Annotated in this window: 101 protein-coding genes and 2 pseudogenes (2 of these 103 only partly in view); 64 read left to right on the top strand and 39 right to left on the bottom strand. The window is 71.0% G+C overall.

What is annotated here, in order from left to right; translation table 11 throughout:
* Window positions 1-124, top strand: partial view of an MFS transporter gene (locus tag AMA02S_RS28485; protein WP_067464536.1) — the end only. The gene continues 1280 nt to the left of window position 1, outside the view; only the last 124 of its 1404 coding nucleotides appear in the window; its start codon lies beyond the left edge, outside the window; it ends in the stop codon at window positions 122-124.
* 141 nt (window positions 125-265) lie between these two features.
* On the opposite strand, the gene AMA02S_RS28490 is transcribed toward AMA02S_RS28485, so the two are convergent.
* The 10 genes from AMA02S_RS28490 to AMA02S_RS28535 form a co-directional block, all read right to left on the bottom strand.
* On the bottom strand, window positions 266-997 hold the full coding sequence (locus AMA02S_RS28490; protein ID WP_067463897.1) for a S1 family peptidase: 732 nt from the start codon (window positions 995-997) through the stop codon (window positions 266-268).
* Between the two features lie 387 nt (window positions 998-1384).
* On the bottom strand, window positions 1385-2386 hold the full coding sequence (locus tag AMA02S_RS28495) for a chitinase (protein WP_245667882.1): 1002 nt from the start codon (window positions 2384-2386) through the stop codon (window positions 1385-1387).
* 349 nt (window positions 2387-2735) lie between these two features.
* Complete coding sequence (locus AMA02S_RS28500; RefSeq protein ID WP_067463901.1) at window positions 2736-3461, bottom strand: haloacid dehalogenase type II; 726 nt, start codon at window positions 3459-3461, stop codon at window positions 2736-2738.
* A gap of 76 nt (window positions 3462-3537) precedes the next feature.
* The gene (acs, locus tag AMA02S_RS28505) at window positions 3538-5466 is read right to left on the bottom strand and encodes an acetate--CoA ligase (RefSeq protein ID WP_067464538.1); all 1929 of its coding nucleotides are present in this window, start codon (window positions 5464-5466) and stop codon (window positions 3538-3540) included.
* Between the two features lie 76 nt (window positions 5467-5542).
* The gene (locus AMA02S_RS28510; RefSeq protein ID WP_067463905.1) at window positions 5543-6178 is read right to left on the bottom strand and encodes an acetate uptake transporter; all 636 of its coding nucleotides are present in this window, start codon (window positions 6176-6178) and stop codon (window positions 5543-5545) included.
* Window positions 6179-6338: 160 nt separating this feature from the next.
* Window positions 6339-8081: a sodium/solute symporter gene (locus tag AMA02S_RS28515; RefSeq protein ID WP_067463908.1), complete on the bottom strand. Its 1743-nt coding sequence runs from the start codon at window positions 8079-8081 to the stop codon at window positions 6339-6341.
* The gene (locus AMA02S_RS28520) at window positions 8078-8545 is read right to left on the bottom strand and encodes a hypothetical protein (RefSeq protein ID WP_157430881.1); all 468 of its coding nucleotides are present in this window, start codon (window positions 8543-8545) and stop codon (window positions 8078-8080) included. Before AMA02S_RS28520 ends, AMA02S_RS28515 begins: the two co-directional genes overlap by 4 nt.
* Window positions 8542-9405, bottom strand: coding sequence for a LytR/AlgR family response regulator transcription factor (locus AMA02S_RS28525; RefSeq protein WP_084265687.1), 864 nt, complete (start codon window positions 9403-9405; stop codon window positions 8542-8544). Before AMA02S_RS28525 ends, AMA02S_RS28520 begins: the two co-directional genes overlap by 4 nt.
* Complete coding sequence (locus tag AMA02S_RS28530; RefSeq protein WP_067464551.1) at window positions 9402-10586, bottom strand: sensor histidine kinase; 1185 nt, start codon at window positions 10584-10586, stop codon at window positions 9402-9404. Before AMA02S_RS28530 ends, AMA02S_RS28525 begins: the two co-directional genes overlap by 4 nt.
* Before the next feature lie 140 nt (window positions 10587-10726).
* Window positions 10727-12373 carry a carboxylesterase/lipase family protein gene (locus AMA02S_RS28535; RefSeq protein ID WP_067463911.1) on the bottom strand — a complete coding sequence of 549 codons (1647 nt, stop codon included), beginning with the start codon at window positions 12371-12373 and terminating at the stop codon, window positions 10727-10729.
* Between the two features lie 528 nt (window positions 12374-12901).
* Between AMA02S_RS28535 and AMA02S_RS28540 the strand changes: the two genes are divergently transcribed.
* The 4 genes from AMA02S_RS28540 to AMA02S_RS28555 all read left to right on the top strand — a co-directional run bounded on the left by AMA02S_RS28540 (window position 12902) and on the right by AMA02S_RS28555 (window position 18132).
* Window positions 12902-14821: a CocE/NonD family hydrolase gene (locus AMA02S_RS28540; protein WP_084265688.1), complete on the top strand. Its 1920-nt coding sequence runs from the start codon at window positions 12902-12904 to the stop codon at window positions 14819-14821.
* A 92-nt stretch (window positions 14822-14913) separates the two neighbouring features.
* Window positions 14914-15714, top strand: coding sequence for a class I SAM-dependent methyltransferase (locus tag AMA02S_RS28545; RefSeq protein ID WP_067463914.1), 801 nt, complete (start codon window positions 14914-14916; stop codon window positions 15712-15714).
* Window positions 15715-15783: 69 nt separating this feature from the next.
* Window positions 15784-16887 carry a WD40/YVTN/BNR-like repeat-containing protein gene (locus tag AMA02S_RS28550; protein ID WP_218005144.1) on the top strand — a complete coding sequence of 368 codons (1104 nt, stop codon included), beginning with the start codon at window positions 15784-15786 and terminating at the stop codon, window positions 16885-16887.
* Window positions 16888-17274: 387 nt separating this feature from the next.
* Window positions 17275-18132 (top strand): MHYT domain-containing protein, encoded by an 858-nt coding sequence (locus tag AMA02S_RS28555; RefSeq protein WP_067463917.1) that lies wholly within the window; start codon window positions 17275-17277, stop codon window positions 18130-18132.
* Between the two features lie 27 nt (window positions 18133-18159).
* Here the strand turns inward: AMA02S_RS28555 and AMA02S_RS28560 are convergent, their stop codons facing one another.
* Both AMA02S_RS28560 and AMA02S_RS28565 read right to left on the bottom strand, forming a co-directional pair.
* Window positions 18160-18531: a hypothetical protein gene (locus AMA02S_RS28560; RefSeq protein WP_067463920.1), complete on the bottom strand. Its 372-nt coding sequence runs from the start codon at window positions 18529-18531 to the stop codon at window positions 18160-18162.
* Window positions 18532-18594: 63 nt separating this feature from the next.
* Window positions 18595-19812, bottom strand: a complete 1218-nt coding sequence (locus tag AMA02S_RS28565; protein WP_067463923.1) for an MFS transporter — start codon at window positions 19810-19812, stop codon at window positions 18595-18597.
* 256 nt (window positions 19813-20068) lie between these two features.
* Here AMA02S_RS28565 and AMA02S_RS28570 point away from each other — a divergent pair, with 256 nt between their 5' ends.
* Window positions 20069-21268: a serine hydrolase domain-containing protein gene (locus tag AMA02S_RS28570; protein WP_067463926.1), complete on the top strand. Its 1200-nt coding sequence runs from the start codon at window positions 20069-20071 to the stop codon at window positions 21266-21268.
* Window positions 21269-21388: 120 nt separating this feature from the next.
* On the opposite strand, the gene AMA02S_RS28575 is transcribed toward AMA02S_RS28570, so the two are convergent.
* Window positions 21389-21622 carry a hypothetical protein gene (locus tag AMA02S_RS28575; protein ID WP_067463929.1) on the bottom strand — a complete coding sequence of 78 codons (234 nt, stop codon included), beginning with the start codon at window positions 21620-21622 and terminating at the stop codon, window positions 21389-21391.
* Between the two features lie 168 nt (window positions 21623-21790).
* On the opposite strand from AMA02S_RS28575, the gene AMA02S_RS28580 reads away from it, so the two are divergent.
* Entirely contained in the window at window positions 21791-23059 is a 1269-nt protein-coding gene (locus AMA02S_RS28580) for a sensor histidine kinase (RefSeq protein ID WP_067463939.1), read from the top strand.
* Window positions 23047-23706 carry a response regulator transcription factor gene (locus AMA02S_RS28585; protein WP_067463943.1) on the top strand — a complete coding sequence of 220 codons (660 nt, stop codon included), beginning with the start codon at window positions 23047-23049 and terminating at the stop codon, window positions 23704-23706. Before AMA02S_RS28580 ends, AMA02S_RS28585 begins: the two co-directional genes overlap by 13 nt.
* A gap of 72 nt (window positions 23707-23778) precedes the next feature.
* Here AMA02S_RS28585 and AMA02S_RS28590 read toward each other — a convergent pair whose 3' ends face one another.
* On the bottom strand, window positions 23779-24798 hold the full coding sequence (locus AMA02S_RS28590; RefSeq protein WP_067463946.1) for an NAD(P)/FAD-dependent oxidoreductase: 1020 nt from the start codon (window positions 24796-24798) through the stop codon (window positions 23779-23781).
* Between the two features lie 314 nt (window positions 24799-25112).
* On the opposite strand from AMA02S_RS28590, the gene AMA02S_RS44765 reads away from it, so the two are divergent.
* Window positions 25113-25247, top strand: a complete 135-nt coding sequence (locus tag AMA02S_RS44765; protein WP_281181932.1) for a hypothetical protein — start codon at window positions 25113-25115, stop codon at window positions 25245-25247.
* A complete protein-coding gene (locus AMA02S_RS45115; RefSeq protein ID WP_369688413.1) occupies window positions 25244-25867 on the top strand; it encodes a P1 family peptidase in 624 nt (207 codons plus the stop codon). Before AMA02S_RS44765 ends, AMA02S_RS45115 begins: the two co-directional genes overlap by 4 nt.
* 96 nt (window positions 25868-25963) lie before the next feature.
* Here AMA02S_RS45115 and AMA02S_RS28595 read toward each other — a convergent pair.
* Together AMA02S_RS28595 and AMA02S_RS42215 are read right to left on the bottom strand one after the other, a co-directional pair.
* A pseudogene (locus AMA02S_RS28595) lies at window positions 25964-26641 on the bottom strand (AfsR/SARP family transcriptional regulator); the annotation flags it as partial.
* Window positions 26642-26720: 79 nt separating this feature from the next.
* Window positions 26721-26930, bottom strand: coding sequence for a hypothetical protein (locus AMA02S_RS42215; protein WP_157430882.1), 210 nt, complete (start codon window positions 26928-26930; stop codon window positions 26721-26723).
* A gap of 122 nt (window positions 26931-27052) precedes the next feature.
* On the opposite strand from AMA02S_RS42215, the gene AMA02S_RS28600 reads away from it, so the two are divergent.
* The 14 genes and pseudogenes from AMA02S_RS28600 to AMA02S_RS45120 form a co-directional block, all read left to right on the top strand.
* Entirely contained in the window at window positions 27053-28270 is a 1218-nt protein-coding gene (locus tag AMA02S_RS28600; RefSeq protein ID WP_067463951.1) for a serine/threonine-protein kinase, read from the top strand.
* Window positions 28271-28352: 82 nt separating this feature from the next.
* Window positions 28353-30179 carry a phage tail sheath subtilisin-like domain-containing protein gene (locus AMA02S_RS28605; RefSeq protein WP_084265690.1) on the top strand — a complete coding sequence of 609 codons (1827 nt, stop codon included), beginning with the start codon at window positions 28353-28355 and terminating at the stop codon, window positions 30177-30179.
* A gap of 11 nt (window positions 30180-30190) precedes the next feature.
* Window positions 30191-32572, top strand: coding sequence for a phage tail sheath C-terminal domain-containing protein (locus AMA02S_RS28610; protein ID WP_067463955.1), 2382 nt, complete (start codon window positions 30191-30193; stop codon window positions 32570-32572).
* Window positions 32573-32606: 34 nt separating this feature from the next.
* The gene (locus AMA02S_RS28615) at window positions 32607-33068 is read left to right on the top strand and encodes a phage tail protein (protein WP_067463958.1); all 462 of its coding nucleotides are present in this window, start codon (window positions 32607-32609) and stop codon (window positions 33066-33068) included.
* The gene (locus AMA02S_RS28620) at window positions 33065-33841 is read left to right on the top strand and encodes a T4 family baseplate hub assembly chaperone (protein WP_067463963.1); all 777 of its coding nucleotides are present in this window, start codon (window positions 33065-33067) and stop codon (window positions 33839-33841) included. The genes AMA02S_RS28615 and AMA02S_RS28620 overlap by 4 nt, the downstream gene beginning before the upstream one ends.
* Window positions 33842-33855: 14 nt before the next feature.
* Window positions 33856-34011 carry a hypothetical protein gene (locus tag AMA02S_RS42220; RefSeq protein ID WP_157430883.1) on the top strand — a complete coding sequence of 52 codons (156 nt, stop codon included), beginning with the start codon at window positions 33856-33858 and terminating at the stop codon, window positions 34009-34011.
* Window positions 34012-34020: 9 nt separating this feature from the next.
* The gene (locus AMA02S_RS28625; protein WP_067463966.1) at window positions 34021-36102 is read left to right on the top strand and encodes a hypothetical protein; all 2082 of its coding nucleotides are present in this window, start codon (window positions 34021-34023) and stop codon (window positions 36100-36102) included.
* A 13-nt stretch (window positions 36103-36115) separates the two neighbouring features.
* The gene (locus AMA02S_RS28630) at window positions 36116-36691 is read left to right on the top strand and encodes a hypothetical protein (RefSeq protein WP_067463969.1); all 576 of its coding nucleotides are present in this window, start codon (window positions 36116-36118) and stop codon (window positions 36689-36691) included.
* On the top strand, window positions 36691-37002 hold the full coding sequence (locus AMA02S_RS28635) for a LysM peptidoglycan-binding domain-containing protein (RefSeq protein ID WP_067463972.1): 312 nt from the start codon (window positions 36691-36693) through the stop codon (window positions 37000-37002). The genes AMA02S_RS28630 and AMA02S_RS28635 overlap by 1 nt, the downstream gene beginning before the upstream one ends.
* 19 nt (window positions 37003-37021) lie before the next feature.
* Window positions 37022-38140, top strand: a complete 1119-nt coding sequence (locus AMA02S_RS28640; protein ID WP_067463975.1) for a phage late control D family protein — start codon at window positions 37022-37024, stop codon at window positions 38138-38140.
* A 10-nt stretch (window positions 38141-38150) separates the two neighbouring features.
* Entirely contained in the window at window positions 38151-38816 is a 666-nt protein-coding gene (locus AMA02S_RS28645; protein WP_067463978.1) for a phage baseplate assembly protein V, read from the top strand.
* Window positions 38817-38826: 10 nt separating this feature from the next.
* The gene (locus AMA02S_RS28650; RefSeq protein ID WP_067463982.1) at window positions 38827-39192 is read left to right on the top strand and encodes a GPW/gp25 family protein; all 366 of its coding nucleotides are present in this window, start codon (window positions 38827-38829) and stop codon (window positions 39190-39192) included.
* Window positions 39189-40751, top strand: a complete 1563-nt coding sequence (locus AMA02S_RS28655) for a putative baseplate assembly protein (protein ID WP_067463985.1) — start codon at window positions 39189-39191, stop codon at window positions 40749-40751. Before AMA02S_RS28650 ends, AMA02S_RS28655 begins: the two co-directional genes overlap by 4 nt.
* Before the next feature lie 347 nt (window positions 40752-41098).
* Window positions 41099-41374 (top strand): annotated as a pseudogene (locus AMA02S_RS45120) (phage tail protein); the annotation flags it as partial.
* 203 nt (window positions 41375-41577) lie between these two features.
* On the opposite strand, the gene AMA02S_RS28665 reads toward AMA02S_RS45120, so the two are convergent.
* Window positions 41578-42345 (bottom strand): hypothetical protein, encoded by a 768-nt coding sequence (locus tag AMA02S_RS28665; protein ID WP_067463991.1) that lies wholly within the window; start codon window positions 42343-42345, stop codon window positions 41578-41580.
* On the opposite strand from AMA02S_RS28665, the gene AMA02S_RS28670 reads away from it, so the two are divergent.
* The 5 genes from AMA02S_RS28670 to AMA02S_RS28690 are packed head-to-tail and all read left to right on the top strand — an operon-like array spanning window position 42333 to window position 48040.
* Window positions 42333-43322 (top strand): TolB-like translocation protein, encoded by a 990-nt coding sequence (locus tag AMA02S_RS28670; protein ID WP_157430884.1) that lies wholly within the window; start codon window positions 42333-42335, stop codon window positions 43320-43322. The genes AMA02S_RS28665 and AMA02S_RS28670 overlap by 13 nt on opposite strands.
* Before the next feature lie 12 nt (window positions 43323-43334).
* Complete coding sequence (locus AMA02S_RS28675) at window positions 43335-43853, top strand: hypothetical protein (protein ID WP_067463997.1); 519 nt, start codon at window positions 43335-43337, stop codon at window positions 43851-43853.
* 16 nt (window positions 43854-43869) lie between these two features.
* Window positions 43870-45759 (top strand): DUF6519 domain-containing protein, encoded by a 1890-nt coding sequence (locus AMA02S_RS28680; RefSeq protein ID WP_067464000.1) that lies wholly within the window; start codon window positions 43870-43872, stop codon window positions 45757-45759.
* Window positions 45760-45767: 8 nt separating this feature from the next.
* A complete protein-coding gene (locus tag AMA02S_RS28685) occupies window positions 45768-46013 on the top strand; it encodes a hypothetical protein (protein ID WP_067464003.1) in 246 nt (81 codons plus the stop codon).
* A 2-nt stretch (window positions 46014-46015) separates the two neighbouring features.
* On the top strand, window positions 46016-48040 hold the full coding sequence (locus AMA02S_RS28690; RefSeq protein WP_067464006.1) for a WD40 repeat domain-containing protein: 2025 nt from the start codon (window positions 46016-46018) through the stop codon (window positions 48038-48040).
* Between the two features lie 36 nt (window positions 48041-48076).
* Here AMA02S_RS28690 and AMA02S_RS28695 read toward each other — a convergent pair whose 3' ends face one another.
* Window positions 48077-48487, bottom strand: coding sequence for a MarR family winged helix-turn-helix transcriptional regulator (locus AMA02S_RS28695; RefSeq protein WP_067464009.1), 411 nt, complete (start codon window positions 48485-48487; stop codon window positions 48077-48079).
* 200 nt (window positions 48488-48687) lie between these two features.
* Here AMA02S_RS28695 and AMA02S_RS28700 point away from each other — a divergent pair, with 200 nt between their 5' ends.
* On the top strand, window positions 48688-50703 hold the full coding sequence (locus AMA02S_RS28700; RefSeq protein WP_067464012.1) for a WD40 repeat domain-containing protein: 2016 nt from the start codon (window positions 48688-48690) through the stop codon (window positions 50701-50703).
* 42 nt (window positions 50704-50745) lie between these two features.
* Here AMA02S_RS28700 and AMA02S_RS28705 read toward each other — a convergent pair whose 3' ends face one another.
* From AMA02S_RS28705 to AMA02S_RS28715, 3 genes are all read right to left on the bottom strand, one after another.
* Window positions 50746-51564 carry an HAD family hydrolase gene (locus AMA02S_RS28705; RefSeq protein ID WP_067464015.1) on the bottom strand — a complete coding sequence of 273 codons (819 nt, stop codon included), beginning with the start codon at window positions 51562-51564 and terminating at the stop codon, window positions 50746-50748.
* Between the two features lie 67 nt (window positions 51565-51631).
* Window positions 51632-52309 carry an HAD-IA family hydrolase gene (locus AMA02S_RS28710; RefSeq protein WP_084265693.1) on the bottom strand — a complete coding sequence of 226 codons (678 nt, stop codon included), beginning with the start codon at window positions 52307-52309 and terminating at the stop codon, window positions 51632-51634.
* Window positions 52310-52372: 63 nt separating this feature from the next.
* Entirely contained in the window at window positions 52373-53413 is a 1041-nt protein-coding gene (locus tag AMA02S_RS28715) for a hypothetical protein (RefSeq protein ID WP_067464018.1), read from the bottom strand.
* A 515-nt stretch (window positions 53414-53928) separates the two neighbouring features.
* Here AMA02S_RS28715 and AMA02S_RS28720 point away from each other — a divergent pair.
* Window positions 53929-54396 carry a hypothetical protein gene (locus AMA02S_RS28720; RefSeq protein WP_067464021.1) on the top strand — a complete coding sequence of 156 codons (468 nt, stop codon included), beginning with the start codon at window positions 53929-53931 and terminating at the stop codon, window positions 54394-54396.
* The gene (locus tag AMA02S_RS28725; RefSeq protein WP_084265694.1) at window positions 54396-55301 is read left to right on the top strand and encodes a sugar-binding domain-containing protein; all 906 of its coding nucleotides are present in this window, start codon (window positions 54396-54398) and stop codon (window positions 55299-55301) included. Before AMA02S_RS28720 ends, AMA02S_RS28725 begins: the two co-directional genes overlap by 1 nt.
* Window positions 55302-55335: 34 nt before the next feature.
* On the opposite strand, the gene AMA02S_RS28730 is transcribed toward AMA02S_RS28725, so the two are convergent.
* Genes AMA02S_RS28730 through AMA02S_RS40740 form a run of 3 tightly spaced genes read right to left on the bottom strand, consistent with a single transcriptional unit; the run spans window position 55336 to window position 57997 of the window.
* Window positions 55336-56313 carry an acetate and sugar kinases/Hsc70/actin family protein gene (locus AMA02S_RS28730; protein ID WP_067464027.1) on the bottom strand — a complete coding sequence of 326 codons (978 nt, stop codon included), beginning with the start codon at window positions 56311-56313 and terminating at the stop codon, window positions 55336-55338.
* Entirely contained in the window at window positions 56313-57212 is a 900-nt protein-coding gene (locus tag AMA02S_RS28735; RefSeq protein ID WP_067464029.1) for a transketolase family protein, read from the bottom strand. The genes AMA02S_RS28730 and AMA02S_RS28735 overlap by 1 nt, the downstream gene beginning before the upstream one ends.
* Window positions 57209-57997, bottom strand: a complete 789-nt coding sequence (locus tag AMA02S_RS40740; RefSeq protein WP_169806910.1) for a 1-deoxy-D-xylulose-5-phosphate synthase N-terminal domain-containing protein — start codon at window positions 57995-57997, stop codon at window positions 57209-57211. The genes AMA02S_RS28735 and AMA02S_RS40740 overlap by 4 nt, the downstream gene beginning before the upstream one ends.
* 526 nt (window positions 57998-58523) lie before the next feature.
* On the opposite strand from AMA02S_RS40740, the gene AMA02S_RS28745 reads away from it, so the two are divergent.
* The 8 genes from AMA02S_RS28745 to AMA02S_RS28780 all read left to right on the top strand — a co-directional run bounded on the left by AMA02S_RS28745 (window position 58524) and on the right by AMA02S_RS28780 (window position 65278).
* A complete protein-coding gene (locus AMA02S_RS28745) occupies window positions 58524-59429 on the top strand; it encodes an amidohydrolase family protein (RefSeq protein WP_067464034.1) in 906 nt (301 codons plus the stop codon).
* A complete protein-coding gene (locus AMA02S_RS28750) occupies window positions 59426-60250 on the top strand; it encodes an RraA family protein (RefSeq protein WP_084265696.1) in 825 nt (274 codons plus the stop codon). Before AMA02S_RS28745 ends, AMA02S_RS28750 begins: the two co-directional genes overlap by 4 nt.
* Window positions 60247-61302, top strand: coding sequence for an alcohol dehydrogenase catalytic domain-containing protein (locus tag AMA02S_RS28755; protein WP_067464562.1), 1056 nt, complete (start codon window positions 60247-60249; stop codon window positions 61300-61302). The genes AMA02S_RS28750 and AMA02S_RS28755 overlap by 4 nt, the downstream gene beginning before the upstream one ends.
* Window positions 61303-61320: 18 nt before the next feature.
* Window positions 61321-62445, top strand: coding sequence for an ABC transporter substrate-binding protein (locus AMA02S_RS28760; protein WP_084265698.1), 1125 nt, complete (start codon window positions 61321-61323; stop codon window positions 62443-62445).
* Between the two features lies 1 nt (window position 62446).
* Window positions 62447-63250 carry an ABC transporter ATP-binding protein gene (locus AMA02S_RS28765; protein WP_067464043.1) on the top strand — a complete coding sequence of 268 codons (804 nt, stop codon included), beginning with the start codon at window positions 62447-62449 and terminating at the stop codon, window positions 63248-63250.
* Window positions 63247-64077 (top strand): ABC transporter permease, encoded by an 831-nt coding sequence (locus tag AMA02S_RS28770; protein ID WP_067464046.1) that lies wholly within the window; start codon window positions 63247-63249, stop codon window positions 64075-64077. The genes AMA02S_RS28765 and AMA02S_RS28770 overlap by 4 nt, the downstream gene beginning before the upstream one ends.
* A complete protein-coding gene (locus tag AMA02S_RS28775; protein WP_084265699.1) occupies window positions 64070-64930 on the top strand; it encodes an ABC transporter permease in 861 nt (286 codons plus the stop codon). The genes AMA02S_RS28770 and AMA02S_RS28775 overlap by 8 nt, the downstream gene beginning before the upstream one ends.
* A gap of 108 nt (window positions 64931-65038) precedes the next feature.
* Window positions 65039-65278 carry a hypothetical protein gene (locus tag AMA02S_RS28780; protein ID WP_067464052.1) on the top strand — a complete coding sequence of 80 codons (240 nt, stop codon included), beginning with the start codon at window positions 65039-65041 and terminating at the stop codon, window positions 65276-65278.
* Here the strand turns inward: AMA02S_RS28780 and AMA02S_RS28785 are convergent.
* Genes AMA02S_RS28785 through AMA02S_RS28795 form a run of 3 tightly spaced genes read right to left on the bottom strand, consistent with a single transcriptional unit; the run spans window position 65275 to window position 69348 of the window.
* Window positions 65275-67002: a hypothetical protein gene (locus AMA02S_RS28785; protein WP_067464055.1), complete on the bottom strand. Its 1728-nt coding sequence runs from the start codon at window positions 67000-67002 to the stop codon at window positions 65275-65277. The genes AMA02S_RS28780 and AMA02S_RS28785 overlap by 4 nt on opposite strands.
* Entirely contained in the window at window positions 66999-67955 is a 957-nt protein-coding gene (locus AMA02S_RS28790) for a hypothetical protein (protein WP_067464058.1), read from the bottom strand. Before AMA02S_RS28790 ends, AMA02S_RS28785 begins: the two co-directional genes overlap by 4 nt.
* 4 nt (window positions 67956-67959) lie before the next feature.
* Window positions 67960-69348 (bottom strand): hypothetical protein, encoded by a 1389-nt coding sequence (locus tag AMA02S_RS28795; RefSeq protein WP_067464061.1) that lies wholly within the window; start codon window positions 69346-69348, stop codon window positions 67960-67962.
* 134 nt (window positions 69349-69482) lie between these two features.
* On the opposite strand from AMA02S_RS28795, the gene AMA02S_RS28800 reads away from it, so the two are divergent.
* Window positions 69483-70817, top strand: coding sequence for a DUF4407 domain-containing protein (locus AMA02S_RS28800; protein ID WP_067464063.1), 1335 nt, complete (start codon window positions 69483-69485; stop codon window positions 70815-70817).
* Window positions 70818-70840: 23 nt separating this feature from the next.
* On the opposite strand, the gene AMA02S_RS40745 is transcribed toward AMA02S_RS28800, so the two are convergent.
* Genes AMA02S_RS40745 through AMA02S_RS28820 form a run of 4 tightly spaced genes read right to left on the bottom strand, consistent with a single transcriptional unit; the run spans window position 70841 to window position 77150 of the window.
* Window positions 70841-74140, bottom strand: coding sequence for an SAV_2336 N-terminal domain-related protein (locus tag AMA02S_RS40745; RefSeq protein WP_084265700.1), 3300 nt, complete (start codon window positions 74138-74140; stop codon window positions 70841-70843).
* Window positions 74130-75131, bottom strand: a complete 1002-nt coding sequence (locus tag AMA02S_RS28810; protein WP_067464066.1) for an AAA family ATPase — start codon at window positions 75129-75131, stop codon at window positions 74130-74132. The genes AMA02S_RS40745 and AMA02S_RS28810 overlap by 11 nt, the downstream gene beginning before the upstream one ends.
* 1 nt (window position 75132) lies before the next feature.
* Window positions 75133-76848 carry a VMAP-C domain-containing protein gene (locus AMA02S_RS28815; RefSeq protein WP_067464069.1) on the bottom strand — a complete coding sequence of 572 codons (1716 nt, stop codon included), beginning with the start codon at window positions 76846-76848 and terminating at the stop codon, window positions 75133-75135.
* Window positions 76812-77150 (bottom strand): CU044_2847 family protein, encoded by a 339-nt coding sequence (locus tag AMA02S_RS28820; RefSeq protein ID WP_067464073.1) that lies wholly within the window; start codon window positions 77148-77150, stop codon window positions 76812-76814. The genes AMA02S_RS28815 and AMA02S_RS28820 overlap by 37 nt, the downstream gene beginning before the upstream one ends.
* A gap of 263 nt (window positions 77151-77413) precedes the next feature.
* Between AMA02S_RS28820 and AMA02S_RS28825 the strand changes: the two genes are divergently transcribed.
* Window positions 77414-77623 carry a hypothetical protein gene (locus tag AMA02S_RS28825; RefSeq protein WP_084265701.1) on the top strand — a complete coding sequence of 70 codons (210 nt, stop codon included), beginning with the start codon at window positions 77414-77416 and terminating at the stop codon, window positions 77621-77623.
* Window positions 77624-77810: 187 nt separating this feature from the next.
* On the opposite strand, the gene AMA02S_RS28830 is transcribed toward AMA02S_RS28825, so the two are convergent.
* Window positions 77811-78899, bottom strand: coding sequence for an isoaspartyl peptidase/L-asparaginase family protein (locus AMA02S_RS28830; RefSeq protein ID WP_084265702.1), 1089 nt, complete (start codon window positions 78897-78899; stop codon window positions 77811-77813).
* Window positions 78900-79164: 265 nt separating this feature from the next.
* Here AMA02S_RS28830 and AMA02S_RS28835 point away from each other — a divergent pair, with 265 nt between their 5' ends.
* The 3 genes from AMA02S_RS28835 (at window position 79165) to AMA02S_RS28845 (ending at window position 81805) form a co-directional block, all read left to right on the top strand.
* On the top strand, window positions 79165-79869 hold the full coding sequence (locus tag AMA02S_RS28835) for a hypothetical protein (protein ID WP_067464076.1): 705 nt from the start codon (window positions 79165-79167) through the stop codon (window positions 79867-79869).
* A 4-nt stretch (window positions 79870-79873) separates the two neighbouring features.
* Window positions 79874-80764, top strand: a complete 891-nt coding sequence (locus AMA02S_RS28840) for a hypothetical protein (protein ID WP_067464079.1) — start codon at window positions 79874-79876, stop codon at window positions 80762-80764.
* A gap of 126 nt (window positions 80765-80890) precedes the next feature.
* Window positions 80891-81805 carry an LLM class flavin-dependent oxidoreductase gene (locus tag AMA02S_RS28845; protein ID WP_067464082.1) on the top strand — a complete coding sequence of 305 codons (915 nt, stop codon included), beginning with the start codon at window positions 80891-80893 and terminating at the stop codon, window positions 81803-81805.
* 43 nt (window positions 81806-81848) lie between these two features.
* Here AMA02S_RS28845 and AMA02S_RS28850 read toward each other — a convergent pair whose 3' ends face one another.
* On the bottom strand, window positions 81849-82739 hold the full coding sequence (locus tag AMA02S_RS28850) for an MBL fold metallo-hydrolase (RefSeq protein WP_067464085.1): 891 nt from the start codon (window positions 82737-82739) through the stop codon (window positions 81849-81851).
* Between the two features lie 497 nt (window positions 82740-83236).
* Here AMA02S_RS28850 and AMA02S_RS28855 point away from each other — a divergent pair, with 497 nt between their 5' ends.
* From AMA02S_RS28855 to AMA02S_RS28915, 13 genes are all read left to right on the top strand, one after another.
* Window positions 83237-84805: an N-acyl-D-amino-acid deacylase family protein gene (locus AMA02S_RS28855; protein ID WP_067464088.1), complete on the top strand. Its 1569-nt coding sequence runs from the start codon at window positions 83237-83239 to the stop codon at window positions 84803-84805.
* Window positions 84806-84875: 70 nt separating this feature from the next.
* Window positions 84876-85928, top strand: a complete 1053-nt coding sequence (locus tag AMA02S_RS28860; protein WP_067464091.1) for an ABC transporter substrate-binding protein — start codon at window positions 84876-84878, stop codon at window positions 85926-85928.
* Between the two features lie 2 nt (window positions 85929-85930).
* Window positions 85931-87475: a sugar ABC transporter ATP-binding protein gene (locus tag AMA02S_RS28865; RefSeq protein ID WP_067464094.1), complete on the top strand. Its 1545-nt coding sequence runs from the start codon at window positions 85931-85933 to the stop codon at window positions 87473-87475.
* The gene (locus AMA02S_RS28870; protein WP_067464097.1) at window positions 87468-88412 is read left to right on the top strand and encodes an ABC transporter permease; all 945 of its coding nucleotides are present in this window, start codon (window positions 87468-87470) and stop codon (window positions 88410-88412) included. The genes AMA02S_RS28865 and AMA02S_RS28870 overlap by 8 nt, the downstream gene beginning before the upstream one ends.
* Window positions 88412-89386 (top strand): ABC transporter permease, encoded by a 975-nt coding sequence (locus AMA02S_RS28875; protein WP_067464100.1) that lies wholly within the window; start codon window positions 88412-88414, stop codon window positions 89384-89386. The genes AMA02S_RS28870 and AMA02S_RS28875 overlap by 1 nt, the downstream gene beginning before the upstream one ends.
* Window positions 89386-90561: a M20 family metallopeptidase gene (locus tag AMA02S_RS28880; protein WP_067464103.1), complete on the top strand. Its 1176-nt coding sequence runs from the start codon at window positions 89386-89388 to the stop codon at window positions 90559-90561. The genes AMA02S_RS28875 and AMA02S_RS28880 overlap by 1 nt, the downstream gene beginning before the upstream one ends.
* A complete protein-coding gene (locus AMA02S_RS28885) occupies window positions 90552-91295 on the top strand; it encodes an MBL fold metallo-hydrolase (protein ID WP_067464107.1) in 744 nt (247 codons plus the stop codon). The genes AMA02S_RS28880 and AMA02S_RS28885 overlap by 10 nt, the downstream gene beginning before the upstream one ends.
* The gene (locus tag AMA02S_RS28890; RefSeq protein WP_084265703.1) at window positions 91292-92164 is read left to right on the top strand and encodes an IclR family transcriptional regulator; all 873 of its coding nucleotides are present in this window, start codon (window positions 91292-91294) and stop codon (window positions 92162-92164) included. Before AMA02S_RS28885 ends, AMA02S_RS28890 begins: the two co-directional genes overlap by 4 nt.
* Window positions 92161-93387: a type III PLP-dependent enzyme domain-containing protein gene (locus AMA02S_RS28895; RefSeq protein ID WP_067464110.1), complete on the top strand. Its 1227-nt coding sequence runs from the start codon at window positions 92161-92163 to the stop codon at window positions 93385-93387. Before AMA02S_RS28890 ends, AMA02S_RS28895 begins: the two co-directional genes overlap by 4 nt.
* Before the next feature lie 10 nt (window positions 93388-93397).
* Entirely contained in the window at window positions 93398-94039 is a 642-nt protein-coding gene (locus tag AMA02S_RS28900; protein ID WP_067464113.1) for a bifunctional 4-hydroxy-2-oxoglutarate aldolase/2-dehydro-3-deoxy-phosphogluconate aldolase, read from the top strand.
* Window positions 94036-94995 (top strand): sugar kinase, encoded by a 960-nt coding sequence (locus AMA02S_RS28905; protein WP_084265704.1) that lies wholly within the window; start codon window positions 94036-94038, stop codon window positions 94993-94995. Before AMA02S_RS28900 ends, AMA02S_RS28905 begins: the two co-directional genes overlap by 4 nt.
* 10 nt (window positions 94996-95005) lie before the next feature.
* A complete protein-coding gene (locus tag AMA02S_RS28910; protein ID WP_067464116.1) occupies window positions 95006-96190 on the top strand; it encodes a hypothetical protein in 1185 nt (394 codons plus the stop codon).
* A gap of 89 nt (window positions 96191-96279) precedes the next feature.
* Complete coding sequence (locus AMA02S_RS28915; protein ID WP_067464584.1) at window positions 96280-96765, top strand: MSMEG_6728 family protein; 486 nt, start codon at window positions 96280-96282, stop codon at window positions 96763-96765.
* 7 nt (window positions 96766-96772) lie between these two features.
* On the opposite strand, the gene AMA02S_RS28920 is transcribed toward AMA02S_RS28915, so the two are convergent.
* The 5 genes from AMA02S_RS28920 to AMA02S_RS28940 all read right to left on the bottom strand — a co-directional run bounded on the left by AMA02S_RS28920 (window position 96773) and on the right by AMA02S_RS28940 (window position 101783).
* Window positions 96773-97891 carry an NAD(P)-dependent alcohol dehydrogenase gene (locus AMA02S_RS28920; RefSeq protein ID WP_067464119.1) on the bottom strand — a complete coding sequence of 373 codons (1119 nt, stop codon included), beginning with the start codon at window positions 97889-97891 and terminating at the stop codon, window positions 96773-96775.
* Window positions 97892-98016: 125 nt separating this feature from the next.
* Window positions 98017-99207 (bottom strand): cytochrome P450, encoded by a 1191-nt coding sequence (locus AMA02S_RS28925; protein ID WP_067464122.1) that lies wholly within the window; start codon window positions 99205-99207, stop codon window positions 98017-98019.
* Window positions 99192-100052 (bottom strand): TauD/TfdA dioxygenase family protein, encoded by an 861-nt coding sequence (locus AMA02S_RS28930; protein WP_067464125.1) that lies wholly within the window; start codon window positions 100050-100052, stop codon window positions 99192-99194. The genes AMA02S_RS28925 and AMA02S_RS28930 overlap by 16 nt, the downstream gene beginning before the upstream one ends.
* Window positions 100039-101040, bottom strand: coding sequence for a pyridoxal-phosphate dependent enzyme (locus AMA02S_RS28935; RefSeq protein WP_067464128.1), 1002 nt, complete (start codon window positions 101038-101040; stop codon window positions 100039-100041). The genes AMA02S_RS28930 and AMA02S_RS28935 overlap by 14 nt, the downstream gene beginning before the upstream one ends.
* On the bottom strand, window positions 101037-101783 hold the full coding sequence (locus tag AMA02S_RS28940; RefSeq protein WP_157430885.1) for a GNAT family N-acetyltransferase: 747 nt from the start codon (window positions 101781-101783) through the stop codon (window positions 101037-101039). The genes AMA02S_RS28935 and AMA02S_RS28940 overlap by 4 nt, the downstream gene beginning before the upstream one ends.
* A gap of 506 nt (window positions 101784-102289) precedes the next feature.
* Here AMA02S_RS28940 and AMA02S_RS28945 point away from each other — a divergent pair.
* The 3 genes from AMA02S_RS28945 to AMA02S_RS28955 all read left to right on the top strand — a co-directional run bounded on the left by AMA02S_RS28945 (window position 102290) and on the right by AMA02S_RS28955 (window position 110344).
* Entirely contained in the window at window positions 102290-107752 is a 5463-nt protein-coding gene (locus AMA02S_RS28945; RefSeq protein WP_067464134.1) for an ATP-binding protein, read from the top strand.
* Window positions 107753-108195: 443 nt separating this feature from the next.
* Window positions 108196-109131 (top strand): M28 family peptidase, encoded by a 936-nt coding sequence (locus AMA02S_RS28950; protein WP_067464138.1) that lies wholly within the window; start codon window positions 108196-108198, stop codon window positions 109129-109131.
* A gap of 151 nt (window positions 109132-109282) precedes the next feature.
* Entirely contained in the window at window positions 109283-110344 is a 1062-nt protein-coding gene (locus tag AMA02S_RS28955) for a LacI family DNA-binding transcriptional regulator (RefSeq protein WP_067464141.1), read from the top strand.
* Between the two features lie 103 nt (window positions 110345-110447).
* Here AMA02S_RS28955 and AMA02S_RS28960 read toward each other — a convergent pair whose 3' ends face one another.
* Window positions 110448-110912 (bottom strand): cupin domain-containing protein, encoded by a 465-nt coding sequence (locus AMA02S_RS28960; RefSeq protein WP_067464145.1) that lies wholly within the window; start codon window positions 110910-110912, stop codon window positions 110448-110450.
* A 262-nt stretch (window positions 110913-111174) separates the two neighbouring features.
* Here AMA02S_RS28960 and AMA02S_RS28965 point away from each other — a divergent pair, with 262 nt between their 5' ends.
* The 3 genes from AMA02S_RS28965 to AMA02S_RS28975 all read left to right on the top strand — a co-directional run.
* Window positions 111175-112707 carry an ABC transporter substrate-binding protein gene (locus tag AMA02S_RS28965; RefSeq protein ID WP_157430886.1) on the top strand — a complete coding sequence of 511 codons (1533 nt, stop codon included), beginning with the start codon at window positions 111175-111177 and terminating at the stop codon, window positions 112705-112707.
* A gap of 79 nt (window positions 112708-112786) precedes the next feature.
* Window positions 112787-113788, top strand: coding sequence for an ABC transporter permease (locus AMA02S_RS28970; RefSeq protein ID WP_084265706.1), 1002 nt, complete (start codon window positions 112787-112789; stop codon window positions 113786-113788).
* 11 nt (window positions 113789-113799) lie between these two features.
* Window positions 113800-114102, top strand: partial view of an ABC transporter permease gene (locus tag AMA02S_RS28975; protein ID WP_218005146.1) — the 5' end (the start) only. 627 nt of this gene lie beyond the right edge of the window; only the first 303 of its 930 coding nucleotides appear in the window; its start codon is at window positions 113800-113802; its stop codon lies beyond the right edge, outside the window.

The following is a 114102-nucleotide window of genomic DNA, read 5'->3' on the forward strand; positions in this document are numbered from 1 at the left end:
CACGGCCGCCGCCCGCTCCGGCGCCGACCTGACCGCCGGCTACACCACGGCCTTCCTCACCGCGGCGGTCATCACCGCCGCCGGCACGGCCCTGGTCGTCTTCCTGCCCCGCTCCCAGCGCTGAGGCCTGGACGTGGCACCGGTCAAGGAGTCACCAGGCCGGCCTGGTAGGCGGCGATGACGAGGTGGACGCGGTCGCGCCCGCCTGGAGCGAGCCGTAGATGTACTCGTCGTCATGAGCAGGGTGGACGGCGGCCGGGAGGGGTCAGCGGCTCGTGCCGGTACCGATGATCTCCAGGATCTGGGCGCGGTAGGCGGTGACGTCGCCGTAGATGGCGGGAGAGGTCGCGCAGGGATCGGCGGTGCCGCGGCTGGTCGCGCCGATCAGCTTCCAGGCTCCCGGCCCACCGGTCACGGCGGGCCCGCCGGAGTCGCCGTAACAGGCGCCCTTACCGCCGCCGCCGTTGACGCACAGCTCGGTCGCGCCGGTGATCCCGGAGCAGCGGTTGTCGTCGACGATGCTGGTATCGAGTTGCTGGAGGTTGACGGGTGCGCCACCGCAGCCGCGGGTCGCGCACGTCTGCCCCCAGCCGATGATCCTGCTGGCCACGCCGATCGGCGCGTCGGCGGCGATCTCGATGGGCGCCGAGGTCGCGGCGGAGGACAACTGCAGCAGGGCGACGTCTCCGCCGACCGCCCGCCGGGCGGCGACCTTCACGACCTCGCCGCCGGCGTTGTAGGTCTTGGTGCCGATGCGCACCTGGGCGGGCTGACCGCAGTGGCCCGCGGTGACCACCCAGCGCGGAGCGACGAGCGAGCCGCCACAGGAGTGGTTGCCGCCGCTGCCCTGGAGCGACGCCATGAACGAGTAGGTCTCGGTGGCGGGCACGCCGCCGACGATGCCGGAGGGGGGCGGCGGCTCGGCGCTCGCCATCGACGTGCCGGACAGGGTCATGAAGGCCAGGGGCACCGCGGCCAGTAGTCTGCGCTTTCTCATGAGCGGGGACGTCCTTTCACGCGAGCGGGGGGCGTGCCGACCGCAGGGCCCTGCCGGTCACCGGCCGCACGGCGGTTCTGGGAGCGGGTACGCCGCGCGACCGGTCACCCGACTATTGACCAAGAGTTTGGAAATTTCCATTTCCAGAATTTGTGCGAATCGGTCCAATAGAAGGAGGTGTGCGCTGAGAAGGGGGAACGACCTGCGAAAATTCCAGGGACCAGCCGGGGTAACTGAATTTTCGCAGATTTTCACATCCGGAGAGCCCGGCCGCGGAAGGGTGCTGGATCGAGGTGTCGCGCGAGCGCATTCTGAACAGGAGAAGGGCGCGGCCTACGTTCGGGGCAGGGGAACGTAGGCCGCGCCGGGAGCTTGATCAGGGGCGGATCAGAAACCGGCCGTGATCTTGGAGAACTCCCAGGGTTGCTGGTCGGTACCACTGCAGGTCTCAGTGGTGCCACCGCCCGGGCAGGGGCGGTCGCGGTTCACCGACCAGAACGTGAAGCGGACGAGGCCCTTGGACTTGGCCCAGTCGCGGATCTTCGTCCAGGTGGCGGTCGTGGTGAGCTCCTTCTGGTCCGACATGCCGTTCATGCCGGAGATGCCCATGTGCTTGTAGGCGACCTCGTCCGTCCACTTGAAGGCGGACTTCAGGGCGTCCCTCAGGCCGTCGGACGCCTTGATGGTGTTGCCGTACATGTCGGAGCCGCCGTTGAAGTCGAACGGCATGATCGTGAACACGTCGACATCGGCCTGCAGCTTCGCCGACTGGTCGATGAGACGCTTGCCCGTGGCGTTCGGCCCGCTCGTGAGGGTGGGGAACGTGAGGATCGTCTGGATGCCGGGGTTCTTCTGCTTGACGATCTTCAGGGCGCCGAGAATGCGGTCCTGGACGGTCGCGTTCTCGAACTCGTCGGTGTTCTCGATGTCGATGTCGATGGCCTTGAGCTTGAAGGCGTCGATCACCTTCTGGTACGCGCCCGCGAGCGCTTCGGCCGAGGTGCAGTTCGGGCCGAGCTTGTTGCCCGACCAGCCGCCGATGGACGGCAGCACGTCACCGCCGGCCGCGCGGATCTTCGCGATCGTCTTCTCGTCAACTCCGCCGGTCAGCGGGCGCTGGCCGTCCCATCCGGGGTTGCAGCCACCGCTGGACAGGATGAACGCCATCGTGAACCACTTGACCCCGCTGGCGGTCATGACCGTGGTCGGGTCAGGCGGGTTGCCCCATCCCATGTACAGGTACGGGGCGGCGGCTCCGACGGCCGACTTCTCGGTAGCGGAGGGCTTGGTGACGGGCGTGGTGGTCGGAGCGGCGTGCGCCGAACCGGGCACCATCAGGGCGAGGTCCAGCGCGCAGAGCGCGGCGAGGACGGGCAGGAATCTTTTCAACTTTCGCTCCCGGGTAGGAGACGCGGACACGGCGGGAATCCCCCGGAACCCCGAGTTCGGTCAGGATGGGCGACACAGAGCACGGGCTGGCGGGGAGCGGGCCACTTTCGACCTCGAATCAATAGGAAAGTTTCCTATAAGTTCGCCTGCACAGTAACCAGCGCGTCGCCGTGGAGCAACCCCCTGTACCATCCGGAGCCGCGCCGTTTTCCGACCACCCCAGCTGACAGACCGAACCACCCCGCCCCCAGCGAAATTCGGCACAATATGACAAGGCGTGGGGAGGCGGCTGGCAGGGAATGGGAAAAGGCGGCATCGCGGGGGTGCGATGCCGCCCGAGTGACGACGTTCAGCAGCCGAGGACGTCGGCCAGATGGGTGAAGCCGGAGACGGTGAGATCGCTCGCGGTGTCGGACGCGCGGTCGGCGGTGCGCGCGGGACCCTTCTCCAGGGGACGCTCCAGGAACGCGGTGCCGAGCCCGGCCGCGCGGGCGCCGTCGATGTCCCACGTGTGGCAGGCGACCATGAGGACCTGCGCGGGAGCGACGTCCAGCAGTCTCGCGGCGGTGAGGTACGGCTGAGGTGCGGGCTTGTAGGCGCGCGCCAGCTCCGCCGACAGGACGCAGTCGAAGGGCAGGGCCGCCGCCTTGATGAGGTGGGTCATCAGGGCGAACCCGCCGTTGGACAGCGCGGCCACGACATGGCGTCGCCGCAGCCGCGCCAGCCCGTCCGCCGCGTCCTCCCACGCGGGCAGCCGATGCCAGGCGCGGACGAGCCGGTCGCGTGCGGCGCCGTCGAACGCGTCCGCGAGACCGCGGTCATCGAGGAGCCCGTCCAGCGATTCGCGGTGCAGCGTGTCGAGGTAGGCCCAGTCACGCTCACCGTCGTTCACGCGTCGCATGGACGGCAGGTAGCGGTCGCGCCACTCGTCGGCGAAGCCTCCGCCGTCCAGGCGCACGCCGAGCTCCGCGGCGACCGCGCCCACCTGGTCGGCGACGCCGGTGCGCCAGTCGACGGTGGTGCCGAAGATGTCGCAGGCCACGACCCGGACCCCGGCCGTGTCGAATTCCGTCATGAGCACCTCGCAGACCGACCCGCCTCCCTTCTATCACGGGCCTCCGTCCCTGGTGGGGACGGAGGCCCGGGTGCGGTCAGTCCTCCTTCGCCGAGGGCAGCCTGGCGGAGATGAGATCCATCACCGAGGAGTCCTGGAGCGTGGTCACATCGCCCAGCGAGCGGTTCTCGGCGACGTCCCGGAGAAGACGCCTCATGATCTTGCCGGAGCGTGTCTTCGGCAGTTCCGGAACGACGAGGATCTGCCGCGGCTTGGCGATCGGGCCGATCTCCCGCGCCACGTGGTCGCGCAGTTCCGCGGCGAGCGCCGGCCCCTCGTCCGCCGCCTCGCCGCGCAGGATCACGAACGCCACGATGCCCTGCCCGGTGGTCGGGTCCGTCGCGCCGACGACCGCCGCCTCGGCCACCTGCGGGTGGGAGACCAGCGCCGACTCGACCTCCGTCGTGGAGATGCGGTGCCCCGAGACGTTCATGACGTCGTCCACCCGGCCGAGCAGCCAGAGGTCGCCGTCCTCGTCCTTCTTGGCGCCGTCCCCGGCGAAGTAGAAGCCCCGCTCGGCGAACCGCGACCAGTAGGTGTCGGCGTAGCGCTCCGGATCGCCCCAGATGCCGCGCAGCATGGACGGCCACGGCTCGGTCAGCACGAGGTATCCGCCGCCCCCGTCCGGCACCGGGACGCCGTCGCCGTCGACCACGTCCGCCGCGATCCCCGGCAGCGCCACCTGGGCCGAGCCGGGCTTGGCCGCGGTGACGCCCGGCAGCGGGCTGATCATGATCGCGCCGGTCTCGGTCTGCCACCAGGTGTCGACGACCGGCGTCCGGCCGCCGCCGATGTGGTCGCGGTACCAGATCCACGCCTCCGGGTTGATCGGCTCGCCCACCGACCCGAGCAGCCGCAGCGAGGACAGGTCGAAACCGGCGGGCAGGTCGTCCCCCCATTTCATGAACGTGCGGATCGTCGTCGGCGCCGTGTACAGCAACGACACCCGGTACTTCTGGACGATCTCCCAGAACCGGCCGCGATGAGGGGTGTCCGGCGTGCCCTCGTACATCACCTGCGTCGCCCGGTTGGCGAGCGGGCCGTAGACGATGTAGGTGTGGCCGGTCACCCAGCCGACGTCGGCCGCACACCAGTAGACGTCGGTGTCCGGTTTGAGGTCGAAGACCGCGTGATGGGTGTAGGCGGCCTGGGTGAGGTAGCCGCCGGAGGTGTGCAGGATCCCCTTCGGCTTCGCCGTCGTCCCCGAGGTGTAGAGGATGAACAGCGGCTGCTCGGCGTCGAAGTACTCCGGGACGTGCGTCGCCGGTTGCCGCTCGACGAGGTCGTGCCACCACAGGTCGCGGCCCTCGGTGAACGGCACCGTCTCGCCGGTGCGCCGCACGACGAGGACGCGCCGCACGCCGGTGCCGGCCACCGCCTCGTCCGCCGCGGTCTTCAGCGCGCTCGGTTTGCCGCGCCGGAACCCGCCGTCCGCCGTGATGAGCACGGTGGCCCGCGCGTCCTCGATGCGGTTGCGCAGGGCCTCGGCGGAGAAACCGCCGAACACCACCGAGTGCGGCGCGCCGAGCCGTGCGCACGCCAGCATCGAGAAGACGGCCTCGGGAATCATCGGGAGGTAGATCATCACTCGGTCGCCGGCTCGCACGCCCAGTTCCACGAGGGCGTTCGCGGCCTTGCACACCTCGTCCTTGAGCTGCGCGTAGGTGATGGTGCGGGTGTCGCCGGGCTCGCCCTCCCATTGGATGGCGACCTGGTCGCCGTGCCCGGCGTCCACATGCCGGTCGACGGCGTTGACGGCCACGTTGAGCCGGCCGCCGGTGAACCATCGGGCGAACGGCCGTTCCCATTCCAGGGCAGTCGTCCACGGCCGTTGCCAGTCCAGTCGCCGGGCCTGCTCCTCCCAGAACGCGATCCGGTCGGACGAGGCGGCCGCGTACGCCGCCGCGGTGACGTTGGCGGCGCCGGCCAGCGCGGCGGGCGGCGGGAAGCGCCGCTCCTCGCGCATCAGGTTGGACAGGGTCGCCCCGGTCCCGGAGGTGTCGGTCACGGTGTCGTTCTCCTTCCGATCTCGCGGGTCGCGGCTAGCGGACGGGCCAGGTGGGCATCACGGTGCGCTTCCAGGTCGAGTTCGTGACCGTGGCGAAGGAGGTGTACCAGGCCAGTACCGCGGTGGCCAGGCCGAGGTAGCCGCCGACCTTCGTCATGTCGGCGTTGACGGCCAGGTCGCCGATCGCGAGGCAGACGAACGTGACGGTCAGGAAGACGAACACGGCCGCGACCGCGCCGCTCACCCGGAGCGAGGCGATCGTCATGTACGCCGTGAAGATCGTCCAGCCGAGTAGGAAGACGCCGACGGCGTGGGTGGCCTGGTCCGCGGTGGCGCCGGTCGGCTTGTAGAAGAACAGGATTCCGGCGAAGGCGAGCCAGAAGGCCCCGTAGGAAGTGAACGCGAGCGCGCCGAAGGTGTTGTCCTTCCTGAACTCCCACATTCCGGCGGCGAATTGCGCGAGCCCGCCGTAGAACAGCGCCAGTCCGAGAACGACGCTCTTCGTCCCCACTTCGAGGATGCCGGCGTTGACGCAGCTCAGCACAAATGTCGTCAGGGCGAATGCGGCCAGTCCCAGCGGACCGGGATCGGCGATTCCGGGTGCGGGTGCATGAGTCGGAGCCTGGGTCGGGGCCGGAGCCTGGAGCCTGCCCGCATCGATGTCGGCCATTGTTCCCTCCCATCGCGCGTCTGGCGACGCGCCTATTTACTAGGGCGAACATAAGGCTGCGGAGTTGGGCGAAATAGAGCATGTCAGAGCAGATCGGCAAGTGGTGACACCCGGGCGACGGCGTGCGCCCGCCGCCGAGCGAACGGTCCGTCCACCGCGATCAGCGGTCCACCCGGCGCGGGTCGCCGGTGTCCGGCCGCACCGACTCGGGGGCGTGCATCCGCACCATCACCGACGCGATGCCGGGCCGCAACCGCCGCCGGGTCAGCCGGGACACGACGATCATGACCAGGAACGCGATCGGGACGGTCAGCGCGGACGGCTCGGCCAGCAACTCGCGCGGCCATCCGCGCAGGGCGGGAACCAGCGTCGAGACGATCACCGCGGCGGTGGCCAGGCCGCCGCCGGCGACCAGGCCCGCAGCGGCCCCCGCGGCGGTGAGCCCGCGCCACCAGATCCCGAGCAGGAGCAGCGGGCAGAACGAGGACGCCGCGACCGCGAACGGCAGTCCCACCGCGCGTGCGATCGGCACGCCGCCGGTCGACACCGCGATGGCGAACGGGACGCAGATCGCCGCCACCGTGCCGATGCGGAACGGATGGTAGCGGCGCAGCCCGGACAGGATGTCCTGGGCGAGCACCCCGGCGACCGACATGGTGAGCCCGGACGAGGTGGACAGGAACGCCGCGAACGCGCCGGCCGTCACCAGGGCGCCGAGCAGCCGTCCCGCCAGGCCGGGCACCAGATGGCCGGGCAGCAGCAGGACGATCGCGTCGGTGTCGCCGGTCACCAGCAGCTCCGGGGCGTAGATCCGGCCCAGCGCGCCGTACGCGGTGGGCAGCAGGTAGAAGCCGCCGAGCAGGCCGAGGACGGCGAGCGCCGTGCGCCGTGCGGCCCGCCCGTCCGGGTTGGTGTAGAAGCGCACGAGGATGTGCGGCAGCCCCATCGTCCCCAGGAACGTCGCGATGACCAGCGAGTACGTTGCGTACAGCGGGTGCCCGTGCCCGTTCGCGCCGTTGAGTGGTGACGCCCACGCACGGTTGCCCTCGATCGCCGAGCCGTCCATCACCGGCGCGGCGGCACCGGCGGGGAAGGTGAGGTGAGCGTCCGCCGCCACCGTGTGCCGCCCGGCCGCGAGCGGCAGCGCGCCGCCGGCCCGCCGCCCGTCCACCGTGCCGTGCGCGGTCACCGCCACGGGGGCGCGCACCCTGACGCGTGTCGCGGTGTCGAACCGCACCGTCGTGGCCGACGGGAACACCGGCACGTCGTGGTCCGTCACCTGCGGCGCGCCCTGACCGGACCAGGCGAACCCGATGAACAGCAGCGGGATCGTGATCGCCGTGATCTTCACGCAGTACTGGAACGCCTGCACCGCGGTGATGCTGCGCATCCCGCCGACGGACACGCTGGCGACGACGACCGTGACGATGATCAGTGCGCCCAGCCAGGGCGGCGCGCCGGTGATCACGTGCAGGGTCAGTCCCGCGCCGCGCAGCTGGGGGACGAGGTACAGCCAGCCGACGACGACCACGAGCACGCTCGCCATCCGGCGCACCGCCGGGGACCCGAGCCGCGCCTCGGCGAAGTCCGGCAGCGTGTACGCGCCCGAGCGGCGCAGCGGCGCCGCCACGAGCAGCAGCAGGACGAGGTATCCGGCGGTGTAGCCGACCGGGTACCACAGCATGTCGGCGCCATAGGCCATGACCAGACCCGCGACGCCGAGGAACGACGCCGCCGACAGGTACTCCCCGCTGATCGCCGAGGCGTTCCAGGTCGCCGACACGGTCCGGGAGGCGACGTAGAAGTCCGACGTCGTCCGCGACCGGCGGAGCCCACGGCTGCCGATCAGGACGGTGACCACCGTGACCACCGCGATGGCGACGATGGCGTAGCCGGCGCTCACGAACGGTCGACCAGGTCCTCGAAGGCGCGCTCGTTGCGCTCGGCTTGGCGCACGTAGAGCACCGCGCCCGCGACCATCACCGGATACACGAGCACGCCGAGCAGCAGCCAGGGCAGCGGTAGTCCCGCGACCTGGACGTCCCGTACCGGCGGCACGAACGCGAACAGCAGCGGCAGCGCGCCGAGCAGCACCCCGAACAGCGCGCACACCCGGATCGCCAGATGCAGTTGCACGCGCATCAGCGACCGGATCATCAGGTCGCCGAGCTGTGTCTGCTCGTGCAGGTCGCGCCGTCCGCCGGCGCCCGGCCGCAGCACCGCCGCCCGCCCTCCGGACCGTTCCACCGTGACTCGCCGCGCGGTCAGGTCCCCCGCGGTCAGGGTGTCCAGGCCCGGGACGTCCAGGTCCGGAACGTCCAGGTCCGGGATGTCCGGATCCGGGATGTCCGGTACGGGGGCGGTCATAGCCGGGACGCGCCCGGCCTGGCGCTGCGGACGAGGCGGTCCCGCAGGGCGCGGGTGTTGCGGCGGCTGACCGGGAGCCGCATGTCACCGACGCGGATCGCGCACCGGCCCGACTCGACGTACATCTCGTCGATGTAGGCGAGCGCGACCAGGTGCGAGCGGTGCACGCGGATGAAGCCCGCGTCGCTCCACGCATCCTCCAGCGCGGTGAGCGAGGTGCGGACGAGGTAGCTCTCCTGCCGCGTGTGCCGGCGCGCGTAGTCGCCGTGCGCCTCGGCGTACCGGACCTCCGAGCGCCGGACGAACCGGGTGACGCCGACCAGCTCGACCGGGATCGTCTCGTCGTCGGTGGTCACGGCGGGGCCCGGCCGCCCGGTCACCGCCTCGACGACCCGGCGGACGGCCTCGGCCAGCCGCTCCTGGCCGACCGGCTTGAGCAGGTAGTCGACCGCGCCCAGCTCGAACGCCTCCACCGCGTGCGTCTCGTACGCCGTCACAAAGACGATCTTCGGTGGGCGCTCGAAGTGGGCGAGCACGCGGGCGAGGTCGAGCCCGGACAGCCCCGGCATGCGGATGTCGAGGAACAGTGCCGCCACGGCGGAGTCCTCCAGCGCGCGCAGCGCGGCGGCCCCGGTGGACGCCGTGGACACCCGCCGCACCCGGTGGTCGGCGGCCAGCAGGTACGCCAGATCCTCGATCGCGGGCAGTTCGTCGTCCACGACGAGGACGTGCAGGCCCTCGTCCGGTTCCTGTACCTCCTGGCCGTGCTCTTGTGGAAGGACAGGCCCCCACGCCCCCCGGGATGATCTGTGCTCCTGTGGGGGGACGACCCCCCACGCCCCTCGGACCGAACCCGTCATGAGACGCTCACCCCCGCCTTGTACTTCGGGATCCGCAGGCTCACCTTCGTTCCGGCGCCCGGCCCGGTCTGGATGACCAGGCCGAACGCGGTGCCGTACACCTGGCGCAGCCGCTCGTCGACATTGACGAGACCGACCGAGTCACCGCCCGGCCGCTCGCCGTCCAGCGCCCGCCGGATGCGTTCGGGGTCCATGCCGACGCCGTCGTCCTCCACGCTGAGCAGGCACTCCTGCCCGGCGTCCTCCGCCACGATCGTGACGTGCCCGACGCCGGTCTTGAGCTCCAGCCCGTGCCGGACGGCGTTCTCCACCAGCGGCTGGACGCACAGGAACGGCACTGCGACAGGCAGCACCTCCGGGGCGATCCGCAGGCTCACCCGGAGCCGGTCGCCGAACCGCGCGTGCTCCAGCAGCAGGTACCGGTCGATCGAGCGCAGCTCCTCGGCGAGCGTGGTGAAGTCGCCGTGGTTGCGGAAGGAGTAGCGGGTGAAGTGCGCGAACTCCAACAGCAACTCCCGCGCCCGGTCCGGTTGCGTGCGGACGAACGCCACGATCGTCGTCAGCGAGTTGTAGATGAAGTGCGGGGAGATCTGCGCGCGCAGCGCCCGCACCTCCATCTCGGCGAGCCGGGTACGGGAACGGTCCAGCTCGGCGAGTTCGAGCTGGGTGGAGACCCAGCGGGCGGTCTCGCCGACGGCGCGTACCAGGCCGGCGGTGGCGGCGGAGTCGTAGGCGGCGAGGGTGCCCACGATGTGGTCGCCGGCCGTCAGCGGCGCGATCACCGCGTGCAGGAGCGGGCAGTCGGGGTCGGTGCAGGCCACCTGGTCGGACTTGAGCACCTCGCTGCGGCCGGTGCCCACCGGGCGGCGGGCGTGCCGGACGGCGTCGCAGGCGTGCCGTTCACCGGTTCCGTCCCACGCGAGCAGGGACTGGCCGTCGGTGACCGCGACCGCCTGGCAGCCGAGGAGGGCCCGCAGGTGCCGGGCGGCGCGTCCGGCGCCCTGGGCGTCGAGGCCGCCGCGCAGCGAGCGCGCCGCGACGGAGACGGTGTGCAGCGTCTGGTAGGTCGCCTGTTCCGCCGGCCCGCCGAGATATCGGCGCGACCGCGTCACGACGCGCAGGAGCGTGCCGACCGCCAGGACCGCGCCGGTGATAACGAGTGTGGCCAGTGTCGTCTGCATCCGCACACGCCCTTGATCGCAATTGCGGCAACTATGACACGCCCGTTTCGGGCAGATCAATGGCGGGTTTCGGAGATTGAACGAACGGCTGGACTGCGGGTCGTGGCCGGCCCCGCAGCCCAGCACGCTTCTCGTGGTGACTAGTGGTTGAAGGGGGTGAGCGCGTTCCAGAACCCGCAGTGGTGCTGCTTCCCAATCTCCGTGGTCAGCTCGCTGTCACCTGCGGGTGCCATTGACAGGACCTGCTGCTCGCGCTTGGTGAACTTCGGCCAGTACGGCGCGCCGTCCACGGTCGGGCTGCCGGTGCGCGCGAAGCCCGTCCACTGCGCGGTGATCTGGTTGCCGAGCGCCTGCTGGTTCGGGTTCGGCGGAACGGGGCCGGGCGCGAGGAACTGGTTCTCGCCGACGTGGAACGAGCCGTTCGGCTTGGTCTTGTCGAGCCAGGACGCGGGCGGGGCGTCGGCGTTGTCGGTCTGGTAGGCGTACACGGTCAGGTGCTTGGCGAGGCGCTGGTCGTTGAGCAGCGCCGGGCAGACGGAGTTGGAGTCGGCGACGAGCGTCCGGTAGGCGATGAACGCCGACGGCTCCGGGAACCGCTTGATCGGGTAGAGGTCGAACACGGCGGCGGCGTGGGGGCCGTACTGCTGCCGGACGAGCCGCTGGTAGTCGGCCGGGGTGTCGGCGTTCTCCAACTGGGTCTCATCGCGGTCCACGCCGTGCATGAGCGTGACGTCGTTGACCTTGCCCTTCTTGAACGCCTCCGCGGGCGACATCGGCAGCGTCCGGCCGTCCGCGATGGGCGCGATGGTGCCCTTGTCCGGTCCGAGCCCGTCACCCGACCTGTCGAGCAGCGTCTGCACCGGCACGTTGCGCAGGCAGGCGGCCGTGGCGGCCGAGCCACAGCCGAGGGCTTGCGCGAATCGCGCCCCGGTCCGCTCGGCCTGCTTGAGCGTCGGCAGTTCCGACTTGCAGTCGCCCGGCTGCCAGGAGGTGTTGACGGTGCCGCCGCGCAGCGAGTTGTACTCGCCGCTCTGCGCGATGCCCTTCTGGAACAGGCCCTTCGAGCCGGGCGAGGCGGTGTTGGCGCAGACGCTCGCGCCGCCCGCGGACGCGCCGTAGATGGTGACGTTGTCCGGGTCCCCGCCGAACTTGGCGATGTTGCGCTTCACCCAGCGCAGCGACTCCTGCTGGTCCTGGATGGCCCAGTTCCCCGAGTTCGGGCCGAGCGACTCGTGGGCCATGAACCCGAAGATGCCGAGCCGGTAGTTCACCCCGACCTGGACGACATTGCCCGCCCGCGCGAGGTGGCTGCCGTCCGCCGGCCTGCCGAGCAGCCACCCGCCGCCGTGGAACTCGACCATCACCGGCAGTTTCTTGCCGCGCGGGGACGCCGGTGCCCGGACGTTGACGTTGAGGCAGTCCTCGTTGACCGAACCGGCACCGAGCGCGTTCGACTGCGGGCAGTTCGGCCCGCTCGTGGTCGCCGGGTAGGTGGCCGTCCAGGCGGGGCGCTTGCGCGGCGCGGCCCAGCGCAGGTTCCCGACCGGAGCGGCGGCGTAGGGGACGCCCAACCAGGACTTGACGCCGTCCGCGACGACGCCGCAGACGGGCCCGGTGTCGGTCCGGACGGCGGTCCCGTCCGCGCAGTCGTCCGCGGCCGCCTGCGCGGTGGTGCCCGAGGCCGCGGGCAGCGCACCGGTCAAGGAGGTCAGGAGTAGGGCGACCGAGGTCGCTGCGGCGGCGATCACTGAAGTGATGACCGGATTTCGGAGACGCTTCGGCTTCATACGGTTGCTCCTTGTCATGGACGACGGAGCGGACGTCGTCACCCAGCGGAATGCGCCTTGACGTGCGGGAGGTCTGCGGGAGATCGGGTGGAGGTCGGGTCGGCGAACCGACGATAAGACGCCCGTACGGATCGGGACAGTCCTCCTGGCGGCGCCTTCGGCAAGCGGTGAGTCCGCGTCGCCCGCGGGTGACGCGCCCCGATGAACGGTCGATTAACCGCGATTAGCGCCTTTTCATGACCTGTCACGACCCGTCGGGTGGCGTGCTGACAGCGCGGCCACCGTCCTGGCGAGCGGGAGGAAGTGGGGCAAAGCCACCATCGATTGTCCGCCCATCGTGCTGATCGCACCGTTCGTCCGCCGAAGACAGGGCGCTCAGCGCACGGAACCGGCTGCTCGACGCAGCGCCGCCACGCCCCTCTTCGCGCCGCCACCTGATCATGTCACGCTCCGCCCAGTCCATATACGCCCCAGTACGGGCGGGACCGATCGGGGAGCGGGCAGCAGCGGACAGAAGGGACCTGTGAGATGAGACGACGGCGTGACACGGGGAGACGGCGTGCCGCGAGCGGGCGTGCCGGTCAGGGTCGTGCGACGAGCAGACCCGCCGGAGCGGGCCCCGGACGGCTGCTGGTCCTCGCCACCGCCGCCCTCGCGCTGGGCGGCACCGCGGCGATCCCGGGCGCGGCGGCCTCCGCCGACACCCCCCGCACGGCGCAGCGCTGTGACTTCACCGAGCAGAAGGACGTCGCCACGAAGATGCGCGACGGTACGGTCCTGCGCTCGAACGTTCTCACCCCGACGGGCGGCGGCGACTTCCCCGTCATCCTCATGCGGCTGCCGTACAACAAGGAGCGCGCCGAGGACATCTTCTACGACCGGCCGACCCGGTACGCCTCCGCCTGCTACGTCGTCGTGGTGCAGGACGTCCGCGGTCAGTACAAGTCGGACGGCGATTTCTACCCCTACCGCAGCGAGGGCACGGACGGCTACGACACGATCGAGTGGGCCGCCCGGCTCCCGCACTCGAACGGCAAGGTCGGGATGTACGGCTTCTCCTATCCCGGCCTCACCCAGTGGATGCCCGCCACGCTGCGGCCGCCGCACCTCGTCACGATCATCCCGGCGTTCACCTCGTCCGACTACTACGACGGCTGGACCTACGAAGGCGGCGCGATGTACCAGTCGTTCACGCAGGCGTGGCCGCTCAGCTCGCTCGCCAACAGCTCCGTCCGCAAGTACCCGGACGGGGCGAAGCTCGACGCGGAGATGAACGCGGCGAGCCGGCACCTGTTCAGCACGTGGTACCGGTCGCTGCCGCTGAACGCGTTCCCGCCGCTGTACCCGAAGGACCACCGGGTCGCGCCGTACTACTACGACTGGATCAAGCACCCGAGCAACGACGCGTACTGGCAGCGCTGGAGCATCCGCACGCGCTACCCGCAGGTGACGGTCCCGTCGCTGAACTTCGGCGGCTGGTACGACATCTTCCTGGACGGCACCGCCGAGAACTTCGCCGGGATGCGCGCCAAGGGCGGCTCGCAGGCCGCACGACAGGGCAGCACGCTGCTGCTCGGCCCGTGGACCCACGGCGGGCACGGCAGCCGGTCGGGCGCGGTGGACTTCGGCCCCGAGGCCGCCGTCGACATCGACGCGCTGCAACTGCGCTGGTTCGACCACTGGCTCAAGGGCGTCCAGAACGGGGTGGAGAAGGACCCGGCGGTCAAGGTCTTCGTCATGGGCGCGAACAAGTGGCGCACCGCGAACGCCTGGCCGATCCCCGGCACCGTGAACACGAAGTACTACCTGAACAGCGACGGCGACGCGAACACGCTCACCGGCAGCGGCACGCTGAGCACGACACCTCCCTCAGGTCGCGGACAGACCGACCGCTACCGTTACGACCCGGACAACCCGGTGCCGAGCTTCGGCGGGCGTTTCCAGGACTCGGTCCCCGGCGGCCCCCAGGACCAGCGGCTCATCGAGCAGCGCCCCGACGTCCTCGTCTACAACACGCCCGCGCTGGAGAAGGACACCGAGGTCACCGGCCCGATCTCGGTCACGCTGTACGCGTCCTCGTCCGCCCACGACACCGACTGGACGGCCAAGCTCACCGACGTCTCCCCGGACGGCGCCTCGATGCTCGTCCAGTACGGCATCCAGCGGGCCCGCTACCGCAACTCGCTGGAGCACCCGTCCCTGATCAAGCCGGGGAAGGTCGAGAAGTACACGATCAAGATCTGGCCGACCGGCAACGTCTTCAAGGCCGGGCACCGGATGCGGCTGGAGATCTCCAGCAGCAACTTCCCGATGTACGACCGCAACCCGAACACCGGCCACACGTTCGGGACCGACCGCCACACCCGCGTGGCGGACCAGACGATCTACCACGACGCCGCCCACCCGTCCTCGATCGAACTCCCGATCCAGCCGACGCCGGTCGGCTGACCCTCCGCCGGGCGCCCACCCCCCGGGGCGCCCGGCCTTCCGCCGGGAATGGGTTTGCCCGCGGCGCCGGCGCCTGCCTAGCCTCAGTCGACGTGACTGACGACACGGCGGCGATCAACCGCGCCAACTGGGACGTCTGGGCCGCCGCGCACGGGCAGGACGCGTACTACGACAGCGTCGGCCTCGTCGCCGGAGCAGACTCGCTGACCGACGTGGAGAACGCCGCGGTCGGCGACGTGACGGGCCTGGACGTCCTGCACGTCCAGTGCCACCTGGGCTTCGACTCGATCTCCTTGGCCCGCCGCGGCGCCCGGGTGACGGGCGTCGACTTCTCGCCCGTGGCCCTGGAGAAGGCCCGTGACCTGGCCCGCCGCTGCGCCGCCGACGTCCGCTTCGTCGAAGCCGACGCCACCGACCTGCCCCCGGAACTGCACGGCCGGTTCGACCTCGCCTACGCCACCATGGGCATCCTGTGCTGGATCGGCGACATCGACGCCTGGATGCGTTCGGTCGCCGCGACCCTGCGACCGGGCGGCCGCCTCGTCCTCATCGACGGCCACCCCCTCTCGCTGATGACCGCCGGCCTCGATCCCCTCGTCCTGGACTTCCCCTACGCCTTCGACGGCCCCCACGAGTTCAGCGGGACCGCCTCCTACGCCACCGAGACCGATCCCACGACCTCGGTCGAGTTCGCCCACTCGCTGGGCGAGATCGTCACCGCCGCCGTCGTGTCCGGACTGCGCATCACCCGCCTGGACGAGCACCTCGACTCGCCCCTGGAACTGGGCCCGGGAGGCCCGCCCGGCCCCGACGGCCGCTACCGCTTCCAGCTGAGCGGCCAGGACCTCCCCGTCCTCTACACCCTGAGGGCCGAACGCCCCGCCCGCGCCTGACTCTCCGCGACGATCCGGCGCCGGTTCTGGGGCTGGACGGGTTGATCATCTTTCGTTAGCTTGCGAGCCATGAAGCCGATCGCCCGGAAGATGTCCTTCGCCGGTGTGTGCCTGGTCGCGGCGTCCCTGGCGGTGCCCGGTGTCGCCGGGGCCGCCGAGAGAGCGGCCCATCCCGAGCCGGGATGGCGGCTCACCCCGACCGGGACGGACTCGCGGCTGCGGGGCCTCGCCGCGGTCGGCCGGAAGGTCGCCTGGGCGGCGGGCAGCGGCGGGACCGTGCTGCGGACCATCGACGCCGGCCGCACCTGGCAGCGGGTCGGCCCGGCCGATGCGGCGGGGCTGGAGTTCCGCGACATCGAGGCCGTCGACGCCGAGCGGGCCGTGGTCCTCGCGATCGGGGAGGGCGAGGCGTCGCGCGTCTACCGGACCTCGGACGGCGGGCGCACCTGGACGCTCGCCTTCAAGAACGACGAGCCCCGCGCGTTCTACGACTGCATGACGTTCTTCGACCGGCGGCACGGGCTGGCCGTCAGCGACCCCGTGGACGGACGGTTCCGCATCATCTCCACCGACGACGGCGGGCGCAGCTGGCGTGTGCTTCCCAACACCGGGATGCCCGACGCCCTCGCCGGCGAGGCCGCGTTCGCCGCCAGCGGGCAGTGCCTGGTGAGCCATGGGTCGCGGGACGTGTGGCTCGCGACCGGAGGCGGGTCCAAGGCGCGGGTGTTCCACTCCCGGGACCGCGGGCGCACGTGGACCGTGGCCGACACGCCCCTGCCCAGCAGCGCGTCCCAAGGCGTCTTCGCGGTCGCGTTCCGCGACTCCCGTCACGGGATCGCGGTGGGCGGTGACTACCGTCCGGGGGAGCCCTCCCCGACGGCCGCCGCGACCACCGGCGACGGCGGGCGCACGTGGCGTCCCGCGCGGCGGCCTCCGGCCGAGTACAGGTCCGGCGTCGTGTGGCCGGCGTACACCGGTCGAGCCGCGCTCGCCGTGGGGCCGACGGGCAGCGATCGCACGTTCGACGCAGGCCGTTCGTGGACGCGTTTCGACGCCGGGAGCTTCGACACCGTCGACTGCGCCCCCGACCGCGCCTGCTGGGCGGCGGGGGAGAAGGGCCGGGCGGCGACGCTGGTCCTCAGGGCCGGTTCCGGCACCTCCGCCGGGCGGTGACCGGACCGCCGCGATCCACCTCAAGATCACCTCTGACCAGGCCGATCACGACCGGAGTCCGGAAGCGGTCAACGGGGATTGGGATCGTTCCATTGGGTGGAACTGGTGCTCCTGTGACCCAATGGACTGCTGTTTCGGCAGCTCAGAGCTTGTCTGGTCAGGCCATAGTGCCGCATCGCGACTCCTGATGCCGGTGTCCTGACCTCAGGAGCGGTCGTGCGCGCCTTGTATCGGTCCAGACCCGGCCGGCGTTACCGTCACCTGCCTGTCATCACAGATCGTCCGAAACCGGTCACCTAGTGCTCCCGGGTTCGCGGATAGCCTCTCGTCAAGTTCGCGCGGGCTCGCCAGTTAGCCGCGGAACGGAATCACCGGGGGCTGGGCTTCATGACACACGTTCACCATTTCACCTATGGGCCGCTCACCCCGATCGCCGCCTATGTGATGTCCTTCGTCGGGTCGCTGCTCGGCTTGCAGTGCACGTCCCGGGCGCGGGTCGCCAGCGGACGGTCGCAGGCGTCCTGGCTGGCGCTCGCGGCGCTGTCCATCGGCGGCACCGGCGTCTGGGTCATGCACTTCATCGCAATGCTCGGGTTCAGCGTGAGCGGCCTGGACATCCGCTACAACATCCCCCTCACGCTGCTCAGCGCCGTCATCGCGATCGTGGTCGTCGGGATCGGGATGTTCCTGGTCGGGTTCGGCGGCGAGAAGGCGCGCTTCGTCCTGCCGGGCGGCGTCATCACCGGGCTCGGGGTGGCCAGCATGCACTACGCCGGGATGGCGGCCATGAACATGCCCGCGGACGTCTCCTACCAGCCGGGCATCGTGCTGCTCTCCATCGTGATCGCCGTCGTGGCCGCCAGCGCCGCGCTCTGGTTCACCCTCCACGTCCGCCGCACCGCCGCCACCGTCGGCGCGGCGTTGATCATGGGGGTGGCCGTCTCGGGAATGCACTACACCGGGATGGCGGCCATGCGGGTGCAGTCCCTGCCGGGGGCCGATCCGGCGTCCGGCGCCCAGGCCGGCAACCTGCTGATGCCCCTGATCGTCGGGGTCAGCATCGTGGCGGTCGCCCTGCTGGTGATCGTCTCGGTGTACCCGAACGAGAACGAGGTGCTCTACATGGCCGAGCTGGAACGGCGGGTCCGCGACCGCAGGACGGGGCCGCCGCCGCCCGCACAATCGCCGGCCATCGAGAGGAAGGCGGGCGAGTGGTTCGGCGGAGGCCCACCGTCGGCGCAGTGACCTGCCCGGTCGACCTCGTGCGAGGGCTCACCGTCCGTCGATGTTGAGGTCGCCTCCGACCTGGTAGACGCGGCTCCGTCCGGACGCCCGCGCCCGCTGTCGCACGACGGTGACGCCGTCCCCGGACGCGACGATCCCGTGGTTGTCCCCGCCGACGGCGTTGGACCGCTCCCCGGAGGCGTCCACCCGCGCGCCGGAGCCGTCGCCGCCGTCCGGACGCCGGTCGGCCACCAGCCCGTACACCGCGACGGCCAGCCCGGCCACCGCGACGAAAACCCCGACCACGCTGGCCAGCTTGTCGGCCCTGTCCAGGCCCGCCGCCACCGAGTACACCGCCATCCCGGCGAGCGCCGCCACCGCGACCGCACCACCGGCCCGAACCAGTACACGCCGTGCCATGCCCCCATCATCGGTCACCCGTCCTGCGGCCACCCGGTCCTATGACACCCACGGCGGGAATTTCTAGGCGAGTTCGGGTCTCCTCAGGCGTATCGGCGTCGCCATGGCCCATAGGGCGATCACCGCGCAGGCGGTGCCAGCGACCAGGCACGCGGCCATGACCCCGAAACGTGCCGCCGCCCCGGTCAGCACGGCCACGCCGAGAGGTCCGAGGGTGTTGTGGATCGTCCAGAAGGAGGCGGTGACGCGGCCGAGGAGATGGTCGGGGGTGACCTCCTGGCGGAATGACATCGAGCAGATGCCGGCGACGCCGGTGGAGAACGAGCGGACGGTGGCCAGAACACCGACCAGCAGCGCGCCCGGCGCCACTCCGAGGAAGGCGATCGTTGCGCCGCACAATGTCCAGGAACCGATCCAGCACACGCCGAAACCGAAACGTCTCCGTGCGGTCGCCACGACGGACGCCGCCAGGAACGAGCCCGTCGTGGCGGCGGCCAGAACGTATCCGACGACCCGGTCAGAATGGCCGAGGTCGTGTTTCAGGTAAAAGATGATGAGGTTGGTCAGGCCGTAGGTGATGAAGATGAGCAGGGACAGCAGAACGGTGAGTGCGCGCAGCACCGGATGCTTCCACAGAAAGACGACACCGGCGAGAAAATCCCTGATCACGCCACGGCGCTGTGCATTGTCAGCGCCGGTCTCTCCACGCTCTCGGGGCCGCACCCTGACCAGAAGGAGCCCGGTGGCGGACAGCGCGAAACTGCCCGCGTCCACCGCGATGGCCATGGCCGGCCCGACCAGGCCGGAAACGATTCCGGCGAGCAGTGGGCCGCCGACGCCGGCCACCGCGTAGGCCGAGTAGAGATGCCCATTGGCCCTGGTGATCTCGTGCCCGCCGACCAGTCCGGGCACCACCGTCACGTAGGTGACCTGAAACTGCATCGCGAAGGCGCCGGCCAGGGGCACGACCAGGAAGAGGAGCCATACCTGGGGCGCGGACAGCCACACGAGCGGGATCGCCCCGTAGAGGACACAGCGGGCCACATCGCAGACGATCAGCAGGGCACGCCGGTTCACCCGGTCGGCCACGTACCCGGCGAAGAGGCCGGTGACGATCGAGGAGACACCGGCGAGGCTCGTCACGATTCCCATCTGGACGAGTGACCCCGTCGTCTGCAAGACCAGGAGCGGCACCGCTATAAGGGAAAAGGCGTCACCTACCGCCGACAGAGTCTGCGCAGTGAGAAAGGTTTGAAAGTTTCGATTTCTCCACAGGGACATGTCTCCTCCGGAGGGTATCCGTCGCCCTTACGGCCGCAGGGGTGACAGAGGTCATTCTAGTGCTTCAAGATCATGTTTTGGCCGGCCCTGTGGCCTGCGTACCCTCGCGGTGGTACAGCTGGCTGTACCACGAACATGCTTGTTCACGCCCAACAGAGATGGGAGCCCGCTCTCTCGTCGCTCCCTCTTCTCCTTCCTACGGTGATGGCATCGCAATAGCGATGCCATCACCGATTCGCGAGGGAGTTCGTGACTGATGCGCGTCAGGATCAGCAAGAAACTTACCGCCACGGCGCTCGCCGCCACCGCGATGGCCGGGGCCGGGTTCGCTCACCCGGCGGCCGCCGCGCCCAAGCCGGCGCAGGACTCGTTGCAGGAACGGGTGAACGCGATCCAGGCGACCAAGGCGGTCGTCGGTGTGCAGGCGCAGTCGATCGGTCCGAAGGGCTCCCAGTACGCCACCGCCGGGGTGTCCGACAGGGAGACCGGTGAAGCGGTGGAGGCGGGGGAGGCCTACCGGATGGGCAGCGCCACCAAGACGTTCGTCGCCGCCGTGGTGCTGCAAATGGTGGCCGAGGGCAAGCTGTCCCTCGACGACACCGTGGAGCGTTGGCTGCCGGGGGTGGTGACGGGCAACGGCAACGATGCTTCGAAGGTCACCATCCGGCAGTTGCTTCAGCACACGAGCGGAATCTTCAACTACACCTTTGACTTTCCTCCGCTCACCGACAAGAAGGCGTTCGAGGCCAATCGCTTCAGGACCTGGACCGGTCAGGAACTGGTGGCGATCGCGATGCGGCACAAGCCGGAATTCACTCCCGGCTCCCGCTGGAAGTACTCCAACACCAACTACACCCTGGCCGGAATGATCATCGAGAAGATCACCGGCCGCGGCTGGTACCAGGAGGTGACCCGGCGCATCATTCAGCCGCTCGGACTGCGCGGGACCTCCGCTCCCTACGACCAGCCCTTCATCGTGGCCCCCCACACGCGTGGCTATTCGGCCTTCCCCACCCCCGACAACCAGGACCCGCCGGTCGAGGACGCGATCGACACCAGTGACTGGAACCCCTCGGCGGGCGGTGCGGCCGGGGCCATGGTCACCACCACCGCCGACCAGAACCGGTTCTTCACCGCCCTCCTGAAGGGCCAGGTGGTGCCCGCGGCGCAGCTGGCCGAGATGAAGACCACGGTGCGGGCAGAGGAACTGGAGGCCGTGTGGCCGGGGGCGCGCTACGGGCTCGGACTGCTCCAGGCCTCGCTGACCTGCGGCGGGAGCTACTGGGGCCACCCTGGCGACGTCGCGGGCTATGCCACCCGGAGCGGTGTCACCACCGACGGCGCGCGCTCTGTCGTGGTGGAGACGACGGGGGACGGTACCAACTCCGACCTCTCCACCCTGCGTGCGCAGAACGCTTTGATCGACAGGGAGTTGTGCGCCGCCGGATCCAAGTAAAAGTACCGGGCCGGAATGGGGATGCCACTCGAAAGAGACGCACGAAAGCCACCGCCGAGGCCGTCCACAACCGGGCGGTTCCGGTGGTGGCTCCTTTGCGGTGCGCTCCGAACGTGATTCTCAGCGGCGCCGGTTCCGGTAATGCTGGATGATCAGAGCGGTGGCGCTGGCGAGCGTGGCGGCCCCGAAGGCGGCCGCGACACCGTCGCAGGCGCCCTTGGTCGCCGTCGTCCCGGCGGCGCCGGTCACCAGCAGCAGCCAGAGCATCGGCCGGGTTTTCCCGCCCTGCGGGCGCGTGGACGGAGTGGAGGAGGGCGCGGATGACGTCTCGGAGAAGTCGTCAGGGTCCGTCATTTGCGTTCTCCTGATTCAGTGGTGCTATTGCCAGGAGACACGCTAGGAACCGCCATGGTGGAAAGCGATCCAGCCACCGAGCCGTCTTCGGTACAGCAGGCTGTACCACGCGCGGCCGTCGGCGCAGATCGCTCTGCTGTCCTGGCGTCACCGGCCGAGGAGGTACAGATGCTCGCGGAGGAGTCAGGACCGGCCGTTTCCCGGCGGAGCGGAGGGAAGGCGATAGCGCGCGCCCGCGCCATCCTCGACGCGCTCGAACACCTCGTGGGCGGCCTCGGCACGGCCATGCTGGCGCTCACCGCCCTGACCTGGATCCTCGTGGTGGGGCTCGCGTGCTTCACCGGTGTGGGCCTCCTCTTAGCCCGTACCGTGCCACGCGTCGTGCGGACGGCGGCCGACCGGGAGCGCGCGAGGCTCTCCCGGTGGGGTCCGGAGATCATCTGCGCGGGACCAGTACCCAACCGCGCGCGTGCCGCGTACGCGGACCCGGTCTTCCGGCGTGAGCTGCGCTGGGTGTTCATCCACGGGACGTTGGGCCTGTTCCTCAGCCTGGTGGGGGCGACGACCGCGATCAACGCCGCGCAGGACATCACCTTCCCGCTGTGGTGGCGGCTGCTTCCTGAGGGCAAGGCCACGCCGAACCTGGTGTTCTGGACGGTGCGCGACAACACCGACGCCGTGGCGGTCTCGCTGCTCGGCGTGGGGCTCGGCGTCGCCTTCCTGGTCCTTGGGACGGGAATGGCCTGGTTGCAGGCGTTGCCGGGGCGGCGGCTGCTGGTGCCCAACGCCGACAGCGACCTGACCCTGCGGGTCGCGCGGCTGTCGGCCACCCGCGCCGCCGCGCTGGACGCCCACGGGACGGAACTGCGGCGGATCGAGCGCTCGCTGCACGACGGGACCCAGAACCGGCTCGTCGCCGTCACCGTGCTGCTCGGTGCGACGCGCCGAGCGCTGGCGCGCGATCCCGCCAGCGCGGGCGCCGTCCTCGAACGCGCCCAGGACGCCGCCGAGCAGGCGCTGGCCGAGCTCCGCACGGTCGTGCGCAGCATCCTGCCGCCCGTCCTCGCCGACCGGGGGCTCGCCGGCGCGCTGGCCGGGCTCGCGGCCGACTGCGGAATCCCCTGCCGGGTGGACGTCGACGTCCCCGTCCGCTGCGCCGCGTCCGTCGAGGCCACCGCCTACTTCATGGCGGCCGAGGCGCTCACCAACATCTCCAGGCACAGCCGGGCCCGGCGCGCCACGGTGACCGTCCGACGGGTGGGCGACGTGCTGTCCCTGCTGGTCGAGGACGACGGCGTCGGCGGCGCGGACGAGCAGAGCGGCACGGGGATCGCCGGCATTCGCAGCCGGATCGAGGCGCATGACGGCAAGCTCACCCTGACCAGCCCTCCCGGCGGACCGACGACCCTCCGAATGGACCTGCCATGCGGATCGTGATCGCCGAGGACGACCCACTGCTGCGCGAGGGGGTGGCGCTGCTCCTGCGCGCGGAATCGCTGGACGTGGTGGCCACCACCGACTCCCCGGAGGCGTTCCTGGACGCGGTCGACGCCTACGAGCCCGACGTCGCCGTGGTCGACGTGCGGATGCCGCCGACCCACACCGACGAGGGGATCAAGGCGGCGGTCGAGGCGCGCCGCCGCCGCCCCGGGCTGGCCGTCCTCGTGCTGTCGGCCTACGTCGAGCACGCGTTCGCCGCCGAGCTGCTCGCGGCCGGCGCCGACCGGCTCGGCTACCTGCTCAAGGAACGGGTCGGGCGCGTCGAGCAGTTCCTCGACGCGCTGCACCGGGTGGCCGCCGGCGGCACGGCCATCGATCCGGACGTCGTCGCGCAGCTGCTCACACGTATCCGTCCCGACAGCGCGCTGGAGCGGCTGACCTCCCGGGAGGGGGACGTGCTCGCGCTGATGGCCGAGGGGCTGGGCAACATCGCCATCGCCGAGCGGCTCTATGTCGCCGAGGGCACCGTCCACAAGCACATCCGCAACATCTTCGCCAAGCTCGACCTGTCGCCCTCGGACCGGGCGGACCGGAGGGTCACCGCCGTCCTGCGCTATCTGGAGGAGACCCAGCGCCGGGTCTGACGTCGGATCATCGGCATGGCCCCGTGGCTCGGGGCCATGCCGCGCCGCCCGGCGATGCCGCGCGGTGACTCCTCACAGGCCGTGGCGTCGGTCGGCGGCCACCCGTGCGCAGTTGCGGGCCTCGGTGTCGGCGGAGAACCGGTTCCGGGCGGCCGCGACCGCCTCCCGGGTCTCCTCGGCGACCAGATCGGCGTTGATCTGGGCCGCGGCGGCGGCGCCCGCGGCGGCCGCGGCTCCGACCTGCGCCATCAGGTCGGTGACATTGCCCGCGACCCAGACCCCTGGCGCCTCGGCACGTCCGGCCGCGTCCGCGGGGATGTGCTCGCCGGCGCCCGACGGGTGATCCACCGGCCGCAGCCCGAGCCCCGCCAGGAACCCGGCCCGCGCCACCATCCGGGGCGAGACCGCCAGCGCCTCCCGCGCGACCAGGGTGCCGTCGCTCAGCCGCACACCGGTGAGGCGGTCCTCGACGACCTCCAGGGACGCCACCTCCCCGTCCACCACCCGGATGTCGCGCGCCGCCAGTTCCTCGACCTGCTCGCCGGTCGGCCGCAGGGTGTGGGAGAAGAACGTGACATCGTCGCTCCACTGGCGGAACAGCAGCGCCTGATGGACCGAGAGCGGTCCGCTCGCCAACACGCCGATGGCCTGGTCACGGACTTCCCAGCCGTGACAGTACGGGCAGTGCAGCACGTCACGTCCCCACCGGTCCCGCAGCCCCGGAACGTCCGGTAGCTCGTCGACCAGCCCCGTGGTCACCAGCACCCGGCGCGCCCGGATCCTCGAACCATCGACGAGCTCGACCGCGAACCCGCCGTCCTCACGGGCCACGGCACCGACCGTCCCGCGCAGGACCCGGCCGCCAAAGCCGCTGACCTCCGCCCGTCCCCGTTCCAGCAACTCGCCCGGAGCGATCCCCTCCCGGCCCAGCAGCCCGTGCACATGCCCGGCGGGCGCGTTCCGCGGGTCGCCCGCGTCGATCACCACCACCGACCGCCGGGCGCGGGCCAGCATCAGCCCCCCGTTCAGCCCCGCGGCACCGCCGCCGATCACCACCACGTCATAGTCTTCGGACACACTGACCACCTCCACTGACCACACTGCGAACCCGACGCCCCTCCAGGCAAGTTCTGTTGCCGAACCCGCAAGTTCGGACGTCAGCCGAAAGGGCTACTGCCACAGGTCGATGGGGACGTGGCGGACGGCTCGCCCCGCCTGGTCGAGGATCCAGCCCATGCGTTTGGGATTGGCCAAGGTCAGGGAGCGGCCGAGGATCGGGCCGCGCGCCGCTGGCAGCGCCTACGGTCGGCGGGACCGGCCTGGGTCACCGCCTACGGCGGGCACTTCGTAACGATCCCCCCCACACCCCCGCGTGCCTGGCGCTCGCCGCCGTCCTGGCCGCGACCGTGCCGCTCGGTGCGGGCTCGGTCCCGGTGGTGCCCGGCGCGACCGTCTTCGACCTCGGTCAGGGCGCCGACGCCAATGACCACATGGAGAAGATCCCCGGCCTGGACGCGGGATACCAGGCGGCCAAACCGTGAGCATCGACCTCGGCGACGGCCTGTACGTCGGCGCGCTGGTCGTCGTCAACTCCGCCGGCAAGGTCTACAACCAGGCCGAAGGGTGCGAGCTGTACACGCTCTACATGGAGGTCGGGAACGAGTTCGGTGACACCCGGCGCCCGCCGCGCGGCTGCCAGACCTCCGCGGGTCCGAAGTCCGACCCTCGCCCGGGTCACACCGACCGCAAGGTCGACGAGAACACCACCATCGGCGTGGTCGCCACCAACGCGACCCTCACCGCCGCCCAGGCCCAGAAGATGGCCCAGGTCGCCCATGATGGTCTGGCACGGGCGATCCGCCACCCCGCTGGGCGACCGACGAACCTACTGCCAGGTCTTCGTCGGCGCCTGCACTACCCGCACCCCCCGATAGCGTCACCCGGCCCGGCCTGGTCGGCGCTGACCGGAGCGCCGACCAGGCCGGGCCGACCGGGAACGGGGCCGAGCCCGCGAGCCTCAGCCCCGGCTCATCTCGTTCGGAGCGGATGCCTTCTCGTCAACACCGCACTCGTTCACCCCGCACTCGTTCACATCGCGCTCGTCACCACCGCGCTCGTCAACACCGCACAGGCGCGGCGTCGGGATATCGAGCAGATGTGAGGTTGGGCGACCTATGGCCGTGTCCCGGCGCCGGAGCGGAGGGTCGGGGGCTGGAAACGACGAGGCGGCATAGGGGGCGGGCTGGACGAGGCGGCTGAGCGATGGGGAGGGGAGGACGTTCAGTTCGCGGCGGATCAGGCTCGCGTAGCGCTGGTAGCTCTTGCGGGCTTCGACGACGTTGCCCTCGGCCAGATGGGCTTCGATGAGGGCCCGCTGCGCGCTCTCGCGCAGCGGCTCGGCGTTGATGGCGAGCATGGCGGCCTCGACGGCGTCGGCGTGACGGCCGAGCCTGGCCAGCCGGCGGCTGAGCGACTCCAGCGCGTGCAGCATTCGCTGGCGGAGCCGTTCGCGCTCCAGCAGGGCCCAGTCGTCGTAGTAGCCGGGGAGAAGGTCGAGCGCGTCCAGGCAGGTGGGAGAGACGTCCAGGTCGGCACGCTCCTCGGCGCCGGCGATCAGGCGTCCGGCCCAGTCGCCGATGAGGTGGGCGTCGACCGCCACTCCGCCGTCCAGCCAGATCGACCATTTGTCGGAGGCCAGGACCTCGATCTGCGCGCCCCGCAGCCGCCACAGCGCGGAGCGCAGATTGCCGGAGGCGCGTTCGCCGTCGCTGCCCGGCCACAGCGCGTCGGCGGCGCAGCGGCGATCGACCCGCCGCCGGTTGAGGGCGACGAACGCCAGCAACCGCCTGCTACCGCGGGGGATGTCCTGGCGCCGGCCGCCGACCGTGACGTACGGGCCTTCGAACAGATGCAACATCGACGCCTGCGTGTCCATTGGCTCCCCTTGCCGTGGAACGGGGTCACGTGACGGTAGGTCACCTACCGTCACCACTTCGTCACAGTCTCGCCCAACGTCACACGCGAGGTCGACCCCCGTCCGGTGGAGCGGACCGCAAGAAGTCGGCGACCGCGGCGGCCGCCGCGTCCGCGTCGGAGAAGTGGCGGACGGGTTCAGGGCAGCCGAGCACGACGTCCCGAGTGATGATCAGTGAGATGAGCAGGCCCGTTGGCTGGCTTTCCACCCTGAGGAGGCAGACCGCGGTGTGCGCGCGTGGTCCGTGCATGCCCACACCATGAACCCGACGGCGTCACCGTGCTGTTATGCGACGCGACGGTGACGGCGCGGTGACTATGCGCAACCTAGGGTCCCGGGCATGGACGAGTTGCGACCGACGGGCGCCCCGCCGTGACGAGCCTGGTCGTTCACGACATGACGGTGCCGTGGAGTTCGACCGACCCCGCGCTGCGCATGACGGTGGAGCGGCGTCCGCTCTTCGGCGCCGAGACCGTCGTCGGGCGGCTGCGCCACGACGGCGGCGCGACCGGAGCCGCCGAGTTCGTGCCGGCGGCGCCCCTCGACCTGACGGGGGCGGAGGAACTGCGGCTGTGGATCCAGGCCGACCGCCCGGCCGACGGGTCGGGCCGGCGACCCTACTACCTGGCGCTGACCTACCAGGACGCCGCCGACGGCCCGGCCGACCGGCACCGCTGGTACCTGCCCGCGGGTGCGCCGGGTACCTGGGAGCAGCGCCGCATCGGCATCGAGGCAGACCGGCGCGGTGCGGTCCGACGGTTCGCGCTGGAGCCCCTCGGCCCGGCGCCGTTCACCGTCCGGCTCTCGCCACTGCTCGCGGTGCGCGAGGAGATGCTCGACGACGTCGAACGCGCGCTGCGCGACGCGCTCGCAGGTGTGGAACCGCCAGGGCTGGCCCGGATCCCGGTCGCGGCGGCGGTGAGCGCCGGGGCCACCGTCGTGCCGGTGACGGGGCGGGGGTTCGCGGCCGGCAACAGGGTCCGGCTGGACGGCGGGACCGCGGGCACCGAGGTGCACGACCTGGTCGAGGCGGCGGCCGATCCCGCGACGGGGCGGAGCACGCTGACCCTGGCCCGGCCGCTCGGCGGCGCGTTCACCCCGTCCGGCGGCACCGTCACCGTGCTGGTGCCGGTGACCGACGAGCCGGTCACACCGCGCATCGCCCTCGCGCCGCTCGACGTGCGCGAGGACCTGCCCCGGTCGTGGCAGCTCGACCAGCGGGACAGCTTCCGGCCGCGCGGCGCGCTCACGGTGTGCAGCGTCCGCCGGGCCGCCCGCGCCTACCTGGCCGACTACCAGCTCGACGTGGTGGCCGCGCGTGACCGGGCGGCCTTGGTCGGAGCGGTGGTGCGCCGGCTGTCCGCCGACCGGGCGTTGTGGATCGACGGGGCGCCCGCGCCGGTGTGGATCGTCCCGGCGCCGCTGCTGGAGCGCGACTCCCGGGGCCCGGCACCGGTGTACGTCCGGGTGGGCGCGCGTGCCGAGGTGGCCGCCCGCCGCGAGATCGCGTGCGTGGCGCGCGTCGAGTCCCGGACCGGGCAGCCGGGCGGCTCCGGCGAAGACGACGAGGGGATCGTGGTCGGGTCATGACGGCGCACGAGGGCGGTCCGCGTGGCGCTCGGCGTGGACCGAGCCCGACGGAACCGCACGGCAACCGAAGGGACGTCATGACATGGCAGTGAACGTGGGCGTGAACGTCGTCGAGTCCGACGGCTCGGCGGTACCGGCGATCGCCGCGGCGCCGACCTCGGTCGCCGCGTTCGTCGGGCCGGCCGAGCGCGGGCCGCTCGACCAGCCGGTGCGGCTGACCGGCGCGGCGCAGTTCCGCGACAGGTTCGGCCGTGGCGACGGGCTGCTCGGCTATGCGCTGGAGGGCTTCTTCCGCAACGGCGGCGGGACGGCCTACGTCAGCCGGGTGGCCGGCGCGGGCAGCGCTCCGGCGACGCTGACGCTGACCAACCGGCAGCAGGCCGCGGCCCCGGCGCTGCGCCTGGCCGCCGGGTACCGGGGCCGCCCGGACCCGGGAGAGTGGGGGGAGCGGCTGCGGGTCGAGGTGTCGGACGACCCGCGCGGCACCACCAGGCTCGCCGCAGACTCCGGCGCGAACGCCACGAGCGCGCGGCTCGTGTCGCTGGCGGGCATCGACGTCGGCTCGGTGCTGCGCTTCTCCGGCGGCACGTCGCCGGTCGTGCACCGCCGGGTGACATCGGTCGACCCGGTCACCGGCACGGTCGGCTGGGCGGACCCGCTCTCCGGGGCACTGCCGAGCGCGACCATCGTGGTGACCACGGCCGAGTTCCGGCTCACGGTGCGCCACCAGCCCGACCCGGCCGCGCCGGCCGCCATCGTGGAGACCTGGCGCAACCTCAGCATGGAGAGCGACTCCTCGGACTACGTCGTGGCTCGCCTCAACCACACCTTCAGCGGTTCGCGGTACCTCACCGTCACCGACCTGGGCGGTGCCGCGCCGGTGGGGGACAGGCTCCCGGCGATCGTCACGAACAAGGCGCTGGACAACGGCGCCGACGCCGCGCCGACCGCGGCCGACCTGATCGGCGACGCCGCGGCGCGGACCGGGCTGACCGCCCTCGATACCGTCGCGGTGCAGCTGATCGCCCTGCCCGACGCGCACGGGCTGGGCGACGCGGGACGCGACCAGGTCGTACGGGCCGCGCTGGACTACTGCGCGGGACGCGGCGACGCCGTGTTCGTCGGTGCGGTGCCGGACCGGGGCCGCCGGGGTGGGGTGAGCGTGGCGCGGGCGCCCGCCGACTACGACCAGACAGAGAATGACTACGCCAAGACGGCCTCCGATTACGCGGCCCGGTTCCAGGGCGCCAAGGTGTACGGCGCGCTGTACACCCCGTGGATCCAGGTGGCCGACCCGGCCGCCGCGGGGCCGTCGTCCGCCCGGTTCGTGCCGCCCGACGGTCACATCATGGGGGTGTACGCGCGGACCGACACCGAGCGGGGGATCTGGAAGGCCCCCGCGGGCACGTCCGCCCAGGTGCGCGGCGCCCTGGACGTGGCCGCCCGGTTCACCGACGGCCAGCACACCGACCTCGTGCGGGCGGGGCGGGTCAACGGCATCCGGCCGCAACGCAGTTTCGGCATCGTGGTGGCGGCGTCGCGGACGTTGTCCACCGACACCCGCTGGCTCCATGTCAACGTCCGGCTGCTGTTCAACTACGTCAAGGCGTCGCTGCGCGACGGGCTCCGGTCCGTCCCGCAGCAGCCGCACACCGAGCAACTGCGCCGGTCCGTCCGGGCCAACCTGATCACGCCGTTCCTCATGGGCCTGTGGCGGCAGGGGGCGTTCGGCGGCGATCCTCCGGAGCAGACGTTCACCGTCAAATGCGACGCCGAGAACAACCCGCCGAACGAGGTCGACCTCGGCAACTTCCGGGTGGAGGTCTCCTTCTATCCCGTCCGGCCCGCCGAGACGGTGCTCATCGTGGTCGGCCAGCAGCCCGGCGGCGGATCCGCCGCGGAGAGGTAGGAGGGGCAGCCATGGCCTTCAACATCGGCGTCAACGTCGTGGAGATCGACGGGCCCGCCGCTCCCGCCATCGCGTCCGCGCCGGTCTCGGTCGCCGGGTTCCTGCTGCGCACCGAGCGCGGGATCCCCAACGTGCCGGTCGCCCTGCACGGCCCCGGCGACTACGCCGCCGCCTTCGGCGGGTTCGTCCCGGACGTCTTCGGGCCGCACGCGATGCGCGGGTTCTTCGACAACGGCGGAACCGAGGCGTACGCGGTGCGGGTCGTGGACCGGGAGACGGCACGGGCGGCCCAGGTGACGCTGGCCGACCGCAAAGGCGTGCCCACCCTCCAGGTGACCGCGGGCGCGCTCGGCCGAGAAGACCCCGGCGCCTGGGGGAACTCGCTGTCGGTAGGCGTCGCCGACCATCCCCGGGCCGTCGTGGCGGTGCCCGCCCAGGTCGCCGGGTCGAGGGCGGAGCCGTTCGCGATCGCCGACGGCCAGAGACTGGACATCGCGGTCAACGGGGTCGTGAAGGCCGCTTCGGTCACCTTCCGCGCGTCCGACTTCGCCCACCCCGGTGCGGCGTCGGCGGCCGAGGTGGCCGCCGCGGTGGCGCGGCAGACGCTGCGCGTGCGGGCCGCGGTCACCCCGGACGGCCGGGTCCTGCTGGCCAGTACGGTGCCCGGCCCGGCGTCGCGCTTGGAGCTCAGCGAGTCCGCGGCGGCCGTGCTCGGATTCGCCGGCTCGACCGCCACCACCGACGGTGCCCTGGCCGGCGTCACGCTGGCCGCCGTGGGCGCGGTCGGCGGGCTGCTGCCGGGCGCGGCGGTGCTCATCGAGAGCCGGGCCCGGGTGGTCGGCACCGCGGCGCCGAGCCAGACCGTCCCCGCCGACTCGGCGATCAACGTGGCGGTCGATGGCGCGGCGCCGGTCGCGGTCGTCCTGCGTGCGGCCGACTTCCCGAACGGGCTCGCCAATGTGCAGCCGGCGGACCTTGTCGCCGTCCTCAACCGGTACCTTCCGTCCGCGACGGCCGCGCTGGACGCGGGCGGCCGGCTGGTGCTGATGTCGGACTCCTACGGATCCGACTCCAGGCTCGTCGTCACTCCCGGCACGGTGGACGCCACCGCCGCGCTCGGCCTGACCGGCGCGACGTCGGTGCCGGGGGCGGCGCAGCGCCGCACCCTGGCGGTGGTGGCCGAGGACGCGAGGTACGTCACCTGGACCGGCGCGCTCCCCGGCGCCGGGATCGCGGCGAATGCCGCCCGGATCCGGTCGGCGGAGTTCGACCTGATCGTCAGCCGCGACGGGGCCGAAGTCGAGCGGTTCGAGTCGCTCACCATGCAGGACGGGGCGGCGCACTACGTCGGCACCGCGGTGAACGACCAGCTGTCGGGCTCGCGGTATGTCACGGTGACCGACCGGGGCAGCCCTTCCGGTCCGGTGGACGACCTGCCCGCGCCGGGCCTCTTCCAGGTCGGCGCCGGGACGAGCGGCCGCTCCGGCGCCGACGGCCAGACGCCGAACGAGACCGCCTTCGCCGGCGACCCGGCCGCCCGGACCGGGCTGTACGCCTTCGACACCGTGGACATCCAGCTCCTGGCCTGCCCGGACTCCACCGCGGCCGGGGTGGTGGGCGCGTGTCTCGGCTACGCCGAGCGGCGCGGCGACCTGATGTTCGTGGGGACGGCCCCCGTCGACCTCGATCTGGAGGGGATCAAGGCGTACGCGGCGCCGCTGCGCGCACGCAAGGTCTTCGGCGCGCTCTACGCGCCGTGGATCGAGGTGGTCAACCCGCTCGACCGCACCGGTGGCGCGCCGCGGCTATGGGTGCCACCCGTCGGGCACGTCCTCGGCATGTACGCGCGGATCGCCGAGGAACGCGGAGTGTGGAAGGCCCCGGCGGGCGCGGAGGCCGGGCTGACCTCGGCGCTCGGCGTCCGCTTCGACATGACCGACGCCGACCACACCGACCTGGTCAAGAGCGGCGGGGTGAACGGGGTGCGGGCGCTGCCCGGGCGGGGAATCGTGGTGGACGCCTCGCGCACCCTGTCCACCGATACCCGGTGGCTCTACGTCAACGTCCGGCGGCTGTTCAACTTCGTCAAGTCCTCGCTGCGTGACGGGCTCAGCGGGGTGGTGCAGGAGCCGAACTCGGCGGACCTGCGGCAGCGGGTCCGGCTCAACGTGGTGACGCCGTTCCTGCTCGGCCTGTGGAGGCAGGGCGCCTTCGGCTCCGATCCGCCCGAGCAGACCTTCACCGTCAAGTGCGACGAGGAGAACAACCCGCCGGCCGAAGTGACGCTGGGCAACTTCCGGATCGAGGTGCAGTTCTACCCGGTCAAGCCCGCCGAGACGATCGTCGTCACCGTCGGCCAGCAGGACAGCGGCGCGGCCGCCACCGAGACGTGAGCGGCCGCCACGAAGACGTGAGAGGAGAGACGGCATGTCCGAACTGACGTTCAGCGAGTCCTACCGCACCCACGGCTTCCTGCTGGAGATCGCGGGGACGGCCTGCCCGGTGACCAAGGTGACCGGGCTCAGCGAGGGCTCCACCGACACCATCGAGCAGCCGGTGGGCGGCTCGCCGGTGGTGCTCAAGATCTCCAGCGGGGTGGTCAAGTTCGAGCCCCTCGTGATCGAGCGCAACATGGACGGCAGCCCGTTCGACCGGCTGTTCCAGGAATGGTTCAAGGACATGTTCGCGCTGAACGGCCCGAGCAAAGGGTCGTCCGTCCGCCGCAACGGCGCGGTGATCAAGCTGGAGAACGGCCAGGAGGTGCTCCGGTTCGCCTTCTACGAGGGCTGGGTCAAGTCCTCCAAGTTCGCCGATCTGGAGGCCGGGTCGACCAACCTGTTCAAGCAGACGGTGGAGATCGAGCACAACGGGATGGAGCGGGTCTCGTGACCGCACCCGCCCGTCCACGTGAGTTCGAGTTCGAGCTGCCGGTCGGTTACGAGGACGGCGACGGGCAGGTGCACCGGACCGCGGTGCTCCGCAAGATGACCGGGCGCGACGAGGCGGTGCTGGCCGACCGCCGGCACCGGGCCAACGGCGCGCGGATGATCTCCGAGCTGCTCGGCAACTGCCTGGTCCGGCTGGGGACGCTGGAGGCGCCCGGAATCCGCGCCGCCCAGGGCCTCTACTCGGCCGACCGGCAGTTCCTGCTGATCCGGCTGCGGGAGATCACCTTCGGGGCGCAGATGCAGGCGAGCTACGCGTGCGGCGTGTGCCACGAGTCGACGATCCTCATCGAGGATCTCTCCGAGCTGGAGGTGGTCCGGCTCGGCCCCGGCGAGGTGCCCGGTGACGTGACGGTGAAGCTGGAGGACGGTTACATCGACCGTTCCGGCGACCTCTACGACGTGCTGGTGTTCCGGCACCCGACCGGGCTGGACGAGGAGCGGGTGGCCGGTGCCGTCAAGGAGAACGCGTCCCAGGGCAAGAACGCCCTGATGGCGCGTTGCCTGAAGGAGATGGGCGACATGCCGAGGCCGAAGCTGGAGGCGCTCGGCACCGCCGTCTTCAAGGACATGACGCTCTCCGACCGCGGCCTCGTCGACCGGGCGCTCAACACCGACGGGCCGGGCATCGACCTGCGCCGCCCGGTGAGCTGCGGCGGCTGCGGCCGCGAGTACACGGCCTCGCTGGACATGTCGAATTTCTTGGCGGCTTCGTAGGGGAGGAGGACCGGTTGCGCCGGGAGGTGTTCTTCCTGGCCTACCACCTGAGCTGGGGGGTCGAGGAGATTCTCGGCCTGCCCACCGAGGAGCGCTGGCACTACCTGCGGCAACTGACCGAACAGCTCGAAAGCGAGCAGGACGAGATCGCGGCGGCGAGGCGGAGGTGAGGGGGAGAGGTGAACGTGGAGTCGGTGGTGACGATGCTGGACCAGATCCACACGGTCCTACGCGAATCCAAGATGGCCCCTGGTGACGTGCTGCACTCGCTCGTCCAGATGATCGACGCATTGCGATTCGCATCCCAAAAGCAGGTCGCCGAGATCAACAAGGTCGTGAAGGCGAGAGTGGAGACCGCGTCGGGTGAGATCGTCGATCTCGTCCGGGTCGTGGACGTGTTCGTCAAGAAGGCGGGCGAGATCGACCTGCACATCGAGCACAAGACCGGCTCGCTCAAGAGGTCGTTCCCTTCCGTCGCCATGGCCTACCAGGACAGCAACATGCAACTGCGCAGCGACCTCCTCCTCGGCGCGAAGGGCGAGGCGCGCAACGTCTGGAAGTTCTCCGGCGAGCCGATCGAGCAGTCCATGTCCCTGCTGGAGAAGCGGCTCCGAGGCTGGACCGACCACCTGCGGGACAGGTTCGGCGCATCCGACACGGAGATCAAGCGCGCGGTGGAGAGCCTCCGGATCGAGGACACCTTCGGCACCGCGATCGAGTTCACCTGGAGCCCCAAGGGGCCGATCGCGCGCAAGGCACTGGAGGCTGCGAGCCACAGCCCCGACTTCGGGCCCGCGATGGACGTGCTGTTCGGCGCGTCCGGCAAGCTCGCCGACGCCGCGCACGACGCGGCCACGGGCGCCAGCTTCCAGGGGGCGGAGGAGACCTTCGAGAAGAGGATCGAGGACAGCGTCACCGCCGCCCTGGACGAGGCCGGCGCCGGCGCCTCCGCGCACGCCGCCAGGTCGCTCGGTGAGCGGGTCACCGCGGGTGCCGATGCCCTCGGTGCGGCGCTGACCGCGGTCCCGGCGTTCTACGACTCGGTGACCACGCTGGGCGAGGCGTGGAACAAGCCGCTCCAGTCCACCCAGGACTACATGGACCTGCTCGCGGCCGGCGGCGGGGTGGTGAGCCAGGCCGGGCAGGTGCTCCAGGCGTTCACCGGGATCACCCAGATCGCCGCCGCGGCCCAGGCGGTGTTCAACGCGGTCATGGCGCTGAATCCGGTCGTCCTGGTGGTCATCGCGGTGGTCGCGCTGATCGCCGTGGTCGCGCTGCTGATCGTCTACTGGGACGAGGTGAAGGCGGCGCTGCGCGACAATCCCTGGCTGGCCGTGATCGCGGTGATGCTCGGTGTCGTCGGCATCATCATCGTGGTCATCGCGTACTGGGACGAGATCAAGCTGGCGGTGCTGGTCGCGGCGAACGTCGTCTCCATCCAGGCACAGCGGATCGGCCAGTACCTCCTCGGCATCGGCACCGTCGCAGCCCAGGTGTGGAGCTGGATCACCGCCACCGCCGAGAACGCCGGGATCGGTGTGATCAACGCGTTCATCACCGCGGGCACCGAGGTGCGGAACTTCTTCGTCGGCCTGGTCAACTCGCTGCTGGAGGCGTACAACGCGTTCGCCGACAGCGCCGCCGGGCAACTCGCCGGGCTGAGCAAGGCGGCGCTGCTCCCCCCGGTCGACGTCCAGAGCCGGTTGCTTCCGCCCAAGGAGGTGCCGCGGATCGACGTCGCGGCGGCCTTCGCCCCGCAGCAGGTCACCGGTGGACTGGAGAGCCAGATCGCGGCCCAGGAGGCGGCCGTGGCCAAGGGCCGCAAGGACGACGAGGACCGCCGCGCCAAGCAGGCCGCCACCCCGCCTCCCGGGGCCGAGTCCGCTGGAGTACCGACACCGCCTGGCCTGCCGGGCATACCGGGCGCAGTCCTGCCGCCCGGCGCCGCGCCCGCCGGGGCGTCGGCGGTGCCGCCACCGGTTCCCGCGCCGGTCCCCGGCACACCGGGCGAGGCCGAGCCCCCGGGCCGCCCCACGCTCCCGGTCGCGCCGGCGGCGCCCCCGCCGGCCGCGGCCGGGCACGCCGACCAGTCGATCCGGGTGGACGGCGGGATCACCGTGAACATCAACGCCGAACGCCTGGAGGCCGACGCGGCGCGGCTGCTGTCCGACGAGATCATCCGGGCGATCCAGGAGCGGCTCGGGTCGCTGCGCTCCGAGCAGGACTTCCGGACCGGCAACCGCGCCCCGGCGCCGGCGTGAGGAGGGAGAGCCGATGCATACCCTGCGCGAGCCGGACCGCGGCTTCCTGGTCGGGCTCATCCCCGATCCCGGCGTCCCCGACGTGGTGATCGAGTTCCAGTACAACCCCACCCAGCTCGGCGACCGGCGCGCCGTCGGCTACGCGACGGTCAACGCCCCCGGGCAGCTCCTGCCGTCGCGCCAGTACACCCAGGGCGGCGACCGCACGATCAGCTTCACCGTCCGGGTGGACGGCCTGTACGCCGGGCCGTCCGACGACCGGATCCCGATCGGCAGGGACGACGACGGCGGCATCACCCCCGAGCTGAACAAGTACCGCGCCCTGCTGTGGCCGCGCAGCCGCTCCTGGCCGGACGCCGGCGGCACCTTCACCGGGCTGTACGGGCGGGGGGAGGGCTTCGCCGCCCCGCCCGACTGCGTGTTCGGCTTCGGCGACCGGATCATCGACTGCGTCGTGACCGAGGTCGCGATCACCGAGACGCTGTTCACCCTCGGGCTCGCGCCGCTGCGCGCCGACGTCGCCGTCACCCTCGTCGAGCGGATGCCGGACGAGGCCGTCTCCACCGCACCGCTGCCGGGAGGTGTCTGATGCCGCCGAGCCCGGAGTCCAGATACGCGGGGCTGCCGATCCTGACCGTCACGGCGCCGGACGGCACGCAGCGCCGGGTGGTCGCGCTGCGGCTGACCCGGCCGCGTCCCGCCACGACCGGACGGCACCGGGTCGTCCAGGGTGAGGACCTGGACCTGCTGGCCCACCGGTTCTACGGCGGCGAGGGGTTGTGGTGGCGGATCCTGGACGCCAACCCGCTGGTCTTCCCGCTCGATGTCGCGGCCGGCGACGTCCTCGACCTGCCCGAGCCGGGCCCCGCCACCCGCACCACCCGCGCGAGGGGGTTCTAGGGATGCGGGGGTGCTAGGGATGGGGACGCGGGTGCCGTACATGAACGTCCGCCTGGAAGGGCAGGACGTCACCGACTGGGTCACCTCGGTCACCGTGACCGAGGACGACCGGCAGGCCGACAGCGTCACCATCGCGATCTCCGATCCCGCGCTCGTCTACGCCGACGGGCTGTTCGAGGGCAGCCTCGCCGAGGTGGACCTCGGGTACGCCGAGCCCGGCCAGCACGCCCTGCTGATCCGGGCCGTGATCACGAAGGTGGAGGTCGGCTATCCCGACAGCGGCGTGCCCGCCGTCTCGATCAAGGGCGAGGACAGGTCGATCGAGATGGGCCTGGTCGAGCGCAAGAAGGTGTGGCGCGGGCGGACCGTCACCGACATCGTCCGCGCGGTGGCCGGGCCGTACGGCTTCGCCCGGGTGGAGGCATCGCTCAGCCCCGACCCGACGGTCAGGAGCAAGCCGATCAACCAGGACGGCAAGACCGACCTGGCCTTCCTCCAGGAGCTCGCGCAGACCTATCACGCCAAGTGCTTCGTCGAGCTGGACGAGTCCGACCAGGAGGTCCTGTACTTCATCCCCGAGCGCCGGGTGGTGACGCTGCGCCGCGCCGACACGCTGGTGCTGCGCTTCCGCGACGGGCCGGACAGCAACCTCGTGAGCTTCTCGCCGGTGTTCGACAGCGGCTACATCGACCGGCTCAAGGAGGTCACCGACATTGACCGGCAGGGCCGGCAGGTGGGCTCCACACCGGCCGAGCCGGTCGACGTCGTGATCTGGGAGCTGGACGAGGGCCGCCTCGCCCGGGTCGGCCCGCGGGACCGCGACCGGCTGCGGCTCCTCTACGCGCAGGGCGTGCGGCGCAAGCGCGAGCTCCAGCGGAAGCTGTCGGCCCGGCGCCCCGCGGTCGGCCTGGTGGTGCCCGACCAGGACGAGCTGGAGGCGACCGACGACTCGCTGGAGTCCCGCAGGCTCGGCATGTCGGCCTCCGGCAGCACCACCGGCACGATCTGGCTGCGCGCCAAGTCCACGGTCGTCGTGCGCGGGGTCAACGACCGGTTCAACGGCGAGTGGTACGTCTCCTCGGTCACTCACAAGGTCGACGGCGGCGGCTACCGGACCGATTTCAAGTGCGTGAGGTGAGGGGATCACAATGCCGGGGCAGTACTTCGGGAAATACACGGGGATCGTCAAGGACAACCGGGACGATGAGGGCCTTGGCCAGGTCAAGGTCTCCGTCCCGGCCATCTTCCCGCCGGACGAGCTGATGACCGCCCGTCCTGCCCTGCCGTACGGCTACTTCTTCGTGCCGGAGAACGAGGCCAAGGTCTGGGTCGAGTTCGAGGGCGGCGATCCGGGGCTGGTGCTGTGGACGGGTGTGCAGTACGTGCCGGGGGAGTGGCCTGCCGAGGCCAGGGCGAATCCGCCGCGGCGCCGCGTCGTCCGCTCGGCGGCCGGGCATGCGCTGCTGTTCGAGGACGCGGAGGGGGCCGAGAAGGTCCAGATCACCGAGGGCGCGCACGCGCACGACGTCACCTTCGACGCGTCCGGCATCACGCTGCGGGACGGTGTCAACGGCCACAGCATCACCCTCGACGCGGGCGGGATCCGGCTGAGGACCGCCGGCGGCGCCGAGGTGGCGCTCACCGCGAGCGGGATCGTGGTGGACGCCGGTCCGGGCATCGCGGAGATGAAGGGTTCCCTGGTCAAGCTCGGTCCCGGCGCGGCACCGGTGATCCGGGTCGGTGACTCCGGGATCGGCAACCTGGGCGCCCCGGTGGTCATGTCGGTGACCACGAACTCGCAGGTGCTCGCGTGAGGGGCGGGCGGTGACCGGCCGGTTGATGGGCCCGGCGTTCCCGTTCCGGATCGAGTCCGGCGGGGTCGCCCGGGCCGTCGACGACGACAAGGTCGAGGCCGACCTGCGGCACCTGCTGGCCGGGCGCGCGGGGGAGCGGGTCATGCTGCGCGACTACGGCACCGCGGTGCCCGCCCGCCTCCAGGAGCCCGGCTCCGCCTCGCTGGCGCCGCTGCTGCGCCGCGACATCGAGCGTGCGCTGGGCCGGTTCATGCCCGAGGTCCGGCTGACCGCGCCCGTCCGGGTCGTCGTGAACGAGGAACGGCTGACCGTCGTGATCGAGTACGTGGTCCGGCCGTACGACGTCGTCCGGCGACTCGAACTGGGGCTCCCGTGAGCGGCCCGATTCCGCCGTCCGCGCGGGCACCGGTCGACTACACCGGTATCGGGTACGACGCGCTGCGCGCCTCGATGCTGGAACTGGCCCGCCGCAAGCTGCCGGAGTGGACCGACCACAGCGAGGGCGACCTCGGGGTGCTGCTCATCGAGCTGTTCGCCTACGCCGCCGACCTCACCCTCTACTACCAGACCCGGATCGCCGCCAACCTGCTGCCGGAGACCTCCGACGAGCCGGAGGCGCTGGTGCAGCTGCTCCGGCTGATCGGGTACGAACTGGCGCCGCCCATGCCGGCCTCGGCCGATCTGGAGATCGCGTTCGACGCCGCCGTCGTCCCGCCCGTCACGCTCCCGGCCGGCACCGCGTTCACCGTCGCCGCGCCGGGCGGGCGCCAGTTGCGCTTCGAGACGCCGGGCGAGGTGATCGTGGAGCGGCTCCCCCCGCCCGGCGTGGACGGGCTGCGCCGCTTCTACCCGCTGCCGGTCGTGGAGGGCACCACCGTCGTGGACGATCCGGTGGCCGTGTCGGACGGGCGGCCGAACCAGCTGTACCCGCTGCGCCGGGGGCCGGTGATCCGCGGTTCGATTTCGGTGGCGGTCACCGAGCCCGGCGGGACGACGTCCTGGACGGAGGTGCCCAGCCTGGCCGCGAGCACCCCGGTGGACCGGCACTATGTGAGCCGGCGCGATGCCGCGGGCGGCGCCGAGATCCGCTTCGGCGACGGGGTCAACGGGATGGTGCCGCCGCCCGCGGGCCCGACCAGCCCGGTGCTCATCACGGCCCGCTACCGGGTGGGCGGCGGACGGGTGGGCAACATCGGTGCGGGGCAGGCGTTCGTCCCGGCCGGGCAGCAGATCAAGCAGGCCGTGAACCCGCGGGCCGCGGCGGGCGGCGCGGAGGCCGAGGACCTGGAGCGTGCCCGCGCGCTCGCCCCGCGGCTGTACCGCAGCCAGGACCGCGCCGTCACGCTGGACGACCACGCCGACATCGCCCGGCTGGTGCCCGGCGTGGGCAAGGTCAAGCCCGTCTCGGCGAGCTGGAACGAGGTGGTGCTGCATGTCGCGCCGGCGGGGCAGGTCGCCCCGCCCTCCGAGACCCTGGTCCGGGACGTCCTGGCCCATTTCGAGCGTTACCGGATGGCCACCGAGCTCGTCACCGTGGTCGGCCCGACCGAGGCCGACATCTACCTGGCGGCGCGCGTGTGGGCGCAGCCCTACTTCACCCGGTCGGCGGTGCAGCGGGCGGTCGAGGACGCGATCGGTGCGTACCTGGGCTTCGAGCAGGTCGCCTTCGGCCAGAAGATTTTTCTGAGCCGGATCTACGACCTGCTCCAGGATCTGGAGCAGGTCTCGTCGCTGACCGTGGTCAAGTTCGGCCGCGACCCCGCGCTGCCCGCCGACATCGTGGCGCACCCGCGGGTGGACGCCACCGGGATCATCGAGCTCGCGCCGCAGGAACTGCCCCGTCCCGGATACCGCGACAACCCGCCCGCCACGTCCGGGTTCGACCTGTCCGGGCGGCCCACGATCGTCACGATCATCGAGGGTGGGGTTTCGTGAGGACCGTGGCGGCCGTCCGCGCCACCCCCCATCTGGAGGGCGGCCGGATAGACCTGACCTGGTCCAACCCGCCCGCGGCCGACTTCGAAGGGCACCCGCCGCTGGCCGGCGTCCGGGTGGTGCGCCGCGAGCGCACGTTCCCGCTCGACCCCGACGACGGGCAGGTGGTCTACGACGGCCCGGTCGTGGACCGCGTCTCCGACCCGGCCGTCCGGACGCTGGCCACGCACTACTACACCGTCTTCACCCGCGACGCCGCATCGCCGCCGGCCTACCGCGCGGACGGCGCGTCGCGGGCCAGTTCCTTCGCCACCGCCGACCACGGCATCCCGGCCCGCCTCTACCGGATGCTGCCCGCCGCCCACCAGCGCGCGGACGTGCCCGCACCGGGCCAGCTGTTCCGCTTCCTGTCGGCCGCGGCGGCCCCGCTGAACCTGGCCCGCAGTACCGCCGAGGGGCTGCGGGCCCTGCACGACGTCGAGATCGCGCCGCCGGACTTCCTCGGCCCGCTGGCCCACTGGCTCGGCTGGGACCTGGACCGGACGCTGCCGGTGTCGGCGCAGCGCAACGAGATCGCCGCAGCCCCGTACCTGTACCGGGGCGTCGGCACCGTCCCCGCACTGCGGGCGATCGTCGTCCGCTACACCGGCTGGGACGTCCGGGTCGCCGAGATGGCCCAGTCGATCGTCCGGTCCGGCGACGCGCCCCGGCTCAACGTGTTCGCGCTGACCGGGCCGGACGTCGAGCCGGGACTGGTGACGCTGGAGGGCGCGCCGGGCGGCCGGCTGAGCGTCGTCGCGAGCGCGGGCGGCCGGTTGCGGCTCTTCTACGAGACCGTCCCGCCGCGGGGGACCGGCCGGACGTTGCGCGCCAAGACCTTCCAGGGCGGCGCCTGGCACGACTCGATCCCGGTGCCGTCCGGTGGCGCGGCCACGCCGGCCGGCGCGCCCGCCGCGGCCGAACTGCCGGACGGCCGGATCTTTCTGGCCTGGCTCGACCGGCCGGAGAGCGCCGCCGCCCGGCTGCGGTTCTCCCTCGGCACCGTCCGGCAGCCGGCCCCGGCGCGGCTGCGCACGGGCCACACGGCACCGTTCGCGCTCTGGCCGGGGGCGCGGCTGGTGGTCCGGGTCGACGGCCGCCGGCAAGGAGTGATCTTCACGGCGGGCGATTTCGCCGACCCGTCCGTCGCGACGGCCGCCGAGGTGGCCGCGGTGCTGACCGCCCGGCTGGCCGGCGCCGTCGGCACCGCCGGGCCAGACGGGCGCGTCGTGCTCGCCACCGCGGCGGCCGGCGGCGACCGGCGCCTCGCGGTGGAGCCGGCCGCCTCGGACGCGGCCGGGGTGCTCGGCTGGACGGGCCCGGACGGCGTGGCGGTCGGCGACGGGGGCGACGGGGTCGACTGGACACCGCCGCTCGACGTCCCGGCTGTGCCGGCGGGCCGCGTCGCCGACCCGTACGCGGTGGTGGACGGCCCGTCCCACGTGCGGCTCTTCTGGTCCGCGCACGACGGGACGCGGTGGACGGTGGCGGCGGCACGCTGGACCGGCGCCGGCTGGGACGCCCCGCAGGTGCTCGCCGACGGTGCCGGCGGCAACCGCGAGCCGACCGCGATCCGGGGTGCCGGGCGCGGGCGGCGGCGCGCTCTGGCTGCTCTGGTCGCGGATGCACAAGGTGGGCGACCCCGCGGACGTGCGGACGCTCGCCCGCCGGATCCTGGACCCGGCCACCGGGACCTGGGGACCGCAGACCGAGGTCACCCGCGTCCCGTCCGCGCCGAGGCGCTGCGCCGACCGGGAGCCGTCCGCGGTCGGTGTGGACGGCGGCACGGTGCGGGTCTACTTCCGGTCCGACCGCGCCGGCGGCACCGACCTCTGGTCGGTCGACGTCCCGGCGGCCGGTGGTGCGGTGCCCGACCCGGTCCCGGTGCTCACCGGTCCCGCCGCCGACCAGGCCCCGGTCGCGGTGCCGACCCCGGACGGTGCCGGAGCCGGCGCGCCCCGGGTGCTGTTCCGCAGCGACCGCGGCGTCGCGGTCGCCGGGCTCGCCGACCCGCCGTCCGACACCGGGACGCTGCGCCGGTTCGCCGGCGGCACCACCGTCGTGCTCGGCGACGCGGCCCGCGCCGGGCGGCGCCGCCAGTGGGACGACCAGCTCTGCTACACGCCGTGCAAGCCGCGGGCCGGCGACCGGCTGGACGACGCCGACCTCTACACCCGCGGCACCGTCGCGCTCTTCCTCAGCCCGCTGCTGCCCGACGCGCCGCTGTCGGCGCAGATCGAGGAGCGACTGCGGCCGCTACTGGAACGTTTCCTGCCGATCAACGTCCGGGCCGTGCTGGTGTTCGCGCCGCGCATCGACGTCGAGGCCCTCTACCCGCCGCGGGCGCCGATCCAGGAGAGCTTCCAGGACGTGCACCCGTTCGTGGAGCGGTACGCGGGCCCTGCCGGGACCACCGCGGCGGCACTGCCCGACTGGTCGTTCCTGCTGGCGACCACCGCCGGTCACGTGACGGCCGACCGGTCCGATCCCACCACCCTGCGGCGGCGGGCCTGGTACCCGCCGCCCCGCTGACCTGGAGGCAGGATGATCGCCGGCTACTACCGAGACGTGCTGCTGGACCGCGGCGGCGGCGTCGCCTGGGACGGCGGCGTGCGCAAGAACGTGATCGTCGCCGACTGCCGGCGGCTGCTGACGGGCTTCCTGCACGGGGCCGCCACCACGGCGGGCGGCATCACCGGGCTCCAGGTCGGCAAGGGCGACCCGGCGTGGGACCAGCCGCCCGGGTCACCGCCGGCGACCGCGGCCCAGGCGGCGCTGGTCGACCGGCATCCGTTCACCGTGCCGCGCAGGTCGTTGCAGATCGACTACCTCACCGGCTCGACGGTCACCGCGGCGCCGACGAACAGGCTGCAGATCGTGGCGACCCTCGGCCCCGGTGTGCCCGACTGGCCGGACGCCGACCACACCGACTCCACGTTGCGCGAGTTCGGCCTGGTCGGCGTGCTGGACGGCGCCACCGTCCTGATCGACTACGTGATCCATCCGGCGATCCCGCGGGATCCGGCGAGCACCCTCCAGCGCACCGTCTGGCTGGTCCTTTGAGCGGGGGGAGAGTCCCATGGCAGTGATCTCGACCGACACCTTCGACCCGCTGCGGCGCTATGTGCGGGTCAGGCTCCAGCAGGGCGTGCCGATCGTGGACGCCGACGTCAACGAGCGCGAGGACATCCAGAAGTTCGAGCTTCGGGCGTTCCTGAAGTGGTTCGTGGGCGACGGCGTGCCGGACGGCAACGACGGGTTCCGGATCGCCGGTACCGGCGCCGACAACGACTTCGAGATCCGGGCGGGGGTGACCGGCGCGGTGGATCCGCTGCGCCGGATCGGCCGGTGCCTGGTGGACGGCCTCGACGTGATGATCGACGCGACCGTCGCGTTCACCGCGCAGCGGCTGCACGAGTCGCGCGGCGCGGCGGCCGACGCCGAGGCCGCCCGGCTCGGCGTCCCCAAGATCACGGCGCTGCCCGGCGAGGGCGGGCGGGTGCTGGTCTACCTCGACGTCTGGGAGCGGCTGGTCACCCCGGCCGAGGATCCGAGCCTGGTCCACGGCGGCCTGGGCACCGAGAGTTGCGCCCGGATGAAGCGCGAATGGGCGGTCCGGGTCCGGCGCGGCACCGCGCCGCCGGGAACGGGCGATCCCGACTTCATCGCCGGGCACTCCTACACGCCGCTGGCCTCGGTGGACCGGCGTCCGCGGGAGGCGGCCGTCAGCCCCGGCGACGTCACCGACCTGCGGCGCCGGCGACTGTTCGTCCCACCCGCCACACTGATCGAGGACGTCCTCGGTACCCGGGCGGAGGAGTACCTCGCCGGCCGGGGCCGGCCGCCGATCAGCCTGCGGGAGGCGGTCAACGCGCTGCTGCGCGGCGCGTTGCCGACCACGCCGGAGGCCGCGGTGGACAAGTCCACTGCGCTCGACGTCATAGGCCGCTCCTTCATCGCCGACACCACTGGCGGGCTCGTGGCGCTCTGGTACAGCGACCGGACCGCGGGCGTCGAGCAGGTGTTCGCCGCGCGGATGAGCCTCGCCGACACCTCCCGCGGTTTCACCTCGCCCCCGATTCAGGTGACGACCGGCACCGCCCACTTCGCTCCCCATGCCGTGGGGCTGCCGAACGGCGACATCCTGGTGGCCTACCAGACCGGCATCGGCGCCAACGCCGACGTCATGATGCGGCGGGCACCGCTGGCCGGTCTGGCGGCGGCGTCCGAGATCAAGGTGGCCGACTCCGCCGGATCCGCCGAGGCCCGCCCTTTCGTGGCGGTCACCGGCGACCTGGCCACCGTCTTCCTCCACCTGGCCACCGCCACGGTGAACAAGTGGCAGTACCGGCGGTGGCGGTTGTCGACCGGAGAGTGGGTCGATTCGGCGGGCCCGGTCGCGCTGTCGGCGACCGCGAGCACCGCCGCGGAGATCTTCCACGCAGCCACAGGTCCGGCGGGCACGGTCTGGGCGGTATTCAAGGCGGACAGTGACCTGCGTGTCCTGCGATTCGAGCCCGGCTCTGGCGGCGTCTTCGACGAGAGCACCCTGGGCGCCGGCAACTTCGACCCGCAGCCCTTCCTGCTCACCACCCGGAGCGGCGAGGTGTGGGCGTTCTGGACGTCCGGCACTGGCCTGAAGGCCAGCCGTTTCCGGCCCGGGGGGTGGGAGGCGCAGCCGTTGCCCGGCACGACCACGACCGACAAGAGTCCGTGCGCGGTGGAGGACGCCGACGGCGGGATCTGGCTGTTCTGGACGCGCGGGGGCGGCTCGGGAGATCTCAGAGCGATGCGCCGCGACCCGGCAGGCGGTACCTGGGGCGAGACTCGCGGTCTCACCGCCGCGGACGGTCACAACAACTCCGCGCACGCTCTCGTCGCGCCCGACGGCGCGATCTGGGTCTTCTGGTCCATCGACCGCGAGGGGAACCCGGACATCTACTACAAGCGACTGGTCACGGTCGTGTAGGGGTTGCGATGTTCACTCCGAAGATAGCTCCGCCAGGCCTCGGCTCCCCGGGCTACGCGGTCACCGGTTCGCTGGGGCTCGTCGCCGACCTCCTGCTGGACGTCACGACCGTCGCACCGCCCACCGTCGGTCTGCGCTACCCGGCCGGGGCGGTCGTCACGGTCACGCTCGAATCCGCGGCGTCCGCGGTCATGACCGAGCCCACCGTCCGCCGCGGCACGATCCGGCGTGTCCGCGCCGGCGACCGGAGGTGACCATGACCTACCTGGCCCGCCAGATCGTCTCTACGACCACCCCTTCGGTCAACGCGCAGGTGCCGTTCAGCCCTGACGGCCGCTGGGCGGCGACGTCCGACCGGGTCTTCTCGCCGGTGACCGGCGTCCAGCGGTGCGCGCTGTCGCCCCTGGGAGGCTGGGGCCTCGCCGGGTTCAGCCCAGAAGGCGATCGGGTGGTGACGAGCCACTGGGAGGGCAACGCCGTCGTGATGTTCGACGCCGTCACCGGGGTCGAGCAGTGGCGGGTGAGCCACGACCAGTCGGTCTACGAGGTGCGGTGGAGCCCGGACGGCCGGTCGGTGGGTGCCGTCTCGGACGGGGCTGTGCGGGTCCTCGACGCCGCCACCGGAACCCAGCGCAGCCGATGCGTGGGCTTGCCCGAACCCGACCGGTCGCGGACCTTCTCGTGGAGCCCGGACGGCGACCGGATCGCCCTCGGGCACGGAGTGGCGTTCTTCGCGTCCAGTTCGGGAGGCGTGCGGCTCTTCGACGCGGCGGCCGGGGTGGAGCGGAGGCGCGTCGAACTCGGTACGTGGGTCAACATCACGTGCTGGAGCCCGGACGGACGGCTGGTGGGTGCCGGATGTGGCGATGGCGGCGCGGTGCTGGTCGACGCGGCCACCGGTGCGATCCGGATCCGCCTGATCGCACCTGTCGGCGGTCTCGACGCTCAGGTGCAGGACGTCTGTTTCGACCGGAACGGCCGGCGGGTGGTCACCGCGGGGCGGGACGGCGCCGTGCGGGTCTTCGACGTCGTGACCGGTGCGCTGCTGTCCCGTTTCGATCACGGCCACCAGGCGTTCCACGCCTCGTTCAGCCCGGACGGCCGGTGGGTCGCGACCTCCGGCAGCGGTGGCGCGGTGCTCTTCGACGCGGCGACCGGCGCCGAGCGGTGCCGCCTGACCCGGGACGCGGCGGGCCCGGTCATGTTCGGTCCGGACGGCTCGCGTGCCTCCGCCGGGACGTACCTGCGGGCGCGGATCTTCGATCCGGCGGCGCGTCAGGAGCGGCTGTCGATCCCGCACGGCGGTGCGGTCAACGCCGTCGCCGTCTCGCCGGACGGCCGGTGGGTCGCGACGGGGTGCGCCGATGGTGTCGCGCGTGTGCTGGACTCCCGGTCCGGTGGCGAGCGCTGTCGGCTCGTCCATGACGGCCCGGTGCTCGGTGTGGTCTTCTCTCCGGACGGCCGCTGGGTGGCGACGGGCAGCGAGGACGCGACGGCGAGGGTGTTCGACGCCGAAACCGGGGCTCAGAAAGCCGCCTTCGCGCATGACGGGCAGGTCCTCACCGTGGTGGCCAGCAAGGATGGCGCGACCCTGGCGACCGGCGGTGCGGACGGGTTCCTGCGGGTGTTCGGCACCGCCGGACTGACACAGCGGTTCCGCCGGGTGCACGGCGCTGCGGTGCACAGTGTGGTGATCAGCCGAGATGGTGATCTGGTGGCCACCGGGTGCGCCGACGGGACCGCGCGGGTGTTCAAGACGCGTACCGGTGCCGATCAGGGGCAGTTCCCGCACGACGAGCCGGTGCGCTCGGTGTCGTTCACTCCGGACGGCTCCGCCCTGGCCACCGCCTGCACCGACGGGTTCGCCCGCCTCTTCGACCTCGCAACCGGCGCCGAGCGGCTGCGCCTGGAGCACCTCGACGCGGACTCCGACGACCCGGTGCGCACGGCGGTGGAAGTCGTCGCGATCAACCCGTCCGGCACGATGCTGGCGACGGCCGCCGCGGACACCCATCTGCGCCTGTTCGGACTGCCCTCGGGTGGCCTGCGCACGACCGCGTTCCACTGGTCGCGGATCGGGTCGCTCGTCTTCAGCGCCGACGGGGCGTTGCTGGCGGTCGCGTCGGACGACGGGACGGGCGCGGTGTACGACGCCACCGGCAACCAGCGCGCCCTGCTGGTGCACAACTCCGGCGTGCGGGCGGCCGCCTTCGCCCCGGACGCCACGTGGTTCGTCACCGGGTCGTCGGATGCCACGGTGCTGGTGACCGACATCGGCTGAACCGGCTCGCCGCGCGCCGCCTTGAGACGGTGCCGGTCAGGCGTCCGCGGCCGCGCTGAGCAGGCGGAGCAGTGTCGCGAGGTCGTCGGGTGCGAGGGTACCCAGCGACTCCGCCAGGACGGCGTCGAAGACGTCCGCGCCCGCACGCCGCAGCCGTTCTCCTTCCGCGCTCAGCCGGTGGCGCACCACACGTCCCGGGCCATCGATCCGCTCCAGCAGCCCGCGGTCGATCATCCGCGTCGCGAGCGCCCCCATCGACTGATCGGTCTGGAACGACAACTGAGCCAGCAGGTGCAAGGAGGCGTCCGGGTGCTCCTCCAGGTTCCGCAGCACGTCCCACTGTGCGAGGGACAGTCCGACCTCGGCCAGCCTCCGGTTCGCTTCGCGCTGGTGGCGCCACTGGAGGCGTTTCACCGCCTGCCCGACCTGCCGCAGCGATGGCTCCATGAATCCCACTCCATCTCAATCGACCCTCTCCACCCCTACCTGGATCGGCCAGAGAATCACCGTCGCCGCTTCAGTGACAGAGAGTTACTTTTTGCTTGCCTGGGCGGTCGATTGCTTGTCGAACCCGTCCATGAGCACGTCCGGCGTTCCTAGGCTCGGCAGGAAGACCGCAGACGAACTGACGCTCCCGAGAGGCGGTCATGACCTACCTGGCCCGACAGATCTGCGCTGTGGACTCGAATACCTCGGACGGCACCGTGCCGTTCAGTCCGGACGGGCGGTGGGCGGCCACGTCCGAACGGGTCTTCGCGCCGACGACCGGCGCCCAACGATGCGCGTTGCTCAGGTCCGGCTTCGGCGGCGTCGCGTTCAGCCCCGACGGGAACCGGGCGGTCACGAGCACCTACCAGGGCCCGGCCGTGGTGATGTTCAACGCGGTCAGCGGGGCCGAACAGTGGCGGGTGCGCCATGATCAGTCGGCCTACGCCTTGCGGTGGAGCCCGAACGGGCAGCGGGTGGGCGTCTGCATCGGCGCGGCGGTGCTCGTACTCGACTCCGCCACGGGCGCCGAGGTCTGCCGATGCGCCAACCTGGGTGAACCCGACCAGAACGTCGACTTCTCATGGAGCCCCGACAGCACGGGGATCGCCGTGGCGCACGCGGTGGGGTTCTTCGCGCCCGGCCCCGGAGGTGTGCGGTTCTTCGACGCGGCGACGGGGAGCCAACAGAGGCGGATTGACCTCGAAGGGGTGTTCAACAAGACCGACTGGAGCGCGGACGGACGGCTGGTGGGCGTCGGAGGCGACAGTGGTGCGGTCCTGGTCGACGCCGCCACCGCCACGCTCCTTCGCCGGCTGATCGACCCGGTCGGTGGCGAAACCGCCCTGGTGCAGGACATCCGCCTCGACCGGAACGGGAACCGCGCGGTCACTGCGGGGCGGGATGGCATCGCACGTGTCTTCAACACGACGACGGGCGATCTCCTGTCCAGCTTCGACCACGGCGATGAGGCGTACTCCGCGCTGTTCAGCCCGGACGGCCGGTGGGTCGCCACGTCAGGCAGGGCGGGCGCGGTGCTCTTCGACCCGGTGAACGGAGCCGAGCGGTGCAGGCTGGCCAGGACACAAGCCGGTCCGGTCTCCTTCAGCCCGGACGGTTCGCGGACGTCCGTGGGAACGTACCTGCGCGCACGGATCGTCGACCCGGCCGTCCCTCAGGCGCGGCTGTCGATCGTGCACGGCGGTGCGGTCAACGCCGTCGCCGCCTCGCCGGACGGTCGCTGGGTCGCGACCGGCTCCGCCGACGGTACCGCGCGCGTCCTCGACTCCCGGACCGGAAACGAGCACAGCCGCCTCACCCACGGTGGCCCGGTGCGCAGCCTGGTCTTCGGTCCGGACGGCCAGTGGGTCGCGACGGGAAGCGATGACACCACGGCGAGAGTGTTCGACACCGACACCGGAGTCCAGAAAGCCCGCTTCGAGCACGACGGGAAAGTCCTCACCGTCGTCGCGAGCGAGAATGGCGCGATCCTGGCGACCGGGAGCGAGGACGGGATCCTGCGGGTGTTCGGCACCGCCGGACTGACGCAGCGGTTCCGCCGGCTGCACGGCGGTGCGGTGCACAGCGTGGCGATCAGCCGGGACGGCGATCTCGTGGCGACCGGCTGCACCGACGGTTCCGCGCGGGTGTTCACCACCCAGTCCGGTGCTGAACGGCGGCAGTTCGCCCACAACGGAGTGGTCCGTTCGGTGGCGTTCACTCCGGATGGCGCTGCCCTGGCCACCGCCTGCACCGATGGGCTCGTCCGTCTCTTCCACATCGATTCCGGCCAAGAACTCCTGAGCCTCGAACATCCGGACCCCACCTGTGACGAGGGATTGCGCACCGAGGTGGACACGGTGGCCATCAGCCCGACCGGTACGGTACTGGCGACTGGCGCCTACAGCAGGCTGCGGCTGTTCACACTGCCCTCGGGCGACCTGCAGACCGTCGTGCACCAGGCGACGCGGATCGCCCCGATCGTCTTCAGCGCCGACGGCACGCTGCTGGCAGCCGCGTCCGACCGCGGCACGGGTGCGGTGTACGAACTTGACGGGACCCAGCGCGCCGTGATCGAACACGACGCCGCTGCGCGCTGGATCGCCTTGGCGCCGGACGCCACATGGTTCGTGACCGGATCGGACGACGCCACGGCACGGGTGGGCGATATCGGGTGATCCCAGCACCTCGGCCTTCGCCATCGGCTCGGTGATCTGCCATCAGCCTTCGACCGCGTGGATGATATCCAGCACTTCTGCCCAGCCCCCTGCTGAAGGAGAGCCGATCACATGAGTGGCAAGAGCAAGGGCTTCACCGCAAGCCGACTCTGGAACGCACGCTATGGCTGACGCCTCCAGGAGGTCGAGGTCGTTCATGCCGTCGGCGACCGCAAGAACCCGATCCGTTTGAATTCCCTGTTCATGACAGTAAGAAGAGACGCCGGACCACTTTGTCGCGCCGGGTGGCCGCACAGAGAGAGAAATACCCCCATAGCGGACGTCGGGCGTCAGTGAGGCCGCGGCGATATCCCTCACCTCGTGGAATATGCTGATCAACCGGTCGTCACCGCCGCAGATCAGGAGCCCGAGGACGTTCCATGAAGCCGTTGCCTCCGCGAGCTCCACTCTGCGGGCATTGGGCATGTTGTCCGCCAGGTGGTTCGGATGGGTGGCCGGGCTCTTCCCCATTCCACATGACTTCACATCGTCCAGATTGACGATGGGTTCCAGATCGAACCTCAGAAAGATGTCGAGCACGGTCGCGTAGGCGTCGGGGTCGAAGGTCCGGTAGTGAAATCTGGGCCCCTCTTCGGCGAGCAGCCCGATCGATCCATCGAACAGAACGGCCGGCATCGAGAAATCGTTCGTCCTCATCTTCGCGAACGCACTCGACGGGCGGCGGCCGGTGGCGGCTATCACCGGGATCACCGTGGAAATCTCGGAGAGCGCGCGCAGGGTACTCGGGTGAGCGCGACAAGTGCGGTCCCACAGCGTGCCGTCGAGGTCGGTGACGACCAACTCGATGCTCTGCCTTCGCATGACCGGCACCTCGTGATGACGACGGAACTCTTCTTCTCGCTGAACGCCAAAGGGATAGGGCTCAGTCCTAGCCTGTGCCAGCCGAATCCTGGAGGAGGCTGAGACTGATGGCCCCCTTCTCGGCAGGACGTAGTTCGATCGAGCGTAGATCCGGCACCGGACCGAACTGGATCTGCGAGCTCCCGATCCTGGCACCCACACCCACGACCGTCGCCCCTGCGCGGGCGGCGGCGCAGGCACCGACGTCGGAGTCTTCGAGCACCACACAGCGTTCGATGGCGACACCCAGGTGCCGGGCGGCCAGCCGGTAACCCTCAGGGGCGGGTTTCCCTGCCTGGACATCATCCGCTGAGACCAGGACCTGCGGAAGGGGCAGATCTGCGGCGGTCAGCCGGGCACGGGCGAGCACGCGCGAGGCCGACGTGACAACCGCCCAGTTGGCGCCGAGCAGGCCACGCACAGTGTCCCGTGCCCCGGGAATGGCGCGCATGGTCTCCGCGGAACGGAGCTCCATCGCCGTGAACCACGCGACCTCTTCGTCGAGCCGGCCGGCCGGAACGAGCTCCGACATCGCCTCACGCGTAGGTCTGGCTTCGAGCGCATCGGCGATGGAATGTTCTGTGAAACCGACTCTCGTTATCCACCTGATCCAGGTGTCTCGGCAGGTGGCCCGGGAATCGACGAGCACGCCATCGCAATCAAACAGGACCGCGTCGAACAGGCCATGTCGAGATGTACCTGCCACTGATCGGCCACCTCACCGTCGAGCAGAGGAATGATGAAATCGGCAGAAGGCCGCTGCGCGCGGTCAACCCGCCCATTCGCGCAGCACGAGTTCGGGTGCGATGGATTGCATGGCGATCACAGTCGGATGCTCCGACGCGACCTCGACGTCCCAGCCGGGTGGTATGGTGAAAAGCTGCCCGGGTGCAACGGTCCATTCTTGGTCGGCGAAAAAGCAGCACACCGCCGACGTCGTCGGGACGATGACCTTCACCCACGACCGCGGAGCCGCCAGGCGAATCTGCGTTCCCCGCTCGATTCGTAGCCTCTGCCCCAGCAGCTCGCCCGGTACTTCGATTATCGGTTCTTCGGCGGGCACATCGGCGCTGGTCCACGTGGACGTCGCAGGGCCGAGGAGCCGACGGGGAAGATCCGGATGTAGATCATGAACCATCGCGGCGATCTCGGGATGCCGCGCGGGCAGAATCAGCCCGGCTCGATCGTTCTGGTCCAGAAGCCGCTCCACCGCGTCGAACGAGGTGGTCGCGTACTCTTCAAGCGTACATCCGATGACCGTATGGACGATCTCGGTCGATGTGATGCGGGCGATATCGCCCGGTTCCGGGCTCCACGTGTGCGCGGCCGGGATTCTTTGCTCGCCGACGGACCAGGCGATGGCCGCCGCCTCCCCAGATTCCAGCCATTCCGGGTGAGTCGATAGATAGATAAAGCTATCCGGATGGGCTTGCAGAATATGGAAGGCTTCGTACTTGGGTTCCAGATGGAGTTGGAAACTGAAGCCCTGACCGGGGTGCAGGTCGAACAGCGAATAGCCGAAAGGCGAGGCCGCTTTGACGCCATAGGGCTTGTACTTGTACAAAAATCCCAGGGTGTGGAAAAAGTGTGCGAAAGATCGTGCTGCAAAAATGTCGTGAACATCCGGCTTGAGGAGCTGCTGGCGAAACAATCCCATTGCGACCCGCTCAATGGCTTCGACGGCCGCTATGGGCATAGGCTCCTTCAGCGCGTCGACAAAAGCGTATGGCAGATCAGGGTCGAGCGGATCGGGAAGATATTGCAGTCGGGTGGTATCCGCCTCCGCAATCCGCCGTAGTTCGTCAGCCATAGGTCCTCTCATGGGTCCACTGTAGCGAACCCCCTGGCACACGAGGTCGCAGATACTGGGACGGGGTAGCGGGGCTTGGCATGGCGCGGTCGGGACCGCGACGCACCGGAGCCCGGCTGCTGGCCATTAGCGGCCGCAGCCTGCACGGTCACGTCCGACGACCCACTTCGACGACCAGATCACGGCGTTCGCCGGCGCGCCCTCTGGGCCGATCGGCCCAGACCAGCGGTCACCGCGGAGACCACCTCCACCTGAGACCCGGCTGACCTGTCAGGGCGGGCATCGAACGGGAGAGGTGTCGCCCCTGGTCGGCCGGCTTGCGGCGGGCGGTGGCGGCACCTCCCGAGGATATCCTTTCCCGGAGGGAAGCCTTATACTGGCCACCATGCCGAGCGGGGACAAGTTGGGCGCACGACTTCGATGCTTGACGGTTCCCCAGCGCAATCACCGTCCACGACCTACAACAATGATAATGCTTCGGTTCGCGCGCACTTTTGGGGTTGTGAGCATCCGCAATGGGCCTGCAGAATATCGCCGTCGCAGCCGACATTGAATGGGGTGCGGTCAGCGGGTGGGTTTCAGGTCTGGCGACCACCGTGGCGGTAATTATCGCCTTGACCTTTTCGCTACGGTCGGAACGGGCCCAACGCAACGTTCAGTTCGCGTCCGTTCACGCCTGGATGGAGCTGACTCAGGGGACCGAACGGACGGGCATCCTGTGGCTGACCAACAACACTGAATTTCCGATCTATGAGTGGCATATCAAGGTCTCGTGGATCGATGAGCGGGGGGCGGAGGCGCAGGCCGAGACCGGCTCCACCGAGCATGGGCTGCTGCCGCCCGGGCGTCACAGCTTCGCGTTCGACGGTGCTCGCCTGGCCCTTCCGAGCAATGACGCCATGGTCCGGGTGCAGTTGGAATTTCGCGATGCGCAGGGTCGTCGGCTGCGCAGGCTGCCGAGCGGGAAGCTGGAGAAGTACTGATGAGTCAGCCCACCTTCAGGCCGGGATCAGGGTGGCGCAATGCGCAGACCGAAGGGCCGGCCACACCGGCGCCGGTGCCGGTGAGTCAACCGCTCGCCCTGGTCGACATCCAGGCGGCGCTCATCGCGAAGTACTCACTTCGCGATCTCGTCATCGTTCCGGCCGCCTCGGGTGACGAGCTGTACAAGAACCTGGGCGCGGGTGGTGCGAAGTACTTCCGCGATCACGTTGAGCGCAACTTCCGGGTGGGGTTCTCCTGCGCCAACACCATCCACACCCTGGTCCGCAACATCGAACCGTTCAGGCTTGCCATGGACGCCTACCCCATCTCGTTCAATGTCGTGCCCGAGCTGACGAGCGTGATGTCGTCGTACGCGGCACTGATCGAGCTCTGGCAGCGGAATCCTGAATGCCGTGCCCATGCGGTCAATTTTCCCTCGTTCTTCGCCTCCGAGAGCGAGCGCGCTGCATTTGAGAACCGGCCCGATGTGCGCACCATCCTCGGGCAGGTCCGTGACGTCAACATGGCGTTCTACAGCTGTGGCGCGTTCGGTCCAGGTTCTTCGTACGGCGTCGTCAAGGAATATGTCAATCGATTCATCGATCCGGCTTTCGATCCCCATCAGCTGTACGAGGCCGGTGCGTGCGGAGAGGTGAACTGGCATCCGTATGCGCTGGACGGGCGGATCATGTCCCATCCGGTGCCGTACTCGTTCGGCTTCGTCGATCTCGCGACGTTCCGGGAGCTCTCCCGCCGGGCGGACCGACACATGGTGCTCGTGGCCGGCGGCACCCAGAAGGTCGAACCGATCGTCGGTGCGCTGCGTGGCGGCTTCCTGAACGTCCTGATCACAGACGAGCGGACGCTGCGGTCGGTCGCCGGCATCGACGCGTCCCTGCCCTGAGTACGCCTGTCCCTCGTCGGTGCGCGTCAAGCCCTCATGCGACCTGCTCGGCGATGATGAGCGCGCCGGCGCTCGATGTGATGGTGGCGTCGACGCGCACATCGAGCCCGGCCGTGGTGAGATGCTCGGCCAGCCCTCGGGTCGCGTTCCCGCCGCACAGCAGCACGGGAGCGGCTGGCGTCCTGCGATGGCCGATGGCCGCGGTCACGACCTCTCCGGCGGACGGGGAGGTCGAGGCCGACATCCAGCGGGGCGCCGGAGCCGTGAGGTTCTCCATCCGCCGCGCGAAGTGAGGATCGACCAGTTCGGCGTAGCCGCACCGGACGGGCGATTCGAGTCCGAGCCGTGGCGGCGCCTCGGAACCGCCTCCGATCATGCAGGCGAGAGCCGTCCCGCACTCGGCGACGCACAGGGGCCACGCGCCGGCCGAGGCGCAGGCACGAGCGGTGGCCTCGTGGTCCCCGAGTACCGGGAGGCAGATCCCGCCGGCGAGCAGCGGTTCCGTGAGGACCTCGGGGAGATGGTCCGGGGAGATCAGCGCCTCGGCGCACACGGACTCGTCCCAGGCACCGCCGGTCGTGTCCCAGACTCCGGTGAGCCAGGCGAGGCTCTCCGCGCAGGCCGATCGCCCCGTCAGGCGTTCCGTCAGCCAGACGTCGAACGTCTGAAATCGGTGGCACCGCAGGCGGACCGAGTCCACCCAGCGATGGATGGGTGCCAGCGGGTTCAGGGCGTCGAGCCGGCCGGCGAACTCCGGCCGGAGAATCGGCTTCGGCGGGCTCGACCGCGCGAGCACGAGGGTGTGATCGTCCACGACGAGCGCGCGCCGGAAGGTGGAGAGTGCTGTCACGTCGGCCGAGGTGTCCCGCATGAGCCGGTCGATCACGTTGAGGATCTCGATCGGTGTGCCAGCTGTTCGCGCCACCCGCTCGGTGACGATCTCGTCGGCCGTGATCCGGCGGGACACTTTGATCGTGGAGGTCCCGATGTCGATGGCGGCGACAGCGACCATCAGAGGGCATCCTCGATCTCGTCGAGGATGCCGGCGACCGACAGTCCGGCGATCTCGTAGAGCCTGGACGCGTCATCGCTCCCCAGCGGCCAGGGGGCGCCGATGGTCCGATACGCCCGCGCGTCGGGCAGGAACGATCTGATCGTCCTCCCTATCCCCGACAGTGCGGAGTGGTCTTCGATCGTCAGGGCCACCCGCGCCGTCACGCCGAGCGGCTCCGCGGGAAGCCGCCCTATGTGGAAGGCACAGGAAGTGATTCCCCGCGACAGCAGGACCTCGACCGCGTCGCACGCGATGTTCCAGGTGACACCGTGGCTGATGACCGCCACATCCAGTGGCTCCGCTGATCCATGGGAAGCGAAGAAGTCTGTGCTCGCGGCATGCGTGGTCCCCTCCGATCGGATACCGGCGGGAGGTTCCCACTTGGCGAGCCGCACGTAATACTGTCCCGGCGTGGCGACGCAATATTTCAGCGCTTCGACCGCTTCCGGTACTGAACGGGGCGAGAAGCAGACCACTCCTTCCATCGAACTGAAGATTCCCAGATCTTCGGTGCACTGATGGGTTCCCCCGTTTGGGCCGGCTGACAGGCCACTGTGCGAGCCGACGAGGACGACGTGAAGGTCGTCGTGGACGACCAGATGCCGGAAGATCTCGACGGCACGCAGGGCGAACGACGCGAATGTGACCGCCACCGCGGGACGGCCCGTTGTGGACAGACCCGCTCCGGCGGCCGCCAGCATCTGCTCGGCGACGCCCACGTTCAGGAAACGATCGGCGCGCCTTTCGGAGAAGTCGACGAGCCCCAGGGGGTTGGCGAGATCCGCGGTGACGACATAGGGACAGTCTGGATCATCGATGACGCCGGCCAGGTATTCCGCGATCGCCGTGCTCGTCATCCGTCTCCAACGGGGTGGGATGTGCTCTCGGTCAGGATGTGCACGTCGAGGTCGGAGATTCGCTCGCCGTAGAGTTCAGGACCCTTCTGGTAAGCGGCGGGCAGTCCCGCGCAGCGCCGGGTGCGCGCCACGATGGCCACTGGCCCGGAGCCCGCGCCGTACTCCAGGGCCGCACTGATCTCGTCCGTGTCGTGACCGTCGACGGTGCGCACCGTGAACCCGATTCCGCGTAGCAGGGCCGCCGGGTCCATGCCCACCGGCCCGTCCGTCTGCCATCCGTTGAAGTCGACCATGACGGTGAGCAGGCGCGTCCTCGTGTGCGCGGCGAGGCGGAGTGCCTCGAAGCTCAGACCGGCTTGCAACTCGCCGTCGGACACTATCGTGATCACACGCCGCGAGCCGCCTTCCCTTTCCAGGCCGATGGCCCGGCCGACACTCCACGCCAGGCCGATGCCCAGCGAGCCCGTGGAGACCGGAACATGCCGCATCGAATGCCGTGACGGGTGCCCTTCATAGGGCCCGGGCATTCGTCGCAGGTGCCCATACAAGGGGGGCATATCGGTGGCCAGTATACTCAATGCGGCGTAGTAGGCCGGTGCCGCATGGCCTTTGCTGAGAATGACGTCGGCGCCCAACTCTTCGGCTTGTGTGTTCCACGTCCGCCACAGCGCCGTGCACAGGAGATCCAGGACGGACAGCGAGGAGCAGAGGTGGCCGCTGCGTCGTTCCACTATCGCGGCGACGAGCCGGCGCCGGGTTTCGCCGACGAACTCCGCATACGTCAACTGTCGCGGGAGGCCGTCATCATGAGTGGCGTCGGCAGGAGACCATTCTGGCGGGCGGATTAGCCACCTCCAGCAAGAGTTCCTGTGTACCCATTATCGGCACACGCCCACGTATGGAGCGTGGCAGGGAGGTCAGAACTAGTCAAGCCAGAAAAGTCTCCTGTGCATGCGTACGCCACTGCCTTCTCGCATCAGGAGCGTATTGGGGTCGTCTCAGACCTTTCCGTCGCCCTGAAGTTCTCGGGCTCGCACTCACCCGGGGAGCGTGCCAGTTCGCGGGTTGATTTCGTGCCGGTTGCAGAACGCCTTCGCCATTGCCCCGCAGATCGCTGGACGGTGTGGCCCATGGTGGCTTCCGGGCGCGAGAGGTGTCGGCCGGGCCCTTGACCGCTGATGCTCGGTCATGCACACTCTCGTCAACCGACGCACACATGTGCGTCAGGCGAACTGAGGTGTCTGATGTTGTCCCGCGTACCGTCCTTCCTCCCGCCCTGCCCCCCGCCCTTGCCCAGCTGAGACGAGTCCCATGACCTCGCAGGAGGCGACGCGGGGCGGCAGGAGGGTCGCCGCTCCGCCTCATCCGAACCCCACGGTCCCCGACCTGCGGTTGCCGCCGCGAAGCTGCGACGCGCACTGCCACATCTTCGGTCCCGGTGCCGTCTTCCCCTACCCGGAGGACAGGGCGTACGACACGCCCGACGTCACCAAGGAGGATCTGCGCCGGCGGCATGACCTCCTGGGCTTGGACCGTGCCATCATCGTCCAGTCCGCCGCGCACGGTACCGACCATGCCGCGTTGCTGGACGCCCTGCGCTCCGACGGCGACCGGTACCGGGGCGTGGCGCTGGTGACACCGCGCACCGCGCCCGCCGAGGTCGCGGAGCTGCACGAGGCGGGGGTCCGCGGCGTCCGGCTCCAGTTCATGCCGCATCTCGGACCCGCTCCGACGCCCGGCGAGCTGCGGGCGGTCCTTGATCTCGTGCGCCCCTACGGCTGGCATGTGGCGTTCCACATCGCCGGAAACGCGGTCGTCGACATGTTCGACACGCTCCGCTCCACGGGGCTTCCTGCGGTGATCGACCACATGGCGCGGGTCGATCTCGGTGCCGGCCTGGCGGGCGCGCAGGTGCGCGCGCTGCGGCGGCTGCTGGACACCGGCGATGTCTGGGTCAAGCTCAGCGCACCGGAGCGCCTGTCGGCCGGGGGGCCGCCGTACGCCGACGCGACAGAGCTGGCACGCGTGCTCGCTGCGCAGGCGCCCGAGCGCTGCCTGTGGGGCACCGATTTCCCGCATCCCAATGTGCCCGAGATGCCCGATGACGGCCTGCTGGTCGATCTCATCGAACAGATCGCCCCGGACGAGGACACCCGGCACCGAATCCTTGTCACCAACCCTGCCCACCTGGTCGGCTTCCCTGCGGAGGCCCGATGAGCTCCGGGGCGGTCCCGCCGCCCACGCCGCAGCCAACTTCGATGCACCCGACCATGCCGTACCCGACCGTGCTGCATCCGCGCGGCACGGTCTTCACCCAGGCGCCGCGACCGGAGGCGGAGGTGCTGCGGGCCTACGACGGGCTGGCGGTGGCGTCCGTCCATGAGGCGATGGGGCAGCGGAACCTGCTGCGCGGCGTCCGGTCCCTGGCACCCGGAACTCGCGCTGTGGGCCGGGCGGTCACCGCGCTCGACCTGGGCGGGAGCAACCTCACCCTGCACGCTCTGCTTGAGGTCGCCGGTCCCGGCGACTTCCTGGTGTGGACGTCCCAGCACGGGCCGGTGGACTCGGCCGTGTGGGGCGCGAACGTCAGCGAGTCGGCCGCGGCGCGCGGCCTGGCGGGCGCGGTGATCGAGGGGCACGCCCGCGACATCGCCGACATCGAGCGGGTCGGCTTCCCGCTGTGGGCGCTCGGTGTGACCCCGGCCGCCACCGGCAAGACCCGCGTGGGCTGGGGCAACGTTCCGGTGGTGTGCTGCGGGGCCTATGTGCGGCCGGGCGATGTCATCGTCGCCGACGGCGACGGTGTGGCAGTGGTCCCGCTGGAGGACGCCGGCCGGGTCGCCGAGGCCGCCGCCGCCCGGGATCTGCGGGAGACCACGACCCTGACCCCGCGCGTGCGCGCGGGTGAATCGCTCTTCGCGGTACGTGACTGGAGCGGCAACTTCCCCTCCGACGGAGGACGTTTCGTCGACGCCGCGTGGGACCGTCCCGCCTCACCGGGGGCCGAATCGCCGACACCGAGAACGGAGACCAGATGAAGGCCGTCGTCGCCCTGCAGACCGGTCCGCCCAGCGTGATGAAGTGGACGGACGCGGAGCCGCCGAGTCCCGCGCCCGACGAGTGCGTGGTGCGGGTCGAGGCGTGCGGAGCGTGCATGCACGAGGTGCTCGTCCGGCGGGGCGACCGGGCACAGGGCACCGGATTTCCGATCATTCCCGGGCACGAGGTCGTCGGCGAGGTGGTCGAGGTCGGCGCCGCGGTCGCGGACTTCGCGGTGGGCGACAGGGTGGTCGCCAACCAGCGGCAGCGGGTCTGCGGCAAGTGCCGGGAATGCCGGTCGGGGCGCGAGACCCGCTGCCCGCGCAAGGTGTTCCTCGGCGACATCGGGTTGAACGGCGGCTACGCCGAACTGGTGGCGGTCTCTGACGGCAGCCTGGTGAAGGTGCCGCCGGGCATCACCTCCCCGGACGTCGCCGTCGCGTCCTGCGCCATCGGCACCCAGCTCAACGCGCTGCGCGACGTCGCGCACCTGGAGTTGGGGGAGACGGTGCTCGTCACGGGTGCGGGCGGCGGCGTGGGGCTGAGCGCCATCCAACTCGCCAAGGCGTCGGGGGCGCGGGTGGTCGCGCAGACCACGTCGCGCACCAAGGTCGAGGCGATCCAGGAGGCCGGTGCGGACGAGATCGTGCTCGTCGAGCGGGGCGTCGACTACAGCAAGGACGTCTTGGAGGTCACCGACGGCCGGGGCTGCGACATCGTCCTGGAGAACGTCGGCGCCGTCTCCTTCCTGTCCAGCGTCAAGACCCTCGCCCTGCACGGTCGCCTCGTGCTGGTCGGCGAGGTGCAGAAGGTGCCGCCTCCGGTGGAGGTGGACCTGGTGGGCTGGCGTGGCCGCGACATCTCGATCAGGTCGGCGGCGAGCACCACCCGGCGGCAGCTTGAGGACGTGCTGACGCTCATGGAAAGGGGCCTGGTGAGGCCGGTGGTGACCGAAACGCTCGCGATGTCGGAGGCGCCGAGAGCCCACGAAATCCTGGAAAGCGGTTCGGCGACCGGGCGGATCCTGCTGATCCCCGACGCCGCCGGATAAGTGGTGGAAGGAACGAAGATGAGACCTCGTAGAACGGGCTCTGTGGCGTTCCGCATCGTGCTGCCGGCCCTCGTCGTCGCGCTGGCGGCGGCCGGCTGCGGCGGTGGCGGCGGCAATTCCCAGGAGGACGGCGAGAACCTCCGGACCGTCAAGGTGGCGCTGTCCATCAAGGCGATGAACTCCAGTTTCGCCGCCATTCCGGTCGCGCGCTATCTCGGGTACTTCAAGGAGGAGGGACTGAAGGTCGAGACCACGTTCACCCCGGGCTCGACCCAGGCGATCCAGGCGGTGGCCGCCGGTCAGATGGATATTGCCGCGCCGGTGCCGCAGTCCCTCATTCCCGACGTCGTCAAGAACAAGTCCGATCAGCGGATGTTCTTCAACTGGGCGCGGTCGCAGGTCGCCAGCCTCGCCGTCGAGGACGCCAGCCCCATCCGCGGCTGGCAGGACTTCAAGGGCAAGAAGATCGGCGCGCAGAGCCTGGGGAGCGGGACGATCCCGCTGGCCAACGCGCTGCTGCGGGAGCAGGGCCTGGACCCCGCCAAGGATGTGCGGTTCGTGTCGGTGGGGCTGGAGGCCGGTGCCTACCACGCGCTGAAGAGCAAGCGGGTCGACGCGCTGATGCTCTTCGACTCGCAGTACGCGGCGATGGAGAACCTCGGCGCCAGGATCCGCTATTTCAACTCACCGCTGTCCCAGCAGCTCTTCTCGACCGGGTTCTCCGCCAAGCAGTCCTTCATGAAGGCCAATCCGAAGGTGATCGAAGGATTCGGCAGGGCGATGGCCAAGGCGAACGTCTTCACCACCGCCAATCCAGAGGCCGCCATCAAGATGATGTACGAGGTCTACTCCAAGACCAACGTCCCCGGTGTCCCGGAGGACAAGAAGATGGCGGACAACAAGCGGATCCTCGCCTTGCGCACCACGCACATCATGAGCGGAGACCCGGCCGGAAAGAAGAGCTGGGGTTCGTTCCCCGCGGCGAGCGTAAAGGCGTGGAGCGATTTCTCGGTCTCCACCAAGCTGACGCCGAGCGCGTTCAAGCCCGAGCAGTTCGTGACCAACGAGTTCGTGCCGGCGTTCAACGACTTCGACAGCGTGCAGATCACGAACGCGGCGAAGAACTACAGGTTCGGAGGCTGAGATGGCGACGACAGGGCACGCGGTCGAGTTGGCCGGCCTGCGTCACGTGTTCGCGGGGCGGGGCCGTGGCCGGCGCGCCGTCCAGGGCGTCGAGGCGGTCCGGGACGTGGACCTGGCCGTGGAGCCCGGGGAGTTCGTCAGCATCGTCGGCCCCAGCGGTTGCGGCAAGAGCACCATCCTCAAGATGATCGCGGGCCTGCTGCGGCCCGGCCAGGGCAGCGTGCGCGTCTGGGGAGAGCCGGTCACCGGGCCGCGGCGCGACATCGGCATCGCGCTCCAGGACGCCACGCTGCTGCCATGGCGGGACGTGATGTCCAACTGCCTGTTCCCTGTGGAGCTGCACGGGAAGGTCACCGCCGCCGCTCGCGAGCGTGTGTCGGGCCTGCTGGAGCGGGCCGGGCTCGCCGGCTTCGAATCGCGCCGGCCCAAGGAGCTGTCCGGCGGGATGCGGCAGCGCGTCGCGATCTGCCGGGCGCTGGCCGACGACCCCGGGCTGCTGCTACTCGACGAGCCGTTCGGCTCCCTGGACGCGCTGACCAGGGAACAGATGAACATCGACCTGAACCGCATCTGGCGGGAGACGCAGAAGACCGCCATCCTCATCACCCACGGGATCGACGAGGCGGTGCTGCTGTCCACCCGGGTGGTGATCCTGTCCGAGCGGCCCGGCACCGTCGTCGAGGTCGTCACGCCGCCGTTCCCCGGGGTGCGGACCAAGGAGCTGATGGCGACCCCGGAGTTCGCCGAGGTGTGCGGGCGGATACGCGACCGGTTGTTCGCCGCCGAGCCGAAGGTCGGCGGATGACCGCCCCGCCGGCGACCGGCCCCGCCGGGCCCGTCGCCGAGAGCCCGGGGCCGGCCGGTCTCCCGGGCGGCGGTGCGGCGCTGCGTTGGGGCGGGCTGGTGGCGGTCACCGCCGTTCTCCTGGCCGCCTGGCAGGTCTTCCCGTCCGACGTCCAGGGCGACGGCAGTTCGGTGCCCAAACTGGACGCGGTGCTGAAGGCGCTCGGTCCCTCCGGTGAGTGGGGCACCTATCTGACGGCGTTGCGCACCACCCTCGGTGAGGCGTTCTTCGGCCTGCTGATCGGTTTCGTGGCCGGTGTGGTGCTCGGGGTGCTGCTCGGCGAGTCCCGCATCCTGCGGCAGGGCTTCTACCCGTACGCGGTCGCGCTCCAGGCGCTGCCGCCGATCGCGCTCGCCCCGATCTTCGTGATCTGGTTCGGGCTGGGCATGGAGTCCAAGATCGGGCTGGTCGGCGCGGCCACGCTGTTCCCCATTCTGGTGAGCACGATGGCGGGGGTGGCCGAGACCGATCGCGGACGGATCGAGATGGCCACCGCGTTCGGCGCGTCCAAGGGCCAGATCCGCCGCCGGATCGTCTTTCCCGGGCTCGTGGTGCCCGTCTTCGCCGGGCTGGAGATAGCGGTGGTGCTGTCGTTCCTCGCCGCCATCGCCGGCGAGCTGATCAGCGCCAACGCCGGCGTCGGTGTGATCTTGCAGGTGTACCAGCGCGACTTCCGGCTGGCCGAGGAGTTCGCCGTCCTGTTGATCCTGGTGGTGGTCGGGCTGGCGCTCGCCTTGCTGGTACGGCTCGCCCGGCGTTTTGTACTGGAGCGGATGCCCGATGAATAAGGTGAGCGAGGCGCCGGACGAGCGTGTCCGGCGGCGGACGAAGGAACCCGCCGAACCGTGGCGGTCGGTCCGTACCGGGCTGCTGGGCCGGATGATGTTCCTGCTGCTGCCCCCTGTGGTCGTGGGGCTGGCCGGCGTGCTCCTGGTCCAGCTCGTGATCTCCCGCTTCGAGATCAGCGGGGTGGTGATCCCCAAACCGACCGACGTGTTCGCGGTGATGCGCTCGGACATCTTCGTCGAGCAGGTCGGGCAGAGCACCTGGGAGACCTGGAAGGCGACGCTGATCGGGTTCGTGCTGGGCGCCGGATCGGGGGTGGTCCTCGGCGCGCTGATGGGCGAGTCCCGGACGGTGCGGTTCGTTCTCTACCCCTACGTCGTCGCGTTCCAGTCGCTGCCCAAGATCGCGCTGGCGCCGATGTGCGCGCTGTGGCTGGGGTTCGGGCTGACGATGAAGTTCAGCTTCGCGGCGATGCTGGCGTTCTTCCCCGCCGTGATCGCGACGCAGGCCGCCCTGTCCGCCGTGCCGGAGTCGCGGCTGGAGATGGCGACCGCGTTCCACGCGGGCCGCTGGCAGCGGTTCTGCCGGGTCTCGCTGCCGTCGGCGGTCCCCGGCATCGTGTCCGGCCTGGAGATCAGCATGGCGTTCGCGCTGATCGGGGCGATCGTCGGCGAGTTCGTCGCCCCCTCGGCGGGCGGGCTCGGCCAACTGCTACTCACCTACAGCGAGGCCATCAACGTGGCCGCCGAGTTCTCCGTGCTGGCCGTGCTGATGCTGCTCGGCGTCCTGCAGAACACGATCCTGTTCGGCGTCCTGCGCCTGGGCACGGAGAGATTCTTCGAGTCGTCCCGGTGACGGCCGCCGCTTTCCCCTTCGACCTGCTGATCAAGAACGGTCGGGTGCTGGCCCCGGGCGAGGGCCTGGACGGCCGCTACGACGTCGCTCGGGCTGCCGCTCACCGACGTGATCCGGGCGGCGACCGCGACCCCGGCGGACGCCCTCCGATGGGCCGTCCTCACCGACCGGATCGCCTGGGCCGGCCGGATCGGCGCCCTGAGACCCGGCGCCGAGGCCGACATCGCCGTGCTGGAATGGGAGGAGGGCGAGTTCGGCTACGGCGACGCGGCCGGCGGCCACCGGACCACCCACCGCCGGCTGACCCCGGTGGCCACCATCCGAGCCGGCGCCCTGCACCTCACCTAGCGCGGTCCCCGGCGGGGGAGTCGTGATGTCCGGACCTGCCTGAGGGTGTGCAGGAGATCGTCCAAGGTCTCGTCATCGAATCCCGCGTCCGCGAAGATCCCGGCGAGGGTCACGGTGAGCAGCCGTTCCCCGCCGCCGGGGCCGTACATCCTCAGCACGGCGCCGAGCAGGGCGGGAGAGGGCAGCGTGCTGCCGCCACCGAGGATCATGTCGAACTGCTCGGGTGTGAGCTTGGGGCCATAGCAGGCGCCGAGCAGGTTGATCAGATTCTTGACCTGGATGTCCCCGCGCCCCGGATAGACGGCGGCCAACTCCTCGGAGAGGTAGCGATGGTGGCGCAGGGCGGGCTCGGCCTCGGCCGGTCGGCGCCGCAGTGCCGCGCAGACCGGTCCGATCAGCCAGCGCTGCGGCGGCGGCTCGGCGGCCGCCTCGACAAGGTCCTGGGCGGGCATCCGAGCGATCACATCGCTGAGGCGGCTCGGGCCCTGCTGGTGGGCCAGGGCCAGGATGGCGCTGGGCGCGATGTTGGGACGGCGGAGCAGCGCGTCGATGAGCGCGGGGTGGAGGCCGCCCGCCGCACGGGTGATGTCGGCCAGTTCGTCCGAGGTCAGGCGGGGGCCGCAGACCCCGGCGAGCAGGGCGTCGAGCAGCCGTGCGGTGAGGCGGGGCGGGACCCGGTCCTCCACCAGCAGCCGGTCGCGTTCGACGAGCCTCAGCAGGTTCGCGCGCTCGGCGCCCGCCGGTGGCCGGTTCGTGGTCGTGAGGAACAACTCGGTCAGCAAGTGCTCCAGATAGAAGAGGTTCCCTTGATCGAGGGCTTCCACACACGACGAGAGGATCAGGTCCGCGGCCGGCGCGTCCGGCTGGGGCCCGCGCGCGGCGGAGACAATGCCAAGGGCCTTGAAGCGGTCCTCGGGGGTGAAGCGGAGCGGTTCGTCCGCCCGCGCGAGGAGATCGACCAGATCGGAGAAGGGTCCGACCTCGCGGAGGATAGCCGTGTAGGCGCCGCCGGTGCTGCTTGGCATGAGGGTGGGGGCGCCGCCTTCGAAGTAGACGGTCGTGAAATCGTCCTCCGAGAACTCGGCGAACGAGATGCGGAACACCGGCCGGATCGTGCTGGAGACCCACGTGGCGGCGGAGAACCTCGCCCGCATCCCGAAAGGCAGCAGGCCCGCGACGGTGTCCAGGTAGCGGAGGCGTTCGCGCAGTGGCACCACCTCGGCGTCGAGCACGCGGATCCGCTCGCCATTCATCAGCCTCGCCGCGGCCGACATCGTCGCGGGGTCGATGCGCGCGGCGATGTAGTGCGGATCAAGCGGCGGGACGTCCACGCGCAGTGAGCCTTCCGTCGGGAGCCGGACGGCGCGGAGGGCGTCGAAGAGGTCCTCATAGGAGACCGGCTGCTCGCTCAGACGCCGGAAGGGAAGGCAGAAGTACCGGACGGTCGCGATGTCCCGGCCGTACCTGTCCTGGTCGCCGGACAGTTCCTGGATCGCGAGCCCCACGTGGGGCTCGCTGGCGAGCTCGAAATGGCTGATCGTGACCACGGGCTCCCGCGTCGGCGATCCCGTGGCGTACCGCATCATGATGTCCGCGAAGTGCTTCGGGGTGAGCCGCCGGGCGCCGGAGTCCAGGATCCGGTAGTCCAGCCCGTCGCGCTCCTTGCCCCAGAGCGCCCAGTCCAGGTCGAGTTTCACCCAGTCGGACCTGGCCGAGGCCGTCATGTCGGACGCTCCGCGGCGATGCGCTGCGCGAGCCACAGCAGCGGCTCGACGACGTTGACCGGATGGAGGTTTCCGCGGATCCGGCTGGGACCGCCGCCCTCCGTGGGGACCAGGTTCTGGAAGTCGTCGGCGTCGAAGGCGCCGTGCTCGCCGCCGAGATGGAATCCGATCGCCGACGTGACGAAGTACCTGACGCGGTCCTCCCGGAAGTACTTCCGCAGCGTCGGCACCACCAGCTCGGCGTTACCGGAGGAGGAGATCCCGCCGAGCACCTGGAGGAAGTCGAGCGCGTCCTCGTCGTCGACCCGGGGAAGGCCGAGCGGGTCACCGGGGTCGACGGTCACCAGACCCATCCGCCGGGCCGTCTCCAACGTCCTGATCTCGTCGAACTTGGTGACGCAGACCGCGATGTGATGGGGGAGGAGGCCGTCGGTGAAACGGCCGGCCTCGTCCATGCGGTGCGCGAGTTGCACCAGCGCGCCGTGCAGGTACTGGAACGCGTCTCCGTCCTCGAACTCGCGTACGGGGTCGAAGAGGAAGATCAACCCCCTGCAGGCGGCGAGATCGTCGATCAGCTCCGTCCGGTCCCGCCGGTCGGCGCGGGTGTCGGAGAAGGATTCGCCGGGCGGGTCGAGCAGTTCGAGCCCGATCCTGACCGGGTGCCGGACGACGCGGCGCCTCCATGGTCTGCCCGTGCGCTCCTCGACGCTGCCGAGGAGCGTCCAGTTCAGGCGCTCCAAGCCGGTGGTGGCGTGCGGGAAGCGCCTGCTGTCGGCGAGTTCCGACGTCATCTTCAGCAGGGCCGAGGTGGAGGCGTCGTCGTTGCCGACAATGGTCCAGTCGTCCCGGCGCCTGGCCAACGCTATGTTCAAGGCCGCGAGAAATGTGGTCTTCCCGCTGCCCGGAGGGCCCCACATCGCGATCCGGGACTCCGCCTGGGGAATGGGCTGCATGTCCTCAGTCCCCCTCGGTCAGCGGGAACGGTATGTACGGGGTGGGGGAGTCCAGGGCCGCCGCCTGGAGGATCCCGGTCAGGTCGGGCTCGTCGAGGCGGGTCAGGCGATCGCCGCCGAGGACGCTCCATATCGGGTCCGCGGCATCCGCCTCGGAATCGCAGATGGCGACCCGGGCGAGGACGGGCAGCAGCGCGGCTTCTCTCCTCCAGTCGATCCGCTCCGGGCAGGGCAGGATCTCCGTGGTGCTGACCCTGGGCGGGTGGGCCGGCCGGCCGCCGATCATGAGCAGCGCCGACAGCTCGTCCGCCCCTGCCTCCAGCCGCCCGGTCACTTCGTGCAGCGCGCATTCGATCGCGGCCGCGAACGGGTAGCCCGGGTGGCGCGGCCCCTGGACACGCAGTGACTCCACCGTGCTCAGGGCCGCGTCCGGCGACGCCCGCCAGTTCAGGACGGTGACCGGGGAAGGCTGGATCCGCCGCTCGAACGCATGCGACCCATAGGAGACGACGGAGATCGAGGGAGCCGTGGACGCCGCGGCCTTGATCACCGCCTCCAACCGGTCCAGCCGGGCGATGACGCGCTCCTGCGAGCCGCTGACCTCGACGGCGCAGACCAGGTGGGACGTAACGGGGGGCAGGGCGGAGGGCAGCGCGTCCAGCAACTCGGGCCAGGACCGCTCGTCGGTGGTGAAACCCGCCGCACCGCGGAAGCGGACCCGTCCGGGCCGCGTCAGCTCGGCCGTGATCTCGTGGCGGCCCACGCCGAGCCTGGCGGAATCCACCGAGAGGAGGTGGGGCCTCCCCGACGTCCATGTGACCATCGCGAACACTGTGCCACGCGGATCCGCCGAGTGGCAGCGGACGCTGAAGCGGGTGACGTCCCCGCGCCGGGCTCCGGCCGGGAAAAGCGGGAGGCTGCGGAGCGACAGCCGCCCCGACCGGTCGGCGTGGACGGTGACCAGGCTGTGCTCCACCGTCAGCGGCTCCTCGGAGATCACCTCCCGCAGGACGTCGGGCACCGACGTTCCGGGACGGCTGATGGTCGTCGCCTGCGGCCACGCCTTGCCGAGCAGGTCGAAGACCCGCGCGGCAGGCGATGGGTCGCCGGCAGTGTCGCCGGTCGTGTCGCCCGTAGTATCGCCAGTAGTGTTGACCAGCACCATCGTGGTGCCCTCGAACCGGCGAGCCGATCCGCCGAGAAAGACATCGGGCGCCCCGGAGAGGTCCGCTGTCGCACGCATCCGGGCCCGGGGAAGGCCATGCTCGTCACGCTGGATCTCCCAGACGACGACACTCGCCGGACCGACGTCGACGACCAGCAGCGACCGCCGCCCGGCCAGTCCCGCGACGGCGCGTGCGAGCGTCTCGGCCAGGGGGTCCGGATCCCTCACCGCCCGCTCCCGCCCGCTGGCCTCATGCGGTCAGCCTGATCACCCGTTCGTGACGCCCCCGGTCGGCGGACGGTCACTGAAATACGCTGACCCACGCGCGCTGACATGGCTTCGGTGGTCCTGGAAGGGACGGGATGAGAAGGCTTCTGATCTATCTCTCCGGGGCCCGGGGGGATGTTCTGCAACGATGCCCGACGGAACGGACCAAGTTCGAGGGCATCGGGGGAGCGGTCCTCACCACCGCCGTTCTTGCCGCCATCTCGATGCTGTTCGCGTTGTGGACCGCCTTCCAGACCTCCTGGTTCATCGCCGTTCCCGTCGCGGTGTGCTGGGGACTGGCGATCATGAGCCTGGACCGCTGGCTGGTCTCGACGATGCCGGTCCAGGGCCGGCGGCGGTTCAGCCTGGCGCTCCCGCGGGTGCTGCTCGGGCTGCTGCTCGGGCTCGTGCTGTCCACTCCGCTCGTGCTGCGGATCTTCGACGCCGAGATCGGCGCCCAGATCGCCGAGATCAGGCTGCGCCGGGCGGACGCGTTCGTCCAGCAGAGCGAGCGAGGTGCCCTCGGCCAGCGCATCGCCATGCTGGCCAACGAGACGCGGGAGCTGGAGAAGGTCATCGCCACCGGCGGCGACGTGCCGACGGATCCCGCGACCGACCCGGCGATCATCTCCCTCACCGCGGCGCGGACGAAGGAGGTTGCCCGCGGGGAGGCGCTGTACAAGGAATGGCAATGCGAGCTCTACGGCGGGAGCGGCTGCCCGTCCGGCAGGACGGGGCAGGGACCCACCGCCGCCGCCAAGAAGGCGGACTACGACGCGTCCTCGAAACGTGTCGAGCAGCTCACGGCCCAGCTCGACGCGCGCAGGGCGCAGTTGAGGGCCAGCGACCAGGCGTCCCGGGCGAACAGGCTCGCCGAGGCGAAGGCGCGTCTGCCGCTGGTCCGGGACCAGTACATCAGCGCGAGCCGGCAGCGGTCCGACCTCCAGGCGTCCTTCGACGCCGAGAACCGGTCGGCCGGAGGACTGCTGTTGCGGTTGCAGGCGCTCGACGAGGTGTCGGCGAACGACCGCGCCCTCTACGCCGCGCGGATCCTGCTGTTCCTCTTGTTCGTCGTTCTTGAGTGCCTGCCGGTGACGGTCCGGCTGTTGCAGCGGCCGGGGGTCTATGAACGGCTTCTGGCGATCGCCGAGCGAAGCGAGTTCCGCGAGGGACGGGACGCCTACATCGGGTTGCGGGGTGCGGGACCCGAGGTGTCCCGGGAGGCGGCGATCCGCGCGATCCGGGACATCTGGGAGTCCGGGGAGGTCCCGCGTGCGGCCGGGCGGGGGGTGGCGCGCGGCGACCGGCGCGACGAGGACGGCGACGACGGCGTCCGGACCGTCGAGGACGGAGCGCTGCGGGCGCTCGGCGACACCCGGCACGAGCGGCTCGACGACGGGCTGGACCTCTTCCCGGACGACGACCTCTGAGCCCGGCACCGTGTCCCGGCCCATCACCGCGCCCCCGAGAGTCGGTCGCCGAGCCACAGCAGCGGCTCCAGGACGTTGATGGGGTGGATCTGCCCGCGGATCCTCGGCTCGGCGCCGTCAGTCTCGGTCACCACGTTCTCGAAGTCGCGGCGGTCGAAGACTCCCCGCTCCGGGGGCAGGTAGAAGCCGATGGCCGAGGTGACGAAGTACCTGACCCGGTCCGGCAGGAAGAACGTGTCGAGCAGGGTGCGGATCTGCGCGGCGTTCCCGCTCGACACGTCGCACAACCGGTCGAAGATCTCCTGGGCGTCGCCGGGCTGGACGGCCGGGAACTCGCGGGCGTCCCCTGGATCGTCCGACAGTAGGCCCAGCCTCTCCGCGCTCGCGTACACCCGGAAATCATCGAACTTGGTGAGGCAGACCGCCAGGTGGTGCGGCAGGCGCCCGTCGACGGTGAAGTCGCCGGAACCGCGCAGGCGCACGCTTACCTGGCTGAGCATGTTGTTCAGGTAGTGGAAGGCGTCGCCCTCCTCGTACTCGCGGATGGGGTCGAAGATGTAGACGATCCCCCTGCTCCGGGCGAGGTCCTCGAACATGTCCTGGCCGGTGGGATCCTCCGACCCCTGGGTCAGCAGGAGCTCACCCGGCGGGTCGAAGATGTTGAGGCCGATCCGGACCGGGCGGGACTGGCGGCGTCTGCGCAGGAACCCCGTGACGGTCTCGTCGTGCCCGACGAGCTGCCAGCGGTATCCCGCCATCGATGTCGTGGCCGAGGGGAACCGCCGCTGGGTGGCGAGCATGGTCGTGGTCGTCGACAGCGCGTCCGTTGAGGCGTGGTCCGTGCCCACGACCTTCCAGGAGCCGCGGAGACGGGTCGTGGCGATGGTCAGAGCTCCGAGCAGCGTGGTCTTCCCACTGCCGGGAGGCCCCCACATGGTGATCCACGGATCGTCGTCGGACGGCGCCGCGGGCCCGACCTTGAGGGCCGTGTCGCTGAGGCTGGTCAGGAGCCGCAGCACCGACGGCAGCGGCATCCGTAGCTCCGGGCTCGTGTGCAGCAGCTGCCGGAGCGGAACCCGGAGCGGCCCCGCGAGCGCCGTGGGAGGTTTCACCCCGTCCCGTGCGCCGCTCGGCGGGAACGGAAACTCCCCTTCCACGGCCAGGTAGAGCGCGATCGCCGTGCTCCACAGGTCGTTCGCGGGCGCGAGGGGCTCCCCGTGCGGCCGCGCGGGGTCGGCGAACGCGGGGCCGGCGGTCCCGTCGCCGAGCACGGCGTTCTCGAAGCCGACGAGCGTGACGGCCGCGACGTTGAGGTCGACGAGGATCTCCTCCGCGCCGATCGAGCCGTGCACCAGACCCGCGCCCGCGCACGCGGTCAGGGTCTCGGCGAGCCGCCGTCCGATGTCGGCGACCATCTGCCACGGCAGCCTGCCGCGGGCGCGCAGGATCTCCGAGAGCGGACGGTCCGGGCACGCCTCCAGCACCAGCCACATCCGGTCCGCGTCCTCGACGAGGTCGAGATACCGGACGGCGCCCGGGCCGAGCAGCGGCGACTTCGCCACGAGCTCGGCCAGCCGCTCCCGCACGGCCGCCTGCTCGGCGGCGTTCCGCCGGCGGGGAATCTCCTTGACGACCAGGTCGGCGACGCCGTCCGTGGCCTGCCATGTCCGGGTGCGGCCGTCGTCCGCCCTCATGTCGAGCAGGCGGTACCTCCCGGCGACCTCGTCGAGGTGGCCACCGGTCCGGGAGAGCCGAGGCCCCTGCGCCCGGGACGGGCCGGTCCCCGCCGGCGCCGTTCGGGTGATCATTCGCAGGGCGGCGGTGCTGACGAGCGCGAACGGCCGGGCGGCCGAGCCCGCCGACGCCGTGCCGTCCTCGGCCGGGACGGACGCGCGGAACATCTCCGCGCCGCGCCCCGCCCGCTGCTCGATCGCCCTGGACAGCCGGTCCAGTACCTCGGAGGTGTGGTGCGCCTCCGACCGCGGGAGCATGGCGAGCAGGCGCTCACGGGCGCCGGGAACGAAGTCGTAGGCGTGCGGCCGGTCCTCCCGGGGCCGCAGCAGGCCGCTGAGCAGCACCTCGGCGAGGTTCCCCGGCGTCGACCCGGGGAGCACCTCCCGCTGGATCAGCCGCATCACCGGCAGTACCGGGAAGGACACCGCGACGTGGGCGGCCAGCCGGACCGCCTCCCGCGATGCCGTCGCCTGGAACCGGTGCACCCGCGTCTCGATCGGCAACCGCTGTTCGCGCTCGACCGGCGCCGGCAGCCCCGTCTCCGGTCCGAAGGACGTCACGGCCGCGACCCGCGCGCCGCCGGTGCCGCTCACCAGCGCGGCCCAGTTCGCGAACCAACGGGGCGCGCATTCCAGGACGGGCACCGCGACCCGAGGGAGGACGGGGCCGGGATCTCCGTCGAAGGAGACGAAGTCGAGGGCGCTGTTGGGCGCGAACGGGCGCCGGGAGAGCAGGTGCCCGGGCGTCGCGGGGCTCGCGGTCCGACCCCACAGCCGCTCCGGCAGCGGCTGGACTATCGCGAGCGGCCCGCTCAGCGCCAGGCCGCTCAGCGCGCTCGGAGCCGCGCCCGTCCACCAGTGCGCGCCGGAACAGTCGCTCAGCACCAGCACCACCTGCCTGCCGGTCGGGTCGATGAGCGTGGCGGCGTCGCGGAACGGCCCGCCCGGCGACGCGCCCACCGCACCCCCGCTCAGGTACATGACCTTGGTGTCGCGGAAGGAACCGGTGCGTGCCAGCGTCTCGTGCAGCTCGCGGCCGAGCGGCCGCCACATCGCCATCGAGGGACCGGTATCGACGATCAGCAGCAGGCCGAGCAGGCGTTCCTCGGCCGCGGTCATGACCGGTGGCCACGGACCGTCAAGGTCCCGGTCGCGGGCGAGCCGGTCCGCGGTGGCCCGCTCGTCCAGGACCATGAGGCGCCGGGACGGGACGCGCCGCCGGAGCGGGCGCAGCGACCGCTGGACGGCCAGCGTCTCGGCCAGCATCGGCGCCGTCGGCACCATCGTCTCGCGGACCAGGGCGTCGACGTCGGGTTCCTCGTCGTCCTGGACGTGCACGCCCCGGCGCTCGGTCCGGTCGGGTGGCTCCGGGACGTCGGCGCGTCGGGGCGGTGCCGGTTCCTCCTGGTGGTCCTGGTCCGGTGGGGCGACGTCCTCGGGCTCCGGGGGCGGCGGCGGTTCCTCCCGCCGCTCGGGGGCGGGCCGCCGATCGCTCATGTGCGCCGACAGCCAGAGGATCTCGGCGATCTCCAGCGTGCTGGGCGCCGTCCCGAGCCCGGTGAGGACGGTCCGCAGCCGCTCAGCGTCCATCGGAACCGGGCTGCCCCGAGATGTAGGGCATCACCTTCTCCGCCAGCTCCACCACGTTCACCGCCTCGACCCGGGCGGCGTGGTGACACAGGTACAGGGCGTTGAGGAGCTGGTCGGTGGCCAGATCGCCCGCGTTCTGCCGTGCGAAGAACTCTCCGACCAGCGTGCTGACGAGATCGGCCCGCTCGGCGCTGAGCGCACCGAGATGCTCGCGGATGATCGCCGTCAGCTCGGCCTCGTCGGCCGGCTGGTTCAGCTCCAGCGAGATGCAGCGGCGCAGGAACGCGGGCGGGAACTCGCGCTCCCCGTTGCTGGTCATGACGACGAACGGGAACGACCGGCAGCGGACGAACCCGTCCTCGACGAGCACCCGGTCGGTACCGCTGTCGGCGGTGAGGACGTTCGCGGCCGGGTTCTCCCGCCGCGACAGTTCCGGGATCTCGAACTCGCCCTTCTCGAAGATGGTGAGCAGGTCGTTGGGCAGGTCCAGGTCGCTCTTGTCGATCTCGTCGATCAGCAGGACCCGGGGCCGGTCATAGGGCAGCAGCGCGGTCCCGAGCGGTCCGAGCCGCAGGTAACGGCCGATGTCGTCGGCGTCGACCTGCCGCCGCCGCTCGTCGTACAACCTGGTCAGCGGGTCGTACTCGTACAGGCCGTCGCGGAGGGTGACCCGGCTGGTGATGGGCCAGTGCAGCGGCGGGCCGAGCCCCAGCTCGTAGGCGACCGCCGCGGCGAGCGTCGACTTGCCCGTCCCGGGCGGGCCGGTGACCAGCAGCGGACGCCGCAGATAGAGTGCCGCGTTCACCTGCTCGACGGCTTCGGTGGTGGGCCGGTAGGCCGCCGCCTGGCTCGAATCCCAGTCCAGGTCGGCCGGGAAGGGGTCGACGACGGGGCCGCCCTTGAACTCGCGCCACCGCGGCGGTGGCGGAAGCTCACTGCGGATCCGATCGTGCGGCCTGCGGGTTCCCTCGAAGATCTTCCAGCTCGCCATGTCAGACGATCCCGCCGATCAGTGGCGGATCGGGCCACCGGGCCGGATCGTCCCAGAACAGCGTCAGCTCACGGCCGCACTGGTGGCGTTTCCGGCGCAGCGGATGCCATGCGCTGTCGCGCAGTGCCCGGACCCGCTCGGGGTAGTCGTCGGGATGCAGGCCCTTGATGTTCTTGGTGAGCTGGCGCAGGATCCGGCCGCACTCGTCGTGTCCGGTGGACGGGCAGGGTGCGCGCGACCAGAGCATGACCGGGATGCCCGCGCCCAGCGCCGGTCCGAGCAGGTCCTTGGAGGGATGGCGGGAGTAGGCGAGGACGCCCACGTCACTCGGCTTGAGAAGCGCCCGGTACTCCCCGGGCTGATACGTGGAGTCACAGTGGATCTCCACCGGGCTGGTCTTCCCGCCCTCCCGGAGGGCCTTCCACCGCCGCCTGGCGAACGGGCGGCGCGGTGAGGCCGGCCGCAGCCGCGACACGTCCCGGACGACCACGGGGAAGGCGTCCAGCGCGGTCTCGTCGGCGCTGTCGAAGGTCCAGGTCTCGCAGGGCAGGTTGAGCAGGCTCTCGGGAAGGGCGAACTCGATGATCGGGTCCAGGTCCTGGACGCTGCGGAAGACCTCGGGAAGCAGGGTCTCCACACTCGTCTTGATGTCCTCCTCGTCCAACTCGACGGGCGTGGACCGCTTCTCCACCTGAGCCTCGCCGTCGAGCAGGGCCTCGACCGTCAGCGTCGTCGGCTCGTCGGCGTACCGCTCGATCCGCACGAGGACGGACGCGAACCGCGCGGGCTGGTCGGTGGGGCGGGGGTGGTCGGGCAGCCATTTCTGGAACCAGGTGTCGAGCTCGCGCCGTCCCGTCCGCTCCAGGCGGGGGGACAGGGACTCCAGGTAGTGCGCGAGCATCTCGTCGCGGAGCGACTCCCGCTCGACGGAGACCATGACCTCCTCGCCGATGTAGCAGATCGCCTCCCAATGCGACGTCAGGTCCGGCGCGAAGGCAAGGTAGGGGAACGCCGTCCGCAGGACGTCGTTCGGGTCGGGACGGCTCGGGGCCTGTGCCAGCAGTCGCCGCAGCTCGCGCCGCGCCGGCAGGCTGAACCAGTCGAACGGGAGCCTGTCGTCGAGCTCAGGCCAGTACCGGCGGAGGCTGCTCAGCGGCAGCATCCGGCCGCTGTTGCCCTTGAGTCTCAGGTTGGTGTCCGAGACCATGCCGACGACGTGCCCGGTGTCGATCCGGTAGATCCCGGCGCCGCTGAATCCGTGGCGAATGGTCTCCAGATGGGCACCGTCGACGTCGATCTGCCACCACTCGTGGTAGAGGCCGAGGCCCGGCGACGAGGTGAGCCGGACGACCGATCCGGCGTCCTCCTGGTCGGGGAAGCCGAGCGCCGCCAGCTCCGGCCTGCCCTCACCGAGGGCGTCCATGCTCGCGAAGCGCGCGGGCGGCGCCGTGCTCGGCTCGTCCAGCCGGAGCACCGCCACGTCACCGAGGTCGCCGACCCTCGCCCAGTTCGCGCGCTCGTCGACCGACGCGCCGACGGTCCTGCCGGCGATGACGACGGTGGCCTTCTTCTGTCCCCGCACCACGTGCGCGCACGTCAGGACGTGCCGGTCGTCGGACAGGATGCCGGCCCCCACCTGCCGGCCGGCATCGACGCGGACGCGCCAGCGCAGGTCTCCGGTCACGCCCCCGACCCCGGTGCCTCGTTCCTGGCCCATCGCAGGGTCACCTTGAGGTGGCCTTCGGCGGCGGCCTTGGCCAGCACCGCGCCCGCCTCCGCGTTCAGCTTCAGCCCGAATTCGATCTCGATCTCGTCGGGGCGGAGTGCGTCGTCCCGAAAGACCGTGAGCGCCGAGGACGCGGAGTCGCGGAAGGACTTCAGCGCCTCCTCGAACCGCACGTTCACCACGCGCGCCACCTCGCCGGGGCTCCGCACCACCGACGCGAAGCCGAGCATCTCGTCGTCCCCCTCGACGACGATCGTCCCGGAGTCGGTGTCCCACCGCTGGAGCTCGGTCACCTGAGTATCCCCGTCCCCGGCCGTCAAGGCCGCTCCTCAATGTTGAGAACCCCCCGAACAAAGGAACCCTAACAAGCGAAGAGGGGCGGAGAGTCCCAAATCGGTAGCCGAAAGTTGCCACCTTGGTGGGCGTTCGCCGCTTTCGGGACCCGGGCACCCTCGAACCGACACCGAGCGGGATGACGAACCGACATTGAGCGGGATTAACTCCTGCGAGTCGGGTAAAGGCAGGTTCAAGTGACCTGGCCTGAGGAGTGAGGACGATGGGCTTCCTGGACCGTTTCGCGCGTGGCCGTTCGTCCCGCCGTGCCCGCCGCCACGCAGCCGCCCGTGAGCGGCGCCGCATCCCCAGCTTCCGTGAGATGCACGCCCGGATGCGGACGGAGCGGGCCGAGAGCAAACTGCTGGAGACCGAGACCAGGATCCACCAGGAGGCCGCCCGGATGCGCAGGCAGATGCGCCCCCGCCGGTAGGCCGAGAACCGCCCAGGGATTCAGCGGGAACGGCCGAGTGGCCATGGCCTTCTTCGGCGTCGTCGCGGGCGTGCTGGCGGCCGGCCTGCCGGCACGGCGAGCCGCCCGCACCCCGATGCTGCGCGCCGTCACGACCGAATGACCCGTCCGGCGAGGGCGGTGCCGGTGCCGTCGCCGGGACCCTCGCCTACTCGGCCGGCGTCTCGTCGTCGTAGAGCCTTGTCGTGATCGTGCCGTCCTCGGTCACATAGCCGTTGATGATCCCCTTGGTGCTGTGCGGGGACGCGAGCGTGCCCCGGGTGTCCAGCGCGATCACGCCGCCGGTCGCGCCGAGCGCGGGGATCTTCTGGGTGATGACCGTCGCGGCGGCCTTGGCCACGGGCAGGCGCGCGTACTCCATGAGGGCGGAGATGTCGTACGCGGCGACGCTGCGGAGGAAGACCTCGCCGGTGCCGGTACTCGAGACGGCCACGGTGCGGTTGTTGGCGTACGTCCCGGCGCCGATCACCGGGGAGTCGCCCATCCGGCCGACCTGTTTGTCGGTCAGGCCCCCCGTCGAGGTCGCCGCGGCGACGTTGCGGGAGCCGTCCAGTGCGATCGCCCCGACCGTCCCGCCGACCTCGGACCGTTCGCCCCGCCGGCCGCCGCGGACGGCCTGCGGGTTGCCTTTGGCGGCCACGAGCTGATCCCAGCGGCGCTGCGTCCAGAAGTAATCCTGCGTGGTGAAGGGCACGCCATTGCGGAGCGCGAAGTCGTCGGCGCCCGTGCCCGCCATGAACACATGCGGCGACTTCTCCATCACCAGCCGGGCCAGGGAGATCGGGTTCTTGGTGTGGTGGACGCCGGCCACCGCGCCGGACCGCAGGTCCTTGCCATTCATGATCGAAGCGTCCAGTTCGTGTTCGGCGTCGGTGTTGAACACCGCGCCCTTGCCCGCGTTGAAGTTCGGGTCGTCCTCCAGGACGTTGACCGCTCGTTCGACCGCGTCGAGCACCGGCCTGCCGTCCTTGATCAGGGCGTATCCGGTCCGCAGGGCCTTGGTGAGCCCGTCGCGGTAGCTCTTCTCCTGCTCGGGCGTCAGGCTGCCGCGCGGCAGGGAGCCCGCGCCCCCGTGAACCGCGAGGACGACGTCATGCACGCCGGACGCCGGTGGGGCTGGGGCGGAGGCGGTGGGGCGCACGGTCGTGGCGCTCGCGGCGAGCTGGGAGCCGGACAGGCCGATGACCAGCGCGGCGAGACCGGCGGCGACCAGGTAGGGACGCTGGGGAGACGACATGGGGACCTCCTCGGTGGATGACCATGGTCGTCGTCCCCGAGGCCGGCTCGCACGACACCCGAAATTCCTGCCAAACCGGACAATTCCCACCGTTGTGTTCCGCTGAGTCGGCAGGGCGCGGAACTGATCGCCGTGACCATCGTTGGGCGTTTCCTGGCTCTGACCTCGGCAGACCCGGGCAGCGGCCCGGTTTGCGGCCGGTCCTACAGGAAATCATCGAGGACGCACTCGCTGTGCTGGCCTGTGACGAGTTGGGGGGCGAGCCATGGGTTTCTGGCGGAAGTGCGCGCTCGGCGGCCTTGCCGCACTGCTCTGCACCGCCTCGTGCGGGGGAGGGCAGAGCAAGCCCACAGCGACGCGGCTGCCGATGCAGTCGAGCGGACTGGACATCGGCGGGGACGTGCAGCCCAAGGCGACGGACACGATCAAGACCCGGATCACCGAGGCGCAGGCGAAGCAGATCACCGCGGCGTGCCGCGACGCGGTCGAGATCACCGACACGAGCCAGGATGCGTGCGGTCGTGCCATCAAGGAGGGCTTCAAGAACAACGATCCGTGTGTACAGAGAGAGGCGTGCCTGATCGCGGACAACGGCGTGTCCAACACCAAGGCGGGCGCCCCCGGGAAGTCCGAACCCGAGGGGGCCGCGCTCAAGAAGAGGCATCTGAGCGGGAAGGTGACGATCACTGACAGGTCCTGCCAGGTGGGCACGAGCGATGTGTGCATGCGGGTCGGCGTCGCCTCGCCGGAGGCGTGGCAGGAGTTGAAAAGCGCCGGCCGGCCCGTCGAGCCGCCCGACAGCGAGACGGGCCGGCCGTCCGGCGAGCCGGGTTCGGAGCCGGAAGGCACGCCTTCGGATGACATCAGCTCCGAGTCGCCGGAGCCGGGGACGTCGGAACCGGTGACGCCGGAGCCGGGGGAGGACAGCGAGCCTCCGGACGATCTGCCGGACTCGGGCGGGAGTTCCTGATCCCGTGGGCGGCGAGCCGGCCGGAACACCGGGTGACGACAAGGCGTTCGGACGGCTGGTCGAGGTGGCCGGCCGCGTCCTGGCGTCCACGGGCGTGCTGACCGCGATCCTGTACTACTTCGGGTACGTGCGGCAGCGGGCCCTCTTCGACTATTTCGGCGTGGACCTCGGCGCCGTCGGCTTCTCGACGACCGACTACCTGGTGCTGAGCGCGGGGCCGGTGTTCTCGCCCCTGGCCTCCCTCGCGGTCTTCAGCGTGGGGCTTCTCATCGCCCACCACCTGCTCCTGCAACTGATGAAGGGAGCGGGCCGCCGGTGGCGGCAGGCCGTGTGCGCGTCTCTCGCGGTCACGGGCTTCTGCATGCTCACGATCGGCGCCATCAGCCTGCACCGCCTGGGCGACGCCATCACCGGCCCCTACCTCTCGCCCGCGGCGCTCGGCGGCGGGACGGTGCTGCTGGAGTACGCCGCGGAGAGCGCGACGCGGTACGGGCTGGTGCGGGGCGGTCTGGCCGAGATCCTCGACACGACCCGGGCCCTGCGCCGCGCGCTGCTCGTCGCCCTCGCCCTCGTCGCGGCCTTCTGGGCGACGGCCAACGTCGCGCAGGAGCACGGCGTCGATGCCGCCCGGGCCATCGAGCTGTCGCTGCCCGGCCGTTCGCAGGCGGTCGTGTACGCCCGGGAGCGCCTGCAGATCAGCGGGCCGGGGGTCGAGATGGTGCGGCTGCCCGGCGAGGAGGAGGGCCTCACCTACCGCTACAACGGCCTGCGCACCCTCGCGCACGTGGAGGACCGCTGGTTCCTGCTTCCGGTCGGGTGGACGCACGACAACGGGGCGACGGTCATCCTGCTTCCCGACAGCAAGGACAAGACGCGGGTGGACGTGGCTCCCTGACGGGGCCGGCGCCGGCGGAGTCCATCAGCGGCAGGACCGCAAGATCTCGTGGTCGGCTCCGACCTTCTTCGAGCGGGCGCTCCGCCTGGGGCGGCTCACGCCCAAGGATCATGACCGGAGGATGAGATGAACCTTCCACGCATCGGCGTCACCCTGCCGAACTTCGGGCCGCACGCCGGTCCCGACGCCGTCGTCACGGTGGCGCGGGCGACCGAACGGCTCGGCTTCCACGCCGTGTCCGCCAGCGAACGGCTGCTCCTGCCCGTCGGGCCGGACTGGCAGAACGACGCCGGCCTGCCCGAGTCGCACGTGTGGGACACGCTGGAGTTGCTGACCTGGGCGGCCGCTCACACCCGGCGGATCCGCGTGACCACGGGCATCGTGAACTCGATCTTCCAGCCGCCCATCGTCCTGGCCCGCCGGCTGGCCACTCTCGACCGGCTGTCCCGGGGACGCCTGGACGTCGGCGTCGGCCAGGGCGGCGGCACGCGGCAGCCGCCGTTCTACATCCCCGAGGAGTTCGTCGCCGCGGGTGTGCCGGTGAGCCGCAGAGGCGACGGGTTCGTCGAGAACCTGGCGGCGATGCGGGCCTGCTGGGGACCCGATCCCGTCGAGTTCGACGGCGCGCACTACCAGATCCCGCCGTCGCTGGTCGGGCCGAAGCCGTGGGGCGACAGCATCCCCCTGTTCATCGGAGCGCTGACCCGCAACACGATCGAACGGGCGGCCCGCATCGGCGACGGCTTCATCACCGTCGCCGTGGACTGGGACGACACCCGCGCCCAGGTCCGCTGCTACCGGGAGGCCGGCGGCACCGGCACCGTCCTGGCGACCACGATCCTGGGCGGTCTCGGCGAGCAGATCTCCCCAGCCGCCTTCACCGACGCCGTGTTGCGCGACCTCGACCGAGCCGCGCGGTTCGACGTCGACGAAATGCACCTCGCGGTCAACTTCCTGCCCGTCGATCCCGAAGGGCAGGTCGAACTGCTGGAGGCGCTGGCGGCCAAGCTCGACCTGCCCGCGCACGCACCGACCCCGTAGAACGGGACGTCCGGCCGACTTCCCGGTGCGTCGTCCAGCGCCGTCACCATCGGTGGATCGTGAAATCGATCGGGCGGGGGCGCAGCCTTCGCGTGCGTTCCGCGAGCCTGTGGAGTCGCCGGGACATTTCGTCGGCGGGAAATCTCGCGCGGTCACCGTGACCTGGCAGCAGCCACTCGAAACGGAGCCGGTCGACCGTACGTGACAGGGAGGCGGCCAATTCCTCAATGGAATACCAGGTGACGTTCTCGGCGACTTCGATGTCGCCGGTGGTTCGCGACCAGTAGAAACTGTCGCCGCTGAAGCAATGGCGCTGATCGGCGATGTAGAGCACGCTGCCCTCGGTGTGCCCCGGCAGCGGGTGGGCGACGACGCCGGGGGTGATCTCGACGGGGTCGAGTCCGCGCAGGACGCGGTCGGCGTCCGGCGCGGCCTCCAGGTCGCCCTCGTGAATCCACAGCCGGGCGCCGTAGTGGTCGGCGTAGGCACGACCGTGGGCGGCGTGATCTCGGTGGGTGAGTAGCACGTCGGTGATGGGGCCGAACCTTTGCCAGCGCAGGGCCAGCGACCTGCTCCACCGCGGTGTGTCGATCATCAGCACGGAGCCGTCCGGGCGCTGCAGCAGATAGGAGTTGGCGGCCGCGGTGGCCGCGGAGTTGTGGCCGCAGAGGTGGACGCCCTGGTCCAGCATGAGCGGAAACGGGTCCAGCGCCGGGTCCAAGGTCCCCGACGGCGGGCGGATCGAACGGGTGTGGCAGGCGTTCGCAGCCCCGTGCAGCAGCCGGGTCTCCGCCTCGTCCCGTGGCTGGCGTAGAAGCTGCGAGCGGCCATTCACCTCGCCTATCAGCTCGGGTGCCAATTGCCGCGCGACATCGCAGTTCGTGCAGCGTTCATCAACGGACCAACCGCTCTCCGTTGAGCGTGCCTCGCGCATGTAGGGGTTTCCCTTCAATCCTCGGTCGCGTTCTGATCAAGGGTCGTCCAGCGCCCCCGAAAGGGGAAGGGGGTCGAGATCTTGTGGTTCGCCGCGGACTCGTATCTCTCGCCGATGCCCGACCGTGGAGATGATCAGTGCGAAGAGGACCGGGGTGCACGTGTCTCATGACCGTTCCGAGCAGCGGGTTGAGCGACACAGGTGGGGGAGCGTCACCTCCTTACTCGCTTTCCTCCACGCGGTCGCCTTCGAGGTCACGCTCGTGTACTTCGGGTGAACGGGCCGCACCTGCCGGGCGGCGGGCCCGCCGCGGGCTTCTGGATTTCAAGGTGTGGCGGCCGCACGCTGGCTCGCGGGTAGATTCGCAGGTCAGAGGGTGGTTGTGCACTGCAAAATCATGTGTTGCAAATCTGGTGCGGGACGTGGTTCACCCCATAACCTCCACGACTACCGGCACGAATGTCGCGTAACGCACTCTCTAGGGTGAATGGGGTCCAATGTACGATCTTCTGGTCCGCGGAGGCACGGTGCTGGACGGCACCGGCGCCGCCGCGCGCCGCGCCGACGTGGCCGTGTCCGCGGGCCGCATCGCCGCGGTGGGCGCCCCGGCGGGGGCGCGGGCGGCCAGGGAGATCGACGCCACCGGCAGGTACGTCATGCCGGGCTTCATCGACACCCACGTGCACGGCGACGCGGCCGTCCTCGACCCCGACGTCCAGCTCGCCGCGCTGCGCCAGGGCGTCACCACGTTCGTGCTGGGACAGGACGGCGTCTCCTACGCCCCCGCGGGCGCGGCGACCCTGCGCTATGTCAGCCGCTACTTCGCGCCGGTCAACGGCGCTCACCCCGGGCTCGGCGAGGGTCCTGTCTCGGTGGCCGGGCTGCTGGCCACCTACGATCGGCGCACCCCCCTCAACACCGTCTACCTGCTGCCCCACGGCACCATCCGGCACGGCGTCATGGGCGGCGCGCGGCGCGCTCCGGAGGCCGCCGAGCTGGCCGCCATGCGCACCGAGGTCGAGCGCGGCCTGCACGACGGCGCGGCGGGGCTGTCGACCGGTCTGGAGTACGTCCCGGGCGCCTACGCCGACGCCGCCGAGATCGCCGCGCTGTGCGCACCGGTCGGGGCGGCCGGGTTGCCCTACGTCACGCACATGCGGGGGTATGAGTCCGAGGCGTCCGGGGCGATGGCCGAGGTACTGGAGATCGCCCGCGCCGGACGCGTCGCCCCGCACGTCTCCCACTTCCACGGCCCCCGGGACGAGCTGGTCGCGCTTGTGGACGACGCCCGCGCCGAGGGCATCGACCTGACCTTCGACAGCTACCCCTACCTGCGGGGATCCAGCACGCTGACGCTCGTGGCGCTGCCGTCCTGGCTCCCTATCGCCGATCTGGACGCCACCCTGGACGCGCTGGCCGACCCGGCCGTCCGGCACCGGCTGGAACGCGACTGGTTCGCGCGCCGCACGGAGGTGTGGCCGAGGATCACGCTCTCGCATGTGCCCGCCGAGGAACTGCGATGGGCCGAGGGGATGACCCTGCCGGACGCCGCCGCGCGGGCCGGGTCAGCTCCCGGCGCGTTCTGCTGCGACCTGCTCCTGGCCACCCGGCTGGAGGCGGGTTGCGTCTTCGGACACCCGCCGACCAACAGCGAGGAGTCGGTGCGGGCGCTGCTACGGCATCCCGCCCAGATCGCCGGTTCCGACGCCGTCTACCAGGGCGGGCACCCGCACCCGCGCGGCTGGGGCGCGTTCGCCCGGCTGCTCGGACGGCACGTCCGCGAGCTCGGCGACTGGACCTGGGAGCAGGCCGCGGTGCACCTGGCGGGACGCGCCGCCGACCGGTTCCGGCTCGCGGACCGCGGCCGGATCGAGACGGGCCGCGCCGCCGACCTGGTCGTCGTGGATCCCGCCGCCGTCACCGACCGGGCCACCTACGAACGACCGCGGGTGCCGGCCGAGGGCGTGGAGCACGTTCTCGTCAACGGCGTCCCCGTCCTCGCCGGCGGCGTCCTCACCGGGGCCGCCGCACAGCATCCGCCGGGACGGGCCCTGAAACCGGCCTGATCCCTCCACATCCCCCCGCCCCGTTCGCCGGAGCCCGTCCGGGCCCCGGACAGTCACAAGGAGTCCCTCCATGATCGGTAGGTTCACGCGCGCCGTCGTGGCCGTCACGGCGCTGGGCACGCTGACCGCCGCCACCGCGTGCGGCGTCAGCTCTGACGACAAGGCCTCGTCCGGCAGCTCCGGCAAGGCCACCGGCCTCAAGGTTGGCTGGTCCACGATCTACCTGACCCCCTCGTGGATGCAGCAGACCGACAAGATGATGAAGGCCGACGTCGAGAAGCTGAAGGCCGACAAAAAGATCACCTCGTACCAGACCTTCAACGCCAACGGCGACACCTCCCAGCAGATCGCCCAGATCAGGGCGATGATCCAGCAGAAGTACGACGTGATCCTGGTCGACGCCGGGTCGTCCACCGCGCTCAACCCCGCCCTGGAGCAGGCCGTCGCCGCCGGCATCACCGTCGTCAGCTTCGACAGCCTGGTCACCTCCGAGAAGGTCGTGCGCGTCGGCACCGACCAAAAGGAGTGGGGCCGGATGACGGGCCGGTGGCTGGGCGAGAAGCTGGGCGGCAAGGGCAAGATCATCGCCTTCAACGGCCCGGCCGGCGTCGCGGTCAGCGAGGAGCGCTGGCAGGGCGCCGAGGAGGCGCTGAAGACGTTCCCCGACATCAAGATCGTCGCCAACGTGCACAGCGAGTACAACCTGGCTCCAGCCGCGCAGGCGTTCGCCTCGGCGTACTCCGCCAACCCCGATATCGACGGCGTCTTCTCGCAGGGCGGCGCCCTGTCGGCGGCGGCCCTCCAGACGCTCGTCAAGCAGAAGAAGAAGCTCGTGCCGATCACTGGCGAGAACTACAACGGGTTCCTGAAGCTCTGGAAGGAGCACAAGGCCGCCGGCTTCTCCTCGCTGTCCACCGCGCAGCCCAACTACCTCGGCGTGATCGCGCTGCGCGCGGCGGTGGCCAAGGCCGGCGGCGCCGCGGTGCCGAACAGCATCATGGTCCCGCTGCCGAAGATCACCGACGAGAACCTGGACGAGTACGTCAAAGCCGACCAGCCCGACGACTCCTACCCGATCCAGGAGCTTGCGCAGCCCGAGATCGACAAGCTGATCGGCACGTAGCGATGACCCTCCTGGCCGTCGAGCAGGTCTCCAAGTCCTTCGCGGGCAACCCGGTGCTGCACCGGGTGAGCTTCGACGTCCGCGCGGGCGAGGTGCTCGCCCTCGTGGGCGAGAACGGCGCCGGCAAGAGCACCGTGCTCTCGCTCATCACCGGAATGCTGGCGCCCGACTCCGGCCGCCTGGTCTACGACGGCGAGCCCGTCCGGGCCTGGTCCCCGCACCGGGCCCGTGCCGCCGGAATCGGCTCGGTGCACCAGGAGCTCAGCCTCAACCCCCACCAGAGCGTCGCCGAGAACGTGTTCCTCGGGCAGTGGCCGGCCCGCCGCGGGCTGGTCCTGCGCCGCGACCTCGCCCGGCGGGCCCGGCCGCTGCTGGACCGTGTCGGTCTCGGCATCGACCCGCTGACCCGGGCCGGCCGCCTGCCCCTCGGCCAGCAGCAGCTGGTCGAGCTCGCCAAGGCGCTCGTCTCGCAGCCGCGGCTGCTGATCCTGGACGAGGCCACCTCCGCGCTGGACGACGACCAGGTCAAGGGCGTGTTCCGGGTCGTGGACGAGCTGCGCGAGGCCGGCTCGTCCGTGATCATCGTCAGCCACCGGATGGGCGAGCTGTTCGCCGTCTCCGACCGGCTGACCGTCCTCAAGGACGGGGAGGTCATGGCCACCCGCGACCGGCGGGAGACCGGCCATGACGACATCGTCCACCTCATGATCGGGCGGGAGCTCACCGACCTGTTCCCGGCCAAGGTGGGCACCACCGGACAAGACGCGACGGCAGCGCGGAACGGGACGGCCGCCGGCGCGACGGAACCGGTGCTGCGCGCCAGGGGGCTGACCGTCTCCGGCGCGTGCGCCGGCATCGACCTCGACCTGGTCCCCGGCCGGATCATCGGCCTCGGCGGGCTCCAGGGGCAGGGCCAGCGCGCGGTGCTGCGCGCCCTGTTCGGGCTCGTCCGGCACACCGGGCGGGTCGAGCTGGACGGACGTCCCGCGCGGCTGGCCTCCCCGCGCGAGGCGATCCGCGCGCGCATCGCCTACGTCCCCGAGGACCGCAAGGTCGAGGGGCTGCACGTGGCGCAGACCGTGCGGGCCAACCTCGCCCTCACCAACCTCGACGTCGTGACGCCCGGGAAGCGGCTCTGCACCGTCGACCGCGGCGCCGAGGCGCGGCTGGTCGCCGACCTCATCGAGCGGATGCGGATCAAGGTGGCGGGGCCGGGGCAGGAGGCCCGGCGGCTGTCGGGCGGCAACCAGCAGAAGGTCGCGCTGGCCCGCTGGCTGCCGTCCGAGCCGCGGATCCTGCTGCTGGCCGAGCCGACCCGGGGCATCGACGTCGGCACCAAACGCGAGATCTACCACCTGCTCCGCCGGCTGGCGGACAGCGGCGTGGCGGTGCTGGTCACCTCAGGAGACACCATGGAACTGGTCGGCCTGTGCGACGAGGTCGCCGTGATGTACGAAGGCGCCGTCGTGGACCGGCTGGCCGGCGGCGGTCTCACCGAGGAGCGGCTGGTCCGCGCCTCCGTCACCGGGACGGTGGCGCATGCCTGACCGGATCGCCGGGACGCTGCGCGGCAACCTCGACGTGGCGGGCCTCGGCGCGCTGATGATCGTCCTGCTGGCGGTCTACCGGCACTACGACTCCGCGGTGTTCACGCCGGCCTCCATCACCATCCTGTCGGCGCAGTTCCTGCCGCTGATCCTGGCCGCGATGGCGCAGAGCACGGTCATGCTGGCCGGCGGGATCGACCTGTCGCTCGGCTCGGTGCTGGCGCTCGCGATGGCGGTGTTCGCCGTCCGCGCGCAGGACGGCGTCGTGGTCGCCGCGGTGCTGGCCCTGGCCTGCGCGGTGGCGGCCGGGACGGCCAACGGCGTCCTCGTCGCCTACGCCGGCCTGCCGCCGATCATCGTGACGCTGGCGGCGTCCTTCCTGTGGGGCGGCGTCACCCTGGTGGTGCTGCCCCAGCCAGGAGGCAGCGTGCCGGCCGGTCTTGTGAACGCCTACAACAACGGCTGGAACGGAATCGCGCTGCCGTTCGTGGTGGTCGCGCTGGTGCTGGCGTTGTGGAAGGCGGTGCGGACGACGCGATTCGGGCTGTCGCTGTACGCCGTGGGAGGCAACGAGCACGGCGCCTACGCCAGCGGCATCGCCACCCGCGGTGTGAAGATCGCTGCCTACGGGCTCGCGGGCGTCTTCATCGGCCTGGCGGGGATCGGCCTCGCCATCCAGACCGGGTCGGGCGACGCCACGATCGGGGCCCCCTACACGCTGAACTCCATCGCGGCGTCGGTGCTCGCGGGGGTCAGCTTCTTCGGCGGCGTCGGGCAGATGCGGGCCACCGTGCTGGGCGCGCTGCTGATCGGGCTGCTGACCAACCTGCTGCTGTTCACGGGCCTGTCGCCGTTCTACCAGCTGATCATGCAAGGGGCGGTGCTCATCGTGGCGATCACCGTCAAGACGCTGGCGACCCGGGAGAGGACGGACTGATGACCGCGCCACCGCGCACCGCGGCGCCCCGAGCCGGGGCGGGCCTGCCGAGGTCGCTCCGCGACAACCGCGCCGTCCTGGCGTTCGGGGTGCTGATCGTCACCTGGATCGCCGCGATCCTGTTCGCCAAGGGATTCGACAGCACCTCCAGCGTCCGCTACCTGGTGCAGACCGCCGCGTTCCTCGGCATCGTCGCCATCGGGCAGACGTTCGTGATCATGATGAGCGGCATCGACCTGTCGGTGTCGGGCGTCGTCGCCCTCTCGGCGGTGGTCTGCGCCCAGGTCGCCGCCGGGTCGGGCGGAGCCGCCGGCATCGCCGTGGCCCTCGCGGCGAGCGTCCTCGTCGGGCTCGCCAACGCCGCCGGGGTGACCTGGCTGCGGGTCCCGCCGATGGTGATGACGCTCGCCACCAGCACGATCGTCGCCGGTGCGCTGCTCGTCTACACCGACGGGTCACCGAAGTCGGCGAAGGTGCCGCTGCTCGCGTCGCTGGCCAACGACCGCGTCGCCGGCGTGCCGCTCGCCTTCGTCCTGTGGATGGGCATCACCGCGGTCGCGGCCTGGCTGCTGCACGCCTCGCGGGCCGGACGCTACATGTTCGCGCTCGGCAACGGGGAGCGGGCCTCCCGCGCGTCCGGTGTGCCGCTCGCCCGGACCGCGTTCATCGCCTACGGCGCGTGCTCGCTGCTGGCCGGGGTGTCCGGGCTCGTCCTGCTCGGCTTCACCTCCACCAGCTCGCTCACCATGGGCAACCCGTACCAGCTGCTGTCGATCGCGGCGGTCGTGCTCGGCGGCACCTCGATCCTCGGCGGGCGCGGGCACGTGCTCGGCACCGTCGCCGGCGCGCTGCTGCTGACCTTGCTTACGGCGCTGCTGGCCGCCTGGAACATGTCCGAGGGCGTCCGGCAGATCGTGCTAGGCCTGCTCATCATCGGGCTGCTGCTGGCCTACGCCAGGGAACGGCGGTCCTGATGGCGGCGTGGGGGAAGGCCGGGGACCTGCTGGCGGACCTGGTCGGCATCGCCAGCGTCAACCCGCGCGGCGGGCCGGTCGGCGCGGGCGCGGCGCCGGGGCTCGGCGAGGCGGCGGTCGCCCGGTACGTCCGGGACTGGCTCGCCGCCCGCGGGATCCGTGCCGAACTGCGGGAGGTCCTGCCGGGACGGCCCAACATCGTCGCGACCGTACCGGGCCGCGACCCGCGGATGGTGCTGCTGGAATCGCATCTGGACACCGTCGAGACCGACGGTATGACGATCGACCCGTTCGCCGGGACGATCCGGGACGGTCGGCTCTACGGGCGCGGTGCATGCGACGCCAAGGGGCCGCTCGCGGCGTTCATGCTGGCGGTCGCCGAACTCGCGGCCGGGCCACCGCCCGCCGCGGGCGTCGTCCTCGCGGGGGTGGTGGACGAGGAACACGCCTATCGCGGTGTCCTCGGCCTCATCGACGACCTCGCGAGCACCCTGGTCGCCGGCGCGATCGTCGGGGAGCCGACCGGGCTCGTCCCGGCGACCGCGCACAAGGGCTGCGTCCGCTACACCGTCCGCGTGCTCGGGACGGCCGGCCACAGCTCCCGCCCGGACGAGGCCGTCAACGCAGTGTCCCTCATGACCCGGGTGATCGACCACATCGGCGCCACTGCTCCGGGCCCTCCGGCGCATCCGCTGCTGGGCGCCGCCACCCGGTGCGTCACCCGGATCCGCGGCGGCGAGGGACCGAACACCGTGCCGGGGCGCTGCGAGATCGACGTCGACCGGCGCACCCTGCCGGGAGAGGACCCGCGCGAGGTGTGGCGGCGGGAGCGGGACGAGCTGACGGCGCTGATCCCGGGCCGGATCGAGGTGGACGAGCCGTTCACCGTCGACCACGCCCTGGACACCCCTGCCGCGAGCGCGGTGCCCGCCGCGCTGCGGGGGGCGCTGGCGGCGGCCGGACGCGACGGGACCGCCCGCGGGATGCCCTTCGGGACCGATGCCAGCAAGCTGGCGGTCGCGGGCATCCCCTCGGTCGTGTTCGGGCCCGGCTCGATCGCGGACGCGCACTCGGCCGGCGAGTCGGTGGAGCTGGCCGAGGTCACGGCGGCGGCGCGCGTCGTCGCCGCGACCGTCCGGTCGCTGCGCCCCGGTGGGGAGGGCACATGCGGCTGACCCGGCACATCGCCCTCGTCGGCAGCGGCGCGGCGGGCTTCGACCTCACCGATCCGCTGGACTGCCACGTCTACCTCGTGCGCGGCACGCGGGGCGCGGCGCTGATCGACGCCGGCGCGGGTGCCTCCGCCGGGCCGCTCGCCCGCCGGCTGCTCGCGGCCGCCGGCCCCGCCGGGGACCGGCACCTGCTGCTCACCCACGGGCACGCCGACCACGCCGGCGGCGCGGCCGAACTGGCGCGGCTGGTGCCGGGCCTGGACGTCCGCGCCGGAGCCCCCGCGGACGAGTGGATCGCGTCCGGCGCGGAGGAGGGGCTCAGCGTCGACCGGGGCAAGGCGGCCGGCGTGTACCCACCGGGCTACACCTTCCGGCCGTGCCCGGCGGTACGTCCCATCGCGGACGGCGCCCTGGTCGATCTCGGCGGCGGCGTCGCGCTCCGGGCCGTCGCCACCCCCGGGCACGCCGACGGCCACCTCTGCTTCTTTCTCGACGCCCCCGGCGGGCGGGCGCTGTTCTCCGGCGACTGCGTCTTCACCGGCGGGCGGATCTCGCTGCAGAACCTGCACGACTCGCGGGTCCCCGACTACGCCGCCAGCCTGGCACGGCTCGCCGAACTGGAGATCGACGCGCTGCTGCCCGGCCACCACGAGGTCTCCCTGGCCCGCGGCACGCGCCACCTGCTGGCCGCGAGGGACGTCCTCGCCCGCGGCCTGCTCCCGGGGAGCATCACATGAGCGCCCAGGACACCGCCGCCGGAGCGGGCCGCGGCGAGGGGACCGGCGCGCGGCGCGCGGCACCCGCCCGTAACCAGTCGTCGTCGCTGCGCCGGGCGCTCGCGGTGCTCGACCACGTCCGCGACTCCGCGGACGCGCGCGGCGTCTCGCTGACCCGGATCTCCGAGGACCTCGGCATCAGCAAGAGCACCGTGCTGCGGCTCGCCGCCCCGCTCCTCGACGAGGACCTGCTCACCCGCGACCGCGAGACGGGCTGGTTCCGGCTCGGCCACGGCGCGCTGCGGCTCGGGCAGGCGTACCTGTCCTCGCTGGACATCCGTGCGGTCGCCGCCGACCCGCTGCGCCGCCTCCAGCACGTCGTGGGGGAGACCTGTCACCTTGTCGTCTACGACGCCCCCGAGGTCGTCTACATCGACAAGGTGGAGAACGACCACAACGTCCGGATGGCGTCCCGCGTCGGCATGCGGATGCCCGCCTACCGGACGGCGGTCGGCAAGGCGATCCTCGCCTGGCTCGGTGACGACGACTTCGAGGCCGTGGTCGCGGCGGGCCTGGAGCCGCGCACCGAGCGGAGCATCACCGACCCGGCCCGGCTGGCCGCCGAACTGGAGCGGGTCCGGCACGTCGGTTACGCCGTCGACGACCGGGAGAACGAACCCGAGGTCCGCTGCGTCGCCGCGCCGATCTTCGACCACACCGACCGGGCCGTGGGCGCGCTCAGCGTGTCCGGGCTGACGTCGCGGATGACGCCGGCCCGGGTCCGCGAGGTGGGGCCGATGGTGGAGCGGACCGGGCTGGAGATCTCCCGTGTCCTCGGCTCGTCGCGCACCCGCCGCCGTCCCGACCAGCACGAAGGAAACCATCCGTGAGCCTGACCATTCCCGGCGAGTACGTCGACTGGCGGACGAAGGGACTCTGGGTGCCCGGCCCGCCCGTCCCCTTCGCCGCGTTCGCCGCCGCCCGCCACCCGCTGTTCGGCGGCCCGTTCACCTGGCCGGTCATGGTGGCGCGGCGGTCGGCGCTGGAGCACAACATCACCGCCCTCGCCGCGTTCTGCGCCGACCGCGGGCTGGCGTTCGCGCCGCACGGCAAGACGTCCATGGCGCCCACGCTCTTCCAGGCTCAGCTGGACGCGGGCGCGTGGGGCATCACGGCGGCGACCGCCAACCAGGTGCTCGCCTACCGGACGTTCGGTGTCCCCCGCGTCCTGCTGGCCAACGAGCTGCTCGACCCGACCGCGCTGCGCTGGCTCGGCGGCGAGATCGACGACGGCATGGAGTTCCTGCTGTACGCCGACTCGGTCGAGGGCGTGGCCGCGATCTCCGCGGCGGCCGGGCGGCGCCCGTTCCGGGTGCTCGTCGAGTTCGGCCACCCCGGCGGCCGCACCGGCTGCCGCACGGTCGCCGAGCTGATCGCGGTCGCCCGCGCCGTGGCCGCCGCCCCGGGGACCGAGCTCGCCGGCGTCGCCGGCTACGAGGGCGGGCTACCGGACGCCGCGTCCGCGGGCGGCTACCTCGCCGCGCTCCGCGACGCCGCGCTCGCGCTCGCCGCGGACGGCCTGCTGCCCCGCGAGGTCATCGTCACCGCGGGCGGCAGCGCCTACTTCGACCTGGTCGCCGACCGGCTGGCGGGCGCCTGGCTGCCCGGCCACGAGCTGACCGTGATCCTGCGCAGCGGCGCCTACGTCTCCCACGACGACGGCATCTACACCGCCAGGACGCCGTTCACCCGCATCCCCGGCTCGCTGGACGCCGCGCTGGAGATCTGGGCGCAGGTCACCTCCGTTCCCGAACCCGGCCTCGCGATCCTGGGCGTGGGCAAGCGGGAGGCGCCCTACGACGCCGGCCTGCCCGTCCCGCTGCGGCTCCGGCGTCCGGACGGCACCCTCCTCCCGGCGGACGGCCTGCGCGTCACCGGCACCAACGACCACCACGCCTACCTCGCCGTCGACCCCGGCGCGCCCCGCCCGCGCCCCGGCGACCTGCTCTGCCTGGGGATCTCCCACCCCTGCACGGCCTTCGACAAATGGCAGGTCATCCCCGTCGTCGACGACGACCACACGGTGACCGACCTGATCCGCACCTACTTCTGAGAGGACGACCATGATCCCCCGCCTGGCGCCGGGAGCCGCGCTGACGGCGACCGGAGTCGTCGCGGTCGTGCGCGGCACCCGCGCCGACCGCCTCGCCGACGTCCTGGACACCCTCGCCTCCGCCGGCGTCCGCTGCCTGGAGATCACGCTCAACACCCCGGGCGCCCTGGACGGGCTGCGGGCGGCGCGGCACCGGCTGCCCCCGGAGGTCGAACTCGGTGCCGGGACGGTCCGGACCGCCGCCGAGGCGTCCGCCGCCGTCGCCGCGGGCGCGACCTTCCTCGTCGCCCCCGACACCAGCGCGGAGGTGGCCGCGGCGGCCCGCGACCTCGGCGTCGCCTACTACCCGGGCGCCCTCACCCCCGGCGAGGTCGCCCGCGCGTGGGATCTCGGCGCGTCCGCCGTCAAGGTCTTCCCCGCCGGCACGCTCGGCCCCCGCTACCTGCGCGCTCTCGCCGAGCCGTTCCGCGACATCCCGCTCCTGCCCACGGGCGGGATCGGCCCCGACACCGCCGCGGACTACATCGCGGCCGGCGCCATCGCGGTCGGTTCCGGCGGCTCCCTCATCGGGGACGCCCTGGACGGCGGCCCGCCGGCCGCGCTCGCGGACCGGGCGGGACGGCTCCTCGCCGCCGTGGCGGCCGCCCGATGACCGGAGCGGGCATCGACCTCGTCACCTTCGGCGAGACCATGGCACGGCTGGAGAACCCCGTCGTCGGGCCGATGCGGCACGCCCGCGCTCTCGACCTCGGTGTCGGCGGCGCCGAGTCGAACACCGCGATCGGCGTGCGCCGGCTCGGTGGCACCGCCGCCTGGTTCGGCCGCGTCGGCGACGACGAGTTCGGCCGGCTGATCACCACCGTGCTCGCGGGGGAGGGCGTCCGCACCGACCACGCCGTCGTGGACGACACCGCCCCGACCGCGCTGCTGTTCAAGGAACGCCGTTCCGGCACGCTCACCCGCGTCCGCTACTACCGGGCGGGCAGCGCGGGCTCCCGGCTGGGCCCCGCCGACGTCCCCCACGACCTCGTCCGCTCCGCCCGCGTCCTGCACGTCACCGGCATCACCGCCGCCATCAGCGGCACCGCCCGCAGGGCCCTCGGCGAGGCCGTCGACACGGCCCGCGGCGCCGGGGTCCCGGTCTCCCTCGACCTCAACTACCGGCAGGCGCTGTGGACCCAGGACGAGGCCGGCGCGTGCCTGCGCGACCTCGTCGCCCGCGCCGACCTGGTCTTCGCCACCGAGCAGGAGGCGCGCCTGGTCGTCCCCGGAGACGACCCCGCCGAACTCGCCGCCGCCCTGGCGGCCCTCGGCCCGCGCGACGTCCTCGTCAAGCGGGGAGCGGCCGGGGTGGTCGCGCGGTGCGACGGCCTCCCCTACGCCTGGCCCGCCCACCGGGTGCCGGTCGTCGACCCGGTCGGCGCCGGGGACGCCTTCGCCGCCGGCTACCTCGCCGAGTTCGTCCGGGGCCGGCCCGTCGCCGCCCGGCTGGCCACCGCCACGGCCGCCGGCGCCTACGCGGTGACCGTCAGCGGCGACTGGGAGGGCCTGCCCAGCCGCGCCGACCTGGACCTGCTCGACACCGCGGAAGACACCGTGACCCGTTAGGGAGACCGATATGCACGAGCGCGACCCGAAGGACTCCTCCCTCTATGTCCTGATGGAGGACCTGGACGGCGCGGACGCCGCACGGGTCCTCTCCCACGGCGTCTCCTCGATCACCATCGGCGCCGCCTACCATCGCGCCCGCGACGTCACCCCCCATGGCCGGACACGCGTCACCCTGCGCCACGACGGCGTCCACTTCCCGCTGGACGGCCCGTTCGACGGACTCCGCCTCGTCCCGCCCGTCCAGAAGGGTGCGGCACGCGAACCCGTGCGCGTTCTCCGGGAGCAGACCCGCCAGATGGGAGCCGCCCTGCACGGCTGGGGGGTCTTTCTGCACAACACCACGCTCGGCCTGGCGTTCCCGGACGTCACCCAGGAGAACTGCTTCGGTGACCGTGCGGCCCCCGCCGACCTGTGCCCGTCACACCCCGACGTCCGTGCCTACGCCGTCGCCCTGGCCCGCGCCATCGCGCGCCAGGGCGTGGACTCCGTCGTCGCGGAATCCCTCCATTTCGGTACGTTCGGGCACGGCTACCACCACGAACGCTCCTTCGTGGACCTCGGACCCGCCGCCGAGTTCGCGCTCGGCCTGTGCTTCTGCGACCACTGCCGCACCCGCGTCCCGCACGCCGAGGCAGCTCGCGCCGCCGCGCTCCGCCTCACGGCACCCGTCCTGGAGGGCGGTCCGCCCCCCGAGCGTCTCCCTGATGTCCTGACCGACTACGCCCGCGCCCGCGAACCCGTCGTCACATCCCTCGCCGCGCGGGTCGCCGACGCCGTCGCCGCCGAAGGCTCGCGCCTGACGTTCCTGGACCTGACCGGCGCCATGAAGGGCTACACAGACGGCCGCGCCACGGGCGCCCCGGCCGCCGAGGAGGGCTGGCGGATCGGCGTCGACCCGACGACCCTGGCCGCGGTCGTCCCGTCGTACGCGATCCTCTGCTACGCCCGCGAGACCGCCCGCGTCATCGAGGACGTCACCGCCTACCGCACCGCGCTGGGCCCGGAGATCCCCCTTCGCGCCGTCCTTCGCCCGGGCCTCCCCGACACCACCTCGGCCGACCACCTCGCGGCCAAGGCCACCGCCGCCCGCGCCCGCGGCGCCACCACCGTCGACTACTACGCCTACGGCCTGGTCCCCCTCCCCATCCTCGACCGCATCCCGCGCACCGTTCTCGCCGCTCCGAGCGGATGATCGCAACCGCGCTCAGTGGGTAGCGACGGGGAGGAGGCGTCTGCGGGGGAGGACGGACGCGGGCAGTACGGGGTGAACAGGGGGGCGTGGTGCAGACCTTTCTTCCGCATCCGGACTTCGCCGCCACCGCCCGCGTCCTGGACCGGCGAAGGCTCGGAAAGCAGCGTGTCGAGACGATCCAGGTACTGCGCGGGCTGACGGTGCCGGGCTACGGCTGGCGGCACCATCCGGCCGTACGGATGTGGATCGGGTACGAGGAGGCCCTGGTCCGCTACGGCCTAGAGATCTGCGGCCGGTGGTGCGACCTCGGGCATCGCGACACGTGCGCCGCGACGCTGACGTCCGAGCTGTCCACCGTGGTGGGCATCGAGCGGCCGCGCGTCCAGGAACGGCTGGCCGACGCCGCGGAACTGCCGCCGTGGCTGGGCGATCCGGCGTTGCACCTCAGCCACCGTTCCGCCCTGATCCGCAAGGATCCCGCCTTCTACGGCCCGATCTTCCCGGGCGTGCCGGCCGACCTGCCCTACGTGTGGCCTCGCTCGGACCGCGAAGCGTCCACGCCCGAGGCCGGGTGACGCGTGGCTAGACGGCGGCCGAGGGTTTCGGCATGCGGAGGATGGGCTTGATGACCTGGCCGGCATAGGACCGGTCCAGGGCGGTCTGGACATCGGCGAAGTCGAAGTACTCCACGAGCCGGTCGAACGGGAAGCGGCCCTGGGCGTAGAGCCGCATGATGCAGGTGATCAGCTCCTCGCTGCGCCCGCCGCCGCCCAGCACCCCGACGATCCGCTTCCCCCACAGAGTGGACAGATGGTCCAGCGTGAACTCGGCCTCGGCGGGCGCGCCGCCGATGAGCACGCAGGTGCCCAGCATGCCGACGGTGTCGGCGGCCTGGCGGACGACGCTGATCACGCCGGTGCACTCCAGCGCGTAGTCGGCGGGGCCGCCGCACAGATCGTGAACGGCCTCGACGACGTCCGTGTCGGTCGCGTTCACGGTGTCGGTGGCGCCGAGCTCCCGCGCGAGCTCCAGCCGGGCCTCGTGCCGGTCGACCGCGATGATCCGGGTGGCGGCGGAGTTGCGGGCGGCCATGATCGCGGCAAGCCCGACGGTGCCCGTGCCGAACACCACCAGCTGGTCCCCGGGCCGGGGCCGGACGGTGTTGAAGATCGCCCCGGCGCCGGTGGAGATCCCGCACGCCAGCGGCCCCATCAGCTCCAGCGGCATGTCGGAGGGCACGCGGACCAGCGCGGCGGCGGTGGTCAGGGAGTGGGTCGCGAACGAGGACTGGCCGAAGAAGTGGCTGGAGACCGGCGTGCCGTCCAGACGGTGCAGGGCCGTTCCGCCGTCGAGGCGCCCGCCGCCGCCCAGCGCGGCACCGAGCCGCTCGCAGTAGCGGGGTTCCCCGGCCCGGCAGTTGCGGCACGCCCCGCAGGACGGCCACCCGATGACGACCGGGTCGCCCTCGGCGTAACCGGTGACGCCGGGCCCGACCGCCGCGACGGTGCCCGCGCCCTCGTGGCCGAGCACGCCGGGCAGCGGGAAGGGCAGATCGCCGTGGCGGGCGAGCCCGTCGGTATGGCAGATGCCGGTGGCGGTCAGCTCGACCAGGACCTCGCCCGGCCCGGGGTCGTCCAGTTCCAGTTCCGTGAGGGTGAACGGCGCGTCCAGACCCTCGACGAGGGCCGCGGTGATCTGCATGTATGGACGATACCGGTGCGTCCACACGTGCAACCCGTCGAGGACCCCCGAAGGCCCGTGCGCCGCTCCCTTCGGGTCCGGGAGGCGCCGATCCGGAAGCGCTACGCCCGACTGACCGCCGCGCATCAGGCGGGCTGGGAGCCCCCTGCCGTCGGCGTCGCCCAGGTCACTTTGAGATGGAGTTCGGTCGGGCTGCGGAAGATGGGATTGGGCAGGTAAGTGATCTCGGGAAATGCAGGTTCGAAGTGCTCGGTACTGGCCAACAGGGTGTGGAGAAGTAGCCGGGTTTGCAGTCGTACGAGCGCTGAGCCCAGGCAGGTGTGCGGGCCGTGCCCGAAGGTGAGGTGGTTGGCGGCGTCGGTGCGGTGCGGGTCGAGGGTGGTGGGATCGGGCCATTGGGCCGGGTCCAGGTTCGCCGATCCGAACAGCACCAGCACTCGTGTGCCCGCGGAGATCGGGACACCGGCGATCTCGCAGTCGCGGGTCGCCTCCCGGAACAGGCCCTGCAAGGGATTCTCCAGGCGGAGGGTCTCTTCGACGAATCCGGTGATGCCGGCGGGGTCGGCGCGGAGGCGGTCGGCGAGCTCGGGGTCGCGGGCGAGGATGTGCAGGGCGCTGGTCAGATAGGCGGTGGTGGTGAAGTTCCCGGCCACGAGGAGGTCGATGACGAAACGGGCGGCATCGGCGGGTGGGATGCCCGACCGGCTGATGATGGGCAGCACACCGTGGTCGGCACCGCTGAAGCGTTGCGTGATCCGTTCGGCGAGGGGGCGTCCCGGCGGGAGGATCTGCCCGGGGTCGAACTCGTCCACGCCCACCGTGGCCTGAACGAGTGCCTGGGACCATCGCAGCAGGTCGGGGAGGTCCTCCTCCGGCAGGCCGAGGACGTGCAGGATGGTGGAGATCGGCAACGGGATCGCGATGCCTTCGACGAAGTCGACCTCGTCCTGATGCCGTAGTCCGTTCACCAGTGTGCGGCAGATGGCGTCGATGGCCGATTCGTGTTCGGCGATGCGTCGGGAGGTGAAGGCCCGGTTGACGATCGACCGGCGATAGGCGTGTTCGGTGCCGGTGGAGGTCAGTAGGTAGGGCAGATAGTTGGACATCTCGCTGTCGGGCCCCGGAGCCGGGGCACCCAAAGCGTTGATGGACGAGAAGGTCTGCGCGTCCAGGACGACGCTGAGCACGTCGTGGTGGGCGCTGACCACGTAGGCGTTCATCGCCTCGGAGAAGTGCACGCCCTGCCCGCGGGCGCGCTCGTAGGTCGCCGCGGGACAGGCCAGGGCGGCGGGGTTGCCGCTCAGGACGTCGTCCATTTTCCGTCCTCTTCCTCCAGGATGTTCATCCGGTACATCAATCTTTCGTGCGGGAAGTAGTCGGCGACGGCGTAGTGCTGAAGGCAACGGTTGTCCCACATGAGGAGATCGTTGGCGTGCCACTGGTGCCGGTAGATGAATTCGTTCGTCTCGATGTGCCGGTAGAGGAAATCGAGTACGGCCTGACCTTCCGTCGTCGACAGGCCGTCGATACGCGTGATGTAAGGGGCGGAGACGTAGAGGCTCTTCTTCTTTGTCACCGGATGGGTCCGGACGAGCGGATGCTGCACGGCCTTGCCGTTGCCGAACCGGTCATCGACCTCGATGGACTTCTTCTTGAGCAGCTCGCCCAGCTCGGGGTAGTCGGCGCCGAACGCCTTCTTGGCGTCGTGGGTCGCGGTCAGCTGGCCGAGCATCTCCTGCATCGGCGGAGACAGCGCCTCATAGGCCAGGTACATGTTCGAGAAGAGCGTGTCGCCGCCGACGCTGGGGGTCGTCTTCGCGTAGAGAACGGTGCCCAGCGGCGGATTGGGCCAGCCGCTATTGTCGGTGTGCCAGGTGTTGAGGCCGGGCGGGTTGTTCTCATCGTTGTGCAGGCGCATGCACTCGGGGTGGCCGTCCACCGTCATCGGCAGCAGGTGCTGGTGTACCAGCAGGTCACCGAATTGGCGACAGAATCTCTTCTGGTCCTCGATGGTGATTTTCTGGTCGGGGAAGACGAGCACGCTGTGCTGATGAAATGCTTGCCTGATCGTGTCCCACTGTTGCGCGGACAGGTCCTGAGAAAGGTCGATCCCGGTGACGCGGGCGCCGAGGGCGAGGCTGACCGGTTCAATGGCGAGCATTGTCGTATCCTTCCGGTGGGACGTCGTTGAGCACCCCGAGGAGGTTGGGGAGGTCGATCGTCGCGCCGCTGACGATGGCACACGGATATTTCCACTGATAGACGTCGGAATACTTGCGCGCTGCCGCGAGCGCGGCGGCCCCGGCGCCTTCGGCCAGCATCTTGTCTTTGAGAAGGAGGGAGCCCAGCGCTTCGGCCACTTCTTCCGGTGTCACGGTCAGGACCCCGGCAATGACGTCCTTGACCCGGTAGAACTGCTGGGGGAGGACGAAGCTCGCTCCGATGCCGTCCACAAAGGAGGGGCTGTACTCTATCTCGACGGGTTCTCCCGCTCGCAGGGAGGCGGAGAGCGCGGCGCCGGTGGTGACTTCGACGGCGAAGACACTGATGCCTCGACCGGCGAAGTAGGTCGCGAGGCTATAGGTCAGGTTGCCGCCACCGTACGGAACCAGGACGGCGTCGACGGTGGGAAGATCTTCAAAGATCTCCAACCCGACCGTGCCGTTTCCCTGCGTCACATAGTCGTCCGTCTCGCAGGAGAGGAAGAAGCCGGGAAACTCCGGGTGCTCCCCGGTCAGCATCGTCTGCTGCCACGTTCTGTAGGGGACCCGGACGATGTGTGCACCGGGATCGTGCCCGATGATGCCGGCCACCTTCGCGGGCGTTATCTGGTCGGGGACGATGACCGTGTAGTCCAGGGCCAGGCGGGTCGTCGCGTATGCCAGCGCCTGAGCGAAGTTCCCCGAGCTGCAGGTCACCACTCCCTGTGACTTCATGTGAGACCACACGTCAGGTTGGAAACGCCTGTAGTTGAGGAGGCCGCTCAACGCGCCGCGCACCTTGAACGACCCGGTGAGCTGAAGGTTCTCGCATTTGAGGAAGATCTCGCCTTGTCCCTTTGACCGGACGAGAGGCGTCCGCCGGATGTAGGGCGAGATCATCTGGTGTGTGTTGGCCACCACGGAAGGGACCGGTGCGTGCAGGGTCATCGGCTCAGCACCGCGACTTCGTGCCGGAAGTCCATGGTCAGCCCGATCCGGTGCGCCACGGCGATGCTCGCCTCGTTCTCGGCCAGGCATGAGAGCACCGGACGTAGGCCGTGTTCCGCGCCGTACGCGATGACCTCGGCGCTCATGGTGGTGTACAGATTCCGGTGCCGGTACTTCGGGTGGGTGAAGCCGCCCAATTCGACCAGCCCTCCTCCCACGACCCCGTGCCCTTCCGCCACGAGTTGTCCGTCCCTGACCAGGCAGAACCCGTACCCGTTCCGGAGGTAGTTGGCGGCCGATCCGAAGATGGAAAGGACCATGTCCCGCCAGTTCAGCTGTTCGAACAGCCGTGCGTCGACCCGGAGCAGGTCGAACCCCGCGGCCGGCACACGGCTGATCCCGTCGAGTTCCGCGCGGCTGAACTGGACACGCTCGGCTTTCTGGAAGCCGTCTGGCGGGACCATCTTGTGATCTGCGGGACCGATCAGTGTGACGGGTGGCCGGTCCTGAAGCAGGACGCAGATCTCTTTCAGCAGAGCGGACGTGATCGCTCCGGCGACGAAGCAGAAGGGGGACTGCGTGGCGATGAGACACGCCGAAGCGCCGTCGTCCTCGTACTGCGCCCATACTCTCGCCGGGATCTTCTCTTCAAGGGCGGCGTGCACGAACGCGAGATTGGGATACGACGGACCGAACAGTGAGGTGAGGGCCGCGTACCGATCCGGACTCAGCGCGGTCAGCATCGGATGTCCCGGTCCGCGGGCGTCCACGTTGTCGGCCGTGTCATGGCGTCTCCTTGGTGGGTGTCGGCCAATTCATGACACAGCGTGATGGCACGAACATGTACCGCGATAATTCGCCGGATCCTGCTTGCGGTTCGTCTGGCTGTTCCGGATCCCGATGGGGTTTCACGGGGCCGCGGGGGAGACGCCGCGACCGGGCGGGTGACGTGCGGCATTGATAGGTCACGCGAGGACCATAGGAACCGCCGTCCTTCCCTCGTCCTTGGCCCGTCCTTGGCTGGTCCTTGCGTCGTCCCGATCTTGCGATCGGCCTGGAACCGGCCGGTTCGCCCATGCCCTGGTCAGGCGCCGGCGGCCGATGGCTTTGCACGAATCCCACAACTTGAGCCGCTCAGCATGCGACGTCTGCGACATGGCGTGGACGGCGGCTAGACGGGAGGGTGAGATCGTCGGGGGTCGCCGCATCCCGGCGCGCACATCGCTGGTCTAGAGGAGGGCTCGGTCGGGTGTTCAGTCGTGTCGCCATCGTCAACCGTGGTGAGGCCGCCATGCGGCTCATCCACGCCGTACGGGACATCGCCGCGGAGAACGGGACACGGATCGAGACCGTTGCCCTGCATACCGACGTCGACCGTACCGCCACTTTCGTCCGTGAGGCGGACCTTGCCTACGATCTCGGTCCCGCGTCGGCGCGCCCGTACCTCGATCTGAAGGTGCTGGAGCGCGCGCTGGTGGAGAGCGGAGCCGACGCCGCGTGGGTGGGCTGGGGGTTCGTCGCTGAGGATCCGGCGTTCGCGGAGCTGTGCGAGAGGATCGGGGTCACCTTCGTCGGGCCGAGCCCCGAGGCCATGCGCAAGCTGGGAGACAAGATCGGCGCGAAGCTGATCGCCGAGGAGGTCGGCGTCCCCGTCGCGCCGTGGAGCCGCGGCGCCGTCGAGACCCTGGACGCCGCCCTGGCCGCGGCGGCCGGGATCGGCTACCCGCTGATGCTGAAGGCGACCGCGGGCGGCGGCGGCCGCGGCATCCGAGTGATCTCGAACGAGGCCGAGCTCACCGACGCCTACGAGCGCACCAGCCAGGAGGCGGCGCGGGCGTTCGGCAGCGGCGTCGTGTTCCTGGAGCGCCTGGTCACCGGTGCCCGGCACGTCGAGGTCCAGGTGATCGCGGACGGTCAGGGAGCCGCGTGGGCCCTCGGCGTGCGTGACTGCTCGGTCCAGCGGCGCAACCAGAAGGTCATCGAGGAGTCGGCGTCGCCGGTGCTCAACGCCGCGCAGACGGCCGAGCTCAAGGAGTCCGCCGAACGGCTGGCCATCGCGGTCGGCTACCGGGGCGCGGCGACCGTGGAGTTCCTCTACCACCCCGGCGACCGGCTGTTCGCGTTCCTTGAGGTCAATACCCGTTTGCAGGTCGAGCACCCGATCACCGAGTCCACCACCGGGTTCGACCTGGTCAAGGCGCAGCTGTGGGTGGCGTCCGGTGGCCGGCTCGAAGGCGGTCCGCCGGTGGAGCGCGGGCACGCCGTCGAGGCCCGGCTGAACGCCGAGGACCCCGACCGCGACTTCGCGCCCTCCCCGGGCCGTATCGCGCGGCTGGACCTGCCCGCCGGGCCCGGCATCCGGGTGGACACCGGTGTCCGCGAGGGCGACACCATTCCCGCCGACTTCGACTCGATGATCGCCAAGATCATCGCCTACGGCCGGGACCGCGACGAGGCGCTCGGCAGGCTGCGCCGGGCGATGGCGCAGACCACCGTGATCATCGAGGGCGGCGCGACGAACAAGAGCTTCGTGCTCGACCTGCTCGACCAGCCCGAAGTGATCGACGCCCGTGCGGACACCGGCTGGATCGACCGCGTCCGCGGCGAGGGCCGGCTCGTCTCGCACCGGCACTCCGCCGTCGCGCTGGCGGCCGCCGCGATCGAGGCGTACGAGGAGGAGGAACGCGTCGAGCGGCAGCGGCTGCTGTCGACGGCGTTCGGTGGCCGCCCGCATGTGCGCCATGAGAGCGGCCAGCCGCTGGACCTCAAGCTGCGCGGCGTCGGCTACCGGCTGCGGGTCGCGCGGGTCGGTGCGAACCGCTTCCGCGTCGGCGTCGAGGCGGGCGACGGGGTCCACACCGCCGATGTCGAGCTCGACCGATTCGACCGGTACGCCGGGCATATCCTCGTCAACGGCACCCGGTACCGGCTCCTCACCGGCACGCACGGGCCGATCCACCTGATCGAGGTGGACGGCGTGACGCACCGGGTCAGCCGCGACGAGGGCGGTATCGTCCGCTCGCCCGCGCCCGCGCTGGTCGTCGCCACGCCGCTGAAGGTCGGTGCCGAGGTCGAGGCGGGCGCGCCGGTCCTGGTGCTGGAGAGCATGAAGATGGAGACGGTGCTCCGGGCGCCCTTCAAGGCGCGGCTCAAGGAATGCACCGTGTCGGTGGGCAGCCAGGTGGAGACCGGCGCCGCCCTGCTGCGACTGGAGCCGCTCGCCGACGACACCGAAGCCGAGGATTCCGCGGCCGCCGAGTCGGTGGAACTGGACCTGCCCGCCGCGCCCGAGCAGATCCCGGCACGTGAGCGCACCCGGCGCGGCCACGAGGATCTGCGCTGCCTGCTGCTGGGCTTCGACGTCGACCCCCACGATGAGCGCCGGGTGCTGGAGGACTATCTCGCCGCGCGCCAGGCCGCCGCCGAGGACGGTCACCGGCCGCTGGCCGAGGAGCTCGAGCTTCTCGATGTGTTCACCGACCTCGCCGAGCTGAGCCGCAACCGGCCCGCCAGCGGTGACGACAGCGGGGACGGCCACGTCTACAGTGCCCGCGAGTACTTCCACACCTATCTGCAGAGCCTCGACGTCGAACGGGCCGGGCTGCCGGCGGCGTTCCAGGCCAAGCTCGGCAAGGCGCTCGCGCACTACCGGGTCACCGGGCTGGAGCGTTCACCCGACCTCGAGGCGGCGGTGTTCCGGATCTTCCTCGCCCAGCAGCGCGCGTCCGCCGACGTCGCGGTCGTCACGACGCTGCTGCGCGCCTGGCTGCGGGAGCCGCCGCCGGACCGGACGCTGCGCGAGCCCGCCGGTCTCGCGCTGGAGCGGCTGGTGGCCGCGACGCAGGTCCGCTTCCCCGCGGTCTCCGACCTCGCACGCGGCGTGGTGTTCGCCTGGTTCGCCCAGCCGCTGCTGCGCCGTAACCGTGCCCGTGTCTACGCCGACGTCCGCAGGCACCTGCGCCACCTGGACGCGCACCCCGACGCGCCGGACCGCGCCGAGCGCATCGCCGAGATGGTGCGCAGCACCGAGCCGCTGGTCCGGCTGCTCGGCCGCCGGCTCGTCCGCGACGATCATGACAACGCGGTCATGCTGGAGGTCCTGACCCGGCGGTACTACGGCAACAAGGGCCTCACCGGCGTCCGCACCAGCACGGTCGCGGGCCGCACGTTCGTGGTCGCCGAGCGCGCGGACTCGTGCGTGGTCTCCTCCGCGGTGGGCTTCGACGGTCTCGGCGGAACGCTGCGCGGGCTCGCTGACCTGGCGGGCGGCGAGGACGCCATCGACGCCGACATCTACCTCTCCTGGGAGAACCAGCCGGAGGACTTCGCGTCGATGGCGGCCGCGCTGCACGAGGTCGTCAACGCGCACCCGCTGCCGCCCCAGATCCGCAGGCTCACCGCCACCGTCGCGGGCAGCGGCGGCGCGGTGATGCACCACCACTTCACGTTCCGCCCGTCCGCCACCGGGATGACCGAGGAACGGCTGATCCGCGGTCTGCACCCCTACATCGCGCAGCGGATGCAGATGGAGCGGCTGGGCAAGTTCGATCTCACCCGGCTGCCGTCGTCGGACGAGGAGGTCTACCTGTTCCAGTGCGTGGCGCGGGAGAACCCGTCGGACGAGCGCCTCGTCGCGTTCGCGCAGGTGCGCGACCTGACGGAGCTGCGCGAGCACGACGGCAGGCTGATCGCGTTGCCGACGGCCGAGGACACGATCGCCGCCTGCCTCGACTCGATCCGCCGTGCCCGGGCGCGGCGCCCGTCCAAGGAGCGCTTCGACACCAACCGGATCGTGATCTACGTCTGGCCGCCGAGCGACATCACCCGCGCGGAGCTGGAGACGATCGCCGGGCGGGTGCTCCCGACGACCGCCGGCGCCGGGCTGGAGGAGGCCCTGTTCATCGCGCGGCGCCGCGACCGGCGGACCGGCGAGCTGGTCAAGGTCGCCGTGCGGGTCTCCTTCGACGTCACCGGCGGCACCGAGCTGACGATCGAGGAGCCGTCCGACGAGCTGGTCGAGCCGGTCGACGGGTACCGGCAGAAGGTGCTGCGCGCGAGCAGCCGCAACACGGTGTACCCGTACGAGCTGACCGGCCGGCTCGGCGACTTCGTCGAGCACGACCTCGACGACGATCACGCCCTGGTCCCGGTCGACCGGCCGAAGGGCCGCAACACCGCGGCGCTCGTCGCGGGCGTCGTCACCACGCCGACCCCCCGTCACCCGCAGGGCGTTACCAGGGTCGTGCTGCTCGGCGACCCGACGAAGTCGCTCGGCGCGCTGTCGGAACCGGAATGCCGCCGCGTGATCGCCGCGCTGGACCTCGCCGAGCGCCTGCGGGTGCCGCTGGAGTGGTACGCGCTGTCCTCCGGGGCCCGGATCTCCATGGAGTCCGGCACCGAGAACATGGACTGGGTGGCGGCCGCGCTCAAGCGGATCGTCGAGTTCACCCAGGACGGCGGCGAGATCAACATCGTGGTCGCCGGCATCAACGTCGGGGCGCAACCGTACTGGAACGCCGAGGCGACGATGCTCATGCACACCAAGGGCATCCTGGTCATGACACCGGAGTCGGCGATGGTGCTCACCGGCAAGCAGGCGCTCGACTTCTCGGGGGGCGTGTCGGCCGAGGACAACTTCGGCATCGGCGGCTACGACCGGGTGATGGGCCCGAACGGGCAGGCGCAGTACTGGGCACCGGACCTGGCCGCCGCGCGGGACGTGCTGATGTCGCACTACGACCATACCTACGTCGCACCGGGGGAGCAGGCGCCGCGGCGGGCCGAGACGTCCGACCCGGTCGACCGGGACATCTCCGGCTTCCCGCACCCCCTGGAGGGCAGCGACTTCACCACGGTCGGCGAGATCTTCTCCGCCGAGGCCAACCCGGACCGCAAGAAGCCGTTCGACATCCGGACCGTGATGCGAGCGCTCTCCGACCAGGACCACCCGGTGCTCGAACGCTGGGCGGGCATGGCCGACGCGGAGACCGCGGTGGTCCAGGACGTCCACCTCGGCGGCATGCCGGTGTGCCTTCTCGGCATCGAGTCGCGTTCGGTTCCGCGGCGTGGCTTCCCGCCCACCGACGGCCCGGACACCTACACCGCGGGCACGCTGTTCCCGCGGTCGTCGAAGAAGGCGGCGCGGGCGATCAACGCGGCCAGCGGCAACCGGCCCTTGGTGGTGCTGGCCAACCTGTCGGGTTTTGATGGCTCGCCGGAGTCGATGCGGAAGCTGCAACTGGAGTACGGCGCCGAGATCGGCCGCGCGATCGTGAACTTCCGCGGGCCCATCGTGTTCTGCGTGATCTCGCGGTACCACGGCGGCGCGTTCGTGGTGTTCTCCAAGGCGCTGAACCCGAACATGACCGTACTGGCGCTGGAGGGCTCGTTCGCGTCGGTGCTTGGCGGCGCCCCCGCCGCCGCCGCGGTGTTCTCCCGCGACGTCAAGGCCCGCACCGCGGCCGACCCACGCGTCCGGGACCTGGAGGCCCGGGTGGCCGCCGCCGCCGGCACCGACCGGGCCACGCTGACCGCGGAACTCGACGAGTTGCGCTCGTCGGTCCGCGCGGAGAAGCTCGGCGAGGTCGCCACGGAGTTCGATCGCGTGCACGACATCCGGCGCGCGGTCGAGGTCGGCTCCGTGGACGCCGTCATCGGCGCCGCCGAACTGCGCCCACGGATCATCGACGCCATCGAGTCCCGGCTGGGGTGATCCGATCAGCCGGTGCCGTCCGAGCGGGACGGGGCGGATCGGTGGTCGCGCGTCGGCGAGGAGGGGCCGGGAGATTCCACCCAGAGCGACCTTTGTGCTGACCCGGGGTGGCGTCCATCGAGCTGCCGCGCAACGCCGAGCCGCTCATGTGGGCCGCGATCATCGCCGTCCGGGCGCGGCACGACCATTGATTCGATCGTTCCAACTGAATCCCCTTTTTCACATTGACAAGGCGGCGTGAACAGGCACATTAATCCGGGGTCGGTCAGGCTGGAAGGTGATTCTTCAACGCTCGACCCATCCTGGAATGCCTATCGAAATCGCGCCTGTAATCTTATTCGTCAGACATTGCCCTTTACCGTACTTATCGCCGCGCAATACCATCCACGGTCATCCCCCCTCTGGTGCGCACGCGCCAGAGCCCCCGCAGGAGGGAATGACGGATGAAACGCAGAAGTCTCTTCAGTTCGGCCGCCCTCGGCGTCGGTCTGGTCACGGCGCTGCTGAGCCTCCCCGGCGGCGCCCTGGCGCAGTCCACGCCGCGGCCGGCGGCGGTCGCCGCCGTCCAGTCGCCGGACATTCCGGCGGCGAACTCGATGGCGCACGCCCAGCAGTTCCAGTCCATCGCCGCCGCCAACAGCGGCAACCGAGCGCACGGCAAGCCCGGCTACCGCGCCTCCGCCGACTACGTGAAGTCCAAGCTGGACGCGGCGGGTTTCCAGACCACGCTGCAGTCCTTCACCCACAACGGCGCCACCGGCTGGAATGTGATCGCCGACTGGCCGCAGGGTGACCCCAACCAGATCGTGTTCCTGGGCTCGCACCTCGACAGCGTCCCCGCCGGCCCGGGCATCAACGACAACGCCTCCGGCTCCAGCAGCGTCCTGGAGACCGCGCTCGCCGTCTCCCGCGCCGACGCCAAGCCGACCAAACGGCTGCGGTTCGGCTGGTGGGGCGCCGAGGAACTCGGCCTGATCGGCTCGAAGTACTACGTCGCCAACCTGCCCGCCGCCGAACGGTCGAAGATCAAGTCCTATCTCAACTTCGACATGGTGGGCGCGAAGAACACGAAGACCTGGGGCGTCTACACCGACTCCACGACCCTGGGCGCGACGTTCACCGAGTTCTTCCGCAGCAAGAACATCGCGACCAAGGGGATCAACATCTCCGGACGGTCCGACCACGCCTCGTTCAAGAACGCCGGAATCGAGGTCAGCGGTATCACCAGCGGTGACGACCCCTGCTACCACTCCAAGTGCGACGACATCAACAACATCGAGTCGTCCGTGATGGGGCACAGCACCAACGCCGCCGCCTACGCGGCGTGGAAGCTCGCGGGTATCCCCGGCCAGGCCCTGCCGTTCCGGCCGGCCGCCTGAGCACCGCTCCGACCCGGGTTTCCTGGACGGTGTCCAGGAAACCCGGGCGGGTCACGTACCCTAAAATGGACCGTGTGACCACGTCACCGGCGGCGGCGCGGACGGTTCCCGTAACCCCGGGCGGCCAGAGAAAGTGACAGGGAGCAGGAGCGTGGGAAGCAAGAGCACGGCGCGACCTGCGCGCAGGCCCACCCTCCTCGACGTCGGGCGCCTTGCGGGAACGTCGACGGCCGTCGTGAGCTACGTGCTCAACGGCGGGCCCCGTCCGGTCTCGGCCAAGACGCGGGTCAAGGTCGAAGAGGCCATCCAAATGCTCGGCTACCGGCGCAACCCTCTTGCCGGCGCCTTGAGCGGTGGCCGGTCCAACCTCATCGGCCTGCTGGTTCCCGACACCGCGAACGCCTTCTTCGGTGAGCTCTCGCGGCACATCGAGGCGGAGGGACGCCGCCGGGGCCTGCTCACGCTGCTCGGCAACACCGGCTACGGCACGTCGCTCGGGGACGAGTACGGTGAGGCGTTCTCGGAGCTGCGTCCGCGCGGGATCTTCGTGACGACCGGCGAAGAACCCGGTCAGGACGACGAGACCCCCCGGGTCTACGTGCAGTGGGCCCCGTCCGACTCCACCTCGCCGAGCGTGACCTTCAACGATCTCCAGGGCGCGAAGCTCGTCGTCGAGCATCTGCTCTGGCATGGCTACGAGGACATCGTCTGCGTGGCCGGAGAGCTGGCGGATGGACCGGCGGTGGGCCGGGAGGGCGGCTGGCGCCGGGCGATGGAGAACGCGGGCCTGCCGACGGAGGGCAGGTTCGTCCGGGTCCCCTTCGACCGGGTCGAGGCGGAGACGGCGATGCGACCGGTCCTGGAGAGCGAGCGCAGGCCCCGCGCGATCTACGCCACGACCGATGAGCAGGCGTTCGTGACGATCCGCACGGCGGCGAGCCTGGGGCTGCGCGTCCCCGACGACCTCGCGGTCGTGGGCTTCGACGGCATCCGTGAGGCACGGCTCGGAAGCATCCCGCTCACCACCATCAGCCTTCCGCTGGAAGAGCTCGCGGTCCGTGCCTTCGACGTCCTGGAGGAGACCTTCTACGAAGGCGAAGGCACCGGGGCTTCCGTGGTTCTGGACGGCGCGCTCAGCATCGGCGTGACCTGCGGGTGCGAGCGCGGCGCCGCTCCGGGCTCCCAGCGGGTCGGCGCGGCCGCGGGCGTGTAGTCACCGCGGCGGTGACCGGATCCGCTCGCGTGGTCGGGCGCGTGCAAGACGTCTGCCCCGCCGCGCGAGCACGCGGCGGGGCAGACTTTCCTCGGCACGTCCTCTACGGCTTGGGCTCGTGCTCGTCCGACTCGTAGTTCGGGCTCAGTGACAGGGCGCTGAAACGGAACGGGCGGTCGACGCGGTTGAAGCCGAGCGGGCAGTGCCGGATGCCCGCGGGAATGTAGACGGCGCCGCTCGTCGTGATCGTGTGACGGACGCCCCCGATGTCGAGATAGATCTCCGCCCCGAGGTCGTCCACGTTGTCCGGGTCGTTGCCGTGAAAGATCAGGACCTCGTCGTAGTCGTGCTCGTGCTCCTTCACCCACTGCACGGGCTCGTCGCACGTGCCGATCCAGGTGTAGGTCAGGTGGATCTTGCTCTCGGGGACCTCCTTCGATCGCATCAGCGCGAGCGGCGTGCCCACATTGTCCGGCTCGACGACGCCGGCGGCGGCTCCCTCGTTGACGAGGTCGTCGATGCAGTTCTGCATCTTCCTCACGAACAGGTGCTCGTACGGACTGCTCATCGTCCCCCTCCTCTTGCCTGTGGTGCTCCCTGGCGGTCCGGCCGAACGTAGCATGTTCTAATCGATTAGACAGCCCCTGAGCTCTGCGGGAAACGATTCGAGGAACCCTCTTCCCCCAGGCCAGACGGAGACGTACTCTAAGGCGCAGTTCGTCCGGGCTCAGGCGAAGGCGAGCTGATCTAACGGCTTAGAGCCTTGGCCGTCATCCTTGGAACTGGAGTTGCCCATGGTGCGTAGATCCCCACGCTCCGGACGTGTCGTCATGCCCTGTACGCCTGCCGGACGTCCCTCATTCAGGCTGCTCGGCGCCGCGATCGGTGTCGTCACCGCGGCGACGCTCGTGGGCTGCGCCCCCGCGGATCGGGCCGGCGGCGGCGGAGACGGAGGTGGAACGCTCCGTATCGCCGCCTCGACCGACGCGGGCGAGAGCCTGAACCCCTATGCGAGCAACCAGAGCCCTACCCAGGAGCTCCGTAGCGCTCAGCTGTACGAGGGCCTCACGCATCTCGACCCCACGGGGAAGCTTGAGTGGCGGCTCGCCACGGACATGACCCCCAACGCCGACCTCAGCAAGTGGACGATCAAACTCCGCTCCGGCGTCAAGTTCACGGACGGGACCGAGTTCACCTCCGCCGACGTGGTCGCGAGCATCAAGTACCTGCGCGACCCCAAGCACGCCGTGCAGGGGCTGGCCTACATCGAGAAGGTCGACGCGAACGCCGTCAAGGCGGTGGACAAGCTGACCGTCGAGGTCGGCCTGACCAAGCCTTTCGGCCCCTTCAAGGAGATATGGGCGAACGCGTTCCTGCCCATGACGAAGGCGGGCTCGGTGCCCGCGAAGCCGATCGGGACCGGGCCGTTCGTCGTCAAGTCCTTCGCCGCCGGGCGGCAGTCCACGCTGGAGCGATTCGACGGTTACTGGGGGACCAAGCCCAAGCTCGAAGCGATCAGCATCATCGAGTACCAGAACCAGCAGGCGCAGGCGAACGCCCTGCTCTCGGACCAGGTCGACGTCGCCTCGGGCGCGACCCCGACCATCGCGAAGTCGCTCAAGGGCAAGAACGACATCAAGCTTCTCGACAGCAAGGGCAACTTCACACTGCGGATCGGGCTCAACACGACGGTGGCGCCCTTCAACGATGTGCGGGTGCGGCAGGCGTTGCGCCTCCTCATCGACCGGCAGCAGGTCGTGTCCAACGCCTTCGGCGGATACGCGCGGGTGGCGAACGACCATGAGTCGGTGACGCCGTGCCCCGCCCCCGACCTCCCCCAGCGCACCCAGGACATCGAGCAGGCGAAGAAGCTGCTCGCCCAGGCGGGCCAGAGCGGCCTGTCGTTCTCGATCACCACCGACGGGCTCCTGCCCGGCATGCGGGAACTGGCCCAGGTGTTCTCCGAGAACGCCGCGAAGGCCGGCGTGAAGGTCAAGGTCAACATCGTCCCGGTTCCGGAGCTGCTGTCCAAGTGGGGCAAGTGGCCGGTGTTCATCGACTTCAACCCCTACCCCTACCTGCCCACCGTGATCGGCAACCTTCTTCCCGACCGTGTCGGGAACGCCACGCACTGGAACGACCCCGAGTTCGTCAAGCTCGCCGACAAGCTGTTCCTGGCACCCGAGTCGCAGCAGTGCTCGATCATGAACCAGATGCACAAGATCGAGTACGAGCAGGGCGCGGCGATCCTGCCCGCGTTCGTCGACGTTCTGCAGCCCTATCGCAGCAACGTTCGCGGGTTGGTGCCCGACGTGAACGGCACCCCGCTCTCCTTCCTGACGAACGTGACCGTCGGAAGCTGACACTCACCTCAGGTACGGAGGGGGCGCCGAGCCGGCTCCGGCCGGCGCCCCCTCACCACACGGAACGGCAAGAATTGTCATGGCCCAACTGGCGACGCGGATACGTCCTTCCCAGCGCAGCGCATCACCGAATCCGAGGAACGCGACCATCCGATGGCTGGTACGCCGGCTCATCATCGGCGTGTTCGTGCTGTTCCTGGTCTCGGTGCTGCTCTTCCTCGTGACGCAGGCGCTGCCGGGGGACCTGGCACGGATCATCCTCGGCAAGGACGCGACGGCCGAGCAGGTGGCGAGTCTTCGACAGCAGCTGGGACTCGACCGGCCGCTCGTCGCCCAGTACTGGCGTTGGCTCTCCGGCATCCTCACCGGGCAGATGGGAACGTCCCTCCAGAACGGTGAGCCCGTAGTCGACATCATCTGGCCGAGAATGTTCAACTCGTTCACCCTCGGCTTCCTCTCGATGGTCCTGATCCTCCCGCTCTCGGTGTGCGTCGGTGTCTTCAGCGCCTACAAGCGCGACAGCGCACTGGACAAGGCCTTCATCGCGGTCTCCTCGCTCTTCACCGCGCTTCCGGCCTTCGTCGTGGGAATGCTGTTGATCGCGTTCTTCGCCACGTCGGTTCTCGGCGTGCTCCCCGGAGTCTCGAACATCCCGCCCGGAGACCTGCCCTGGTGGCATCCGGCGGAGCTCGTTCTTCCGGTCACCACGCTCACCCTGATGGGCGTCATGTACCTCGGCCGTCTGGTGCGCGCCTCGTTCATCGACGCGATGGACAGCGAGTACGTCCAGACGGCGATCCTGAAGGGACTCAGCGGCCGCCGCATCCTGTTCCGGCACGCTCTTCCCAACGCGGTCTCGGCCAGCCTCCCGGCGGCCAGCCTGGTCACCGCGATCACCATCACCGGCGTCGTCGTGGTCGAGTACGTCTATTCCTACCCGGGTCTCGGGACGCAGGTCGTCAGTTCCGTGAACTCCCATGACCTGCCGGTGATGCAGGCCTGCATTCTCATACTCGCCACCGCGTACTACCTCTTCAACCTTCTCGCGGACGTGTTCGCGGTCATGAGCAGGTCGCGATGAAGGAGCAATCTGTGACAGCGAACCAGACGCCCGATCTTTCATCGCCGGGGAATCTGCTGATCGGGGACGCGGTCCCCTTGGACGCTGCCGCAACGGCGAATGAAAAAAGCGGGCTCTCCGTGCTCGGCCGTGCCGTCCGCACTGGTCAGGCCCGGCTCGGCATCGCACTCCTCGCAACGGTGGGACTTCTGATCGTTTTCGGCCGCCTTTTCGCCGGCTATGCCCCTGACGCCATTGTCGGGCAGCCCCTGGAGAGCCCGAGCGGAAAGTACCCGCTGGGGACCGACATTCTCGGCCGCGACGTTCTGAGCCGC

The sequence above is a fragment of the Actinomadura macra NBRC 14102 genome, assembly GCF_001552215.1.
GTDB classification, from domain to species: Bacteria; Actinomycetota; Actinomycetes; order Streptosporangiales; family Streptosporangiaceae; genus Spirillospora; species Spirillospora macra.

Bases quoted from the DNA above. Each gene is read 5' to 3' on its own strand.
- AMA02S_RS28580 (WP_067463939.1), top strand. From the start codon at position 21,791: ATGCTCGCGGAGGAGTCAGGACCGGCCGTTTCCCGGCGGAGCGGAGGG.
- AMA02S_RS28720 (WP_067464021.1), top strand. From the start codon at position 53,929: ATGGGCCTGCAGAATATCGCCGTCGCAGCCGACATTGAATGGGGTGCG.
- AMA02S_RS28885 (WP_067464107.1), top strand. From the start codon at position 90,552: ATGCGGCTGACCCGGCACATCGCCCTCGTCGGCAGCGGCGCGGCGGGC.
- AMA02S_RS28845 (WP_067464082.1), top strand. From the start codon at position 80,891: ATGAACCTTCCACGCATCGGCGTCACCCTGCCGAACTTCGGGCCGCAC.
- AMA02S_RS28680 (WP_067464000.1), top strand. From the start codon at position 43,870: ATGGCAGTGATCTCGACCGACACCTTCGACCCGCTGCGGCGCTATGTG.
- AMA02S_RS28860 (WP_067464091.1), top strand. From the start codon at position 84,876: ATGATCGGTAGGTTCACGCGCGCCGTCGTGGCCGTCACGGCGCTGGGC.
- AMA02S_RS28800 (WP_067464063.1), top strand. From the start codon at position 69,483: ATGAGAAGGCTTCTGATCTATCTCTCCGGGGCCCGGGGGGATGTTCTG.
- AMA02S_RS28770 (WP_067464046.1), top strand. From the start codon at position 63,247: ATGACCGCCCCGCCGGCGACCGGCCCCGCCGGGCCCGTCGCCGAGAGC.
- AMA02S_RS28605 (WP_084265690.1), top strand. From the start codon at position 28,353: ATGGCAGTGAACGTGGGCGTGAACGTCGTCGAGTCCGACGGCTCGGCG.
- AMA02S_RS28830 (WP_084265702.1), bottom strand. From the start codon at position 78,899: ATGTCGTCTCCCCAGCGTCCCTACCTGGTCGCCGCCGGTCTCGCCGCG.
- AMA02S_RS28785 (WP_067464055.1), bottom strand. From the start codon at position 67,002: ATGACGGCCTCGGCCAGGTCCGACTGGGTGAAACTCGACCTGGACTGG.
- AMA02S_RS28750 (WP_084265696.1), top strand. From the start codon at position 59,426: ATGAGCTCCGGGGCGGTCCCGCCGCCCACGCCGCAGCCAACTTCGATG.
- AMA02S_RS28925 (WP_067464122.1), bottom strand. From the start codon at position 99,207: ATGGACGACGTCCTGAGCGGCAACCCCGCCGCCCTGGCCTGTCCCGCG.
- AMA02S_RS28760 (WP_084265698.1), top strand. From the start codon at position 61,321: ATGAGACCTCGTAGAACGGGCTCTGTGGCGTTCCGCATCGTGCTGCCG.
- AMA02S_RS28705 (WP_067464015.1), bottom strand. From the start codon at position 51,564: ATGCGAAGGCAGAGCATCGAGTTGGTCGTCACCGACCTCGACGGCACG.
- AMA02S_RS28935 (WP_067464128.1), bottom strand. From the start codon at position 101,040: ATGACCCTGCACGCACCGGTCCCTTCCGTGGTGGCCAACACACACCAG.
- AMA02S_RS28695 (WP_067464009.1), bottom strand. From the start codon at position 48,487: ATGGAGCCATCGCTGCGGCAGGTCGGGCAGGCGGTGAAACGCCTCCAG.
- AMA02S_RS28510 (WP_067463905.1), bottom strand. From the start codon at position 6,178: ATGGCCGACATCGATGCGGGCAGGCTCCAGGCTCCGGCCCCGACCCAG.
- AMA02S_RS28970 (WP_084265706.1), top strand. From the start codon at position 112,787: ATGGCCCAACTGGCGACGCGGATACGTCCTTCCCAGCGCAGCGCATCA.
- AMA02S_RS28730 (WP_067464027.1), bottom strand. From the start codon at position 56,313: ATGGTCGCTGTCGCCGCCATCGACATCGGGACCTCCACGATCAAAGTG.
- AMA02S_RS28575 (WP_067463929.1), bottom strand. From the start codon at position 21,622: ATGACGGACCCTGACGACTTCTCCGAGACGTCATCCGCGCCCTCCTCC.
- AMA02S_RS28775 (WP_084265699.1), top strand. From the start codon at position 64,070: ATGAATAAGGTGAGCGAGGCGCCGGACGAGCGTGTCCGGCGGCGGACG.
- AMA02S_RS28810 (WP_067464066.1), bottom strand. From the start codon at position 75,131: ATGGCGAGCTGGAAGATCTTCGAGGGAACCCGCAGGCCGCACGATCGG.
- AMA02S_RS28850 (WP_067464085.1), bottom strand. From the start codon at position 82,739: ATGCGCGAGGCACGCTCAACGGAGAGCGGTTGGTCCGTTGATGAACGC.
- AMA02S_RS28920 (WP_067464119.1), bottom strand. From the start codon at position 97,891: ATGCAGATCACCGCGGCCCTCGTCGAGGGTCTGGACGCGCCGTTCACC.
- AMA02S_RS28715 (WP_067464018.1), bottom strand. From the start codon at position 53,413: ATGGCTGACGAACTACGGCGGATTGCGGAGGCGGATACCACCCGACTG.
- AMA02S_RS28835 (WP_067464076.1), top strand. From the start codon at position 79,165: ATGGGTTTCTGGCGGAAGTGCGCGCTCGGCGGCCTTGCCGCACTGCTC.
- AMA02S_RS28685 (WP_067464003.1), top strand. From the start codon at position 45,768: ATGTTCACTCCGAAGATAGCTCCGCCAGGCCTCGGCTCCCCGGGCTAC.
- AMA02S_RS28870 (WP_067464097.1), top strand. From the start codon at position 87,468: ATGCCTGACCGGATCGCCGGGACGCTGCGCGGCAACCTCGACGTGGCG.
- AMA02S_RS28635 (WP_067463972.1), top strand. From the start codon at position 36,691: ATGCCGCCGAGCCCGGAGTCCAGATACGCGGGGCTGCCGATCCTGACC.
- AMA02S_RS28570 (WP_067463926.1), top strand. From the start codon at position 20,069: ATGCGCGTCAGGATCAGCAAGAAACTTACCGCCACGGCGCTCGCCGCC.
- AMA02S_RS28880 (WP_067464103.1), top strand. From the start codon at position 89,386: ATGGCGGCGTGGGGGAAGGCCGGGGACCTGCTGGCGGACCTGGTCGGC.
- AMA02S_RS28815 (WP_067464069.1), bottom strand. From the start codon at position 76,848: ATGGGCCAGGAACGAGGCACCGGGGTCGGGGGCGTGACCGGAGACCTG.
- AMA02S_RS28855 (WP_067464088.1), top strand. From the start codon at position 83,237: ATGTACGATCTTCTGGTCCGCGGAGGCACGGTGCTGGACGGCACCGGC.
- AMA02S_RS42215 (WP_157430882.1), bottom strand. From the start codon at position 26,930: ATGCACGGACCACGCGCGCACACCGCGGTCTGCCTCCTCAGGGTGGAA.
- AMA02S_RS28640 (WP_067463975.1), top strand. From the start codon at position 37,022: ATGGGGACGCGGGTGCCGTACATGAACGTCCGCCTGGAAGGGCAGGAC.
- AMA02S_RS28890 (WP_084265703.1), top strand. From the start codon at position 91,292: ATGAGCGCCCAGGACACCGCCGCCGGAGCGGGCCGCGGCGAGGGGACC.
- AMA02S_RS28530 (WP_067464551.1), bottom strand. From the start codon at position 10,586: ATGCAGACGACACTGGCCACACTCGTTATCACCGGCGCGGTCCTGGCG.
- AMA02S_RS28615 (WP_067463958.1), top strand. From the start codon at position 32,607: ATGTCCGAACTGACGTTCAGCGAGTCCTACCGCACCCACGGCTTCCTG.
- AMA02S_RS28555 (WP_067463917.1), top strand. From the start codon at position 17,275: ATGACACACGTTCACCATTTCACCTATGGGCCGCTCACCCCGATCGCC.
- AMA02S_RS28745 (WP_067464034.1), top strand. From the start codon at position 58,524: ATGACCTCGCAGGAGGCGACGCGGGGCGGCAGGAGGGTCGCCGCTCCG.
- AMA02S_RS28950 (WP_067464138.1), top strand. From the start codon at position 108,196: ATGAAACGCAGAAGTCTCTTCAGTTCGGCCGCCCTCGGCGTCGGTCTG.
- AMA02S_RS28630 (WP_067463969.1), top strand. From the start codon at position 36,116: ATGCATACCCTGCGCGAGCCGGACCGCGGCTTCCTGGTCGGGCTCATC.
- AMA02S_RS28825 (WP_084265701.1), top strand. From the start codon at position 77,414: ATGGGCTTCCTGGACCGTTTCGCGCGTGGCCGTTCGTCCCGCCGTGCC.
- AMA02S_RS28585 (WP_067463943.1), top strand. From the start codon at position 23,047: ATGCGGATCGTGATCGCCGAGGACGACCCACTGCTGCGCGAGGGGGTG.
- AMA02S_RS28550 (WP_218005144.1), top strand. From the start codon at position 15,784: ATGAAGCCGATCGCCCGGAAGATGTCCTTCGCCGGTGTGTGCCTGGTC.
- AMA02S_RS28645 (WP_067463978.1), top strand. From the start codon at position 38,151: ATGCCGGGGCAGTACTTCGGGAAATACACGGGGATCGTCAAGGACAAC.
- AMA02S_RS28910 (WP_067464116.1), top strand. From the start codon at position 95,006: ATGCACGAGCGCGACCCGAAGGACTCCTCCCTCTATGTCCTGATGGAG.
- AMA02S_RS28905 (WP_084265704.1), top strand. From the start codon at position 94,036: ATGACCGGAGCGGGCATCGACCTCGTCACCTTCGGCGAGACCATGGCA.
- AMA02S_RS28565 (WP_067463923.1), bottom strand. From the start codon at position 19,812: ATGTCCCTGTGGAGAAATCGAAACTTTCAAACCTTTCTCACTGCGCAG.
- AMA02S_RS28525 (WP_084265687.1), bottom strand. From the start codon at position 9,405: ATGACGGGTTCGGTCCGAGGGGCGTGGGGGGTCGTCCCCCCACAGGAG.
- AMA02S_RS28790 (WP_067464058.1), bottom strand. From the start codon at position 67,955: ATGCAGCCCATTCCCCAGGCGGAGTCCCGGATCGCGATGTGGGGCCCT.
- AMA02S_RS28500 (WP_067463901.1), bottom strand. From the start codon at position 3,461: ATGACGGAATTCGACACGGCCGGGGTCCGGGTCGTGGCCTGCGACATC.
- AMA02S_RS28725 (WP_084265694.1), top strand. From the start codon at position 54,396: ATGAGTCAGCCCACCTTCAGGCCGGGATCAGGGTGGCGCAATGCGCAG.
- AMA02S_RS28940 (WP_157430885.1), bottom strand. From the start codon at position 101,783: ATGCTGACCGCGCTGAGTCCGGATCGGTACGCGGCCCTCACCTCACTG.
- AMA02S_RS28535 (WP_067463911.1), bottom strand. From the start codon at position 12,373: ATGAAGCCGAAGCGTCTCCGAAATCCGGTCATCACTTCAGTGATCGCC.
- AMA02S_RS28765 (WP_067464043.1), top strand. From the start codon at position 62,447: ATGGCGACGACAGGGCACGCGGTCGAGTTGGCCGGCCTGCGTCACGTG.
- AMA02S_RS28560 (WP_067463920.1), bottom strand. From the start codon at position 18,531: ATGGCACGGCGTGTACTGGTTCGGGCCGGTGGTGCGGTCGCGGTGGCG.
- AMA02S_RS28965 (WP_157430886.1), top strand. From the start codon at position 111,175: ATGCCCTGTACGCCTGCCGGACGTCCCTCATTCAGGCTGCTCGGCGCC.
- AMA02S_RS28755 (WP_067464562.1), top strand. From the start codon at position 60,247: ATGAAGGCCGTCGTCGCCCTGCAGACCGGTCCGCCCAGCGTGATGAAG.
- AMA02S_RS28690 (WP_067464006.1), top strand. From the start codon at position 46,016: ATGACCTACCTGGCCCGCCAGATCGTCTCTACGACCACCCCTTCGGTC.
- AMA02S_RS40745 (WP_084265700.1), bottom strand. From the start codon at position 74,140: ATGGACGCTGAGCGGCTGCGGACCGTCCTCACCGGGCTCGGGACGGCG.
- AMA02S_RS28735 (WP_067464029.1), bottom strand. From the start codon at position 57,212: ATGACGAGCACGGCGATCGCGGAATACCTGGCCGGCGTCATCGATGAT.
- AMA02S_RS28865 (WP_067464094.1), top strand. From the start codon at position 85,931: ATGACCCTCCTGGCCGTCGAGCAGGTCTCCAAGTCCTTCGCGGGCAAC.
- AMA02S_RS28700 (WP_067464012.1), top strand. From the start codon at position 48,688: ATGACCTACCTGGCCCGACAGATCTGCGCTGTGGACTCGAATACCTCG.
- AMA02S_RS28875 (WP_067464100.1), top strand. From the start codon at position 88,412: ATGACCGCGCCACCGCGCACCGCGGCGCCCCGAGCCGGGGCGGGCCTG.
- AMA02S_RS28490 (WP_067463897.1), bottom strand. From the start codon at position 997: ATGAGAAAGCGCAGACTACTGGCCGCGGTGCCCCTGGCCTTCATGACC.
- AMA02S_RS28960 (WP_067464145.1), bottom strand. From the start codon at position 110,912: ATGAGCAGTCCGTACGAGCACCTGTTCGTGAGGAAGATGCAGAACTGC.
- AMA02S_RS28610 (WP_067463955.1), top strand. From the start codon at position 30,191: ATGGCCTTCAACATCGGCGTCAACGTCGTGGAGATCGACGGGCCCGCC.
- AMA02S_RS28675 (WP_067463997.1), top strand. From the start codon at position 43,335: ATGATCGCCGGCTACTACCGAGACGTGCTGCTGGACCGCGGCGGCGGC.
- AMA02S_RS28930 (WP_067464125.1), bottom strand. From the start codon at position 100,052: ATGCTCGCCATTGAACCGGTCAGCCTCGCCCTCGGCGCCCGCGTCACC.
- AMA02S_RS28540 (WP_084265688.1), top strand. From the start codon at position 12,902: ATGAGACGACGGCGTGACACGGGGAGACGGCGTGCCGCGAGCGGGCGT.
- acs (WP_067464538.1), bottom strand. From the start codon at position 5,466: ATGCGCGAGGAGCGGCGCTTCCCGCCGCCCGCCGCGCTGGCCGGCGCC.
- AMA02S_RS28520 (WP_157430881.1), bottom strand. From the start codon at position 8,545: ATGACCGCCCCCGTACCGGACATCCCGGATCCGGACATCCCGGACCTG.
- AMA02S_RS28900 (WP_067464113.1), top strand. From the start codon at position 93,398: ATGATCCCCCGCCTGGCGCCGGGAGCCGCGCTGACGGCGACCGGAGTC.